The organism is Paenibacillus sp. 2TAB23 (assembly GCF_052115165.1).
Lineage (GTDB): Bacteria > Bacillota > Bacilli > Paenibacillales > Paenibacillaceae > Pristimantibacillus.
This window is the reverse complement of record NZ_JBFRGD010000007.1, coordinates 173,014-288,356: the sequence shown is the minus strand read 5'-3', so window position 1 is coordinate 288,356 and position 115,343 is coordinate 173,014. Positions and strand designations below refer to the sequence as shown.

Below are 115,343 nucleotides of genomic sequence, written 5' to 3'. Positions count from 1 at the left end.
AACGGTCAGGAACCGATACGTATAAAACTCATCGATGACTGCGGGATGCACGTACAAGGTCATATAACCCGCGTAAAACTCGGATGACACGACCACTCTGTCCGACAAATAATCTTGCGCTTGCAGCCCTAGAACATCCGCTTTAATGCGAACCAGCACATCCTTGCTGACGAGGACGATGCTTTGCTTCTCCTCTTCATTTTCCTGCTCTATATGATAATTTAGCGCTACCGCCAAGATCCGATTATCATTGGACATTTCACCAAACATCTCTTGGACACGGATAAAGCTCCGATGGTTCAGCTCTACCTTAAGCACGCCGCCGCTAGGAAGCTCTATCCCCTCGTGCAGATGTCCTTTCTCTCTCATCTTATCCAGCAAACGAGAAATTTGGCGCGCATTGCGGCCAAGCTCATCAGCCAACCTCTTCTTTGAGTCAATTTCCTCCAACACGACCGCGGGAATTATGACTTCATTATCATCGAAAGCAAAAATCGCTTGCGGATCATGAAGCAGCACATTTGTATCGAGCACGAATATTTTTTTCATGAGAACCCTCCCGGCGTTGGATATCATTAGAGGCCATACATAGCAAATCGCTGCTGCGGGTACACTATGGCGGACAAGTAACTTTCGTTTTCAACGAGAAAAAGAGGTGGCAAACATGTTCAAATGGCTTACTTCAGCGATCATTGTTGCGATTGTAGCGACAGGTTGCAGCACTGTCGCACGGAATGAGACATCACCCTCTCCACGAAATAATGGCCATGTCCAGGCTCAGCAAACCGAACCGAGAAAAAAAGAAATCAAAAACTCAGAGCAGGTTGCGGCACATCTGGAACAGTTGGCCAAAGGAATTGACGGAGTAACGAACGCGCACTGTGTCGTGTTCGGGAATACAGCGATTGTCGGCATCGATGTCGATGCCAAGATGGAGCGATCAAGAGTTGGGACCATTAAATACTCGGTTGCCGAAGCCTTTCGCAAAGACCCTTACGGCATAGATGCACTCGTTACGGCAGATATGGATCTTTCCCAGCGAATCAATGAGATCGGTGCCGACTTCAAGCGCGGAAGACCCATTGCCGGCTTCGCTGAAGAGATGGCCGATATAATGGGAAGATTGATTCCGCAGCTGCCTCGTGACATTATGCAGCAGGAGCCAGAAAAGCAAGCAGCCCCAAAAATGAATAAGAAATTGTAAATACAACCCTAAAGACACAAAAAGCCTAGTGAACATACCACTAGGCTTTTTTCATAGCCGCAGAAACTTGTACAATCAAGTTGTCCACAGCGAGGTTCTTATTCGGTTTATCGCACGCAAGAGTAGTGGACAAGCACGCGGCGTCAATCATTGCGTCCTCTGCTCTTGGAATGCTCGAGGTCCAATCGTCAGAATCCGCATCCATGCTGAGCAGAAGAACGATAGCTTGTTCAGACAAAACTGCAATCGTTGGCTTGGATCTTTCAGATACGGTATGGGTCATTCGCATGACCTCCTTCTGGACAGATTCTATTGCGGCCTCTGTACTTGTATTATATCTAACATATTATCGGACGTCTACGGTTATTCAGCCAATTTTGCTTGAAGCGCAGCCCGTGCTTCATCAAGCTTTGCATCATCCAAATAAACATAAGGGCTTCTCCAAGTGCCTTCAAGCGGAATAAATGTAATATCAGCCCGGCTAATGCCTATATAAGTTGACATCATGTTTTTAATTTCCTTGGAAGGCATATCCATCGTTAAGTTATTGCCGACTGCTTCAATCAAAGATGGGATTTTGGTTACGCCACCAAAAGATTTCAGTTTATCGGTAAGCGCTCCGATGACTTTACTTTGGCGTTCGTTACGTTCAAAGTCGCTTGACATGTTTTTACCGTTATTTGATTTCCGGTAACGTACGAAATCGAGCGCTTTCTCGCCGGATAACACCTGCAGTCCTTTTTCCAAGTCAATATTCGTGCCATCAGCACTGTCCTTGTATTTCATGCGCATGTCAACGTCCACTTCAACGCCGCCCATCGCATCGACCACATCGGCAAAGCCTTGAAAGTTAATAACGGCAGAATATTTAATATCAATGCCGAACAGCTTGCTCATCACGTTACGAACCTCTTGCTTGGCATCCGCATACGCAGCTTCTTTTTTCAGCTTTTTATCGTTTAGTGCATTCATATAAAAATCTGCATAAAAGCTGTTTGCTTTGCGCGCCCTGTAACCATCAACATCGATGTTGGAATCACGGGGGATCGTTACAATTGTCGCCGATTTCGAATTCGGGTTGAATACGGCAACCATCATGACATCCGTGTTCAGCCCTCCGCCGTGAGATCTTGCGTCTATGCCCATCAGCAGCATGGCGACAGACTTCTTATCTACCGTTTCACCGGCAGGTATGACGACCTCGTTATCGACAGGTGACGATATTTGGTCAACCGCTTCATCTGCTTTAAATACTAAATAAGCAAGTCCAGCAGCCACGATAAGGAGTATCGCGAACAGAAGCACAAAAAATACTTTAAGCACGGAGCGCTTTTTGCGCGGCTTTTGCTTTTTTGGTTTTGCCGGTTGGCGCGAACCCGTTCTTGGAGGTAATGTCGTTGTTCCTTTACTCATATGCTCCACCTTCAAGTTCAGTTATATTTAGGATTGGATTCAATGTCCGAAAGCAGCTGCTCGCCCCGCTCAAGCGGATAGAATTGAAGTTTCGTCCTTCCATCCTTCTCGTATTTGACATGAATCATCGTATCATCGGTCTTCGTAATCGCGTAATTCGACAAACCATGATCCTCGGTCAAAATCTGCTCGAAAAACGTCAGCGTATCCAGCGCGGCTTGATCATCGGGCCTGGCAATGGCGACGAGTTTGATTTGAAGCCAGTTGAACAAAGCGTCCTCGAGCTTCATTTGCCGGATTCCGCTTCCTGAGGCGAACGGCGTGCAGCTTTATTGTCCTTCCACTTATCATAGAGCTGCCGCCCTCTCAGCATCAGCATCATAAGAACCGCCACGCCCATGCATTGAATAATGGGAAGCTTATCCACCTGGAGAATCATCAGGACGAAGGAGCCGAATGCAATCAGCGCGTACACCAATATTTCTTTGAATAACGGCAATTTCTGCTGAGCGCGAAACACTTTGTTGAATATGTATATCGTAAAGCCCAGAATGATCAGATACGAGATGAGCTTATGGTCGCTTAGCCATGCCTGCATGCCGCAAACCCCCTTCAGTGATTGTTAACGGCTTTCGCCGCCATTTAGTTGCGCGCAACAAGGAATTGGGTGAAATATAAGTGGGATTATAAGCTTCATCACTTATAATCCCACTTATATTCTTAAAGAAAACGTAAGGCTTTGCATAGGTGCAAAACCTTACGTTTGTTTAATGGTTTGCTCTTAGACGCTTGCTTGAGCATTTTTGCGGTTTTTGTCCGCACGCTCGCGCTCGCTCTTATTCAAGATTTTTTTGCGAAGACGAATCGACTTCGGCGTAATTTCGCAATACTCATCATCATTCAAGTACTCAAGCGCTTGCTCAAGGGAGAATAACCGAGGGCTCTTCAGCGTTACGGTATCGTCCTTACCAGCCGAACGGATGTTGTTCAGTTGTTTTACTTTACAGATGTTAACGATGATGTCATTCTCGCGCGTATGCTCGCCTACGATCATACCTTCGTAAATTTCAGTACCCGGCTCCAAGAATTGAATACCGCGATCCTCAACACCCATCATGCCATAGAATGTGGAAGTACCATTCTCACTTGCAACCAGAACGCCTTGGTGACGTCCGCCAACCCCTGAACCTGCAAGAGGTCCGTAGCTGTCGAACGCATTGTTCATGATGCCGTAACCGCGTGTCAGCGTTAGGAACTGTGTACGGTAGCCGATCAAGCCGCGAGCTGGGATTTTGAACTCAAGCCGAACTTGGCCATTGCCATGGTTAATCATATTGAGCATCTCTGCCTTGCGCGTTCCAAGACTTTCCATTACAGCGCCCATGCTTTCTTCAGGCGTGTCGATTAGTAGACGCTCGTAAGGCTCTTTCTTCGAGCCGTCAATTTCTTTGATGATTACTTCAGGCTTGGAAACTTGAAGCTCGAAGCCTTCACGACGCATGTTCTCGATCAGGATGCCAAGGTGAAGCTCACCGCGGCCAGATACGACGAATGCATCAGGGCTATCTGTTTCTTCTACGCGAAGCGCAACGTCCGTCTCAAGCTCTTTGTAGAGACGCTCGCGAAGTTTACGGGAAGTAACCCATTTTCCTTCACGGCCTGCAAAAGGGCTGTTGTTGACTAGGAATGTCATTTGAAGAGTAGGCTCGTCGATTTTGAGAACCGGCAATGCCTCAGGCTTCTGAGGATCAGCAATCGTTTCACCGATATTGATCTCACGGATACCTGCGATTGCGATGATGTCGCCTGCTCCAGCTTCTTCAATCTCGACGCGCTTCAATCCAACAAAACCGAACAGCTTCTCGATACGGGCTTGCTTATTGCCGCCTTCGCGAGTCATTACTGCTACCGTTTGGCCTTGCTTAATGATTCCGCGGTTTACGCGTCCAACAGCAATACGGCCGAGGTACTCGTTGTAATCAAGCAAAGTAACGAGGAATTGCAACGGCTGCGTTACATCTTCAGTTGGAGAAGGAATGTTGCTTACGATCGTCTCGTATAGTGCTTCCATGTTCTCGTCTTGCTTCTCTGGATCCATGCTTGATGTACCCATTAGCGCAGAAGCATATACGACCGGGAATTCCAACTGCTCGTCGTTAGCGCCAAGCTCGATGAAGAGGTCAAGAACCTCGTCTACTACCTCTTGAGGTCTAGCGTTAGGACGGTCAATTTTGTTTACGACAACGATTGGCGTTTGGTTCGATTCAAGCGCTTTGCGCAATACGAACTTGGTTTGCGGCATACAACCCTCGAATGCATCAACAACCAATAGCACGCCGTCAACCATTTTCATGATACGCTCAACCTCGCCGCCGAAGTCAGCATGTCCAGGCGTATCCACGATGTTGATCAAATAGTCTTTATAGTTGATCGCTGTGTTCTTAGCCAAAATCGTAATACCGCGTTCACGCTCAAGATCGTTTGAATCCATCGCGCGTTCCTGAACTGCTTCATGGTCGCGAAACGTTCCTGATTGTTGTAGCAGTTTGTCAACCAATGTTGTTTTACCGTGGTCAACGTGGGCAATAATGGCGATATTCCGTAGGTTCTCTCTTGCTTGCATAACTAGTAATCCACTCCAATTGTTTTTTATTTAAAACTTTTTACCAACGCTTGCGTTTGCTTAGCATCATCCAAACTCCTGCTGCAATCAGCGCAACGGCAATCGCATAAATCCCCCAGCTCCATAGGAGCACAAGAACGACAAACACAGCCGACGCGGCAGCAAGCGCAATGGATGCTGAAAGCACAACATGTGGTCTGGATGAACCGAACAAATAATATTCGTAAAGGCCTGCTGCTACACCAAAAATAAACAACGGCCACAAATATTTCAAGCTATCCCATCCAAAAAGGTTGCAAACGACAAACAGCAGGGCATATACGACGAGCATTCCGCCTGGCACAAGCACAACTGCAGGAACTAATCTGCCGAAGTATAACACATGCAGAAGCACTCCGGGGATTAAAACGAGCAGCGGCCAAAAAACGGCGCCCAAAAAGCTGAATACACCTAACTTGCCCAACAAAATAACGAGCCCGGCTAACAGCAAAATAATTCCAGCGGAATATTTGTTATTAGGCATTCGCGCTTCCGCTCCTTACAACGCCATTCGCATATGTTGACGAAAGACGACAGTTTTTATCTATATTAGTTTATAGGAATTGTTCCGAAAATACCAGTACGTAGCGGGGGTCTGCACAAAAAAAAACCGAACCGCCCTATTTTTCGTGAGCGGAACGGTCAATAAACGTCAAAATACCGGCTTTTTTTTGACTATGGCAAGCGCGATGACGAGCGGTACACAAAGCAAAGGTATCGCTTCGGCAAGCGTTTTCGACCCGTGGAACAACAGCTTGTTCAAGCCCGGATCATGCATCAGCATTTCCCCGGCGGCATACGCGAGCAGCGCCGCGCCGATGTAAGACAGGGCAGGAAATTTCTGCAACAGCTTGCCGAGCATCTGGCTCCCCCATATAATCATCGGAATGCTAAGCGCGATGCCAAGCATAATCAGGATCGGGTCTCCTTCAGCGACAGCCGCAATCGCCAACACATTATCAAGGCTCATCACGAAGTCCGCTACTACGATGGTCCAGATTGCAGCCCCGATTGTCTTCGCCTTTTTGACTGTATGGTTATCCTGTTGCCCGCCTGCTTCAGCAAGCAGCTTCACCGCAATATAGAACAACAGCAATGCGCCAATCGCTTGCAAGAAAGGCACCTGAAGCAGCTTGATCGCCACCAAGGTAAGCACGCACCTAAGTCCAACAGCTGCGGCAGCTCCCCACCAGACGGCTTTTTTCCGCTGCTCCGGCGGCAGCTGGCCGCTGGCCATCGCAATAACAATGGCGTTGTCTCCGCTAAGCAATACATTGATAAGCACGATTTCAATAAATATGATAAGGCTGTCCAAACCGCATACCCCCTCTCATTCAGATGTATGTACAAGCTTGGCTTTATATGTCCGAAAAAAAAAGGAATCTAACGCCAATGCCGGTCGTATCATTGTACAATTCAAGTTGTAATTGTTAATGGAAGGTGGGCCATGATTTATGGATCTATTTTCAGTCGAGTTTTTCTCTGCACTGTTGACTATCGTAATCATCGATCTGATCTTGGCTGGTGACAATGCCATCGTGATCGGGCTGGCAGCGCGCAATCTGCCCAAGGAGCAGCAGAAGAAAGCTGTGATATGGGGGACTGCGGGAGCGGTTGGCATTCGGGTAATTGCTACTTTGCTAGTCGTTCAGCTGCTGAATCTGCCTTGGCTTAATCTGGTTGGCGGACTGCTTCTTGTGTGGATTGCTTATAAGCTGCTCGTGCAAGAGGATGCCCATGACGGGATCAAATCCGGCAATACGCTTTGGCAATCGATTCGTACGATCATTATTGCCGACGCAGCTATGGGCATCGATAATGTCATCGCGGTTGCCGGTGCCGCACATGGGGATACCTTGCTCGTCGTGCTGGGGCTCATTATCAGTGTGCCGGTTGTAGTTTGGGGCAGCACGATCTTTATTAAGCTAATCAACCGCTATGAATGGATCGTATATCTCGGCTCCGCGGTACTCGCTTACACCGCCGCCAAGATGATTACACACGAAAAATCTTTTAAAGCTTTTTTTGAGAATACTTTTTATTTATGGGCTTTCATCCTACTCGTCGTCATCGCTACGATCTTAGCCGGCTTGTTCACCAATAACAGAAATAAGAAGGATGAACAGAAAAAAAGCAGCGAATCCTAATAAGGGATTCCTGCTTTTTTGTTATTATCGAAGATGCCCGATACTCCACTCTCCATCGATTTCAAGCAATTCAACAAATATCGCCCGCTCATCCGGAGTTCGGTTGGGTGTATGAATGGTCAACAGCAAACGCTCGCCAAAGGTGTGAAAGACCATACCGTGGCCACCATCATTTCGATAAAGCGCATTCTCTGCATGATGCCATGGTCCTGTCACGAGACCCGATTCTGATTCTGAGATCCCGAGTGCATATTGATTGTCGATGAAGCTTGCCCATAGCATCATGAGTTTGCCCGACTTCGATGTGAACAGATAAGGACCATCCGTCACAAAGTTGCTTCTCCCCGGGAATCTAGGCGAAACATAAGGTGTCGTCCAAGCCGCTTGTGACGCGGTAAACAGCAGAACCGGCTCCGATACGGCTACTTTTAGATCGCCGCTTAGCCTAACTGCACAAATCTCGCCATCGGCAACCTGCTGCCATTCATGGCAGAATACCATCCAAGGCAAACCCTCCGCATCTATATATAAACTGCCGTCCAATGAGCTCCAGTTGGCAGGCGTCACTGGCCCGTCACTTACTGGCTTGAAGGGCCCTAATGTGCTGTCGGACATCAGTACCGCTGTCCCAAGCAAGCCATTATCTAATCTCCGGAAAGTGGCGAACATATAGTAGCTGCCGCGATAGGAATATACCTCGGGCGCCCAAAAGTTCGTATCTGCAAAAAAATCAACGGAAGGTCGAAACACTGTAAAAGGGCCTTCCCAGCTTTTCAAATCCTTGCTCACATAGGCTTCGAATCCTGTTCCTTTTCCCCATATGTTTTTATCAGTGCTGCCGTACAAATAATAGTTGCCTTCCTCAATGACAGGCAATATAAAGGGGTCTCTGATTTGTATTTGATTAATGGTGAGCATTGCGCGCTCTCCTTCCTTTGCTTAACGATAGGTGGGGTTGATGATGCCGATGTCGGTTCCTTTGACAAAAGAATGATTTTCAAAATACTGCTGTTCATTCCCTTTTATTTGGAAATTCAATTCCTTATCGCCATAGCAGACCACGCCTGTAACAAGCCTAGTGCTCATCCCAACGATGCCCTTCAAGCTTCCATCACGAGCTGTAAGGATTCGGATGCCGCTAGGAAAGGACATGCTGCATTCTCCATCCTTATAAATCTCGCAACGGAGTCTCGTATTTACCAATTCAAAAGTAACGCCATCGACTATACGGCTATAGCCGGTCTCGCCTGCCAGCTCATCCCCATGGTCCATATCATAAGGAAGCAGTCCCGTAAACCAAAGCTCGCCAGCCGGTGTAGGCAGGATGCCGCATAATCGCTCTACGTAATCAAGCAAACAAAGGATGGAAGGTGAATAAGTCTCTGTAAAGCCCTCATCCCCTGTCCATGGGCTAATAGCCTGGGAGAATCGTGTAGCTTTGGCAAAGGACGCAAGAATCGGATAGATGATCCACGTAAGCTCCACATGGCGACCATGATGCTCAAAGGCATGGGGCGTTCTAATTAAGCTGAGGAAATTCGATGGGCCGCCCCAGCTGTTGTAGCTCGAGAAGGGATCAAATCTCGGATCATCCATTGCCAAAGACGTAAACGGATATTTGGCAAAAAACTTGCTCGTATTCAACAAATAACGCTTCAGCATCACGTCAAAGAACTCCCGCTCTCCAACCTCGCAAGCCATCACGCGCAATAACACATCCGACTGCACGCGCACCCATTCGTCATTTCGGTCGAGGTCATAGAAGAAGTGATCCTCCTGATCAAAGCAGTGACGGAACAAGCTGGATAGGCTCTCCTCTGCTTTTGCAAGCCACACGTCCCTAGAAAAACCGAGCTCCTCTGCAATTCTCGCTAAGTACAAGCGCTGGCAATATATATTGGCCGTTAAATCCGGCGCAAGAAAAGGCAGGATCGGTGAATCCGGATTGAACTGGGAAGCATCGCCTAAGTGCGGCGTATCGGGAACATGCCAGAACCGCGGCGATAGATCATGCCCGGTGTCAAACGTACTGAAAGCTTCCACGCAGCCGCTGCCTCTCGTGTTGCGATTGGCGGCAATCCATTCATCGTAGCTGGACATTGCATCGTACATGGTCCGAAGAAATGACTTGTCCGGCTGATTCAGCTGGTAATGATTCCATACGCTGCGCGCAAGCGGCGTCACGAGCTGAATTTGTCGGTATGACGGCCCATTCTCCGTTATTTTGTAGGGGAACAACCCGTCCTCCCGCTGGTAGTTTGCAAAAGATTGGTAAGTACGCTCCGACACCGACGGGATAAACCGAGACAGCAGCTCTGCATTAATCGTTCCTGTGCTCTCAAGCCAGCAGCCCAGGTAAATCCCGCCTTCCTGCAGAATCGGTTCCTCACCTCCAGTCGGCACGATGCAATCCAGCAGCTTATTTACGGCAGCGTAATAGACCTGCTCCAGCTTGCCTGAACGCGCTGTGAACTTTACTCCCGAGCGGTTCCATTCCTCGATTGCTTTTTTGTCAGATGGTTTCTTGAGCTCACCGACTCGTTCTTCAACCGAAACCTCGCGAAGCTTGTGCAGCATCCAATCGTCCATTTATTTCGCCTCGCCCTCTCATTCATTTATGCTGACCGAATCGCCTTTATAAGCAAACAGGCTGCCGCAGGGCAGCCTGTTCTCTTTGCTCACAGCTATGCTATTTATCATGCCATGCTTATTGGTTATTATTGAAAATTTTCAACGTACCGTTATAGAAATCTTTGACTGCTGCATCTACCTTCTTGCGTCCGAAGCCGATCTCATACATCGTCGTTTCGGCAAGCTTGGAATATTCGGAGAAGCCTGGCGGATTGTAGCTGACTGCAAACGGCTCTGTCTTCGTTGCGGAAGATACGCGGCTTGTGTAGTCGTATACCATTTTCTCCACTTCGTTAGCTTCTGTCTCAAGCAGCGCACGGTTGCCTGCAGTTACGGGAACGCCACGGTCATTGCCCAATGTTTTGGCAACATCAGGGTCATTGATAAAGAAGCTCAGCAGCGTGGCAACCTCCTTCGGATGTTTCGACTTTGCATAACCGGATAGGCCTTGGCTGGATTCAAATACAACGCCAGTCCCTTTCTCGCCTCTTGGCAGCTGGACCATAATCAATTCATCCTGCGTCAGCCCTTGCAGCGCAGCCAGTTGGTTCGACGGAATCAAACTCATCGCAACTTTGCCCGTAACCACTAAGGATTTGCTCGTATCACCCGGAGGATTCGATACTTGAAGCTCGGATGGTACGACTCCGCCCGCTTTGGAGGTATCCTCCCAATACTGGAACCATTTCAGCGCGTCAGCTTCCTCAAAGCCGAGCGTCCCTTTTTCCATATCGTAGAGCTGCTTGCCTTGCTGCTTTAGACCGATGTCCATACCGTCGATCGACATATTGTAGGTTCCGTATACACCGCTGCCGAGCTTGCTGGAAATTTCTTTGCTGATGGCTGCAAATTGCTGCCAATCCCAGCCATCCTCAGGGACGGGCATGCCCGCTTTCTCAAACATCGTTTTGTTGATAACGATGCCGCGAGCGTTGGCGCCTGCCGAGATGTGAAGCAGTTTGCCCTTAATGGTTCCGTACTCAACCATCGATTTATCCATATCGCTTAAGTTCAGCTCGTTGCCGACATATGGCGCCAGATCGAGCAGCACTTCCTTGTTGGCGTAATCCACGACATTGCCTCCTAAGAAGAAAACGTCTGGAGCCGTGCCTGAAGCCAGCTGCGTATTAAGCTTGTCGAAATAACCGGTAGACGGCGCAAACTCCCCGACTACCTTAATGTTCGGATACTTGCTCTCGAATAATTTTAACGCTTCATTCGTAATATCCGCTCTTTTTTGGTCTCCCCACCACATCATGCGAAGCTCGACTTGCTCGCTTCCAGCTGCATGATTCCCGTCATTGGATGGTTGGCTATCAGAAGCGCCTCCGCTGCCCGTACCTCCTGAGCAGGCTGCTGTAACTACCATCAGCAATCCCATTGCCAGTGCCGCCATTCTTTTTTTCATCCATGCTTCCCCCTAATGAAATAGTATGAATCCGTTCTCAAAACCCATGCTACTCTTGATTGTGCCCAATCGGAATTTGATTCCTTCGGTTGTTGACTATCATTTTTTTTGGAATAGCCTAACCGCTCCTGTAAGCTGCTGCTACTTCAATCCGGTCGTTGCAATTCCATCCAAGAAATAACGCTGGAAAACAAGAAAAATAAGCGTGATCGGAACGAGCGAGAGCGCAGACATAGCGAGCAGAGCTCCCCAATCGGATTGTCCTGTCGGATCGAACAATGAGCGGATGCCCAGCTGAACAGTGAACAGCTTGATGTCGCTCAAATAAATCATTTGGCTAAAGAAATCATCCCACGACCAAATGAATGTAAAGATCGCTGCAGAAATTAACGCGGGAACCAGAAGCGGCATAATGATACGGAAATAAATTTGTCGCTGGCTGCACCCGTCGATCGTGGCGCTCTCATCAAGTTCTCTCGGTATGCCGCGGATAAATTGAACCATCATCAGAATAAAAAAGGAATCATGAGCGAGCCATTTCGGCAAAATTAACGGAAAATACGTGTTAATCCACTGCAGTTCATTGTAAATGACATACTGCGGAACTAGCGTCACATGGTAAGGCAGCATGATCGTAACGAGCATAAGCGCGAACCATAGCTTCTGAAACTTAAAATTCAGACGCGCAAAGGCAAAGGCTGCGAACGAGCATGTTATGACATTTCCCAGCACGCTCAATATAGAAATCAACCACGAGTTTGCAAAAAAGCGACCAAACGCAATTCCCTGAAATCCCTGCCAGCCTTTGATGTAATTGTCAAGCGTGAACGATGATGACCATAACCCCGGCTCAGTAAAGATAAGCTCGTTCGGTTTGAATGAGCTGCTGATCAACCAAAGCACGGGATACAGCATTGCAATGCCGAAGAGAATAATCAACGCATGCTTCGTAAATCCCCTTATACCTGATGCTTGAACCATAACGTTTATCTCCCCTCTTTGCTGTCGCCATAAAATACCCAATACTTGGAGGTCAAAAAGATAATGCCAGTAAAGATTCCGATAATAAGCAGCATAATCCATGCCAGTGCGGAAGCATATCCCATATCGAAGAATGAGAAGCCCTTCATGTACAGATACAAGGTATAGAACATGGTTGCATCAAGCGGTCCTCCTCTGCCGTCCCCAATCACGAATGCCGGTGTGAACGCTTGGAAGGAATTGATAATGCTCATGACCAGATTAAAAAAGATAACGGGCGACAGCATAGGAAGCGTTATGCGAAAAAACTGCCTTGCCTTCCCTGCCCCGTCCACCTGTGCCGCTTCGTAAAGATCGGCAGGCACCTGCTTAAGACCTGCAAGGAAGATGACCATCGCTGAACCGAATTGCCATACCGAAAGCGTAATAATCGTGTGCACGATATAGTCGGGATGGGAGATCCATGACGGCCCTTGAATGCCGAACCAGCTCAGAAACTGATTGACCAGTCCGTTGCCGTCAAAAATCTGCCGCCATACGATTGCGATCGCCACACTGCCGCCGAGAAGGGAAGGAATGTAATATACCGTCCGGTAAATGCCGAGTCCGCGTATCCCTTTGTTCAGAACCATCGCAACAAGGAGAGCAAAAGCTAAACGAAGCGGTACGGAAATAAACACGTATTTGATCGTCAGCCACAAGGAGTTGCTAAAGGTATCGTCCTCCTTGAATATTTCCAAATAGTTAGCAAAACCAATCCATTCCGGCGGGGTTAGCAAATTGTACTTCGTCAGCGATAAATACAGCGATCCGAGCATAGGTCCGAGCGTGAGACAGAAAAACCCGATCAACCATGGAAGCAAAAAAGTATAGGCCGTCAAATTATGTTGGCTGCCTAATGCCTTGCGGCTAGATTTCATCGCGAATACCCCTCTCTTACTGATGTAGTTCCATCATAAGGGAGGGGTGGATTCCGATGAATGCTAATTTTTCGGGTGTTCACTATCGTTTTTTTCAGATGGGCGCAACCGGAACTCGGAAGGCGTCACGCCGTACATGCGCTTGAATTTCGAGCTGAAATAGCTCGCATTCGAGAATCCTGTCAGCTCTGCAATGTCCCAGAGGGTTAGCGTCGTGTTCTGAAGGAGGTGAATCGCTTCCCCCATTCGTGTCTCATTCAAATAATGAATGAAGGCTTTGCCTGTTTTGGCTTTGAAAATTTCCGAGAAATACGATGCATTGTAATTAAATTTCTCTGCAATCATCGACAGGTTCAAGTCATACATATAATTCTCGTCGATGAACTGCTGAGCGGCCTTGATAAACAAGAATGGATCCGTCTCGTCCGACTCATTCTGCCGGTTGCGCTCTATTCTGTCCGCTATGCCCATAAGAAAACGCTCAGCCTTCTCAACACTGTCTAGGGTTAAGGTCATTTCCGGTCTGAGCCATAGCTGTTCCCCGCCTTCCAGCGCAGTATGCGACGCTTTGGCGATTGGTTCTAGCATCAGATATAGCTGGAATATGGTTTTCACGAAGCGCGGCCGCGAGCCATGTGCGGCAACGAGCTCTTGCCTGATAGCGGCTTGAAACGCCGCGAGCTCGCCGCGAACCAAATACCGCTCGATAACCTTTAAGGCATGGTCAGCTTGCTCGCCTTGCGCGGCGGTGCTTCGTGTTTCATCCTTCCTGCCGTCATACGGCAGGCTCCAAGCAAGCAGCGAGCTCATGTAACCTTCTTTCCATTGCTTGAAGCCAGTAACGGCTTGTCCGACACCGATCCTCAAGTCGAACCGCATCAGGCTTCTCACATGATCCTCCAGCGCTTCCGTAAATGTCCGGACAAGCTCGGCATCCTCCTGGAGGACGACATGCATCAGGCCTGGGTAGTTCAAATCCCGGAATACCTGCATCGACGCATGCTGCATTGCCGCACATTCCCGGACCACCATTTCGAATGGAAGCCGGAATGCATCCTCAGTCCGGTTATTCTCTCCTGCTGGCCCGGTCTGATCCTTCAAGCCCAGCGTCAAAAACCGCACCTGGCCATGGTTCCACTCTTCCAGCTCAAACAATCTTGATCGCTCCAAAATCAAAGGTGTTTGTACAAGCTCCTCTTTCACCAGATGAACGATGTAGTGCTCCTTCATCTCCTTATAATATTGGGATAAACGCCACTGGATCAGTGCAGCCTGGTCCTGGTTATTCCGATCCCTGTCCAGCTCGTTTCGAACGCCTACCAAGGATTTGGTCAGCTCGTCCCTCGTAACCGGCTTAAGCAAATAATCACGGGCTTGATTGCGAATGGCTGCTTTGGCGTAATGAAAATCCTCGTATCCCGTTATGACAATTAAGCGCAACGACGGAATGAGCTCATGACAGGCATCCATAAAAGTCATGCCGTCCATTATAGGCATATTCATATCGGTAATCACGACATCTATCGGCTCATTCGCCAATTTCTCCAGCGCTTCCCTTCCGTTCGATGCTTCGCTTGCAACATAGAAACCTAGACTCTCAAAACTCACCTTTAGCTGCAGCCCTTGACGAATTTCAGGCTCATCATCTACGATCAACACTCGGTACATGCCCGTTCACCTCCTGTGCGGGTAAGATTAATTCAATTGACGTTCCTTCTCCGGGCGCGGAGTCGATTCGAACCTCAAACAGCGATTCATAATAAAGTCGGCAGCGCGAGAGCACGTTGCCAAGTCCGATTTGACTGCTTCTGCTTGTCAGTATTTGATCAAGCTGCGCCGTAGTGGAGCCCTCCAGCACCTGCCGCTTCTTTTCCGGCGTAAATCCCGGGCCATTGTCCGAAACGACAAGATGGACCTTGCCTTCAGTATGCCTTACCAATATATGAACCTTTGCTTCCTGCCGGTATGCAGCGCTATATTTGACCGCATTTTCAATCAAAGGCTGAAAAATAAATTTGACTACCGAAAGCCTCTCCAGATTGCCTTCCTTCTCCATGGAGATGCTCAAGCGGTCGCCAAAGCGAATCTTAAGAATGGAAATGTAATAATCAACGTAAAGGAGCTCCTCCTCCAGTCGAATAAGATCGTCATCCATCTTAAGCGAGAATCTCATCATTTTACCGAGCGATTCGATAACCTGCACCGTATCCTCCGTACGTTTCTGCATGGCAAGACTGCTCATCAGCTCCAGCGTATTAAACAGAAAATGCGGGTTAATCTGCATCAGCAGCGCCTTGTATTCGGCTTGCTGCCTAAGCAGCTTCAGCTCGAACTCGGTTTTGATATGCTCCCGCAATTGATGCACCATGCTGCGGAAGGTCTCTGTCGCAAAGCCAACCTCGTTGCGCACGCTCCGCTGCGGCAGCAGCCTGCTCTCCGCGTTAGCGAAATCTCCCCGCTGAATATGTCTCATGGCAAGCACCAGTCTGGATAGGGGCTTCGTAATGCCATGCGAAAGCCAAGAGGCCAGAACCAATGACAATAGGAGTAGAATGCTCGCCACAATCCATATTGAGCTTCTCAGGCGGAATAGCTGCGCGTACAGGTCATCCTCGGACACGAAGCCGACAAGCATCCAATTCGTTTGCGCCAGCTTCTTGTATACCAATATCTCTTTCTCGCCCTGCGCATTATCCATGTACAGAACGCCTTGCTTCCTCCAGCCCTGCCTAATTTCTTGCACCTGTGCCAGCATGTCCGAGCGCGTTTCGTAATCGGCCTGCGACAACATCGGTTTGCCGTTCTGATCCAGCAAATAAATAGTCCCGCTCTCCCCGAGATGAATGCGGCCGAGCGGCTCTAGAAAATAGTCAGCGCTTACATTGATCTTCATGACACTTTTCGTCAGCGAAGGCTCATAGGAGCCTATGGGCATAAGCATGCTTACAACCGGGTGCTTATTATTATTTCTTAATTCCGCTGCGTCCGTATGTGCCGAGATCCAATACTCTTCCTTTTTTTTGAAATTATTGTACCAATCTTCCTTCAAGAAAGAAGGATTCGTTACGACGAAGTTGCCGCTGCTGACCCACAGCCCTTCCTGTCTATAGATGGCAACGCTTGAAACGCTGGAGTAGCTGTTCGTCGTTTGCGTCAAAAACTGGCTCATGTGAAAATGCTCCAGGTTGCGTTCGCCATCCGTAGCGCTCGAATCTGAGGCTATGGCGTTCCAGCTATTCGTAATATCGCTGTTGAACACAATGGAGGCCAGATCGTATATTTGTGTTTGTACCATATCGATATAGGAACCGTATTCATCCATTTTTTCGAGAGCCGAGGATTCGATGTAAGAACGGATAATCGAACGGGACTGATTGAACAGCAGAAATGAAAGCGTAACGAAGGATAAAACAAAAAGCAGCACAAAAATAGCGATCAACCGGCTTTTCAGCGAATAAAACATCAGCGCTTCTCCTCTCCTGCATGCTAATCAGCTATTCCATCCTGGTATCAACTTCACTTGTAATTCCTTCAAAACCGATCTCTTCATAGTAAAAATAACGAATGAAATAAAAAGCTGCTCCGATAGACAATTATGCCATCCCCGAGCAGCTCCATGAAATTCATCATATAAAAAGATACTAGAACCAGCTGTCCTCGCCCGCCGCTTGTACAGCGGTTTGATGATGAGGGGAAAGCAGGAGCTGCTCCGTGCCCTCGACTGCGTCCGAGAGAAGCTGCTTGTAATTGGGAATGAGAGACTCAATCTTCTCTACTATCCTTAGATTCGGATTTGTGCTGGGCGACTTGGGCAAAAACAGCGTACAGCAATCCTCATAAGGAAGAATCGAGGTCTCAAAGGTTCCAATACGCTCTGCTAACCGAATAATTTCGTGCTTGTCCATCATAATCAATGGCTTCAGCTGCGGCAAATCCGTCGCGCGGCCAATGACGTTCATGCTTGGCAGCGTCTGGCTGGCAACCTGCCCGAGGCTCTCGCCCGTCACGATGCCGTTCGCTTTGTTGCGCTCCGCAAGCTGTTCTGTGATACGCAGCATGGCCCTGCGCATCAACGTAATGATCAGATTGTCGCTTTTCGCCTGAACAAGCGTCGTTTGTATTTCAGTGAAAGGAACCAAATGCAGCTTAATCGGCTCGCCGCTAAAATACGATAATCTTTTCGCAAGCTCAATCACTTTATCCTTTGCCTGCTCGCTCGTGAACGGATAGCTGTGGAAATGTACGGCTTCCACTTCAAGCCCTTTGCGAAGTGCCAACCAGCCCGCTACGGGACTGTCGATTCCCCCTGAGAGCAAGAGCATCGCTTTGCCATTGGACGAGAAGGGAAAGCCTCCAGCGCCAGCTATAACGTCATAAAACACGTAGGTCGCTTCCTCTTGAATATCGACACGGAGTTCTACATCCGGCGTGTTTACATTTACTTTCAGATCAGGCATCGCACGCAGAACATGACTGCCAACCAAATGGTTCATTTCCTGCGAATTGTGAGGAAACTTCTTCCACGCACGCTTGGCGCTTACCTTGAAGGTGATCGGCTTCTCAGGCAAAGACTGCATTAATGTCAATGCTGCCAGTCTGATTTTCTCCAAATCCAATTCCGTGCTTATAACCGGACTTAAAGACACAATGCCGAATAAATCCTTTAGCCGGTCAGCAATGGGCTCGTAAGAATGCCCGTTCAGCTTCACGAACAAGCGCCCGAATGATTTGAAATACGTAATATGCTCATAAGAAATTAACGCCTGCTTCACCTGCTCCAGCATCTTTTTCTCAAATCTATTGCGGTTTCTTCCTTTTACCATTAAATCTCCGTAGCGGAGTACGATTTGATCATAAAGCAAAATTAGGTCAATCTCCTCTCAAGCGGCTTCAGCTGTCTCACAATATCCGCAAGCGCTGCCGCTAACGCGTTAATATCCTGCTCCGTATGCTCTTCGCCCAAGCTGATTCGAATGCCACCGGCTGCATGCTCGCGACTTGCACCTAACGCAAGCAGCACGCGGCTTGGCTTATCATCCTTGGATGAACACGCGGATTTCGTCGATGCCATTATACCATGCTGCTCCAGCATATGAATAACTACCTCCGGCTTCATCCCCGGATAGGAGAAATGAATAATATGCGAGGCGGATGGCTCAGCGCCATTAAGCTTAAGCTCCGGCATGCCATTAATATGTTGAATCAACTGCCGCTTCAGCACTGAAATACGCCTCTCACGCTGCTCCATTCTCTCCATCGACATGCGCAGCGCCTTCGCGGATGCTACGATGGCGGGTACGTTCTGTGTTCCCGCGCGATATCCGTTCTCCTGGGTGCCTCCGCTCAGCAGTGGATGAAGAGTCACGCCTTCACGAATATATAAGAAACCTACGCCTCTTGGCCCACCAAGCTTATGAGCAGAGCCAGTCAACAAATCAATGCCCCATTCCACCAATTGCATCGGCAGCTTGCCCATGCTTTGAACCGCATCTACATGAAACATGATTTTGGGAAACCGTTTCAGCAACCGGCCAATCGGTTCTATAGGCTGTATCGTTCCGATCTCGTTATTAACATGCATAACGCTCACTAATATCGTCTCATCGGTTAGAGCCGCTTCCAGCTGTTCCACGTTCAAGTGACCGGTTTCGCCAACAGGCAAATAAGTGACCCGGTATCCCTCGTCTTCCAGCTGTTTGAAAGCTTCAAAGACCGAGGCATGCTCGATTTGAGTGGTAATCAAATGCTTGCCCCTGCTGGCGTATTGCCGGGCGATACCTTTAATGGCCATGTTGTTGGATTCCGTGCCGCCCGACGTAAATATCCAATTGCCGCTGCCCGTCTGCAGCCGCTCTGCCAGAACCGAACGCGAGCGTTCAATTAATTGGTCTGCCTGAATACCGGCCCGGTGCAAGGAGGAAGGATTCGCATAAACGGATTTCATTACCTCTATCATCGTCTGGACGACCTCCTCATACGGAGGGGTCGAGGCGCAATGGTCGAAATATAACATATTTGTATAATCTCCTCTCCAAAAAGAAAAAGACCAACGATTGCTCCAGCCATTGAGGCCGTAAGCGAAATCGTGATCTTATAGCTTCCGTTTTACTTCGCTTGCAGCACCTTTGCTACATAGCGCTGTGTTTCTTCGGGAAGCGCCTCAAGATTCTCGATTAATTGCTCGTTCGTCCTGATCCCCGTACGGTCAACCCTGCCTGGACCTGCATTGTATGCAGCCAGTGCTACCTGCTCATTCCCGTTGTACTTTTTAAGCAGCATGGCTAGGTACTTGGTTCCGCCATTAATATTCTGCGCGGGATCGAATGAATCCGTTACGCCGAGACCTCTAGCCGTGCCATCCATAAGCTGCATAAGGCCTTTGGCGCCTGAGCCCGACTGCGCATCTGAACGGAAACCGGATTCCGTCTTGATTACCGCTTGAATCAATGCCGGATCAATGCCATATCTCGCAGAAGCTTGCTGGATAAGCTCGTCGTATGCCGAAGGTTCAGCTGTCGAATCACCATCCGCATGATATGAAATATTCGGATAGCTATTCAGTGCTTCAAGCTGTGCGAGCGCGTCCGCAGGCAATATGGGAGCCGACGATCCATCTCCGGAAGCCGTGTCTGACATATATTGTGAGAGCAGCGTATCGAACAAGGATGCTGAGCCATCGCCTGTCGTGGCTTGTAGCGGATTCGATGCCGCTTTTAAGTCCAAGCTTGGAGCCAGCTGAAGCTGCAATAATGTTTTAATAATGCGAGGGTCAATGCTCATGATTTCCTCCTGGCTGTTTGTAATAGGCATAATAATGTCTGCTTAAATCTATATCGGTTTTCATTGTACATGTTTATAGAGCAAACAGCCAGTATTCATCAATTAATTGGATTGTATGATCGGCTAAATTCCATTAAAGTGCTGGCATTCCCAGTAAGTAATCTCATCTTCGCCAACATCAGGACTACGTCTTCTGCCGTTAAGACAGATCGGTTTCCAGCCTGCATGGTAGGTACGATATCATTATGCCAAGCATCGATTCCGAATGCAATATTACTATCGACAACGCTCTAGATAAATCCTACAATAAATCGTACATAAATAAAACCGGCATGCGCAGCTGTTCCCAGTCCGCATGCCGGTTTTTCTGAGCAGTTCGTATAACCCATCGGTGGGCATTCAATCCTGCTGCTTATTTGAATACTTTTACGCGCTCTTCGATCGGTTGGAACGTTTTCTCGCCTGGCTCTGCTGTCGGCTTGCCGAAAGGCATTTGAGCAATCAGCTGCCAGGAATCAGGTAGCGACCATGTTTTCTTAACCTCTTCATCAATAAGCGGGTTGTAATGCTGCAGAGAAGCGCCGAAGCCTTCTTTTTCAAGCGCTGTCCATACAACCAGTTGATGCATGCCTGACGCATGTCCGGACCAGATCGGGAAGTTATGGGCATACGAAGGGAAGCTGGCCATCAAGCCGTCAACCACCGTTTTATCTTCAAAGAACAAGACCGTGCCGTAGCCGCTTTTGAAAGAGCCCATTTTTTGCTCCGTTGCTTCGAATTGATCTGCCGCTACCATAGCGCGAAGCGTGTTCGTCGTAAGATCCCAAAGCTTGTCATGATTGTCGCCAAGCAGTACAACTACCCGCGTGCTTTGTGAATTGAAGGATGAAGGTGTATGCAAAACCGCTTGCTCCACGATTTCTACAATTTTATCGTCAGAGATAACGGACTCCTTGCTGATTCCATAATAAGAGCGTCTTGCTTTTACTGCTTCCAAAAATGCTTGTGATGACATTGTTTCTCCTGCCTCTCGATTGTGTAATAGAAAATGCTCTGCAATCCAATCAATAACTTTACGTAAGTTACTATAAAATATAAATTGCATCTTGTCAAGGTGAACACAATCATTATTCCCGCCAGGATTTATATTATGAATCGCTCGTTGCTTGTTTATCTACGCTCGGTTTTTCGTCTGACTGAACCCGCCATTTCCCGTTAATCCACGTTATAACGAATGATATGGCGCCTAAGATTAACAGCACGCCAACCTTATACAGTGCTTCTTGTCCGCTCAAATCCATAAAAATAGCTTTAATCGCTACGAGCACCAGAATGAACGAACCAAACCATTTGAACAGCACTTCTCTGTAATAGGCTCCCCACAATATGAGCAGCAGCGAGTAGCAGCCCCAAGATACAGATAACGCTAACGCTAAATAGACTGCATGCGACTCCGGCATATATTCTGTGAAGATATTTTCGATTTGCCTCGTCAGCAATCCACTTACGATTAAATGTGCCAGAAGCGCATAAACCCGTCCTAATATGCGGTTTGCCTGCTCCGGCAAATGTGGAATAACAAGTGTTCTGGAGAAATAGAATCCGAGCGCAGCAAGCAGTATCCATGCGATTGCTCCCCAGTTCAAAAAAGGCACATACATGCCGAACCACTCGCCGCGCGGCGTGTCCCATGTGACGATATACCAATAGCAGCCAACGATAAACCACGTCATAATCGAAGCTAGGCTAAGCATCAGCCAGCCTTTGATTCGGCCGATCACCGCCGCAGCTGCGGCAATAAACCCCCAAAGCAATACGGTGACCAAAGGCTTGGAATCATATCCGCCTCCAATACTGCTCATCGAGATAAGGACCAACAGCAAACCGACCAGAAAGAAGCTGGCTGCAGCAGGCGTTATCTTTTCCGTGGCGGTATAAATGACGTAACTTCCTAGAAGGTATACGATCCCGATAAACGTTAGGATATATCCGTACGATACCTCATGATTCAGAATAAGCAGTGCCCAGAAGGTAAACAGAATGCCGTTTGCAGCGTTGAGATAGAGATCGATGCCGTCGAAGCTTAGCTTGTTCAACCAGGATGACACCATCAGGCCGACTGTATAAAAGAGAAAGGCTGCCAGCGCATAACGTATCGGCATGCTCCATAGTCCATCTGTTGAAGGCGTATAATGGATAAAATATACGGTATACATCAGCCACGTGCCTATGAAGCTGACAATCCGAAGCTCGTGCCACCTTCGCACGATGCTGAGGAAAAAGAAAGCCACATTAATGACCAGCATATACAAAAACAAGGCAAACACCTGATCCGTCTCCGGCCGCATCAGGAGCGGCGAAAGCAATGCTCCTGCCATCGCGATATTGATGAGCAATCTCGATTTGTACTTATACGCATAGGCGGATATGAGAGCCGTTACGGCACTCATGCCCAGCATCACCGTCATAGGCTCCCAGAGCCGATAAAAGATGCCTGCAAAAGCGAAGGTCGCATACAGGATGCAGGCACCAAGACCTATCATGATTTCACCTATCAAGCTGCTGGGCCTGCGCACCGCCAGCTTCAAACCGATGACACCGATGCCTGCTCCGCTTAGCAAGCCGAATCCGATCTTCATCGCTTCAGTGATCCAACCTTGATCGAGCGAATATTTGAATAAGGTTATAAATGCGGTCATGACGAACAAGGCACCCAAAAGGGAAGTCCAATGTTTATTCATCGTTTCTTTCATGTCTTAGCCCTCCATTCTTTCTTTTATTTCTACCTGATTTGCTCTTTTCCGCTCAAAGATCCAATCCCCTAACCAAGCCATATAAGCTGGTAAATAAGCAAAACGCGATTAGCTCGAGCTGCAGCAAATACCATGGCCATGGAGCAAGCCAATCCAGTATGGACGCCGTTGCTGGTTTGCGGGCGAGAAACATGAAATTCGTCGTACCTGTCCATTCATTCGTAACAGCTGCTGGAATAGCCATAACATGCAGCCATAGCATCGCACGGAGTACCGAATAGAAAGTCGGACGGTACCGTTCAACGGCCACGATGAACAAAGCTGCACCTATGATGCTGATATGCGCGATAAAAAACTGGAAATAACGGAAATGCGGGAAGGTCTCATCCAAATTAGGCGTTAACAGTGCTTGCAGGGCGCCCATGCTGCCGAGAAAGAAAAGCGCATCATACAGTCCCTTGCGCTTCGTTAGCAGTACGGCAGTGCCCACGAACAGCATGAGGCTGCACAATTGGAATGGAAGCGAGTTAATGGCCCAGCGATTATCGATGATGTACGATAGCTGCAGCGAAATCTCGCTGCAAAGGAGCAAAGCAGCAAGCGTCCACCTTGTCGCTTGATTCCGCCTTGGCTCGCGCAGTTCGTTCCGATAGATAACAACTAATAGCGTTATGAAGCCAAACCATACGAGCCCTGCGACATGCGCAGCTGAGAACATCTCGAATCGCATTCACAATTCCCCCATACGTTTACGAAAGATATGTTTATATTTCCATTTTGTAGAAAAAGGCATAAAAAAAATAGTACCAACTTTATCTGGTACTATCCTTGTCATTCTTCTTATGGAATAAGCCCATCTCTTTGGCTTTATTCGCTGCTTCGCGGGAACCGCTCAGATTCAGCTTTTTTAAAATATGATTCACATGATTTTTGACCGTTCGTATCGATACAACGAGCTTGTCGGCAATCTGAGGCTGTGTATAACCCTGATCGATGAGATCGAGCAGCTGCAGCTCGGAAGGTGTGATTAGATCCCCCAGCTTCTTCACCTCGAATTCTCGCTCCAACTGCTTCAGACGCCGGAATTCCTCCCGCATGTTCTCTGCTACTGCCGCATTGATTGGCGACTGGCTTCTAAATGCGGACCTTATCGCTTCAGGCAGCTTCTCGAAATCCGATTTGATTTGGTAATCGATGGCTCCCGCTTGGAAAGATCGGAAGATCAGCTCTTTTTCCTCCATCGAGGTGAGCATGATAACCTTTGCTCCCGTGGCAAGCGCGGCCTCTTCGGCAAGGAGCACACCTTCGGGGCGGCCTTCCAGCATGATGTCCATCAGCACCACATCCGCTGGCGAAGACTGCTGCAAGCCGTTCTGCAGCGCAAGCCTGACGTCTTCCGGCTTGCTGGACGTCCAGACAACCTCCATATCAAGCTCTTTATTAATGTAAGCCACTAATCCACGAAGCCAGTCAAGATCATCCTCTACAATCCATACCTTTATTTTATTCATTTGTTGTACTCCTTTCCGCATAGGCGGCGGCAGAACGTTCCGCTTGAATCGCCCGTTTAACGAATATGAGGAAGACGGACGTCCCAACCCCAGGCTTGCTTCTTAGATTTAACATTCCTTTGTGCTTGCGCATGACATGGTAAGCATACGGCAAGCCTAATCCAAAATTGATGTCGCTTCCGCTTTTTGTCGTATAAAAGGGTTCCAACACTTTTGCTGCTTCGCTTTTGCTGAGTCCCGGTCCCGTATCTTTAATCTCGACTATAAGCTCGCGCTTCGTCTCGCTTAATTGGACAAGCAGCTCTCCTTCGCCCTTCATCGCTTCCAAGGCATTCGCTGCAATATTGCCAAGTGCTTCGCTAAACTGGGCAGGATCGATCCGGCATACCCAGCCTTTAATCAAGGATGTCTGCAGTTTAATAGACCCAAGTACGGGGCCGTAACCCTTCATGGTCTGATCGATAAGCTCGGCCAAATCTACAGCCTCCACGCGAAGCACCAGGTCCTCCGTGCGCCGATGCACACGCTGCAGCATCTCCTGCATATGGCGAGATGCGCCAAGTACCGTCTCGATGTCAGCTAAAAGCTCCTGCTGATCCGTAGCAATCGCATATGCCTTCATTTTCTCGGAGAACAGCCTCATTTTGCCTGCATCGTTTTTGATAGCATGATTTAGTATAGCAGTACCCGAGGTAACCGCTCTCAACGTAGAGTCATATCGTCTGCGATCGATGTTGACACGAACGCCCATGAATCCGTATGTAAATAATGCAATAACAAATACAGTCACACCTAATCCGACGATCCATGTGTTATATACCCACATTCTCAGCATTCCAAAGCTTGGAAGCACATAATTCATGACCATGCTGAACATGACTGGAGGCAGCACAACGGAACAAATGATCCAGTGCGTCCGTGAAAAGGAGGCTTGAAGCTGACGCTTCAGCAGCACCTGAACCGCCCCGTACACAATATAGGGCACTGCCCACCACACCACGATACGAAAGGAAATAGGATACAGTGTCGTATAAAACGGCGTAAAAACGACACATAACACAATCGGAATAAGCAGGAGAAACGGCATTAACGCTTGCATGCGTTTGGTCATGCGAACCGGGCGATACGCATTGGCAAACAAAACGAAAGAATAGGGAAGCCCGTAGTAGGAAACTAGAGAGGAGACTGCTTGCAGTCGATAAAGGAGCTGCTGCGCAACCTCATTCATTCCAGCTTCTGCTGCTGCAGGCAGCCATTGCAAATCCAGAACGGCAGCAAGCGCGCCTGCGCCTCCCGTAAACGCGACAGCACCTAACCAATGATTAACGGACGATCGCCGATCAGAGAGCCATATGATGGCTGCTATTGCCCACAGTGCGATGAGAACGAATAACATAACGCAGCTCCTTCACTATCCTTGCTCAGTTATTTCAATGGTGATCGGAGACCATTCCCCGATAACGGTCTGTCCATGTACAGAAACGCTTCCTTCAGGCGTCAAATCCTTCTCCGTCATAATGCCGAGAGCCACGGTGAATTGATTGAATTTAACCGGGACGTTTCTCTCTCTTCTGACTTCGTTTCCGTTAACGAAAAATACCACTTCATCCATCGAGCGATTGTAAGTGATTTTGTACACGTTGAATGCTTGCGCCTCAAAGTCTGTGTCTTCCTTGAACACGCAGAAATACTTCGTTTTATCGGTTTCAGGCACCTTGACGCCAGGAAAAGGAAGAACCGCATACACGCTAGCGTACTTATCGTTCCCGGCAAAAAAATCGAGTGCCCCGCCTGTCGTGAAGTCGAGCAAATTCAATGAGACGAACCCGTCATATAAATCATTTGGCGCCGTCTGCTGCGAACGTGCGCGGATTTGAAGCTCGAAGCTGATGATTCCTGATTCGGGAACGAGAACAGGTTCTGCGGAATAATACATATGCTTCGCATTGTCCAGAATTTGAATTTGATCATTCGAGCGGCTAAGCGGCGCGCGCACGTAAAGCATGCCGTTGCGTACGATAATGACCGCATTCGGCTCGCGGTATTGCCAGAAGCTTCCGTCCTGTAGAGGGAAACCGCCGATTTTCCAAACCTCGCCTTCATTCAATATCGTATGGAAATCACCTAACGTCCATTGCTTATCCATCTTATCTACCCGCCTTCTAAGTTGATTGCTTACACGAGTCCTTGAATCCATAAAGCAGCTATCAGTAAGGTTCCGCAGCGAATCGTCGCTTTCACCGAAGCGCCCATTAACGGCACGTATGCCGCTGAATCATTACGCGTCGAAAGCCGCCCATATACGCGGTACAGCGGAATGGCTGTCGGCAAAGCGAGCAAAGCATATACCGGCAGCGCGTCCAATGCCACGCATACAACGAGAGTGAAATAAGCCAGCGCCAGCAAAACGCGCGAAAACAGCAATGCCCTGCGCTCCCCCCATACAACGACTAACGTCCGTTTGCCGGCTTGCTTGTCCGCTTGCCAATGCAAAAAATGATGGTTGAACAAAATGAGAGTCGTGAGCAAACCAATCGGCAATGAAAGCAGCAATGCGCGGTAATCAAGCTGTGAGGTTTGTACGAAATATGCGCCAACGACAGGCAGAATCCCGAATGAGATTAGAATCGCAAGCTCGCTGTAGCCTTTGCCGCGGTAACCGAACTGGATTGGCGGCGCCACATAGAAATAAGCGATTAACGTGCCTAGAATGCCGAACACTAGCGCAAGCCAGCCGCTTAACACACTCAAGATAACCCCGCATATCGCTGCAATGCCGAACAAGCCCCACGTCACTGCGGCAAATGCGCGAATGCTCCAGGTTCCCTTCGTCAAATACCCCGAATTGGTCGGAATGACGCCATCCGTTGTTTGAGCAGCCGTATCTGTACCGTTATAATAATCCCATAAATCATTAATCATATTAGAAAATAAATGCGCCGCTCCTGCGCCAATCATCGTAATGACGAACAAGAATGGATGGAAAACGCCGTTCCAAACATAGGCGCCGAGTGCGCCTAGCGCTACCGGAATAAGCATCACAGGCAGCACCCTCACTCTGGATGCTTTCAGAAATTGGTTAAACATGGATGTAGTCACTGCTCCCTTTGATGTCGATGGTTCAATTGAACCACTTCTATTTGCTGTAAGTCAACAATTGGATTAGGAGCGGCTCCGCTTTGGGCTTGCTTTTGCAAGCCGCTGTTTGCATACTGTTTGCATTCTGTTTGCATTCTGTTTGCATTCTGTTTGCATTCTGTTTGCATTCTGTTTCCGACTATGTATCTGCTCTCTGCCACTCCTTCATTTCGGCGCATGGCATGCTTATCCTTCTTTTCCAGCACAAAGAAGCAGGCAGAGTCCCCTTGCTCGAGCTCTGCCTGCTTTATACGGCCTGTCCTGACGATTAAATCTCTAACTGGTTGGCAGCCACAAGCTGGTTATACCAATGATAGCTTGCCTTTGGCGTTCTCTCCAGCGTCTCGAAGTTGACATGAACAAGCCCGAATGGCTTGGAATAACCAAAGGCCCATTCGAAGTTGTCCATCAATGACCACACCATGTAACCTTTGACGGGAACGCCAGACTCAATTGCGCGGTGCAGAGCCATAATGTGATCGCGTAGGAAGCTGATTCTCGCTTCGTCATTGATTTTCCCATCTTGCAGTTCTGCCTCATAGCAAGCGCCATTCTCAGTAATATAGATTGGAATTTGACCATAGGTTTCATTGATCCAAGTCAGCACATGGTAGAACCCGTCAGCATATATGTTCCAGTCAAAATCGGTTTTGGCAAAGCTTGAACTGATTTCTTCGCTGTCATACAAATCATTGCCTGCCGCATGACGAATCAAGCTGCCCGTATAATAATTGATGCCTAAGAAATCGATAGGCTGCGAAATAATAGCCATATCCCCAGGTTCAACCTTCACCTTGAAGCCCTTGCTCTCATACCAATCCGTCAATAGCTTCGGGTACTCCCCCTTCAACACAGGTGAAAGAAACCATTCATTGAAAGAACCGTTGCGTAGCTGAGCAGCCTTCACATCCTCTGGGGAAGAACTGTAGGCCGTTCTCCATTCCGTATTCGGCGCGTAACCAATCTCGCCTTCGATGCCAAGCTCACGGAATCGCTTAACGGTTAAGCCGTGTGCGACTAGAATATGGTGAGCGACATCAAGGGCAGCCTGCATATCCTGCTTGCCTGGCGCATGCGCACCTAGGTAGTTGGATAATATGGAAATACACCAAGGCTCGTTAAGCGTAATCCATCTTTTTACCTTGCCGTTAAATTTACGGAATACCGTTTCTGCATATTGGACAAAAGCATCCATTGTCGCGCGGTTTTCCCATCCGCCCTCATCCTGAAGCGTCTGAGGCAAATCCCAGTGGTATAGCGTTACAAATGGTTCAATGCCATTCGCAATAAGCTTGTCGATCAGCTCCTCGTAGTAATCAAGGCCTGTCGGATTAACAGCTCCTCTGCCTTGAGGGATAACGCGCGGCCAAGCTATCGAGAACCGATAGACAGAAACGCCAAGCTCCTTCAGCAGTCGGATGTCATCATCTACGCGGTGATAACTGTCGCATGCCACATCGCCGTTGTCTCCATTAAGCACCTTGCCCGGTGTTTTCGCGAACGTGTCCCATATGCTGGCACTCCGTCCATCCTCATCAAACGCGCCTTCGATTTGGTACGCAGCAGTTGCCGTTCCCCATTTAAAATCTTTTGGAAATTGTACAGTCGTCATTCTCCACTACCTCCAGCTGTTTTCTATCTATCATAGCGGTACAACGGTTTATTATACTGCTCGTACAATGACTATCCTAACGCCCTTGTGACTTTTTTATGACAAACCGATAGGCCATCTAACGTCAAGCTTGAAAAAAAAGAACGCTTCAGCATATCGCTGAAGCGCCTGTGATTGATATGTCCTTCCTTTTAAAGCTTGAATACAGAAGCCTTTTCTTTCAGCTCATGCGAGGAGCCGGTCAGCTTCTCTGCAAGACTGCGAAGCTCATCAGAAATATCGTTTTGCTTCACGGACAGCTCGCTCATATGCTCCATTTTCCCATTTACGTCCGTGGATGTGTTCAGCAGCTTGTCAACAGCAGATACGATATGCGTCATTCCTGCTGTTATCTCGCTTATTGCCGTTGAAATCTCGCTCATCTGGTCAGACAATACGCTGCTTTGCGATTCCAAAGCTTGGAACGTGCCGCTTGCCGTCTCCGATGCTTGTCTTGTCGACTGAATGACATTCGCAAAGCTTCCGATCGTTCTGCTGCTAGAGGCAACATCGCTTTGGATAAGTGTCAATTCCTTTGTAATTTGCTTGGATATGGTATCCGTCTGGCTTGACAGCTTCCTAATTTCCTCCGCCACAACTGCAAAGCCGCGTCCGTGCTCCCCAGCTCTTGCGGATTCTATAGATGCGTTAAGCGACAACAGATTCGTCTGCGTATTCAAATCCTGAATGCCGTTCAAAAACTTGGAAACATTGTTGTATCGGCCATTCATCGCTTCAAAAGCCTCCGTCAGCTTCGCGAATTGCTCAACGGTTTCGTTAACCATGACGACAACGCCTGCCATTTGCTGGGAGCCGCTCTGGGACGACTGCTTCATTTGACGCATGTCATTGTTTATGTACTCGCTGGAAGCAGCGATTTGCTGGGAGCTTGCGGATATTTGCTCCGTTACCGCCGAAATTGAAGAAGCATCATCATATTGCGACAGCAGTGCTTCACGACCCAGGTCAACCTGGCCTTTCACATCCTCGGAAGCTTGGCGGTTGCTTCCAATCATCGTATCCATGTTGCGCGATACGTGAAGAACAGACTCGCTGACGTTAAGCGTGGCCTTAATCGTGTCTCTTAAATTGTCGCCCATTGCGGCTAGCGCCTGATCAATTTCACCGAATTCATCAGAGCGGGCCAGCTTCTCCTGACTCGTGAAATCATTGCTGCCATATGCGCGGATGCGCCTTGTAATGCCGGTAAGGCCCGTTTTAATCGATTGCGTAACGCCGTAAATCATAATAGCTGGCAATACAGCAAGCAGAATGACATTAATAAGCACGATGATATTAGCGCTCGATACATCACGATTCAGATTGTTTTGGGTCGTTTCTGCGTCATGAGTTAGCCGCTCATGCATGGTATCGTTCGAATAGCTGAGTATTACAGTGTATACGCTGATTAGATTGCTGATGCGCAAGGACTTCTCTTCAGCTGTTAAACCCGATACATCGGTATTGGTTTGATTGAGATTATCAAGTGCGAGGCGAAGAACGCCTATCTGATTGGCATAAAGCTGTCCGCCTTCTTTGGCGGGAGGATATTTCTTGTCCATTTCGATCAGCTGCTTGTCAAGCTCATCGATATTGGCAGGGAGGGTTTCCAAATCTTTCATAATTGCTGAAGCATCGCTCTTCCCATTCTCGATCGCATCCACCATAAGCAGCATGGCTTTCAGCAATTTGTTGGAAATACCTTGATAGTTCCGTTCAGCACGTGATAAATGATCCGAATCTTCAACTGATCCTGCAACTGATACATTCTGAACATAAATAAATGCGCCTGCTCCTAAATTAAACAGTGTGATGATTGCCGTAATAAGAAATAACTTGGTCGTAATTTTCCTCATGTTCATTTTCTTCGACAGTATGCTCGCTCTCTTCAACCAATCCTTCAACACCATTCCAATTTCTCTCCTCTGTCCCTCTGAAAAAACAAAAAAGCTATCCAGCCACAGGAGGCGGACAGCTTCTTAGCTCTATATCCTTCCGGCGGTCTGGCGACCTTAGCACAAGTGCTTTAGGCCCATAACTTTGCGTCCTAGCCTTTCGGCAAGTTTGCCATTTTCAGATTGTCTATGTTTGTATTTACAACATAATCCAGTATAGGACAATAAAGAGTTTCTGTATATCCCTATAGAACTATTTTATTCGGGACTTAGAAACAAAGTCGCATTGCAATAACGCCTGGAGAGGGAATGAAAGTAGGACGTTTGTATGGATATGACAGCAATGAGCAAAATATTGCGCACAGCTTCCCATTGATTGTCCGTTAAATTAGGTAATTGGTTCGCGAACTGATTGGCTGACGAGCGAATGGCTTCCTCAGTCAAAATATCTTGATGCGGATTTTCCTTCAAATGTCCGGAAATATCGAGCAGCTGATCATTGTTTGCATCCAGTTCTTCAAACATACTCGTATACGATGCATATAATTGAATAGGACCGACCAAATCGGCCTTCTCATCCTCTGGTTTTTTAAAAACGATCTCAAATAGCTTGCGTATGGATTCAAAATCAAGATTTGACTTTAAATCATCAATAATGAACAATAACGCAGCCTGATTGAGCGAATATTTTTTACCCGCCTTCGGGCAATCGAAATAAGGCTTAAAATCGCGCTTTACCCAATTTTGCATGGACGTTATCGACAGATTTGAATATTCGATCAGCTGACCGAGCGCAGCAATTTCATGTAGCGAGAAACCTTTGAGCTCATTGCCTTTAATCAGCTTCTCAATAATCGGAGGCAGCAGTGTTGACAGAAATGCCGGCAATCCTGCACCCTTCTCCAAATCGTATTGATGCGTTTTGGTCCATGCGGCTTGCAATACCTGCAGCGGCTTCTGATTATGCTTCCCGTCTAGCGCAAGCAGCAAGCAAGCCATCTCTTTTCGAGTAAGCGTAAAGGACTCCATTTTCCTTCCTCCTCGCGCTTTCGTCATATGTACCTTTTGTTACAAGTTCATATGAACTCATCATATGCCGGAGAATGACAGTTGTAAAGGCTCGAAAATCAATGAGAATGCGCTTTTCCATCTCGTAAAATCGCTCTAATAGCGCATAAAAGGCTGTTACCGTTTGAAATGGCGTTTGTCATATGCTGTAATCATTCGTTATAGTAGATCATAAGAATACAAAAAATATAAATATAAAAGGGTAGTGAGAAACGAAAATGGGTATAGGATTCAATTTATTCATGATTGCTCTTCTTATTTTATTAACTGCTTTTTTCGTCGCAACGGAGTTTGCCATCATTAGACTTCGCTCCAGTCGGATCGATCAGTTAGTGCTTGAGGGCCGGAAGAACGCGCTTGCCGTTCAACGGGTTACGAGTAATCTGGATGCCTACTTGTCAGCCTGCCAATTAGGTATTACCATCACAGCACTCGGGCTGGGCTGGCTGGGAGAACCAACAGTTGAAAAAATGCTTTTACCCTTGTTTGAGCGTCTGTCCATAAATGATGACATCAGTCATATTCTATCCTTTTTCATTGCATTTATTTCGGTCACATTCCTGCATGTTGTAGTCGGGGAGCTCGCTCCAAAAACGTGGGCGATTCAAAAGGCCGAATTTATCAGTTTCCTTACCGCAAAACCGATTATCTTGTTCCACAAGATTTTATATCCTTTCATTTGGTTGCTAAATGGCTCGGCTAACACGCTAGTCCGCCTATTCGGGCTCAAGCCCGCCACTGAGCATGAAGAAGCGCATTCGGAGGAAGAAATTCAAATTATTCTAAATGAGAGCTACCAAAGCGGAAAGATTAATAATACAGAGTACGGTTATGTGAGCCGCATCTTCGCATTCGATGAGCTGCTCGCCAAGGAAATTATGGTGCCCCGCACCGATATGATCTGTTTATACACGAATAAATCGCTTGCCGAGAATATGCAAATTATTCGCAAGGAGCAGTATACGCGCTTCCCCGTTGCGCTTGAGAGCAAGGACAATATCGTCGGAATGATCAACACGAAGCAGCTTTTTTTGGAGTACGAAACGGATCGCGACCTTGACTTCAAAAAGCTCGTTCATCCTGTGTTAAGTGTATCAGAGGTAACGCCTGTCAAAATGCTCCTGAAACGAATGCAGCTTGAACGCGTTCATATTGCCATTCTAGTCGATGAATACGGCGGTACTTCCGGCCTTATTACCATTGAAGATATTCTAGAAGAAATCGTCGGTGAGATCCGTGACGAATTCGATGCAGATGAGCGCAAGGAAATCGAGCAGCTTGCAGATAACTGCTACTTGCTTGATGGCAAGGTATCACTCAGCGAGCTGAGCGACCTTACAGGGATGAACTTTGAGGAAGAAGACGTAGACACGGTTGGCGGCTGGCTGTACAGTCAAGTTGCGGACCCTAAACCTGGCAAAGAGCACTTCTATGAAAATTATAAATTTATTATTCGCGAAACAAGCAAAAACCGGATTCGCAAGGTTGAAATGCTCATTGAGCAGCAAGAACAAAGCATTGAAGGAGAAACGGCATAAACAAGTTTCATTCTCAAATGCTGGTTTGGGTCCATTCGATTTCTGCTTGCTTTATAATATTGCATAATTAAGACCCTTCAGCTCCACTTTTATAGTGGCGTTGAAGGGTCTTTTGCGCATTTTATACCATTGGCTGTTTCGGGCTCTGACTGTCAGCCTAATCATCATTGCGGCGGAACGATAAGACTAATGATCTGTGCCATTCGTTCCTGCATCTATTGCTCTGATTGCGACATTCCACTCATCGTCATGCAGCCGGAAGAGCCCTAATGCTTCCGCTAGCTCAATGACTGCCGTCACGCCATCTCCCAGTATCTCATATGAAAAGCATTTGCTGAGCCTTGAAAAGAATCCGGTGCCCGTTCGAATTTCATTTATTTCATCCTTCGCATCTTTTTTTAAAAAAAGACTTGCAATTACATTAGTATATATGTAATAATACATCTTGTGTTTAACGAATCGCACACGCCGTTGTAGCTCAACTGGTAGAGCAACTGACTTGTAATCAGTAGGTTGGGGGTTCAAGTCCTCTCGACGGCACCATCTTTTCTCGGGACGTAGCTCAGCTTGGTAGAGCACCTGGTTTGGGACCAGGGGGTCGCATGTTCAAATCGTGTCGTCCCGACCATCCCTTACGAAATACATAGCTGACATACATATAAAGAAGAAGCTTGATTGCTCAAGCTTCTTTTTTTATATCCGCTCACCGGTTTCCTGCAGCAGCAGCGCAATATCCTCAAAACCGCTATCCATCGCATAATCCGCGGCTGTATACCCCGTCTCATCCACCATCAGCGGATCAGCGCCTGCTTGCAGCAGAAGCTTCGTCGATTCGATATCGCCTTCTGTCGCAGCCGTCATCAAAGGTGTCCAGCCCGTACTGTCTTGCAGGTCAGGATTCGCGTTTCTCTCCAGAAGCAGCTCGACCACATCCACACTGCCATTATAAATCGCAATCGTCAATGCCGTCTCTTCATAGGTATGCTCGACTAGATTTAGATCCGCTCCCGCATCGATGATTGCGATACCGCTATCCGTATCATTTAATTGTGCCGCCCACATAAGCGCTGTCCAGCCCTCAGCATCCGCTGCATCCGGATTGACACCGGAAGACAATAATTGCCGTACAAGGTCGGCATCCCCTTCTAATGCTGCGTCAAGCAGCTCTTCTTCTGTATTCACACGATCTTCAAACTGGCTCATAAAAGTACCGATGGATTTTGAGAAAATGATGCCTGTCGAAATCGAGCCCAGCAATACGAAAACAGCGACTACTGCAATGACAATTCCGATGCGTGAAGTATGGAACACAATACTCGATGAGTAGCCGGCGAATTGCTGAAGTGCATGAATTCGTTTCGGAAGCGGTGGATGGGTGGAGAGCCTTTCGGCAAGCCATACGAAAAAACCATTTTCATAGCTGCTTTGCAGCAAATACTCCTCCCGGTCGACACGTCGATATAGCGTTTTGCCAATTGCTAATATCGTCAAGCCATTCATTGCTGCCTCAGCATCGTTGATGTAATAAGCCGCCATGCGATCACAGGTATATTCACATGCCCTTGAATAAGCCTCTCCCAGAAAAGGAAGCCACATAGCCGGAATAATGAATATTTGCTTCATGATATGATTGCGCTTGATATGGGCAAGCTCATGGGTCAGCACAAAAGCAAGCTCCCGCTCGCCGCCGGATTGAATGAGTTCAAACAAATCAGCGTAAAGAACGACCATGTTTCGTCCAAAAAAACGGGAAGCGAACGCGTTTAATATGCCGCTGGACTCCATTACGTATAAATCCGGAACAACCGTAAAACCCATTTTGGCGCATTGCTCTTCCGCAAGCGCGAACACCTCAGGAAATTGTCTAGGTGTGATGCGTACGCCGTTCATTCGTATATTCGCCATCATAATCGCTTGGGCTGCCAAAGGTATGACAATAAGAATAGGAATTAATAACATAAAAATAATAGAAAAAAACAAGCCTAAATAAACAATAATACTGAAAATGAGCGCAAGAACATAATAACGCTCCTCTTTCTGGTGAATCAACATCGGTTCATTAGCATTTGCATTCAACAATAGGCAGCTCCTTCAAAAATAATATCCACATTATACACGATTTCCCATTGTTATTATATAAGAAAAGGAGCCAGCGCTGCTGCGCGCTGGCTCCAAATGCTTAAAACATCTATTGATCCGATTCATCCCATTTTTTTGAATAGGCCTTTTTAGTAATCCACAAAGTCAGCCAAGTCAGCAACACTACGATTATAGCCGCAAATATCCATACGCCAGCAGGAACGTCCATCCGTATGTACCCCCTTTTATCATATGAATCTATTTTACATGATAAAAGGTTGGCATGACTGCTATAAACGTTAACAAATTCGCAACTCTTCTTTTATGCTGAAGCATCCATCAAAACGAGCCTTTGCTTTGTACGAGAATATCAATCGGGTATCGCCCGGCATTCCGTCCATATAATGCAAGCCCGCCCTCATCTGCTGCTAGCTCTAGCTTGAAGCTTCTTGAGGCATTCAGCTTCGCAGTAACCGCGCTCGGGAGAGACACCTTGCATAAGTAACCGTATGACCCTGCTTCCTCCAGCTTATTGCTAACGGTCTGATAGTGCCATGACAACGCGCCTCGGCTATCTGCTGGATTGTCGCGAAGGATGAAGGTCTCAACCAGCTCATCATCGATCAGAATGCTCAGCTTCGACTCGTGGCGTTCAGAATCCGTCATATAATAAGTATTCGGATTGAATTCCGGCTCGTCGAGCGCGCCATGCATATAAGAAATATCATGCTGCTTCTCGATACTTCCCTCCACATTGCGCTTCAGCAGCCGTTTGGAGCTTGCTTCAAAGGCGAGCTCGATATCATAGATGGCTGCTTGCTCGGATACGGATGGCAGCTCCACCTGATAAGTGAAGCGGCCAGCTCCGCCGCCATTTGCCTTATTGTCTTGAAGTGCATTCCAGCTAATCGGAAACGTGCTTTCTGAATAGCCTGCAGCCGGAAGGCTGATTATGCGGCCTTCTGCTGCATATTTGCCACGTGATGCTTGGCTGCGTACATCAAAGGTCACAAAATTACGTGTAATAACGATGCCGTCAGCGGTCAGTAGGCGAACTGCAAGCACGGATACGGCATCCTGATCTGGCATGATCAAGGAAAGAGCGGATAAACGTTCCACGCCGTACCCCGTCCAGTTAACGGCTTCATTGCCGGATGCTTGAACAATCCGCGTTCCAAGATTGTCATGCCATAGCTCCCATGACAGCTGAAGCTCTTGACCGTGATATCGGTCCGAGAAGCTTGAGCCAAGCAGTTCAATAGCGAGATGGGCACCTGCTTGCAGCGTCTGGCATGGAGGCGCGTCAATGACGACAAAATCAGGTGTGTGTAGATCAGCAACCGTCATCCCTGGCACATACCATTCATAGCCGAACAGTTTATCTGACCCATCTAGACGATAATATCCGTTATATTCATTAACGACGTCACGGAATTCGGTAAATACGAAGCCGCACATTTTGTCATGGCGACGGAATTCATTCATCATGTAGCGATAATGCCAAGCAAGATCGCTCTCCCCCGCTCCGCCATCGATCCCCCACACATTTCCGCATTCGCTGTTCATAAGCGGTGCATCGGATTGCGTGTTGCCTCCAATATAATTGAAGGTAGAGCCGCGGTATGTTTTTTCTACCACTTCAGAAACATGTGCCCTAAGCTCATTGTAGCCGTTAATGTAGAAATGCCATGTATTGATATCCGATTCCACATGATCGTAATTACATGGCGAATTATCTTCGATAATGCGCGTAGGGTCCACCTGCTTTGCAAACTGGTACATGGAACGAACCCACTCCTGCGTCTGCGGCAAGAAGTTATTCGGATGCGTGACGTCTGTCGTAAGCGATGTCGATTCGCTGTTCGTCTTTAAGCCCCAGGTTTCATTAAACATGACCCATGAAAAAATAGAAGGGTGATTGTAGTCTCGATCAATAATCTCTCGCGCTTCGCTTTCATACGATTGCTTAGCCTGATCATCCGGGTCTCCCCAGAAACAAGGCATATCCTCCATCACAAGAATGCCGAGCTTATCGGCCCAGTAGAGCTTGCGCGGCTCTTCCGGCTTAATATGAATGCGCACGAAGTTTAAACCAAGCCGCTTCATTAAGTGGATTTCATTTTTCATTTCTTCGTCGGACGGGTAGGTGAAGAAGCCGGTTGGATGGAAAGATTGATCCAGAGTTCCGTTCAAATACACTGGTTTTCCGTTTAACGTAATCCAGCGATAGCTGCGATCACCTACAAGCGCGGTGGAGATTTCGCGAATCCCAAAGTAAGTGCTGACGGTATCGGCCTGCCCGTTGCTGCTTAGAACAATCTGCCCTTCATACAAATAGGGAGATTCCGGACTCCATAGCTTCGGGGCTTCAACCTTAATCACAGCCTCGATGACATTCGTGCCTTCAGAAAGCTCAGCCTCAACCAGGTGGGTTACGGCCCCTTCAGCGAATGCGAAAGCAAGTTCAGCTGAGCCACTCTTATTAGCGATAACGGTTGTAACAATTTCAATCGTGCCATCTATACTTGTATTAAATTTCGAATCTCGAACATAGTTTTGTGGACGAGCCTCCAGCCACACTGGCTGCCAAATACCTCGGATTTCACCATACCCTTGCTTGCCCCGGGCTTGGTAATCATGATCGTAATCCTCAGCACGCACGATAATCTGATTGCTTCCTTCCAAGGCCCAAGCATCCGTTACATCAAATTCAAACGTACCATATCCGCCTGAATGGGAGCCAACTGCTATCCCGTTTACCCACACATCCGATTTGTAATCAACCGCGCCGAAGCGCAAAAACAGCCTTGATTCGCTTGCTGCTGGAGCCCATTGTACTTCTTTGCTATACCAAGCGATGCCCTTCTCATTGCTGCCTATGCCCGAAAGCGGGCTTGCCCATGAGAATGGAACGATAATTTCTGAAGCGAACGACTTTCCTTTGACTTGATGCCAACCTTCTGCATTTCCTAGATTGCCATGATCAAACGAAAATGACCAGGTACCGTTCAGATTCATCCAATCCGCACGCTGCCAATCAGGGCGCGGATACTCTGCTCTCGGTATGCTTACTTGCGATGTTTGAACCATATTCGTAACCATTAACATCACACAACCTTTCCAATTTGAGTACTGGATCAACATTCATAAGATGTAGTTTTAAGTTAATCATAAATGTATAAAGAAACTATTTCGTAACAAGAATACGTCTTCATTTGCATATTTGTCAACTTAATGTTTATTTTCATGTCGATAGTCATCGAGTAGTTAATATTTAAGTTAACTTAAAACACAACTGACCTTATGCAACAATAAAAAAAAGAGCTGTAACCAAACAGCTCTTTCGATAAATGCTATAGTTTTCTCATCTGGCTCGTTAACACTTCTGAAGTCAGCCAGCGTCGAAATAGGAAAAACAAAAGAATCGAAGGCAAACTTAACCATGCGCCTAGCTGCATGACCTGCATCGCCGACATCTCTCCTCCAGAAAAAGCCAGCTGTTGAAAAAGTGTGATTGGCGATTGCTTCTCAGGCTCTGTGATATAGAGATAGGATGGATAATAACCGTTCCAAAGCGCGACAAATTGCAGTACACCTAGCGCCAGAATCGGCTTCCATACCTTCGGGATAAAGAGCATGAAAAACGCATGCAGCTCTCCTTTTCCGTTTGCCTCGGCTAATTCTTTCAATTCGCTATGCCGTGCATTAAACATACTTTTGAGCACAAATACTGCCGCAAGGTTAAAAAAACCAAAAAATAGCTGCGGGAATATCGTACCTAGCATTCCTAGATTTCGTATGTATAACAATTCGTTAACCATTCCGCCAGCCATCACCATCACGATTAACAAAAACAGCTTATATACGCTTCGTCCAGGCAGTCGTTTCACCGTGAGCGGAAAGGCGAGCGTTACCGTCATCAATAAAAAGACAATAACGGCTGCTATATCCACAGCGAGATAGACAATAACATTCCAAAGAGTGACAATCCCCTTCAAGGACTGATCGGGATTTCCAGAGCCTCTAAACGGATAAATAACAAGCATATAGAGCACAAGAACAACAAGAACGATATAGAAACCCGCTAATACGATGCCCACTATGTTTCTTTGCGAAGAATTTGCCGCTATTTCGGTTCTATTCATTGTCGTTTGAAACAGCTCATTCAGAAAACGTCCTTTTACCACACGATACGCGGCAAGCGTGAAAACAAGCTGGATGATGAACTGGATGAACCATGCCGCCGACGCGTGACTTGCTTCCATCGACATGATCCCCATTTGTTGATTATAAATATCCAACGTTGCCCCGGTCGAACTCGTCAACGGACTAACGATATTGGTAATAAACTCATGATCTAACGTGAAAATAGTGGAAAGCTGCAGTAGCATAAACGCAGATACAGCTCGAAGGGCCGGAAGTACGTTCAATTGTACAAAGCTGTTTGAATGGACTTGAGGCAAATGGCTTGAGCTGGCATGCTTGGATGCAATCGCTGCGAGTGCAATAACGATCGGGATTCCGCATGTTTTGACGCTCTCAGCCACTATGATGATCACCCTAATCCATTCAGTGTCAGCAGCCACAAATGCTTCCAGCGTAAAAAACGGCGAGCTAGTCGGCGAAAGCATGTAGATAACAATATAGGCAAACACTACGGATGGAATGAAATACGGAATGAGAAACATCGTTGCGAATATTCCTCTCAGCTGCTTGGATTTCAAACTGCTCAATGCCAGTGCAAGGATGAACGAAGCAGCACCGCTGAGCCATATATAGCTGGTTTTGATTACGATTGTATTCAACATGACACTGCGGAAATCCGGATTTCCGAATAAATCAAAGTAATGGTCTAATCCCACCCAATCACTTTCAAAAATGCCTTGAAATACTTTGTAATCGACCATAGAAAGGATGACCCCATAAACAAAAGGAATAATCTTGAATATTGCAATTAACAGCATCGCAGGCAATACGATTACATAATGCAGCTTGTATTTCCATATCAGCTGCGGAACGCTTGCTTTGTTGCTATGCGGCTTCGTTTCATTTTTCTGAAGATTTGTTGATGCTTGTTCCATGCTGGACCCTCATTCTTTCCCTAATTTTTTACTAATTTATAAGGTTTATCCTCAACATTGTATAGATACCTATTGATCTCGCTGCTTCAGAACCTATTTGTAGAGTGCAGCTGCTGCGCTGTATAATAGGAGAATCAACTTATATGATCGTTAGGAGAAACGCAAATGGACTTCCGATTGGATCTCATTGAAAACAAGGTTGAATTTTTCGAAGCTTATGATTTAAAAACGTTGGAGCATAAGATTGATCAGCAAATCGAGAATAATAAAGGCTTGCTGCTAGAAATTCACCATATTAGCCATCATGCCGTATTTCATCCTAAAGCCGAAAAAATGCTTTACAGCGCTGTCGTTCATTTTAAAGCAAAAAAATAATGCCTATATCATCAAAACGCTCCCGGCACTAAGCTGCCGGGAGCGTTTTTGTGTGATTATTAGTTAAGCAATCTACTCCTACTGAAACCATCCATTACAATTATATAAAACTCTTCAGCGAAGGCGGCCGCCTGACAAGACTGGCTTGCTCGTATGAGTATGCCAGCTTGATCAGCTTCGGCTCCTCATATGCTCTCGCTGCAAAGGTAACGCCAAAGGGCACGCCTTTCGCCGTATACCCTGCCGGTACGACGATGGATGGATAACCTGCACGCGATGTAATTCGCGCACCGAAATCCGCCGGGAACAGCAGGGCGTCCAATTCATATTCCTTCATAGTCGCATCGAGCCCCTCATCCTTGCATAAACGGAGATCCGCGGCCCTATCCCGCAAATAAGCCGTTTCTGTCTGTGTGCCCGAAGTCGTCGTTTCAGCAGATAAGAGTGTCGATTGCCCGTACTTCAGCGTCTCGACTGGATGCTCGTTGTTGAATGCGATAATGTCCTTTAGCGTACGAATTTTACTTCCTGGTGGCAGATTGGACAAATAAGCATTGATCGAGGATTTGAACTCATTCAACACGACTGATGAATATTTGATCTCCCTAGCCGTGCGAATATCTGCAGGATCCACAATAATTGCCCCTTGCTTTCTCATCACGTCGACAGCATCTTGAAATATCGTTAGCTGATCTTCCGTCAATTCTTCGAAGAAATAATCTCTCGGAATGCCGATGCGTGCACCCGCAAGCCCTTCCGAGTCAAGAAATTGACTGTAATCGGCCTGCTTATGCCAGATGCTCGTTCCCATCGCTGCGTCTGATTCGTCATATGCGGTAATGGCATTTAAAACATGAACGGCGTCCGTGACCGTCCTAGCCATCGGGCCTGCTGTATCCTGCGAGTTCGACAGCGGCAGTATGCCCGAACGGCTTATTAAGCCAACTGTCGGTTTGATGCCGACGGTCGAGCTTAAGTTGCCAGGGTTCAATATCGATCCCGAGGTTTCCGTTCCAATGGAAGCCATGCAGAAATTGCATGCTACCGCTACACCTGAGCCGGCACTCGAGCCGCCCGTTGGAGCAGATATATTGTAAGGGTTAAGGACTTGCCCGCCACGCGAGCTATAGCCGGATGGCATCCCATCCGTCATAAAGTTGGCGAATTCCGTCATATTCACTTTTCCCAGCAGAACTGCACCGGCTTCCCTCAGCTTTCTCACGATAAATGCGTCTTCACCTGCATAAGAGCCTGCCAAAGCAAGTGAGCCTGCACTCGTATGCATGTGGTCGCCGGTATTGATATTATCCTTCAGCATGATGGGAATGCCATGCAATGGTCCTCTTGGTCCCTTCGCAGCACGCTCGCTGTCTAGTGCTGTAGCAATAAATAAGGCATCGGGGTTCAGCTCAAGCACGGAATTAATCGTTAGGCCGTCTTTGTCATGGGAGGCGATTCGGTCGAAATAACGCAATACGAGCTCGCGTGAAGTAAGCTCGCCTGACTGCAAAGCTGATTGAACGGATGAGATAGTTGCCTCAACGATTTCCATATCCCTTTTGCCCCTTATATATTCCGAATGTGTGCTGTACGAGCCTAGTATATACTATTTTTTGGCAACGAACATCTTCTACTTTTATAGACTCACATGTACAAGCACACGGTTTTAAAACAAAAAAAAGAGAAAGTCCACTATGGACTCTCTCTCTCAGGCTTGCTCATATGGTGCTATGCCGTCATCCCACTTTCACCTGCAAGCTTCAACTGCTTCCGATAAACAAATTTAGAAATCGAAATGCTGATCTCATAGAGCAAAAACAAAGGTACGATTACGATAATATCCGATAGAATATCTGGAGGGGTAATCGTGATTGCGACAAGCGCCAATATGAAATAGGCAAGCTTACGTGCTTTCGCGAGCCTATTCGGATTCAACAGGCCAAGCTTCGTAAGGAACATGACAATGGCCGGCATTTCGAAAAGAAGTCCAAAAGGAACGGTCATATGAATCATGAATGTAAAATAATTCTGGGCCGTATACATCGCTACAAACGATTGAGCAGCCATTTGATTCATGAAATGCAGCACCATGGGGAACAGAATGAAATATCCAAAGCAAATACCGATTATAAACAATAAACTAATACCCGGTATGAACAAAAGTGCGGCGCGCTGCGCCTCCTTTGGGACGGCAGGCGTAACAAACTTCCAAGCCTGATAGGCAGCTATCGGAAGCGTAACAGCTATGGCAACCACGCCTGCGATCATCATATATACCCAAATGACATCAGAAGGCCCTAGCAGAACAAGCTTCTGATCCATATTCCTTACCAACCATTGATAAATATCCTTTACATAAATGAATGCAGCTGCCATCGCCACTAAGAAAGCCGCAAGCGTGCGAATGAGCCGTGACCGCATTTCATCCAAATGGCCGATTAAGCTTTGATCGTTCGGGTTGACCATCTTATTTGGCGTTCGACGCAGCTGTCTCAGGCGTCTTCTCTTCCTGTCTCTTATCCTCATCTTCACCATTCACAAGACCGCGCGTTGCCCCTTTGAACTCGCTAAGCGTTCTCCCGAAAGCACGTCCCAGCTCCGGCAGCTTCGATGGTCCAAATATAATAAGCGCAATGATCAGGATTAGTACTAATCCTCCGATTCCAATATTGCCAAACGGCATATGCTCAGCCCCATTCTCAGTTAATGGAGCCGCAGACAAAGCGTCTGCGGCTTCCCGCAAAAAATTTACTGTTAGCTTAATTTGAATCCGCTAATCGCAACGACCGCGCATCTCGCTTTTTTATCCCCTGCACGGTGCGGCCACAAGCTCGAAGGCTTGCTTAAATCAGTCGTATTCTCTCCTGGATGCTGAACCGATAAAAACAGGGTTTGTTCATCTGGCGTGAAAAACGGTCCCGTAAGCTCGCTCTCAATCGGAGCAGATGCAAATTGCAGCGCCATTGCCTGATCCGGACCGCTTGTCGGGATTACGAATAGGCCGTTGTTCATAAATGATTTATGAACGCCTTTATTTTGACTGCTGCTTGAAATATCCGTGACGACCCACAGATGACCGTTAGAGTCAAATGCTAAATTATCAGGCGAGCTGAATCCCGATTGCCTGCCGCCGGCTGCAAAAATCTCAAAGTCGAATTCCAAAGCGCCCAAATCGCTATTCGATTCAAAAATACGCGTAATATGACCATGAATATTGCCGTGATTATCGTTGTTTGTGTGACAGATAAAGACCGTATTGTCAAAAGGAGAGATTTCGATATCCTCCGGTCGATCGGTAGGCGTCCCGCCAACTAACAGCGCAGCCTCTTGGCAGAAAGTGACAACATCGCCTTGGGTCTTGAACTTGCTTAGCACCTCCGGCTTGTCCTTGGCAGCTTTCGTTACCTCGGCAAGCGTGACCGGCATCCACTTCCCGCTCTTCAGATTGGCGACATAGAGTGTACCGTCCTCCAGCAAAGCGGAATTAGCCCGACCCTTCAGCTTATCGTATTTGCCCTTGCTTATGAATTTGTAGATGCATGCGTCCTTCTTGTCATCCCCCATATACACGACTACTCGTCCATCCGGAGCCAGTCCCATTGCCGTATTCTCATGATTGAAGCGGCCAAGCGCCGTATGCTTTTTCAGATAAGACTTATCAAAGGGATCCACCTCGACAACCCAGCCATAATGCGTCTCCGGGAGTTTGGAAGCCGCAGCCGTCTCTGCGAAGTTTTCCTCGCACGAAAGCACGGTATTCCAAAGCGTCACACCGCCGGAGCAATTCGCAAACGTGCCTACTGCCGTAGTTGCTCCGCCAACAGCTGTGCTGCCTTTTGCCGGACCTGTAAGCTCGAATTTGGTGAAGCCATTAATCCTGCGTGCATACGATGAGGTTTTATCCATTTTCCATGTACCCTTCTCATCGCGGTAAACCTCGATAACCGACATCCCTTGGTAATAGAGATTTTTTTGCAATTGATCGGCCGTCATCTTGCCGTCCTTCACGGGTCCTATTGAAAATATCGTGCTGTATTCATGATTGTTAACGAGCAGACCTCTAACATTTGAGCCTTTCAGCGGAAAAAATGCGTTATAGTCGCAGCCTGAGCCAAACTTTTCGCCCGCTTCATTAATCACATCGTCGAAAGCGGCTACCACGTCGTATTTGAAGTTTTTAGGCAGCAGCAGCTGGTCTTCCTTGGACGGGGCAATTGGCTCGAAATAGCCACTCACACGATTCGTGTTAAACCCAAACAGATGATCGGCCGTAGAAGACATCGCTGACGCTTTTCCGTTTAACACGCCCAAGCCTGCTGAAGCAGTTGCGAGCGCAGCTGCACCCGTACCTAAATACGAAAGAAAGGTTTTGCGGTCCATCGTTTTATTCAACTTTTCCACTCCTCATTAATGTGATCCACTCATAGACAAGCATAATAAGGAAATGTTAAGCCACTGTCACCTTAAACTGGAATTATTGTAAACGAGGGAATGATTATCATTCCTGCTTTTGCTGTAACGCTTTTTCGCATTCAAAGGCGTAGTGCGTGGAATGATGAGCAGGCTTTTCTCGGATCACCCATACATAACCGAAAGCCTGCTTCTATATGCTTAACTAAAAGCATGCAAGTGCTAAGGAGGCTGATGGAATGGGTCCGTTCTCCCCTGAGCTGTTACAGGGAAAAGTCATTTTAGTTACAGGCGGCGCGACCGGCCTAGGGCGGGCAATGGGCGAGGCGTTCATCGCTCTTGGCGCGCGGCTTGCCATTGCCAGTCGCAAAGAGTCTGTACTTCGGCAGGCAGCCGATGAGATGGGATCTTCGGCATGCCCCGTATTCTACAAAAGCTGCGATGTCCGCGATCCCCTCCAAATTCAAGCACTTATTGATGCCGTCGAAGAGCAGCTCGGGCCAATCGATGTTCTCGTCAACAATGCCGCTGGCAATTTCATTAGCCCAACGGAACGCCTTTCTCCGAAAGCGGTAGATTCGGTTCTGAACATTGTTTTGCATGGAACCTTCTATACGACACTTGAGGTCGGCAAGCGCTGGATTGAACAAGGAAGAAGCGGCACCATGCTGAACATCGTGACCACTTATGCTTCCACCGGCTCTGGCTATGTCGTCCCTTCCGCAGCCGCGAAAGCAGGCGTTCTAGCACTCACAAGATCGCTGGCGGTGGAATGGGCGAAATACGGCATACGGCAGGTTGCAATTGCACCTGGGCCCTTTCCAACTGAAGGCGCTTGGTCACGCCTGTCTCCCACTGCTGCGCTGGAAGAGCAAATGATAGCGCGAATTCCTCTCGGTCGCGTTGGAAACAAAGAAGAGCTGGCAAACTTAGCCGCTTATCTCGTTTCTGATTATGCAGCTTATTTGAACGGCGAAGTGATTACGATTGATGGCGGAGAATGGCTGCAGGGAGCCGGTCAGTTTAACGGACTATCCGCAGTGACAGACGAGGAATGGGAATCGCTGGCTGCTTTAACACGCAAAGGCAAGTAGGGATACAAAAAGAAAACAGTTCATTTCTCTTTGAGAAATGAGCTGTTTTTGGCATTTTAACTATTGTTCGTTATTCTCCGTCCGTCTGCTCCATGGGACGAGCCCCTGGACCTCTGCCGCCAGAGCGGTTTCCACCTGTGCGGTTACCTCCAGTACGGTTGCCACCGGTACGGTTACCCCCAGTACGATTGCCTCCAGTACGGTTGCCTCCTGTGCGGTTACCTCCTGTACGGTTGCCTCCTGTGCGGTTGCCTCCTGTGCGGTTACCACCAGTACGGTTTCCACCTGTGCGGTTACCTCCTGTGCGGTTGCCACCAGTGCGGTTCCCGCCTGTGCGTTCCCCTCCCGTGCGATTGCCGCCTGTACGATTGCCTTTTGTGCTGCTTGCTGCTTTTTTCTTGTCTGTTGCCATATGCGTAATACCTCCTCATAGAAGCTACTTACAACATATGATGCAACTCTAGCTTTTGTAACAAGGCTAATGATTGTTTTATAGAGTTATAGATTCGAAGGCCTCTTGTTCACCGAATGGAAGCTGCTTGAATCTAAAATGAGGAAACTCGGCTCCTTATCAACTCGATAAACTTCCTTGCCGCAAACCCTATATATTTTTCCTTATGATAGATGAGTCCAATCGTTCGTTTGATAGAGGGATTGATAATCTTAACGGTTTTAATGGCATCCGATTTATGAATCGACATTAACGTTTTCGACAGAATCGAAACGCCTGCTTTTGCCTGAATAAGGCTGAAAATGGTCTCTATCGCATCCGTCTCAACGATTGGATTCAATACGATACCGACAGCTTTGAAGGCGGTGTCCGTCTGCTCCCTGCATTTGTAGGTTTTGGGGAACAGGATAAACGGCTCTTGCGAGATATCTTCCAATCGAACAGTTTCGAGCGCAGCGAGCGGATGCTCATGGGAAAGCGTTAAAAACAATTCCTCTTCATATAAAGGTACAGAAACAATCCGCTCATCGATGACAGGCAGAATAGTGAGCGCCACATCCAGCTCATTGTGCACGACACGCTCCATAACGTCATCTGTCCCCCATACCTTCAACTGGATGTCTGGAAATTGCTTATGGAATTGTATCGTAGCTGCCGACACAAGCGAGTTTAATTCGCCCGGCAGCGCACCTATTGAAAGGCAGCCGCGCTTGAGCGTTTGCAGCTCTTCCATTTCACCCTTTGCACTTGCCATGCTTTGAAAGATATGATCGCAGTGCTTCAATAAAATAGCTCCTGCTTCCGTAACCATCGTTTTTTTACCGATCCTGTCAAACAGCTGAACACCCAGCTCATCCTCTAAAGCCTTTATTTGATGGCTTAAGGTTGGCTGAGTAACACCGAGCCTCTCAGAAGCACGAGTGAAGTGAAGCTCCTTGCACAGTGCCTTGAAATACTCCAATTGTCTAATTTCCATAGAACCTCCGCCTACCCTTTTGGTTTCCCATTATAAACAACAAAAACAGAAAAAACACCCATAAGCAGCGATGTTTTTCCTGTTTTGATTATTACTCATTCCAAGGCGAATGCAAAACGCAATCACAAAAGTTAACCGGCTTAAATCCAGGAAGTAGCAAAGTACAAACGTCGGCTTTAATATTCCCGAAGGTCGTCTCCGGCTTATGCTTGAAGCCCTCAAGGAAAGCAGGCAAAATTTTGCTCTTGAATTGATCGCGCGGATACGCTTTTACTACTTTCTCACGGATCTCCTCCGCTATGCTTTCAAAGTTTTCTCCCATCACGTCGTAGCCGACTCCCGAATAGATAAGAGCCACCTCCGGCTCCTTGAACTGAGCAATGCCAATCGTGGTATGCAAGGCAATCGCATCCCAGACGAGCCGAATGGAATCATTAGGTACGCCATGCTGCTGGAGATAGCTCTTTGCTGCGTTGGCGCCGTCTACTTCAAAGCGTTTGTCCGGACTGCTATAATGCTTCGTTAGCCCCAAGTCATGAAACAATGCGCTAATATAAAGCAGCTCTGGATCGAATGCGATTCCGGCGTTCCTGCCTTGCAGCGCTCCGAACAAGTATACCCGATGTGAATGGTTCCACAATAAATCATTGCCATGCTCGCGAAGAAGCTCTGCAGCCCCAAGCGCCAGCTTGCTGTCTGGAATCTTGATATCCGCAACCAAATTTGACATTACAACCAGCCTCCTAAAAACAAATATTTAAGATAACTTGATTGTAATGGAGCAATAATCATTGATCAATATTATCGTTTCTATCATTATGATAGATAATACGCATGATTCACTACAGATCTAACATCTGCTATAACCGCAATTTGTACACTGCTTGCAGCCCTCAATGTTGATCAAGGCTGCCGAACCGCAGGATGGGCATAAATCTCTTAAGGACGCAGCTGTAGGAAGATTAGCCTTACTCACAGCTTTTTCTAATGGAATGTGGGCAGCAGCAGCGGTCTCTTCTCCGCTCTCCGCATGCAGCTCCAGCGCTTTGGCCACGGCGTCCGCAATGGACTCCACTCGGTTGGCTCCGAAACCGATTGCTCCCGAACCTCCAATCCCCTTTAAGTGCTTAACAAGCAGCTTCACCTTGTTCCCGTGATCGCCATAACGAAGGAATAATGAGCATACGCGCCCAAGCGCCTCAGCCATTGCGAACACGTCGGAGCCAGCTTTGCCCACATTCAGAAAGATCTCTCCCGGCGTGCCGTTCAAGTCATTAATCGTAATATAAGCCATACCGAAAGGTGTGTTCACTTTATAGGTAGCCCCTCTTAACACCTGTGGTCTCCGCTTGTATTGTTTATCGAGCACTTGCTCAGCCGCTACGTCAGGCACAACCGCTTCTACAAGATCGGCATCGAAATGATCGCCATGATCGGCTTCAGACGCTATAACAGATGCCGATTCCATCTCTTCAGCTGTATGTTCATCCTCACGCGACGCTCCGCTCTTCTCCGTAGACAAGACTTGTACATCACGGCTTCCATCCCGATAGATCGTCACGCCTTTACAGCCGAGCTCAAATGCAAGCTCATACAGCTTCCCTGTCTCTTCAACCGTAAAGTCAGCCGGGCAATTCGCTGTTTTCGAGATCGAGCTGTCTACCCAGCGCTGAATAGCCGCCTGAACGCGAATGTGATCCTCCGCGGATAAGCTCATTGCCGTGACATAATAATCGGGGAGCTCCATCCCAGGATTGGCTGCCTTCCAATCTGCTGCAATAGGCACGTCTTGCTTATCGTAGCCTAATCGGCTTTGCCGGTAATATTCGAATGCAAAATAAGGCTCGATCCCCGTCGAGGTTCCGACCATTGTCCCTGTGCTTCCTGTAGGAGCCTGCGTAATGACCGTCACATTCCGCATTCCTTTCTCGGAAACGGCTTCGCCAATTTCCGGGAACGCGTGAATTAAATTTTTCATAAAGCCGCTCTGTACGTATTTGTCCGCGTCGAATGCTTGGAACGAGCCCTTCTCCGCTGCTATTTCTGTAGACGCCAAATAAGACTCACGGGCCATAAACGCATACAGCTTATCGAGAAACAACAAAGAATCCTTGCTTCCGTAACGAATTCCCAGCTTAATCATCAGCTCGGCCAGTCCCATGGTCCCGAGACCAATTCGGCGTTCAAGCTTCTGGTTGCGCTCATTTTCTTCGAAATGGTAAGGCGTCTTATCAATGACATTATCCAGAAACCGCACGGACCAGCGTGTCACCTGAGCAAGCTCCTCCCAAGCGACATCCTGTGTTTTCTCGTCGTAGAACTGCGATAAATTCACGGCCGATAGGTTGCATACACCCCAGCCCGGCAGACCTTGCTCTCCGCAGGGGTTCGTGCTGACAATAGGGTTGAAATACCAGCTGTTCGACATTTGATTGTAGTATTCCATAAAAACAACGCCAGGCTCCGCGGACTTCCAAGCCGCATCAATAATCGTTTGCCAAATATCGCGTGCACGCACGGTTTGATAATGGATGACTTTTTTTCCCAGCCTCTTCCATTCCTCCAGATCGCCTGACCAGAGCTCGTCATAGTCCTTCTCCTTCGTATCCGGAAATACGAGCTCCCAATCCGCGTCCTCCTTCACTGCCTGCATGAATGCGTTGCTTACGCATACGGACAGATTCGCATTTGTGACTTGGCCCATCGTTTGCTTGACCGTAATGAACTCCAGCACATCCGGATGCCAGTCATTCAGCATAAGCATTAATGCGCCTCTCCTGCTTCCGCCCTGCTCGATTAATCCCGTCGTATAGCTGAACAATCCCCCCCAAGACACTGCGCCGCTTGAAGAACCATTGACTCCGGCTACCATTGCACGGCGAGGACGAAGCGAAGAAAGGTTCATGCCAACTCCTCCGCCCCGCGCCATGATCTCAGTCATGTCGGATAAACTCGCCATAATGCCGCCTCGGCTGTCTTTCGGTGAGGGAATGACGTAGCAATTAAACAATGTCAGTTCTTCGCTTGCCCCGGCGCCTGCTGCAATCCTCCCTCCTGGAACGAGCTTCCAATCATTTAGGATATATCTGAATTTCTCCCTCCACTCATCCTGTTTCTCTTGGCTCTCTTCAACGGATGCCATAGCTGCCGCAAGACGGTCCCACATCTCCTCCGGCGTTTTCTCAACCGTCAAGGTGAGCTTCTCGATGCTCGACTCCGTTTGTTCACCGTTCCTGAGCTTCACCTGCACCTGACTGCCGACACGACCGACTACCTCTCCTACTTCTTTTACAGGAAACTTGGGATCATCCTGCGTCAATACGAGAACGGTATCTCCGATCTTCGTCAGACTCGTGTCCGCGTTTTTCCAAGCATACCGGTCCAAAAATATTTTCTCGCTTAGTCCCTCAAGGCGCCTTCCTTCTGCTTTCCCCATATTCAACGAATCCTCCTTCAGGTTATCGCGCTATAACCATATGTATATCCATACTATGCGTTTAGCACAATATATTGTGTCATTTAATCATTATACTATACTAGATATTGATTTTCTTGCATCTGAATGGCGGAAAATAACTATCTCCTCCGCTTACATGCACGCTCTCGCCAATTTGCTTGTCCATACTCTTTTTTATGCGGCATCTTATTATTATTGAATGAAAAGGCAATACTGATTACAACTTATCCCTTATACTGCGGAAGGAGCTGCACGTGATGACATTTCAAACAACGCCCCAGGCTGCTTCAGCCGAAGCCGGCCAAGCAATAGCCTCGCGCAAGCTGCATCCGCTTGTCGACCTGCAGTGCGACCGCACATGGTTCGAGGAGCTGCAAAATCGTCAGACTCGTGGCGGACCATGGGATGATTGGACACTATACCAGCTTGCTATGGAAGCCGAGCAAGCAAAACGGATAGAAAGCTTCGAGCAGCTGCTCTGCCTTCGGTCGCTTCCTTCATTCGAGCCGATGCCACATCAAATCAGTACGGCGCGCAAGGTTGTGCACGAAATGGGCGGGCGGGCTATTCTTGCAGACGAGGTCGGACTCGGCAAAACGATAGAAGCGGGTCTCGTGCTCAAAGAATACATCGTGCGAGGGTTGGCCAAACGCGTCTTAATTCTCGTACCCGCTTCCTTAGTGCTGCAGTGGGTTCGGGAGCTTAATCAAAAATTCGGAATCTCGGCTGTTGCCCAGAAAAAGGCGCATACTTGGGGCTATGACGTAGTTGTAGCCTCAATAGATACGGCAAAGAGAGAGCCGCATCGCGAGCTCGTGCTTAGCACCGATTATGATCTCATCATTATTGATGAAGCACATAAGCTTAAAAACAAAAAAACGACGAACTATCAATTTGCCAACCTTTTGCGCAAGAAATATTGCCTGCTGCTTACGGCCACGCCGATTCAGAATGATATGGATGAATTGTTTAATCTCATTACCCTCTTAAAGCCAGGACAGCTTGGCGGAATGAGCGACTTTGCTGCCAACTTTGTCGTAGACAAACGCGTGCCCAAGAATGAGGACCAGCTGCAAGAAGCGCTGTCCGGCGTCATGATTCGCAACCGCCGCGGCGACGGGGGCATTCACTTTACGAAACGGTTTGTCAAAAACATCCCGCTCACCTTATCCGAGGATGAGAAGGCGCTTTATGACTCCGTAACCGGGTTTGTGAAGGAGCGTTACGAGGAAAGCGGCGGGGACTTAACCAGCATGCTCTCCCTGGTCACACTGCAGCGCGAAGTATGCAGCAGCCGCGATGCCGTCTTTTTGACGCTGGTCAATCTGTTCAAAAAAACAGCCGAGGATTCTCCGATGCGTCCGCGAATTTGGGAGCTTGTTGAGAAAATCAAAAATATAAAAGCGAATACGAAAGCCGAGAAAGCGATGGAGCTCGTCAAGGAAATGAATGATAAAGTCATTATTTTCACCGAGTATCGGGCTACGCAGGAGTATCTGCTGCAGTTCTTCCGCGCACAGGACATGATTGCCGTGCCTTACCGCGGAGGGATGAATCGAGGTAAAAAGGACTGGATGATGGATTTGTTCCGGGGACGCGCCCAAATTCTCATTGCAACGGAAGCCGGCGGCGAAGGCATCAACCTGCAGTTTTGCCACCATATGATTAACTTTGATCTGCCTTGGAATCCGATGAGGGTAGAACAACGGATTGGACGCGTCCATCGACTTGGCCAAACGGAAGACGTAAAAATCTACAATCTATGCACCGTTGGCACTATCGAGGAGCATATCGTGAACCTGCTGCATGAGAAAATCAACTTGTTCGAGCTCGTCATCGGAGAACTTGACCATATACTCGAACGATTCGAGAAAGGCGACGGCTCCTTGGAACAGCGGCTTGCCAAAATGCTGCTTGAATCGGGCAATGACTCAGATCTGAAGCAAAAAATAAATCATTTGGGCTCGTCGCTCAGCCGGATCCGCGAAGAAGTATTAACGGGTGGTCAGCCACAGACTGCCAGCCCCGACCTGATCGTCAATTTGGACTCGCTTGGACAAACCGTGGAGGTGCAGCCTTGAACGAGAAGCAGGTGCACAAGTTCGTCAACCGCTATCTAGAAGCGACAGAATGCTCTATTTTGGAAAAATCACCCAATCACTTCACGGTTAAGCTCTCGCCGCATGCAGATCGAGAGCTTACGAATCGTCCCTACTATTGGAGCTTTGTAGACCGCGTTAATGCCGAGCCCGAGACGATGACCTTTCTATTCGTAACGGACAAGAACAAATATGATGCTGTCGAGGAAGCCAAATTAAACGACGCCGCGATCAAATCCGCGCAAGCTCCAGCAGAGAATGCGCAGGAGGCAGCAGCCAATGCAGCACTTGGCAGGTCGCTCGGATTTGTACACGGCAATCTTGCCGCACCTGCCCGCGTTCCGCGCGAGGACTTGTTTTTTGGGGCTCGCAAGCTGGATATGCTGTTCGATGCCGCCAAGGCAAAAGGAAGCTACGTTTATTTATTCCAAGAGCCTGACAAGCGAAGCACCAATCCTTTCTCTTCGACACCATATACGGCATGGCTTGGCGTCAATATGCGCGTAGAATTTGCGTGCGATCGCAAACGCGAGGAGATCCATTGCTTTGGCGTTTCATTAGCGACTGGGCAATGCGTGGAGCAGTTTTATGATCGTTTGCTAACTCATAAGCTTACACCGCGCCTGCCTGCGAATATTCACATTACCAAAAACGGGATCTCTTACAATAAAGCGCTCAGCATCGTGGAGCAAGCGCTAGAGCGCAAGCTGCGGGCATATGACTACAGCTGGGCTGAGAGCGCTTCTGCACGCTTGAAAGAGGAGCTTGAGCGAATTAGCGGGTACTATGAACCTCTTGTTGAGCATGCCTTGGAGGAAAACAAACCAGCTATCGAAGAGCAATTCGTCCAGCGTCAATCTGAGATTAGGTGGCAATATGAGCCGCGTGTGACTGCATCCGCTATTAACTGCGGTATCTTCCATCTTGCGGGCATCGACTGACATGAAATTGACGATATCCGCAGCAATACGCCAAAAAAAGGCGGTCTTGCGGCCGCCTTTACCTGACAGGTTGCAACAGCCTTCGTGAGGCATGTCCGATACAATAGCAAAGAGGTGATCATTTTGCGAAAAAAATTCATTAAGCTAACAGCAGCATGCGTTCTAACCGCAATTGTGCTATATGCTGGCGGGATGCAGCAGCAGCCTGCTTCTGCGTTCTCCACACCTGCAGCAACCTACGAGCCCGTTCAGCAGCAAGCCGAGCAATGGGTGCAAGAGCTGTCATCCCAAAATTCATTTGCCGCGTGGAAGAAAGCTGACCTGGTTATATCACCAATTGGCCCAGGTACGCACAGCTGGCTGGTTCTCGTAAAGCAACAAAAACAAACCGTTGGATACCTGATTGTACATGCCGTGGAGTCAGGCGGTTATCAACTAGGTGAATATGGGACAAGCAGCACCCCTCCCTTCGATCAAGGAACATTATCCCGATCGGTCAAGCAGCTTGAATTGCTGCAGCCAGCGTCTCAAATCGAACCCCTTTACATTAACCCCTTGCTGTCCGTATGGAAAATAGCTGATGGCGAACAATCTTATTACACAGATTCATCCAGTGGCGAGAGCCTGCCTATCCAAGATAAAGACTGGCTGGAGGCTGCCGCTGCAATGTCGACTGCTCCCAATCCGATGCAAACCCATAAGCCTGCTAAAATAATGAAACAGTTGAGCCTGCCTTCATTCCAAGCTTACGACCGGCTCCCTTGGCTGACCGATAAGCCGCTTGCGATTAATGCCCATGCCTTCTCTGCGTTATTCACTCCAATAAACAACAAAGAACAGCTCCGATTCACCGCAGAGCTGTTCCAAGATCAAATGAGATATGTGTGGTCGGTAGTCGGTTATCATAAATGGGACAACGGTCCGATATACCTTGCCCTCGAAACGAGCGAGGATGGTTCGGATAGGCGCTATATCCCGGTATCCTTGTTAATAGAATTCGGCAGCTTCTACCGCTGACGCTGAACGAGCCCTCTCCACCACAAAATAATGCTCATCGGTCCCCATCCGAACCAACGCGTCAGCCATGGCTCCCTGCGTGCTTTGGCTGATGTTCGCGTCTGCTTCCGCTCTTCCCTCGGCGTTTCGATATAAGCCACGAATTGCTCTGCCATATATTTCACGTACTCATCGCCTTTTGCCATAAGTCCCGCCTCCTCAAGCTCAGTAATAAGATGATACATTAAGTTTGCCCCGTACCAGTCGAATGTAAACATGCATGAGTTGCCCTCCAAAAAGCCACGCTAAGCATACGTCTAAGTGATCTGGAGGAACAACCATTATGTTTCGTACAATAATAATTGGCTCGATCGCACTATGTCTTGCATTTTGCAGCAGCTCGACAAGCGCGGACGCTTGGCCTTTAATGCCGGTTGGCTCCAGTCAGGATTGGGCGCTGCCCACTACTGTTGTCATTATCGATGCTGGGCACGGGGGTATCGATGGCGGTGCATCTGCAGCCGATATTTTGGAGAAAGATATTAACCTCGCGGTTGCGCGCAAGCTATACACGATTCTTCGCAGCCAAAATATCCCCGCGGTGCTTAACCGTAATGGCGACTATGCCTTAAGCGATGACAATCGCTGGCATCTTACCCGCTCAAGGCATCGCAAGGATTTGTCTCAGAGACGTCAGCTAACGGAAGAAATTGATAGCGAGCTGCTCATCAGCCTGCATGTGAATTGGTCAAAGAAATCAACGGAGAGAGGACCGCTTGTGCTGCACCAAAGCAGCGGTGAGAGCTCCTTGCTGGCTTTCTGCATTCAAGACGCGCTTAATCGCCAACAACATACGGCCTTCCTCCCGCGTGAAGGAAAGCCGTTTTATTTGCTCAAGCGAGTCGCCGACCCTGCGGTTATTGTCGAGATGGGCTTTATCAGCAGCGCGGCAGACCGCAGCATGCTAACAGATCCCGTTCGGCAGCAAGAGGTGGCTGAAGCCATTGCTTCAGGAATTAGGCAGTACAAGTGGATCGTTCATTGAGCTGCCGCGTATAAGTGCCGTCAATTTTACGAATTGCACGTTTGGCTGCAAAACAGGGATCGATTGCTGAAGGACCGATGCGGTAAATTTTCCAGGAGGTCCTACATGTCCGATCGTAATGCAGCTGACGTGCGATTCCAAATGCTTGCGCAAAACACCAATTTGCTTGGAGATATGCTGTACGGAGTACACGTCATCAAGGAACACGTCATTGGAGACGATTGGTACACCAAGCTCCTCGGCGATTTTGGGAACGACGGTTTTATAGGTGGTTCGGCTGTCCAGGAAAAACAACCCTCGCTCCTTGCATACACCAAGTACGATCCGCATCATTCTCTCGTCAGCCGTCACCTTGGAGCCCATATGATTATTCATCCCGATCGCATGCGGCACATCATCAATTGCAGCTTCTACTCGTTTCTTAACCTCTTCGTCACTCAAATCAGTCGTTAATGCGCCTGGCCCCAGCCATTTCTTCAAGCCCTTATTCGGCTCCATAGGCATATGTACGATGATATCGTGGCCGAGTCTATGCGCTTCCTCGGCATCCAGCTTCGTTGTCGGCATAAATGGCATAATCGCTGCCGTTATTTTAATGGGCAGCCTCATCATCTCCGCTGTTCCATTCATTCCGTTGCCGAAATCGTCAATTACAACAGCGACAGCACGCTGCTCTTGAAGTGTCGTTATCTCTTGTACGGCAGAGCCTGTCCGATCAGCCGAGATCGCAAAGCTGGTCTTACTGGCTCCTACCGTATATAATCCGCATAAAGCCAATATTGCCGCTATTTTAATGCTCATACGCCCCCAGCTTCTCGTATGCACAACCTCTTGTTTCCATGCTTTTTCTTTCTGCTGTCTGCCCACTGCTGCACGCACCTCTCGCCTTTTACTATCAGTGTTTGTGAAAATGCTGGGAAATATGCTAATCCTATCACAGTAGAGCTACATCCATTTTCGCCCAAACGAAATCAACTGGCTTGCTGCAGCAACAAAAACACAGCAAAAAAGAGGCCATATGAAGGCCTCTTCTCATATCACTCTTTATTAATCCGCCTTGCTCATCACATCTAATGAAATCTGTTCGAGCGTAATGCCGGCCAGCTTATCTGCCATTGCCTTCTGCGCCTCATTAAAAGCGGTTTCCAGCGAAGACTGAATATGGCGGCCAACCGTACAAGCAGGATTAGGCTGCTCATGGATAGCAAACAGCTCATCCTGTCCATTGTTATGAACCGCGTTGTATATATCATTCAACGTAATTTCATTTGCCGGCCGAGTGATGACGGCACCTGCAACGCCTGCGCTTGTCCTGACAAGCCCCGCTTTGTTCAACATTCCCATAATTCTTCGAATGACGACAGGGTTTGTATTCACGCTGCTAGCGATAATGTCTGATGTCAGACGTGATGTCTTACTCGTTTCAAGCAACGTCATAATATGAACGGCAACGGCAAACCTATTGCTAGTCAACGTGATCACCTCCTGTAAGGAAAGAATCCGATACTATCTTTATGTAAGCATTATAGTTACATGATCATTGAATTGTCAATGAATCGTTGCTGTCTGTACGATTCGGATCAGGGACAAACGTTACTTTGCCCTCCGACAGAGAGGATACCCTTGCTAATGAATGAACAAGATACCCTAGCTCAACCAGTTTGTTTCTGCCTGGCTGAAATGCCTTCTCGATCACAATCCCTATCCCGGCCACCGAAGCCTGTGCTTGCTCTACGATTTTCGCCAAACCAAGCGCTGCATCGCCGTTCGCTAGAAAATCATCAATAATCAGCACACGGTCCTCTTCTGTTATGAACTTACGCGAAACGGTAACCTCGCTCTCTTCTTGCTTCGTGAACGAGAAAATGTTCTCCGTGTACAGGTCATTCTTTAGTGTAAGCGACTTGCGCTTTCGTGCAAAAACGAGCGGGACGTTCATTTGCAGCGCAGCCATTACAGCAGGCGCAATGCCTGAGGATTCGAGCGTGAGCACCTTCGTAATGTTTTGTGCTTCAAAGAGTGCTGCGAATGTCTGACCAATGCTATACATAAGTTGCGGATCGACTTGATGGTTCAAGAAGGAATCCACCTTCAGCACATTTTCATTTAGTACGATACCTTCTTCAATAATCTTTTGTTCTAGCTGCTTCACAACCGTTCCCCCATTTACCAAAAATAATATTGACATTTTCACCAAAATCATGCTATGATACCTTCTGTTGAAACAAGTTATGCGGCCGTGGCGGAATTGGCAGACGCGCTAGATTCAGGTTCTAGTGGTGTAACAGCCGTGGAGGTTCGAGTCCTCTCGGCCGCATCCTTATTGAAGAAATTGCATTTACGCGTTCTAAATAAAATAAGTATAGCACATTAGCTTTCTGTTTTTAATAAACAGTTGCTAATGTGCTTTTTTGTTATGGTCATAATAATTAGGAAATAGGAGCTTTGCAGGAGAGCATATGTCAGCAATTATTCTATAACTGTTGAATCTTGTCGTTAAAAATTCCATCATTAGTTGTCACAACATAAATTTCGTGAAATCCTTCGCTGTATTCGGGCCTCTGCAATTTTCCAAGCGTACTTTTAATTCCAACGATCGGAACCATTTCTCTATCGTTACGAAGTTCATTTCGAATGAACGATTCATCTAGGTTAGGTTCAAAAAAGTAGCCGATTATTTTATAACCATGACTACTGACCGCATCAATATATTTCTGGCGATCCAATTTTGTTGGATTCGTATTATCAACAACAAATGATTGTTTGGCGTGAATTGACGCTTCAAGATACGTTCTTTCTCTATATCTAGTTTTAAGCATATCCAGATTGATTCTCATGTGCGTATTAAAAAACTTTTCTTTATAAAAAGTTGATTTTCCAGAAGCTTGTATTCCAATAAATATAACGCACTCCAAATCAATCATCCTTACTCATGTTCACGTATTTGTTTATATAATCTCGGTCTTGAGAAAATATTGGAATATCTAAATCAACAGCCCATCTACTTCTTTGTGCATCATCTTTAAAGTAGTCTTGTTTTGTAATACAAACTCCACGCTTTTGCCATGTAGGAAGATCGTTCCAGTTAATCCCTTTTTCTAAAAATAATTTATCCTGAAGCTTCTTTCCGTTCAAGCCCTGTAACTGCATGTGAGGAAAGTTAGCCTGAGCAACCATCGAAATGCTATTCTTAGAGGCATCTTGCTGCCTCCATAAGAAATATGATTGGAAGTCTTCGTGGCAATATGTGTCGAAAAGCATTTTCGTAATCCTTCATTCGATTACCAAAATCATCTTTTTTCATGTTTATTACCCTCGCTTTTTTAACGATTTTGAAGCTTTAATAATACTTGTATATTCTCTTTATCTAAAACCAGTTTATGGTGAACTGAATTCCGAATCTGACTGAAGATGAGACCAGTGTGTTTCACTATCATCATAAATTGTTGTAATCAGCCAATAGTCGCGATAAAGAAATTCCAAGTCACCTTTAATTAAATCCAAGTTTTATGTACATTCAATTAAATCATGCTGGCATCCGACTTTGGGGTCATCAAGCATACGCCAATTGTTTTCTACTATATTTAAATTCTCTTTACAGTAATCATCAGCATCCTCTACCAGCTCAAACTAATAGTCCGCAAAACATGGCTTATCTTCATGTGTATCATATAAAAAAATGTACACACCTTCACTCGTCTCATATAACATTACTTTTTTTATCGAGTTAGTTGGCTCTTCAAGAAGCTGATATTTCCTCATATACATTTCCCCTTAATCAATATGCTTCTATATTGATTCAAATCATTTAATACCAATTAAACTGTCAAAAGCATTTGTTAAGTTTTTAGGAAACAAATCTTAAAAATAATTTACTATTTCTTGAATTTAGCCTTTACCAAAACAATTACTCCACCAATAAAAATGCCAATAATGGCCCATGCTGCAATAAATAAAATCGAATCCATGATGTAAGCTCCTTTGTTGTTTATATTTTCTATGAAAGCAATCAGTATCTTATTATAACATGTTAGCTTGGTTGCGAATCCTGAACATTTTCCGGAACTTTTTCAGGGATACCTATAAACATAATTTTTCATTTATGGTCATAGACAAATGGAATATTAAACGATTTTATTTCTCTGTCAATTACCGGAATCTTCACAACAAAAAACGGGACAGCGCGGATTTAGTCCTGAGTTGTCCCGTTTCTCTGTTTAGTTAATGTTATGAATTCCAGTAGTCAGGTTCGTTCCAGATGTTATCGGGATTACTGAAACATTGGTGGCCCAATAATCAAAGGATCATTCTGCTCAGCCAGATATGCCAAACGTTAAACCTATCAGCTGTTCACTAAGTCTCCAGAGTCGATCGGCCGCATCGGGATCGATCGCATATGGCATCACGCCGGAGTCCGTTAATGTCGAATTGTTGTTCAAATGAAATTCGGACTCAGCGTCCTGTCCCAGAGGGGCGATATCGCAGTTCTCGCAATAAACGCCGCCCATATTGTTAAGCTGTGGGCTCGTCGCACACCATACGCTGGTAGCAGCCCCTTGCCCTACGGTCTTGAGGTTTTTCGTTGGGTCGAGAACGGGCTGGCCGTTTTCGTCGATGACGCCCGCCGCGCGTAGTTCCTCATTCGAAAGATATTTTTCGAGACCGGTGCCGACAATGCTGCCTGGATGAAGGGAAAAGGCGCGTACACCGTCGGCATGGCCACGCTTGTCAAGCGCGACTGCAAAGAGAATGTTCGCCGTCTTCGCCTGGCCATAGGCCCCCCATCGGTCATAGTCACGTTTCTCGAAGTTGGGATCATCGAACACGACGGGGGAAAAGTGATGTCCCCAGGAAGAAACTGAAACCACCCGCGCGCCGTTCGCCTTGCGCAGCGCAGGCCAAAGCCGAGCGACAAGCTGGAAATGGCCCAAATGGTTCGTTGCGAATTGAGATTCATACCCCCGCGAATCGCGTGTCAAAGGAGATGCCATAATGCCTGCGCTGTTTACCAGCATGTGCAGCGGCTGGCCGGAGGCAAGAAACCTCTCAGCAAAGGCATCGATTGAGGCAGGGTCCAGCAAGTCCATCTCTTCAATTTCGATGCCTTCGATGTCCGCAAGCGCGGCTACGGCTTTGTTGCGATCACGTGTCGGGACGATGACCTTGGCACCAGCAGAACGCAGCACACGGACGGTCTCAAGACCGAGACCGGAATAGCCGCCTGTAACGATAGCAATTTTGCCGAATAGGTTAATACCCCTGATAACGTCTTCGGCTGTCGAAGACGCTCCATAGCCGGAACCGATGGGTGTTTGTTTAGTTGTCATAGAATAGAACTCCTTTAATTGTTTTATGAAAAATATGACTTGAATTTTATATAGCTAATAAAATCTTTATTTAAATAGTTCCGGAATTGATCCAAAGAGCAAAAGTTCCATGTTAACGGTCCAAAGCGTTTCGGTAAGTTTTCTCGATGGCCAATTCACGTACGCCAGTCATAAGCTTGCTATCCACAAGTAGAAAAGCCGCGTTGTCCACCAAATAAACTTGGCAGCCTCTGCTCGACAGTGTTGATTTATGCCGTGATCATTATGACAGATCCCCTTTTGTGTTTATTTAGACAAAAAACATAAAATGTCTATGTGACTATATTATACGACTGGACAAAGTTTGTAAAGTGTATAATAATAAATTCATGGACGACAAAAAGAAGCTGCATATTCTATCCGTAGCATTGGACGTGTATTTCAAGTATGGCTATAAGCGAGTGTCAATGAATGAAATAGCACAGGCCGCCGGTATTTCACGTGCTGGTCTCTATTTGTACTTCAAGAACAAGGAGGAAGTTTTTAACGCTACGATTCTACATTATGGCGACACTCTAATTGAAGAAATTGTGGAGGGACTTTCTTCCAAGAAAACGCCTGAAGACAAAATTTTGTATGCGATCGAAGTATGGTCTATAAACAATTTTGATCAATCCTTGAACTCTCCGGAAGTAAAAGAAATGACCGACAGCTCTTACGTATTCGCCCAGGATGCTCTCGACGCAAGCTACAATAAACTTGAAGTCGTTCTGATCTCTATTTTGGAATCGCGATCAAAATTCGCCGACAACTCAAGCAGCCTTTCTCCAGAGAAAATGGCGCATCTTTTAACAAGCGCATTGCGCGGGTTTAAAATTGTCGCCCGAAACTCTTCGGAGCTTCGCCAAATGGTTGAAGACTTGCTCCGAATTATCCTTACCTCTTAGAGAGGAACAGTTCGTATCTGCTATTTGGGAAAGCCTACTATAGGTCGGATTTTTGCGATTTTTATTCCTTAGTATGATGTCCTCGATCGTAAAAACCCAATTAAATGGAAGTATGCGCCGTCTGAGTCGCAACAACTGAAGTCATCTATTTAAATGAAACTAAGGCTGCCAGCAACTGGCAGCCTTAGTTTCATTTTTGACTGTGTGGCGTTTTGAAGGGTGACCTTTTGACTTGGCTTTATTTACGCGGAGGGAATGATCAATAAAAAATTCATTAACGCGAACTTATTTTGAATAGATCTCAACATAATCTAAAGCCAGCTCTTCTTTGCTCAAAGCAAGCCTCTCTGTGTTAAGTTGAGAGCTAAAATCAAATGGAATGCAAAAACAAAGACTGCTTCTCTTGAAAAGATGAAAATAAGTTAAATGCAAAAGTTAGTCCATTCGTTAAAATCTTTGATGGAAGAGTTTATGTTCAACTTCGTGAAGAGAGCAACATGTTCTTAGCTAACGATCCGATCAGATGGGACTCAGTAACACTTACAGCTGGAAACAGCAACCTTATGACTTCGGTTGCTCCATTGCAGGCAAGTGAAGCGCTAAAAATACTTCAAATGCAAACTCTAAGAAAAAAGAGTGGATTAATCATTAATCTTTTTGAAAATGCGGACAGTGAGGCACTGTCTGGGAGCTTGACTTGGGATGGATTTGATAGATTCAAAGATGTAAATTCAGATGAATGGAATGTTTATGAAGCATATTCTACTGGAAAAATTGAGTTTAAATTGAAGAAGCCCGGAAGCAAATGGATTCCTTCTTCCTTTAATTACAGAGAGTCTTGGGGAGTTATCATGCCTTTATCGAATTTACATAAAATAAGAAGAGCCCTTTAATTATGGCTCTTTCTTGTATAGTATTAAAATAACTTTCATTACTCTGAATTAACCCTTGATCGTCAGAATAGGCTCTACTTCCGCAACGACCTGCGCCATGCCATGTTCTTCATGCGATTCAATAATGGCATTTATATCCTTATATGCGTATGGGGCTTCTTTCTTTAATTCTTCTTCCCACTTTTTCAAAATGTCCTGCCTCGATTTAATATCATTCCGATTCGGATCAATCGGCGTAACAATATTGAACTTTGCAATAAATTGCCGGAACAGTGCATCATCCACTTTTACAGAATCGCCTCTTGAAAGGCTTCTGCCTGCGCCATGACTCGCACTGAACAAGCTATCCCGGTTGCCAAGTCCTGCGAGGATATAGCTTTTGGCTCCCATCGAGCCTGGAATGAACACAGGTTCCCCCGTATACTGAAATGGCGTATTCATCATTTGTTCTGCTGATTTTGCTGTGCAGGAGCCTTTATGGTGGATATAACCGGGAGTACCGTCAATGGTTTCCTCCCATACAAAATTATGCGGAGCATCGTAGAGCAGCTGATATTCAAATTCCTTTAGGCTTCTAGCTAACGATTTCTGAAGCATAAGTCCCAAAAACAATCGATTGGCGAATGCAAAGTTGGCTGCGTTATGCAGCAGGTTCCAGTATCGTGCCCATTCCGAAGCAAATTGTTCAGAATGCGGCAGTACATAGATGCCATTGGCTGGATGCTTCAAGGAAGCTGGGTACATACCCTTCAGCATTTCCTTGATGTTAAGGCCAGCATGATGCCCAATAGACACGGAGCCGGTATGAATCATCACAACAATTTGATTCTGCTTTAGATTCCATTCGCTTGCCAGCGCGTGATTTCGGATATTCACAACCTTTTGTATTTCAACAAAATGGTTTCCGCCGCCGATTGAACCGATCTGACTGTCATAAGATACCGCTGCGCTGCCTAAATAACTATCCAATCCATCGACTTTATCCGTAATAAACGAACCCAGTCGGTTAACTTTTAAAAGATCCTTTTCTTGCTGCTTCCTATCGTAAAATTCCCATAAACCATCACGAACCATCGCTTTTTGAGAATCGAGTATTCCTATAAGTCCCTCTTTGAGAATGGCTTCGCGCTGAATTCTGGTCATCGGGATATGACGCCCGCCTTCAAAAAAAACATGACGGATATCAGATTCGATTTGTTTGAGATTGGATCGTATGTCCTTTTCCTTCAAGGAAGTCGTGTACAAGCGCATTCCACAATTAATATCGTTGCCAACCGCTTGCGGAATGACAAAACCTTTTGTGAAAATAGTGGTTCCAACTGGGATCCCGCTTCCTTTATGGAAGTCCGGCGTGATCGCAACTTCTTCGATTTTGGCATCTTCATTCGCGAAGTAACCGGGGGCATGGCGCTTTAATGTCTCAACCGCTTCATTTACCGAAAGAAAGTGGTTAAGCTCTTCAAGAGCATTTTTCTCAAGCTTAATGTCATCGTTTACAAAAAAACGAACAGGAATATCATTGCTATTTTTAAATTTCAATAAGCACCATCCTTCTATGACTTTAATAATAATATCCTCGTTTTATTTAACAAGGACAAGGCGGATGTTCATGAAGCTCATAAAGAAAAGCCAAAGAGCCTCCGCCAGAAAGAGTCGGAGGTTCTTCCTTTTCTACAGATTACTCACTGATAGAAGTCGTGTCCTCGAACACATTCACACGTTCCTCAGACACCGGTGCAAAGCTGTATGTACGGCTGAGCTTCACCACGCGTCGACTGGGCCGCCGAATAACAACAGAGGTCTCATCCCAAGCGACGACGATGCCATGTACATCGTTCGCTTCCATCGCATCTCTAACCACCCTTATGGTCTCTCCACTGACACGAAATGCATCCAGCTTCTCTTCGCTTATCATTTACGTTCCTCCATCCTTTTACAGCATATATGTACCTTAAGGTATTGAAAAACCCCAATGGATGCTCACGCATACATTGAGGTCTTCTTTCACCTTTAAGGTAATTATCGGCACACTACCGAAATACCATTCCATTAGCCAGCATGCTCCTTGGCATCATTGGTTTCATACCATTCATCGAGCACCCGCGATGACATAACGCGTTTGCCAATATATTCGCTCTGACGGTCAGTGAACTGTTCCCGCCATTCAATAGACAACTCATCACAAAGCTTCACGATCGTTAACAGCTCTGACCATGCTACATAGCGTTTGTACCAGAAAAACTGTGGATGCTCAATCATATAAGGATAGAGATCATCAAATTCCGTATGTTTACAATCCAGTGCACGCTCAAAGTGGACTTTCGCGCCGCTTAGCTTCGTATACATAAACTCTGCAGACATTTCCCCCATAACTTGTGCCTCCCCTCGATCACTTCTGTATCATTATAAGCGATAATACCGGATGGGAAAAGAGCATTTGTGCTGGAACATTCTACTCGAACTGTATTTCACCGTTATCCAGTGATGAAATACGCACGAGCGGCTCTACACGAATTCCCTGTTCCCGAAGCGTTCTGCCTCCGGCTTGGAATGACTTCTCGACTACGACCCCTAGGCCGATCAATGTCGCGCCTGAGCGCTGAATAATTTTGATTAAACCGCGAGCGGCATCACCATTTGCGATAATGTCATCAATGAACAATACCCGATCTTCAGCTTTTAGAAACTGCTTGGATACCATAATATCGGTAACCATACCTTTTGTAAAGGAAGGTACGCGCTCTAGGTATGCATCCGGATCCGCAATCAGTGTCTTCTTCCTACGGGCAAATACGAGCGGCACGCCAAGTGTAAATGCCGTTGCATACGCTGCAGGAATGCCGGAGGATTCCACTGTTAATACCTTCGTAATATGCTCTTCCGCAAAGCGTCTAGCGAACTCTTGTCCCATTTCCATTGTCAATTGTGGGTCGACCTGGTGGTTGATCAAAGCATCCATCCGCAGCACATTGCTCGACAATACGGATGATTCTGCTAAAATGCGTTGTTTTAAGCTCTCCATCTTTCATTACCTCCACCAAAATCCTTTTTGATAACGTACCATAGGTCAGGCAAAAAGTGCAACCCTATGGAAGGCTTCAATAGGAATGCTTCTGAATTCAAAGTATTTGTTAGGAATAATTTCAAATCACCGGTAAAAAAGAGCAACTTTTTCCACTTAAACTGCGTCTAATAGAATAGACAACTTACCATTGCTTATTCTCGGAAATCCAATTTTTCCTTATGCTTATAAACTTTAAAACCGATTATATTAATAGGCAAGAAAGGAGCGTGTACCTTGAACCTTTACAAGAAAGATTCTGCAAAAACGGCAATGCTTGCTGCTTCCGCACTTATCATTCTATTAGCCGGCTGCCAAAGCGCGGTTCCCAAAGAGCCAGCTGGTACAACCGAAAACATCGTTTCTACCAGGAGCGATCAAAACAACGATTCACCCGATACTCCGCAGAAAAATTATATTGAAACGGAGGGCAGCGAGCTAAGCCCCGTTGAGCCTTACTGGAACGCTGCAGATACAAGCAGCGATACAGGCGCCGAAACCTCCACGGTTCGCAAGGATAAGGATACGAAAGCATCAGTGAAAACAGAAAGTGAAGATCCCGAATGGAATCCCGATCAGCCTATGCTTAAAGGCGTTTCCATTGGAAATGATCACTCTGCGATTACAAAACGTTTCGGCATCCCGCTGGACAGCTACAAGCTGGACGAAGAAAGCGAGCCCATTACCGTGCTTGAATATGATGGATTTGCAATCGGCATTAATCCTTATCAGTCTGTTCAATATGTCGAGGTGTTCGGCAATAGCATCTCCGCGGGGCTAAGCGGCCTTCAAGTTGGAGACAACCCTGAGCAGGCGCTGCGCACACTTGGAAAACCCGAGAAGCAAACCGCGTATATGCTTACTTACGAAGCAAAGAATGCTCTGCTCAAACTAGATCTTGACCCTGTCCATAATGAGATCGTTTCAATTAAGCTGCTGGCAGTCAGCTAATTCCCTATGACCAATCCAGCAGCCATAACCCCAATAATGCAAGCAGCAGTATAGGTAAGGTTAGCACAAGCCCATATTTCATATACTCGCGCCAGCTAATTTTTATGCCGCCTTGCCCTACCAGCTGAATCCACAACAAAGTGGCAAGCGATCCGATCGGAGTCAGCTTTGCACCAATCGAAGTGCCGAGCAGGCTCGCAAAAGGCAAATAATCTGGACCATTAACTTGTTCAATGGCTAGCGACGAGATCAATACGGCCGGTAAATTATTAATCGCAGCTGCAAGCATGGCAAACAGCAAGCCCGATCCAAAAATACCTACCAGCTCGCTTTTTTCCGCAGCACGCTCGATAACCTCTGGAAACCACGCTGTAGCTCCATGAACATGAAGACTATACACGATTAGATTCATTGACAAAGCAAACAAAATAATAAGCCATGGCGCCCGTAGAATCGTATCCTTGAATGGCGCGCGCCCCGCTGAAGCCGAAGCCATCCATTGAATAGCCGCACATCCGAGCGCAACTGCCGCAACCGGAATGCCAATCCTCTCAGAACCTAAATACCCGATCATCATCAGTACAATATTAACCCATGACAAATAAAACAATGGCTTGTGTGTGATAGCCGATTCTGGTTGAGGGAAAAGGCTCTGCCCCCGTTTTTTTGTTGATGCCCTTCCAATCGGCTCCCAGAAATAAACAACCGAAACGACAATCGTAGCCACGATAGCGATTATACCGGGAAGCAGCATCCGCGATGCATACTCGCCAAAGGAAATATCAAAGAAATCCGCCGTTAATATATTCGTAAGATTACTCATCATGAGCGGAGCGCTCGCGGTATCGGCCATAAATCCAACTCCGACTAAAAACGTTAATCTTTCGCTTCGAGACAGCTTCAGCAATGCCGTTACTTCTAGGACAATAGGAACCATTATAAGTATCGTCCCGTCATTGTTGAAAAACACCGTGATCATAGCGGCCATTATGGACAAGCCTACAAATAACGCTAGCCGCCTATGATGAAACCGATGAACGATATGCAGGGCTGCCCATCGAAAGAAACCATTATAATCGAGCAGCGATGTAAAAAGCATAATGCCAATAAGCGAGAAGGTTGCATTCCAGACAAATCCCCAGATGTAAGCTGCATCCTCCGGCTTCAGCAGCTGTGCCGCAAATAATAAAGCGGCCCCTGCCAGGGCGATAAAGGCTTCGTTAATCCCTTTAGGTTTTATTAATATCAAGGTTAAGGCCGCAATAAATACGGTCAATGTAATAAATAAGGACATGATTGTGCTCCCGGCTGCATATTTCGAACAACATGTAAAATTTTGAAAAAAGTCATGCCTGTCCCGGTTTGGACATACCCTCTATATAGAAGAGGTCATCGAACGGAGGACGGTAGACGATGTGGAAACGTACTGGTAAGGTGCTGCAAATCGCCTCCACCTACATGGGAACGATTGTAGGGGCAGGTTTTGCCACTGGTCAAGAAATATTGCAGTTTTTCACCCGATTCGGGTATTGGGGCTCCATCACCATTGCATTATCAACCGTTTTATTCATATGGCTTGGCACCAAAATGATGCTGATCGCCAGCCAGATTAAAGCAAAATCATACGAGGACTTGAACAAAGCTTTATTCGGCGATAAGTATGGAAGGCTGATTAGCCATTTCATGCTCGTTGTGCTGCTTGGTGTAACAGCCGTCATGCTTGCGGGTGCCGGCACCATCTTCTACGAGCATTGGAATATTTCGTATCAATCCGGTTTGCTGATTACGATTGCAGCCTGCTACTTCCTGCTGCGAAAAGGCATGAACGCTATTCTGACGGTTAACGCGATCGTCGTTCCTGTCATGCTTCTTTTTACGGTGCTCATTATGATCGACACGTTCCATACGCCAGGCGCAGACAAGTTCCTTACGCTTGCAAGCGACCATTCCATATGGGCCGCATGGGCTTCGCCATTTCTGTATACCGCATTCAATCTCTCCATGTCGCAGGCCGTGCTCGTCCCTCTAGGCGCGGAAATCAATGACAGAAAGGTCATCATTGCCGGATCATGGGTCGGCGGCATCGGCATCGGCTTCATGCTGCTCGCCGGTCACATTGCCTTGTCGGTTCATATGCCGGGCATCCAGCAATTCGCCATCCCAATGGGCGGGATCGCGCGTCAGCTTGGTCCGAGCGTGCAGTTCATCTATATTTTTATTATTTTCGCAGAAATCTTCACCACGCTGATTGCGGACATTTACGGCCTGACCCTCCAGCTCCACGAGCGCCTCAAGTGGGCGCGCAGCTTAATCGTTCTGCTTATCCTTGCCATCTGTTATGTAGCCAGTCAAATCGGCTTCGGCATGCTGCTGTCCACGCTGTATCCTTTATTTGGGCTGATAAGCTTCGGCTGGCTCATACTTATCATTCGCAAACGAGTATCGGCGGGCTGATTCTAATCAAGCGCTTTGCCGGTCATGTTAGAACTGCACCAACAAAGCATCTTTCATGTTTGAAAGAATCGCGTCGCGGACACGCTCATGGCAGGTCATGATTATCACTTGTCGTTCTTGGGATAAATCCGACAACAATCCGGTAACGGCTTGCAGCCGGCTCCGATCGAAATTCACGAATACATCATCTAACATTAGAGGAAGCTTGGCCCCACGCGAGGCTTCCTCTGCCAAAGCCAGACGCATGGCTAGATAAACCTGCTCCGCCGTACCTCTGCTGAGCATTCCGCTGTCAACGATTCTCCTCTCGGACGATTCCAGCCTGATGCCAGACTCGCCAGGCGTCGATAAGACCCGAATATACTTGCCATCCGTCAGCTTTGCGATAAATTCAGATGCTTTCCTTAGAACGACAGGCTGTCGTTCCTCTTCATAAATACGCTTGGTTTTGCTTATTAAAGCAGAACTAACCGCCAGTACCGCATAACGCTCCGCATCCTTCTCCAAGCTCGCAATGGTCATTTCTCTATCGGAAAGCAGCTTCTGATGCTCCTCTTCCCGTAGGAGCAGATCAAGCGATTGCCTCAGCCTTCCCCTTTGCTCCAGAAGCTCTCTTTTCGTATTCTCCAACGTCTGAATCACTGCTTGCGACTCCATTTGCATGGACTGCAGCTCGTCTTCATCGTAAGTGGCATACAGCTTCTCCAGCGCCTGCGCTCTTTCACTGGACATCCCCGCAGTAAGCTCAAGCGTATGCTTGGACAATTCAAGCTCAAGCTCCCGTAACGAACGGCGATGCTCGATCGCCAGCTCATATTCGGCTTGGCTTGCAAGTCCGGCCTCCTTTAATCGCAATTCCATCTGGTCAGCGATTTCTTGCTGCTGCAGATCTGCTGCCCGCTGCGCTATCAACAGCTCTTCCTGGCGCGACTGTATGCCGCGCGATTCCTGCATGGCTGCTGTATGCCGGCGAATCTCCGCATACAGCAGCCGCAGCGCGAGCGTGGGGTCAGCCGCAAGCTGTGCCTTCGCTTCCTCGAGATGCCCGCACAGCTTGGCGGCATGCTCAGCATATGCTGCCAGCTGCTTGTCCGCGGCGGCTTGCTTTGCTGCCAAGCGGTCATATTGCTGCAGCCGCTGCAAAGCTTGCTCGGCGAGCTCGAAGGCTTCCAGCGCAGCTGCCGGGGACATTCCCGCCGGCAGTGAGCGAGCTGCAAGCCAGCCGGCCCATTGCCGGGCGGCGGCTTGCCTTGTCTGCGCAGCGGCGGCAGCGGCCTCGCTGCGGCTTGCAGCGTGCGCGCGCAGCCGCTCCAGGCGGCGGGCGAGCTCGCTGCTGCTATTGTCGAGGCGCTCGCTGTGCTGCAGCGCCTCGAGGCACTGCTCCACGGCAGCTTGCAGCCGCGTACGTGCCTGCTCTGCTGCGAGCAGATGCTCTGGCGAGCTGTCTGGTTTAGCAGCTAGCAAGGCAGCGGCCGCTTCCTGCGGTTTCCTCACGAGCGCTTCCAATCGTTGATATACCCGCTGCTCCATTTGGCTTAATGCCTGCTGGCTGCTTCCCTGTCCACGGTAGCTTCTGCTTCTGGTGTTCCGCTTACGCAGCATAGCTGCAGCGGCAAGCACAAGCGCCGCCCCAGCCAGCGCGAGCGCGGCAACCCCCGCTCCGCCGCCTGCCCCGGCAAGCGCGGCAGCCCCAAGCGCCAGCGCGGCTCCGCCCGCTCCCGCCGCCGCAGCCCACAGCAGGCCGGCTCCGCCCCGCCCCGCTGCCGCCGTCCCGCCGCCCGCGGCGCTATCGCGCGCGGAGCCCGCTCCGGCAGAGCGCACCCGCTCGAGCTCCCACTCGCGCAGCGCGCTGTCCAGGGCGTTCCACGCCCCCTTCAGCGCATCTCGCGCAAGGGGCAGCACCTCGAATCCGGTGCTGTCCCCAAGCTGCGCTCGCCGCTGCGCCTCCTGCATGGCGGCTGAACTCGCCTCCTCGAATGCTGTCGACGCTTCCCGCTCCTGCTGCTTAAGCGTCTCAAGCTCCGCCGCGAACCGTTCCGCGGTTCGCGTGTAATCAAGCTCCTCCTGCCTCGCAGTCCTCACGTAATCGCGATCGGCAACGGTGACTTGCAGCTCGCGAAGCTGACGCTCCGTCCATTCCGGCGCAATGCTGCTAACCAGTCTCGCAATCATCTCGTCATGCTCGCTAAGCTCGGACGCAATCAGCTGCGCATCCTCCTTCAACTGCCGGATATGCTCTGACGATTGCAGCAAAGACTCCGTTTCCTCCGTCAGTCGGATGATTCCATCGTCATAGACCGTTGACTCCAGCTGAAGCTCAAGAAGCAGCGACTTCTGCCGCAGCCGCTCGCTTTCACTCTCCAGCTCCGTTCTTCGCCTAAGCAGCTCCACCCAGTTTTTTTCGTCTAGGGCATTAATCATGCCTGCATATGCGATCGTTTCCCGCTCGATCTGCAGCTGCTGCTTTCGCAGCCATATGTGCCTTGAGGATACAGCCTTGCCTAAAAGCGCTTGTCTAGCTTCCTTCTCCGGCTTCTCCTGCTCAAGCAGGCTCAGTGACTCATCCACATTAGCCGACTGCATGTTTAATGCATTGTAAGCGAGGATCGCATCTTCCCGCTTGCGCAGCTCCCCATCGAGCTGATCAAGCGATTTCAGCTGCTGATTCATTTGCTGATTCGTACCGCGCGGTTTGAACAGCTGTTCCATCTCCAGAGCAATGCGCTTCTCCGCAGCCGCAATCGTCTTGCCGTTATCCCAGCCTGCTTGATGCAAATAACGACCAAGCTCATCTCCTGACAGCGCACCAACCTCCTGCAGCTCCGTAAGCGTAATCGCATAAAGCTGCCGGTACAGCTTCTCGCTGACACCGCCCAAATAATCGCGCTCCCATTCCGCTTGTGTAAGAGCTGCAGCTTCAGGGTGCGTCTCATCTGCACCCGGCATGCCTGCAATTTTTCGCAGCATCAGCTTGCCAGAGCCGTCCGCAGCATACCGTTCAATGAAAAAAGACTCCTCGCCAGCACCTCTAACGATCAGTCTCCCGCCATGTTTCCCGCCGTTTATCGGCTCTTGGCGCTCACTGGGCAGCGTTCGTTTCGCAAATCCAAACAAGATGGATCGAATAAATCCAAACATTGTGCTTTTGCCTGCTTCATTCGGTCCATAAACAACAATAACAGGTGCATCGAGCGAAATTTGTTTGCTGTAAAGCTGCCCGAATCCGTCAATTTCAGCCTTCAAGAGCTTCATGGGATTGTCTCCTCCAAGTAGATTAACGTAAAGCGACACAGGTGCCATTAGCTTTCCCGTTCATTACCGTGCAGCAGGCCAAGAGCAAGCTCGCGCCCCTGCTCCAGCCACTGTTCCGGGAGCTCCTCCCATTCGCGTCGCAGCACCCTGCCAAGCTTGGCATGATTGGCTGCGCCTTTTATCGCATCCTGTGCGAATGCGCGCCATTTCAGCTGATCTTTCGACAGCTCCATGCTCATGCGATAGAGCTCACCCGCAAAGCTGTCTTCAGCCTCAAGCTCCTCTGTACGAATCTCGGCTCCTGTATTCGCTTCGAGCGTATAGACATGGATCCACCCTTCACCAGCGGATAAGGCTCTGCCTTCCTGCAGCTGCTCAAGCAGAACACGAGTGACAACAGGCTCCATTAGCTTATGATGGAGCGGTCCTCGGCCATTCAAGACTATACGCAGCATGACCATCCGTCCATCTGAATCCGTCAGTGCAAGATCCAGCAGCTCCTCAAGCTGCAGCAGCAGCTCCTGCTCACTGCCAATGCCTGTTATTGAGATGCTCCGCTCTAGCCAGCGCACGCTGTCAAGCGGGACAAAAGAGAGCTCCAAAGCTTTGGCAGCCGTCACATCAACCATCAAACAACCTTTGGCACCCGTTTCACGCGGGTTTCGACCCTGCACGTTCCCGGCGTATACGACATGGGGATACTCATGCAAGACACGGCGATGATGAATATGGCCCAACGCCCAATAATCAAAGCCTTTGCTGCCGATAAGCTCCTGCAGCTCGCAAGGTGCATATGGATCATGAGTTCCGTCGCCGTCGACGTTGCCATGCAGCATCGCAATATGAAAAGGAGCCTCCGGCTGCGTCTGATAGGCTGCAGCCATATTTTCGGTCACGATGCGGGTGCCATAAGATCTGCCGTAAATAAAGGCAGCCAGCTCACCGCTTCTGCGGTAAGCCGGCCGATATTCCATCTGATCCGATCCAAAAACAACAACATTAGACGGGAGCTTAAGCTCCGCGCGCGCGCCGCTCAATGGATCATGGTTCCCATGAATGACATAGACGGCAATGCCATGCTCCTCTAGCTTTGCCCACTCCTTCACTAGCGCAAGCTGTGCCCGCAAGGAGCGATCCGCCTCATCGAACAAATCTCCGGCTAATACAATGAAATCCACTTGGTTCCGAATGGCAGCGTGCGTCAGCTCCCGAAGCGCTGCAAAGGTTGATTCCATTAAAGCTTCCCTAACTGGGGCAGGTGCATTGGCAAGCCCGCGAAAAGGACTATCCAGATGCAAGTCTGCCGCATGAATGAAACGAAAAGGCACCGACATCGGCAACACCACCTATTCCCATTGAATAAACCGTCATTCCGGCTTCATATGAACGTAGACTTTCTTCAGCTGCGAGATTACCCTCGACAACGAATATACCTTTTTGGCTTTCTCCGAGCCGGCTCTTGCCAGATGGTAGCGATAGGCTGGATCGGTTACGACCTTCTCAAGCGCTTCGGCAAGTGCTTCCGGATTCTCAGGCGGGACAAGCAATCCGTTGATGCCGTCTTCGATTTGCTCCGCTATGCCCCCGACATTGGTTCCAACAAGGGCGAGCCAGCAGAGCGCAGCTTCGGCGAACACGGAACCGAATGCTTCAGCTCGCGATGGCAGCACGAATACGTCAAAAAACGGCATGAATTCCTCTGGATGCAGCATATAGCCATAAAAAATAATATCATCGTACAAGTCCAGCTCGACAGCCAATGCTTCAAGCTCTTCGCGAATCGGTCCGTCTCCGATAATATGGAGTACGAACGGATGCCCTCTCCGCTTCAACTCTGCGCAGGCATGGAGCAGCACGTCGAGCCCCTTTGCTGGGACGAGCCTGCAGACGGTAATAAGCTGCGTGACGGCATTTTCATGGGAGATCGGCTTAAACCGTTTTTCATCAAACCCATTCGGTATGACTTTAATTTTCTCCGGATGGTTGATATGCGGTGCAATATAGGATCGGAACGATTCAGATACCGTAAGCAAGTGATCCGCTTTCGCTTCCAGCTCTCCGTAAAGGCTCATTAGAAAAAGATGCTCGGGTCCGCCCTCTTTGATTTTCCCATTCAAGATAAGCTCTCGCTCGAAGCTGGAATGGATGGTAACGACGAGCGGTGTATCCGGGAACAGCTGCTTCATAACAAGCGCTGCAATCGGATGATGCGCATGTATAATATCGTATGGCTTTTTAATTCTCATTTTGGTCCACCATACGTAATCTTTGTAGGTTTGTATATATTTGTCTACCATTATATTCCCGCTGTAGACCGTGTGGTCGAAGGTCTCGAATTGAACCTCCTCTTGCCCTTTGCTGCGTACACGCTTCGGCAATGAGAACAACTCCATCTGCCAGCCAAGCTTGATAAAACGATCTTGAATGTACGGGATCATGGAAGAAACTCCGCCCGGCTGCTCCGGTGGAAAAAACAATGCTTGTAATATATTCATGCGTCCCATCCTTTCAAGGTCAAACATCATACGAATATCTCAGCTATTCGATTACCGTAAAACATGATATATTAGAACATATGTTTCTGTAAAGCTATTGCATCCTATACTAGATAACGGTGGTTAACTCATGTCAATTACACAATGGCTCTCAGGCCCGAACGGACAGCTGCTCTCGTCGTCAGCTGTTATCGTCATCTTAATCCTAATGCTCTTCATGTCGGTCAGGCTTTATGTAAGCTACCGCAACAAACGGATCTATCGCTTGCTCATTACGGCCATTCCCTTAATCATAGCCAAGCAATGCCTGCTGGTCGTACTCGTCTACCCAGGCTGGTCATTGTCGCCTTATCTGTATTTGAGCTTCACGATCATGCAGATCATTTCATTTATTATTATAAACTTTGTTTTCATGAAATTATATACTCATCGCTCAGCCGAGCTGAAAGTGATCCCTTTTATCATTATGGGTATAATGACACTTGTTGTTGCAGGCATACAAATTGCTCTTTCACCTATTACGGCAGAGTCCGCCGTTCACTCAGGGACCGTCACCTTCCCTGCGCTCGACTTTTACGGACTGATCGTGATCCTTATGGTCATGCTGGACACAAGGGGCGCTGACCTCAGCTCCAAATATTACGCAAGCTTGATCGTTTTTTTCGCGAGCGAGCTGGCACGGCTGGCTAACGAATATGTATTTCAGGAATCGCTGCTTTGGTTAATCTCGCTTAGCCAGCTTCTGCCCATCGTTTATTATACCTTGCTCTTTCTCTTGCTCTTTGAATGGGTGATTGAACGGCTTATGTTTACCTATCAATCCTCCATTATGGACGGATTGACGGGGCTTTATAATCGCCGGCATTTCTATTCCAAGGCAGAGCAGCTGCTTCAAGGCAGCAAATCGATGGCGATTATTTTTTGTGACATTGATAATTTCAAGAAATTAAACGATACGCACGGTCATCACAAGGCTGACGGCGTGCTTAAGCAGGTTGCCGAAATCATCAAAGAGGAATCAAGCGGTATTGGAGCTGCTGGGCGTTATGGCGGAGAAGAGCTGCTCAGTTGTGTAAGCTCTGAGCGAGTGAAGCCTGAGATCGTGGCTGAATCAATCCGTCGAAGAGTGGAGCAGGAAACGATGGTTACGATAAGCGTCGGCTTCAGCACCTCGAAGGAGAGCAAGGCCGTTCAAGAGATGATCAAGCAGGCGGATGAAGCTATGTACCATTCGAAAACAACGGGCAAGAACAAAGTAACGCCGTTCAAAGCAACGTCATCATCTAAAAAAACACTTGCTTGACAGCAGCTTAGCTGCAGGCTTCAGGCATAATCCGTTTAAGAAAGTTGTTCATCAGCAACGGCAGGGAAATCAGGATCGGAGGGTCATCCGCACGCGGTTCATATAACATGACCTGTTGATAGGGAACATTGTCGTACGCAGTTACGATTATGGGCTCCTTCGATCTTGTGCGCAGTGTCGCATGCGGAAGCAGCATATCTTTGGCCTGCGTACCCCAAGAAACCGATGTCGCCATCAAATAATAGGTGCCAGGTTTAACATCAGAGAAGCAGAAATCTCCTAATGAGGAGAGAAGCGTACCGTACAAGGGCAGCCCTTCCTGTATCGGCTTCGCGAATAATCCAATCAGAACAATTCCCTCGAATGGTATAACAGCTTGAACGCTCCCCTCGACTCGGTCATGATGCTTCGAAGGCACATACAGTGACTTCCAGCCATTCAGCTGCTGCAGCGTATCCAGCTGCCGGCTTGCTTGCAGCTTTGAATTACGGAATTCTGACGGCGTAACGCCGACCCTCTCCGTAAATCTAGATGTGAATGTGCCGAGGCTTTGCTGACCGATCTCCAAACCGACATCACGGATGCTTAAACGGGTCTGCAGCAACAAATCCTTTGCCTTCTGCAATCGAAGCGAAGATGCATAATATAAGGGAGAGAGACCTGTTCGCTCTTTGAAGATGCGTGTGAAATGAAAATTGCTGTATCCAGCGTAACCGGATAGTTTCGAAAGCGGGAGCGGCTCATAAATATTATCGTGAATATAAGCGATCACTCCGTCTATTTCTGCATACCGATCCGTAACCATGGCTGCATCTTCCTCCCGTCATGCTTCAATACCATCGTAAATAAGAACTCATGTTCGTATATATAATAACATATCGCATAAGAGAAGGAAACAGCCTATATGCTACAAATTGATGTGCAGCTTGTACGTTAAATTGCTTTTACCTTAACTTGCTTATAGCTCTTAGCTCTTAGCTCTTAGCTCTTAGCCCTTAGCCCTTAGCTTTTAGCCCTTAGCTCTTAGCTCTTAGCCCTTAGCCCTTAGCCCTTAGCCCTTAGCCCTTAGCTCTTAGCTCTTAGCCCTTAGCCCTTAGCCCTTAGCCCTTAGCTCTTAGCTCTTAGCTCTTAGCTCTTAGCTCTTAGCTCTTAGCTCTTAGCTCTTAGCCCTTGACCTTGCCCCGAATAGATGGACACGAAGAAAACCTCTATAATAAATCACGGAGGGGTTCAAATGGGACAAGGAAAGAAATACGACAAAGCATTTAAGGAGCAGGTCGTCCCAGTTGTAACTGAGGGTTTCTTGCTATCTACAATTTCATGGCAAGGTCACTGATCTATATTGGAGACTACGATGCAGAAAGTGCAATAGAAACCTCACATGTGCTGCCACCTGAAGGGCTACGTTGTACAAAGTACAACGAAAACCGGAAATTCCGTTGAAACAAACTAGAATCTACTGACTTCATTGCAGAAACTGCAATGTAGAGTGGTTGTTGGCGATCTAAATGGTCATTCTATTGCAGAAACTGCAACGTAGGCGGATGTTACTTAGGGGAGGGGGAGTTACTTAGTGTTGTTCGCGCTAAATTGGAACCACGCTGCAGAAACGCAACATAGCTCAGACGTTACTAGGGTTTTGGGGTAACCTAGTATAGTCTGAGCTATCGTGGAAGTTACGCTGTAGAAAGTACAATAGAAACCTCACATGTGCTGACACCTGAGGGGCTGCGTTGTACAAAGTACAACGAAAACCGGAAATTCCGTTGAAACAAACCAGAATCTGCTGATTTCATTGCAGAAACTGCAATGTAGAGTGATTGTTGGCGATCTAAATGGTCATTCTACTGCAGAAAATGCAACGTAGGGCGGTATAGAAATTTAGACAAACAGTTGTAACTGAGGGTTTCTTGCTGTCTACTATTTCATGGCAAGGTCACCTTAGCTCAGCCCTTAGCTTTTACCTTTTAACGTTTAGATTTTAGCCCTTAGCCCTTAGCCCTTAGCCCTTAGCCCTTAGCCCTTAGCTCTTAGCTCTTAGCTCTTAGCTCTTAGCTCTTAGCTCTTAGCTCTTAGCCCTTAGCTCTTAGCTCATAGCTTTTAGCGTTTAGTCGTAATCGGCTTCTCCAGGGCATAAAGCTCGTCTTCAAGCGTTTGCATACGTTCAAGGACAGCTTTCCGCGCATCGCTAATAGCATGGTTATATAGATGGGGGCCAATCTCTTGAATGACGAAATCGAGCAGCTGTTCTGCAGCGATCGATCCAATCGTTTCTGAACGCTCCAGCTCGAAATATTGCTGAATCTTTCCGGTTAACAGTTCTTTCTGCTCCTTAGGGAGCTTCATCATGAACATATGCTCATCCCTCCAATTGTCCTTTCAAAACGGTTACAGCTTGTCCCGACATAAAAACGCGATCCCCATCCGGCTTAACCTTAACGACCCCGCCGCGCGCGGATGCTTGATATCCCGTCAGCTCGTGCTTGCGCAGCCGTTTGGCCCAATAAGGCGCCAGAGCGCAATGGGCCGAACCCGTAACAGGGTCCTCGTCAACTCCGGTTCCCGGATAGAAAGCTCTCGATATGAAGTCATATTGCGAGTCTTCGCTCTTGCTCGTTACAATAACACCTCGTGCATCCAGCCTGGCAAGCAAAGCGAAATCCGGCCGCAGCGTTCGCACTATGTCTTCGCTGTCCACTTCTACGAAATAATCCATTCGATTTCGCCCCACAAACCTTGGAATAAGTCCTAATCCCTGCACAAGCTCCTCTGGAGCTACCGTTCCAAGCGGAGGCTCTGAAGGGAAATCCATATCTATCCATTCCCCGTTTCGCGCAGCGGTCAGAATACCGCTTTTGGTGTGGAAGCGCGCCTCTTCATCCGGTAGCAATCTCCCAGATTGCCACATCGCATGCGCAGTCGCGAGCGTAGCATGGCCGCATAGATCAACCTCCGCCAGTGGTGTAAACCAGCGCAGCCCCCAGCCATCCTCTGACGGAGTCACGAATGCCGTTTCCGATAAATTCATTTCCATAGCTACCTGCTGCATCCAGCTTTCAGACTGCGGCTCATCCACGAAACATATAGCAGCCGGATTTCCCTTATAGCGTTCGTTCGTGAACGCGTCTACGATGTATAAAGCAAAGCTCATTCTTTATCCCTACCTCTCATTATCCATATGTACCCTAATGCAGCTAGAACAGAACCGTATATGAGATGGCCCGTTATCCACATCATAAAGGATGCCCCATCCAGCGTCGAAGGTGTTCGCTCTGAAAGCTGTGTCAACGGTATCCACGTACAACAGGCGATGGCGACGCCCATCCCGAGTCCGAGTCTAAGCGGCGAGCTCCAAATTCTAAGTAAAACCAAATAAAGAATGCCTAAAGGCAGCGCTGCCGACATATGAAGCAAAAACTCGAACAGCTCTGAGCGAATACTCGGAAGCCAGCCAATAAAATCAACGTTAAGGAGAAGAACATAGACGCCTCTTCCTGTTAATTGTCCAAGCAGCTTCATCACCAAGCCGAGAATGACTCCGCTCAGCGCCCCAGTCAGAAGGCCGAATAGGAGCAGCATGAGCAGACGGCTATGTTTTACAGCGCGCTTGTCTTCAACCGAATGCACGATCCCCGCTCCTCTCTGTCAACTTACAAATAAAAAGTGCCTGCCTTCGCAATAAGATCGGAAGCAAGCGGCAGGTATGCCGTTCTCCGTTCCACTTGCGCGCAAGCACTCTATATGGGTTATCCTTTGAGGGGAATGAGCAGCTCGACCGGCTCTTCCTCCAAATGATGCTCGTCAATATAAAACAATTCCAGCGAAACCGCGTTATCCTGTTTCTCTAATCGCATCTCACTTATCCACGCATGAAGCTGCTCGTATCCTTCGCCGATTCTTTTGTTGGAACAGGCGACCATCGCGTATCGATGCTCGGGGATTGTGAACTGCACCATGCCTGGCGGAACTTCCTCCAAATGCTGAACCTCATAACAAGCCCAGTAGGTAGCGAAGGCCTCATTGCCGAAATACGGACTGTACAGCACCGTTGATTTGACAGCATCGTTCAGCTCATGCTTGCGCGTCAAAAACTCGGTTTGCAGCCTAATTGCCTCATCCGGAAAGGATGAATAAGGTCCGCAATAGCTGATGCCTGCCAAATGAAGGGCTGGCTTTGATACGATTGAGCAGTTTTCCACGCGATTTCCTCCTTCGAATCTGTCAGGACTTTTGCGCTAGGATGAGCTTTTTCTGTACATAGTGTATCATGTTTTGACTCTCAATGGGTAGTTGTTTACATGATCATCATGCGTAAATGGACAAAGCTCCATGTCTTCATTAGCTTACTCGACTTCCAGCCTTTTCATGAATTCTTCCAGCGCGCTGTATCCCTGCTGCTTCAAATACCAATTGTTCGCAGCCGCTTCAATTAAACCTGCGACGTCCCGACCCGGCTGCAGCTGGATCTCGATATGCGGAATTTGGACGCCCATATATTCCGTGAATTTCGGCTCAAGCTCCAAATCATTGTTGAGCTCATTGTCTCGCCATTTGGTAAGCTCAATATCGAGGACGATTCTCGTCTCATCCTGGAAGGCCTGTCTTCCATATAATCGCACAACATTGATAAGCCCAATGCTTCGCAGCGCAAGAAATTCCTTGGTCTTCTCGTTATGGGTACCAAGCAGCGTGCGTGAACTCAGCTTCTTGAGTACGACAATATCATCCGCTACGAGTCTGGAGCCGCGTCTTATGAGGGTATGAGCGGTTTCGCTTTTCCCTATGCCGGACTTCCCGCGCAGCAATATGCCTATACCGGACACATTTAAGCATATGCCGTGTATCGATATCTCAGGTGCGAGCGTTTTGAGAAGATAAGCGTCCAGCATACCGAGGAACTGTGCCGTAGCCACATTCGTACGCAGCAAGGGGATTCCCTCCTGGTCGCAATATTTGGTCAAATATTTCAATCCTTCTTGCCCTGCAGTGACGACAAAACATGGCGGATGGTATTTGACAATATTTCCGATATGGTGATTGCGTTCGTTCTCGCTTAAGCTGTGCAAGTAGGTAATTTCTTTCTTGCCTAGTATCTGTATATGCTCTTGCGGGAAAAATTCAAAATAACCGACAAATTCAAGCCCTGGACGATAGGCCCTCGCCTTCATGATTTTTCGGTCAAGCTGGTCTACGCCTGCTAGCACCTCCAGCGAAAACTGCGCTGCAAGCTCACTTACCTCTATTGCTTTCATCCTGCTGATCCCCCTTTGCTGCTGTGGTTTTTGTTAAGGGTAAGGATTCCACACCGCTTGGCATTTCCCTGCCGCTGTAACCAAATCGTCATCTTCTATGAACCGGTTGAACGGTAATGACGGACTCCCACATGCCATACCAACAAGCATGGAACGATAAAAAGGATGCCAGCGAGCGGTGCCAGCGTGTAGGGCAGCGGATTGCCCGTCGTCTTATCCAGCAAATAAAGCAAAGGCAAATAATTCACGCAGCCGAACGGAATAATGAACGTGAAAAACCGCGTCACCCATTTCTGGTAAATATTCAGCGGATATTGTGCCATTTCCCGTCCGCCGTCGGTGAAGATGTTAGCAATCTCCAGCCCCTGCACCGTCCAAAAGCACATGGTTGCCGCAAGTATGAAGATCCCCGTAAAAATAAATACCCCGCTCACGATCATAAAAAGCAGAACAAGTACTTTCAGCATCGTCCAGTCCGCTAATTGCTGGCTAACGGCCCATCCGAGCACAACTATGCTTTGAGCGAGCTTGCCTACTCGAGAAAATTCAAATTTAGAGCCTAGGACTTGCAATACGGTGCTGCGGGGACGGACAAGGAAGCGATCGAAATCTCCATTGCCAACGAGAGCCGAGAAAGAGTCGAACCCTCTTGCGAAACACTCGCTTAGAGCATATGACATATGAATGATGGAGAAGCACAGCGCGACCTCAGAGAATTCCCAGCCCTTAATTTGGCCGAAGCGTTCAAACATGAAGTAAAGCCCGGCGAGTACCGAGAACGGAATGAGAAATTGGCCGAAAGCGAGCAGCCAGAACGATGTTCGGTACTGCATTTGTGATTTAAATAAAACCTCGATATATTTCCCGTACAGCTTCATCTGCTTACCCTCCATTTACAACTACGTTGCGTAGTACTTTGGCCATTGTAAGTTTCCCGATTGTTATCAATAGGGCAAGCCAAACGATCTGGATCGTGATCCCTATCAGCGCTTCGCCTGTTCCAATATGGCCGGAATAGACTCGGAACGGAAAATCGGCAGTCCAGCGGAACGGCAGCACGTAAACGATGCTTTGCAGCCAATTCGGCATAAGTGGTACGGGAATGACCATGCCCGCCAAAAATTCTCCGATTACGCCGAACATAAGCAAAGAGCCCGCTGGCGACAACGTTACAAACACCGAAATGTACATGAGCATGGAAAGCGAAACGATCAAGCATAGGCCGAGTAACAAGGCGAGCACAAATAGTATAAAAGCAGCCGGATCAGCCGGCAGCGGCAGCCGGTAAGGCTCAGGCAGCAGCAGCGCCACGGCGAGAATAGGCAAGCTTCTCAACAGCGCGCTCGATAGACGCTGTGCCAGCAGCTTCGCGTACCATAGTCCGTATATACCGCTTGGTCTGCATAGCTCATACGCGATGTTGCCTGATGTGATAAGCTGGAAGAGCTCATTGTCGCGAAACCACAGCATAATAAATGCAAGGAAAGCCTGCTGCAGCCAGACATAGGTGATAAGCTGTTTCAATGTAATTGGCGGCTCTGTTACCGTACCGCTATAGAACGCTTCGAACACCATAATAATAATAAAGCCCCAGAAAAATTGCGTGGCAACACCGGCAAGTGCTGCCGTGCGGTATTGCAACCCATTCGTCAATCGCAGCTTAAATACCGATACGTAAGCTCTCATTATAGCTGATGCTCCTTATAGAGCTGAATGATCATGTCTTCGATTGGCAACGTGTCAATGGCAACATCAAGAATCTCAACTTGCTGGGACAAGCTGATCAGCACCTCGCTGATGACCGTCTGGGCAGTGTCCACGCTTAGTACCGCTCGCTCTGGCGACCAGGCTTCAATAACTGCCCCTTCCACCTTGAGCGGATCAGCATGATGGCTGTAAACGACCGTCATCGTTTTTAACGTTCCGAACTGACTGCGAATGGCGTTTAAGCTGCCGTCATAGAGCAGCTTGCCCTTGCCGATAAGTATAATCCGATTGGCAAGAGCTTCAATGTCATTCATATCATGCGTGGTTAGAATGACGGTAACACCCTTCTCCTCATTAATCGTACGGATAAAGCGGCGCACCGCAATTTTGGATACTGCATCCAAGCCAATCGTTGGTTCATCCAGAAATAAGACGCTTGGGCTATGCAGCAGCGATGCAGCGATTTCGCAGCGCATTCGCTGGCCTAGACTAAGCTGCCTCACCGGCATATGAATAATTTCCTGCAGCTCAAGCGTTTCGGTAAGCAGTGCTAGCGTACTTTGATACTCCTGCTCGGGCACCTTATAGATATCGCGCAGAAGCTCGAAGGAATCGATAACCGGAACATCCCACCACAGCTGTGAGCGCTGCCCGAATACGACTCCGATATGCTTCACGTATTGTACCCGATCCTTCCAAGGCGTAAAGCCCATGACCGTACATGTACCGCTGTCCGGGACAAGAATGCCGCTCATCACTTTAATCGTTGTTGATTTCCCTGCTCCGTTCGGTCCGATATAGCCGACAATCTCACCTGGCTCAATCGTAAAGGAAATATCGTTAAGCGCTTCCACAACCTTGTATTCTCTTTTGAATAATGCCTTCATTGCCTCTTTGACGCCCGACGAACGCTTTGCAACCTGATAGGCTTTGGACAAGTCCTTTACAATAATCACTTTTTGTACCTCCGTACATGATTTGGAAGAAGAATATTATCACTCCTCTGCGAGTGGTGTCAATGTATTTTTGAAGGATGAGAGAATTGCTTATGCGTCATTAGACTAATTTCCCATTTCATCGCACACACTAGCATGAAAGGAGCTGAGCCCATGGAAGAAAAACAGAAAGAAGCAGCCTACAAACCAGATATGACGAATTACGATTTTGTCTGGGGCAGTGACCAAGACGAATATGTAAAAGATAAAACAACTGCAGATGCATCACCTGAGCAAACGATCGTTCAAAAGGAAGAGTAAGAAGAAAAGGGCTTCCACCGTCATGTTTGATGACGAACAGGAAGCCCTTCGCTATAGGATTACGCAATTGGTTTTAGTAATCGGACAAAAAGGCCGCCGACGACGGAACGGTTCTGAAAATTGAGCTGCTCGCCTGTTCGTGTATCGTACCAATCGGTTAGGGGAACGCGGCTTGGCGATTCATTCATAAAATACCAGATCGGAGCTATCGCCTGCTCGAATTCTGCTTTGGAGCTTAACATGGACGCACACCATACGAGCCAATCGAGCTTCGTATAGCTGTTTCTGCTATCGAGCGGAGTGCCGAATTTGTTCTGTTTGCCCGAGTAATACCGATTTTCTCGATCAATGACTTGCTGCGGGAATAAGTGAAGTCCAAGCAGCCGGTCCCACACGAGATTATATTTAAGACTCCAGCTCTCCTCCGCGCTATCAAACGTCAGCTTGTAGTGATCGTCCGCATTCGCCATGCTCACCCAATTAGCTGCCATTTCTTTTGCAGCATCATAGTAGGCGGCTCCCTCCGGTTCTCCTAGCATCCTGCATAGGATCGCATATGCGCCTATCCCGTTAATCGCTTTGATAGATAGGTTCGTGTTATGTGCCAAATGACCGGCAAAATCATCCGTACACAGTTGATTGGCTGGATCCATGCCGTTTTCTTTCAAGTAAGCCGCCCATTTGGTCAAAAGCCCCCAGTGCTCTCTAGCAAAGTCTGCATTCTGCTCGTAAGAGCAAACGGCTGCCGCCATGATGAGCATATTGCCGCATTCCTCAATCGGCATTTGGTTCTCCAGCTCATTCTCGCCATAGACTTGACCGTTCGCAACTGGATAACAGCCTACATCATGCGGCGCGAATTGAAATCGCCAAGCTTCGCTGCCCGCATATCTGAAAATAGGCCTGAGCATCCCTTTGACCAGCTCTGGATTATAGAGCAAAAACAACGGAATCGATGGATAGCTCACATCCACCGTGGCGATGCAGCCATTGCTGAAATTTTCTTTGGAGAAAAATAAAATCTCTCCATTCTCATCGTTTACCAGCTTATGAGCCGCGATGGCCTGCCGATAGGAGAGCGATAATATGTCACTGTAATGGCTCCCTCCTTCTACACGGCTCTCCTCCGTAAGCTTTCGGTTGAATGCTTCGCATTTGGCTTGTATCTCGTCATATTGCGCAACAGCCAGAACGAGCATTTCCTCAAAGCCCATCCCGTTTCTCCGCCAATAAGCATCCAGCTTCTCGCCGAAATATTCGATGGAATGGACATCGTCATATGCGGCAACCACATATTGCGAGGCTTGCTGATCCTGTACCAGGCCGAAATCCAATACAGCCGCCATCACCGGCGTCTGCTCCTCCGCAGACCGTGGGTGCGCTTCATCATCGCCTCGCGGCAGGCGGCCGTCTTTCATGAATTGTTCTCTGACCTGATAAGAATGAATCGTTGTTTCTTGCTTGTCAGACTGCGGAATTGCCAAATACACATAGCCCCAATCAATGCGCGTATCATCGCCGGTTCGAGCCAAAACGGGCTGCTCTACCGTACCTATGCACATCGCTTCTATGCCGCCATCGATTGATTTACGCGACCAGCTTACCCTTTGATCCGTCGTATTCACACATAATTCGGCAGAGATATCCATATAAACTTTGACTTCATGCGGCTTGCCGTCTGTCGAACGAACGCGGAAGGTCATGTAGGAAGCAGGTCTTGACAACAAGTCCAGATCATCCAGCAGCAGCGGGCTGGTGAATAACACTTCCAACTCAACGCCATCGTCTTCGAACGTATACGTGGTAGTCACAGCCTCAACCTTCAAGTCTTTCTGTACCATTACGCTCGGTTGTCCGCCGCTCGCATGCTCATTCAACTCTAATTTTCCCATGAACACGCGGGCATTGCCGTCAATCCGAATAATGCCCGTCATGCTGTTGCGTTTATTCGTCCAATGTCTCGTATGATCATCGTACAAATGATCCGATGCCGACCATACGCTAAAATAAGGATCTACTGTAATTAGAGGGACAGAAGGGGGTCTAAACGATTGCGACACCATATGCATCTCCTTTATCTTCATCATGTAAGCGTCAGTTGTTAGTTGGGGGGGGGAGCAGCCAGGCTCCCCCCTCCCAAGCAGACCTGTTAATTCGGCAGCTGCATCGTAACAACTTCTTTACCTTTTAGGTTTTCGTTCGTAAATTTCATCGCTTCATCATAGCCGGTTTTCCTCAGTTGCTCGCGCAGCTCGTTCAATATCTTCAATGCCGCTTCGTCCGACTTCGCATAAACCGCTTCTTTCCAAGCATCATTTGTTTTGTCCATCGAAGGCTTTAACATTTCCCATTTATCGGATTTAATGATAACATCGCCTGGGTTGTAAGCGGTAATCACTTTGATGCCGTTCGGGCGCAAAATTTTACGGGCATTGTCCATAGCGGCGATGCGCTCTTGATCGAGCCAAATGTCGCCACCGGCAACCGAGTTGATTCGGTCCATTCCTGACATGGAAGAGAATCCGATCTCGAGGCCTTCGTTTTTGCGGGCAGTCAGCTTGCCTGACGTATCTGCGGCAAATTTATCGAACCACTCTTTCTTCGCTGTCGGCTTCCCATTCTCCATATCCCAGTGGACGCCTTGAACGCCATAGCGAACGAGCATGAAGCCCTCATCGGAAGCGAGATAATCAAGAAGGCGAAGTGCGGCATCCACATCTTTGCAGGCTTTTGTAATCGCTGTCACGTTATTGCCTTGAATTCCAAGATCGACTGGACGGTCCGGCTCCGCGCCTGCGCGTTCAAGCGGTCCAACCGGTACAAAGTCGCTGCCCGGATTCGCCTTAACATACTCCTTCGTTGCGTCGAGAATGGCAGGATAGTGCGCGGCAAGAATGGCGACGCGTCCTTGCACGATTTTCTCCTTCGCGATTGGATCTGTTTGGGTGAACGCTTCCGCATCAAGAAGTCCCTCGGACAGCAGCTTGCGGTAGTACAAGGTGTAATCGTCATAGCCTTTCGAGAAGAAGCTGTTCTCGATTGTCCCATCTCCATTGTCAACATATCCGGCACCGCCGTAAAACATCGTATTGGCGATTCCGACAGCCCAGCCATTGCTGAACCCGCCGAGCGGTATGACCGGCTGGCCGTTGGCTTGGAGATTTGCGTCCTTGATTTTTTTCAGGAATTGGTAGAACTCGTCTTTCGTTTTAACCGATTGCGGATCAACGCCGACGGCTTCCGCAATATCCTTGCGCACATAAAAACCGTATAACCAGTCTGTACCGTCCTTATCTGTAGCAGGCTGGTTCTGCAGCAGCAAGTATTTCTTGCCGTCATATGCGTCAATGCCTTTCTCGTACAAAGCAGGCGGAACATTTTCTTTGGCAATTGATTTTGCTAAATTCGGGTATTTGTCCAGCTTATCTGAGAAGTCGACCAATTGGTCTTCTTTGGCTGCTTTAATGATGCCGTCAAGCTCTCCTCCCCAGGCAGGTCCTGTATAAATATCAGGCAAGTCCTGAGTTGCGAAGATGGCATTGACCTTTTCCGTTTCGCTGCCTGTCGTATATTCCCATTCTACCGTGACGCCGGTCTTCTCTTTTATCACCTTCTCCACCGGGGTCATATCCACTTCGGCACCGCTGGAGCCGTTCCAGTTATGAAGGACTTTCAGCGTCACTTCCTTCGTGCCGGAAGCTCCACCATCACTTACCTCGTTATTAGCATCATCCTTGTTCGCACAGCCAGCCAGAACGCCAGAAAGTAAAACGGCTGCAAGAAACAGCTTTGCCCCTTTTAACCCCAAATTCCTCATAATACCCCTCCATCTCAAATTAGAAAAATATGATAAAGTCCTTCGAGAAGACCGTTATCCTTTGACAGATCCGATCATGACACCTTTGACGAAATACCGCTGCAAAAACGGATAGATGCACAGAATCGGAAAAACGGTAATGACGAGCAGAGCCATCCGCAGCGATTCAGGCGTCGATCCGCCTGCGCTTGCACTTATCGTCTGGCCGCCTTGCTGCGCTGAGCGCTGCATCGAAGAGGACAATGCTTCCGCTTGCGTAAGCATTTCCTGAAGCAAGGTTTGTACGGGAATTAAGGATTTATCCGAGACGTAATAGGCTCCCGTAAACCAATCATTCCAATGGGCAACCCCGATAAACAAGGAGATTGTGGCAAGCACGGGACCCGACAGAGGCAGAATGATGCGCATAAAAATCTGAAAATCCCCGTATCCGTCAATACGCGCAGATTCCTCGAGCTCTTCCGGAATGCCTTGCAGAAAGGTTCGTATGATGACAATATGCATGAAATTGAACAGCATCGGAATGACATACACCCAAAAGGTATTGATGAGATGCAGCTTTTGAAGCGTTATGAAAAACGGAATGAAGCCAGCGCTGAATATCGTCGGCAGGAAAATATAGAAGGCGAAAAACGACCTTCCTGGCAGCGATTTTTTGGATAACGCATAAGCCATAAGCGTACTTAGCCCTACATGCAGTAAAGTACCAAGCAGCGTTCGGGCCAACGTGATTTTGTAAGCCTGCCAAATTCTCGCATTCTCGAATACCTCCGCATAATTGTCGAGCGTAAGCTTGCGGGGCAGGAAGTATAAAGCGCCAAGCATGGAATCCTTCCCGTCGTTAAGCGAGTACGCCAAAATATAAATAAATGGATAGATCATCGAAAATCCGACCAAAGCCAGAAAGATATAGTTGAGGATCGTAAATACGGACAAATGGCGTTTCATCTCGTCACTTCCTTTAGAAGAGGGATACATCGCTAACCTTGCGTGCAATGCGGTTGACCGCGAGAATAAGGACCAAACCAATGACGCTTTGGAACAAGCCGACCGCCGCGGCATAGCTAAGCCGTCCCTCGCTTATGCCGGATTGGATGACATGCACGTCCAGCACGCTTCCGATGCCTGCGGTAGCCGGACCGCTAAGGAGAAGCAGCTGCTCATAGCCAGCGCTCATCAAGCTACCTATCGATAGAATGAACAGAATAATCGCAATGTTGCGCACGCCCGGTAAAGTCACATGCCAAATTTGCCGAAACCGATTCGCTCCGTCGATCTTCGCAGCCTCGTAAAGCTGTTGATCGATGCCGACGATAGCGGCCATATAGATAATCGAGTTCCACCCGATGCTCTTCCAAATGTCCGAGCCCACAATAACCTGATAGAACCAGGAGGTATTGTACAGGAACTGCACAGGCTCCATCCCTAAAGCGATTAACAGCTCATTGACTGGCCCCCCGTGCAGAGAAAGGAGCCGCTGCATAAGGGTAACTACGACGATCCAGGACACGAAGTGCGGTAAGTAAGAAAGCGTTTGCACTGTTTTCTGAAATTTAATGCTTCGTATCTCGTTCAATAGAACCGCGAGCAGGATCGGCATCGGGAAACCGATAAACAGCTTCATGAAGCTGATAATGATCGTGTTGCGGAGAATTTGCTCAAATTTGTAGTAATCGAAAAATTGCTGGAAATATTTCAGACCCGCCCAAGGACTTCCGGTAAAGCCTCCCGAAAAGGTATAGTCGCGGAATGCGACCTGGATGCCGAATAACGGGACATAAGAGAAGATGAAAAACCAGACGAGTCCGGGCAGCAGAAAGAAGTAGAACACTTTATGCTGCCAGATTTTCTTCAAAAGCAGAGATGAACGCATAAGCCCTTGCTCCTTTCCCTAAAGAGTCATCGCTTGATTCGTCAAACGCAAAGTCTTGATCTCAAACGGAGTGAAGGATAATGCTATTTTCCCGTTTGCAACCGGCACGCTTTGAATGTTCTCTTCCATCAAATCGACCAGCCACGCCTCATCGATATGAAAGCCTAGACTTAACGCAGTGTTAACGCTCGTACCGGCCGACTCGTACAGCCGTACAATAAGATCGCTTCCGTCCTCGGCCTTCTTCACCGTTTCCACCATTACGTTCGGATGATCCGCACTTAGAATGCTTAGCAAGGGCGCGAGCTTGCTCGTACTCTCGGTGCGTGATACAGCCTCTGCCTTAAGCGGGATATTGAGCTCGTAGCCGCGTTTATAAATCTCCGCCTGTACATGGTTTCCCTTATGCGGGAAAAGAGAATAGGTGAAAGAATGCTCCGCGCGATCGGCATCTGGATCTGGACTCGTGGTGCTGCGCAGCAGGTTCAGATCCAGCATGCTGCCCTCCGCTCTGTGACCGTACTTACAATCATTAAGCAGCGCTACACCGTAATCCGGATCAGACAAATCCACCCAATGATGGGCGCATATTTCATCCTTCGCATAATCCCACATCGTATTGCGATGAGTTGGGCGTTTCAAATAACCGAACTGAATCTCGCAGCTCACAGAGTCAGACCGGACATTTACAGGAAACGAAGTACGCAGCATCTTGCCCGTTTCCCGCCAATCGACATTCGTGACGAAATCAATCCTTCTGCTTCCTTCCATCAACACGATCTTTTGCGTTAGCGTTGATGCTCCGAATCCATACCTTTGAATAACGCCTGATGAGGGACCATCCACAAATTCAACAGCATCGCTTAGTCGCATGAACTGACTTTCTGTTAGGCGATAATCCTGACGGAAATCCCACGCATCGCCTGAGTCATTATAAACGCGAAGCTCATTGGCCCTTTCATCCATAGCTACAACTTCGCGCTGATGCTCCTTATCATAAATCGATGCAATGGCGCCGCCTTCCGCGAAAGTAATCGCAAGCAAGTCATTCTCTATGCGCACAGGCGCCTCTGGAACCTGCGATTCCCGAACGGGTGATACCGTCACCGAATCTGCTGCTGCCGCTACCTCAGCTTCGGCCTGGGGCATGAGCGCTCCTACCATTGCATAGCCCATTGGCGGCACAATGGCATGCTGCCACTTCCCGTCTATTTTCAGCCATTCGTTCCGCTCCCAAGGCAGGGAATTGAAGACGACAAGCTGCTCTCCTTCTGACTGTGCCAGCAATTGGCCAGCTACAGAACGATAGGTATCTGATATCATTTGATCAACGCGGCCCTGCAAGATCGCGTATCTCGCCAGCGACTCGTCATACACCCGCTTAATAGAAGAGCCTGGTAAAATATCATGGAACTGGTACAGCAGGACTTCCTTCCAAATTTCCTCGAGCTCTTCAGCTGGATAGCGGTGTCCGTTTGTCAAACCAGCCAATACCGAAGCAAATTCCAGCTCTCGCAGCGCCTTCTCGAGCTTCCGGTTATACTTTTTGTTTCTTGCTTGGCTCGTCAACGTCCCTTGATGCTTTTCTAGATACAACTCTCCTCGCCAGGATGAATACCGTTCCGAGTCTTGATTCAGTTTCTCGAAAAATTCGGAAGAATGCTGCTGCACCACTGGGCTTAAGCCAAGCAAATTTTTCTCACGGGCAAGCCTCTCCAAATGCTCCTCGCCCGGACCGCCTCCGCCATCGCCGATACCAAACAGCATGAGGCATTGCTCCGACACGTTTTTGTCCAAGTACTCTGTTTCCGCCTTTATAATCGAGCGCGGTGCAGCCGGACTATTGTAAGTATCCTCCGGCGGCATATGCATCAGCACCTGCGAACCATCGATTCCCTCCCACATAAAGGTGTGGTGGGGGTGTTTATTGTACACGCTCCAAGACAATTTCTGCGTCATCATGTAGTCAACGCCGGATTTCTTCAGCAGCTGCGGCAAGCTTGCCGTATATCCGAACACATCCGGCATCCATAGCGATTTCATCTCCTGCCCGAATTCCTTCTGGAAATATCGCTTCCCGTACAAAATTTGCCGGACAAGCGACTCGCCGCTCGGAACATTCGTATCGGCTTCCACCCACATTGCGCCCTGAAGCTCCCATCGCCCCTCCCGCACGCGCTGCTTGATCTCTTCGAACAGCTTCGGATAATACTGCTTCATCCACTCGTATAGCTGAGGCTGGCTTGCTCCAAATACATAATCGGGATAACGCTCCATCATGCGCAGCGCCGTCGAGAAGGTTCTCGCTCCCTTGCGAATGGTTTCTCGAATCGGCCACAGCCAAGCGAGATCGAGATGCGCATGACCGATCGCACTGATCGTCAGCACCGGATCGCCGCCGCGCTTCGCAAGCTGTCTGCCAAGGATCTCCCTCGCACGAGCAACGCGCTCATCGGTGAGTTCAGTCAGCAGCAGCGACACCTCATATAACGCCTGAAAAACTTGCATTTTCCGCGCCGAACCCTGCGGCAGCCGCTCCGCTGTCTCGAGAAGCACTTCTCCATCGTAGTACAGCTGTCTTAATTCCTCGCGGCACACGGCGATTACCGCTTCCTTCAACGTGCCGCTGCGGTACCGGCCGAACAAATCATTGCAGCCCGCATCACCCCATAGGTCAATGGCTTCCTGACCTGTCGCGCTTTCGTTCACATGGACGACCCGCTTGCCTGGCAAGCCGAGCGAATAATCGAATTCCGAGTTAATATTCGTTAATCCCTGCACGGGTGAACCATCATCGTCGACGAGGCATAGCTCTCCATTAATATCAATCAACAGTACGATCTTCGACCCTTTGACGGATTCATCAGCCCGGCCGGTGAAATGAAACCATGCGCAATCCCATAAGTTGCCCCATCGGTCACCAGGAGCGAGTTCTACCATTCGTCCAGACCTCCGCTCAGTAAAGGGAACAGGCTCCGGCGTTACCCATGCTTGAACGCGCAGCTCAGACAACGGTGTGTAGATTTGTTCCTTCCAACCTTCCAGCATCGATTTCAGCTGTTCTGGCCTGATCATCTCATATGGCATGTCTAGTCTCCTTTTTCAACTATGATCAGCTTTCCCATCTCACTTTCACAACCACATCCGCATCGCTGCGGTGCTCGTATTTCAGCAGAACCGTCTCAGATGCTGCGTCCCACTCGAACAGAATGATATCCTTTTTGCCGCTCCATGCCAGCATGGCTGATACCGGCTTCTTCGGGCAATAAAACCTTGCCACTGCCCGTATCTGCTCGGGACCCTTTACTCGAAACTCAAAACCAGCTTCGCTCTGTGCAAGCGCTTCAATTCGCGAAGACGCTGCGATACACTCAACTCCCCCATGAGCGGGTCTCCCCTTTTCCACATCAAACAAAAAGGCTTGCCCATCTGGAGCTATGCTTACCTTTGGTACAATTGGGAGCTCCGGATCGAATAAATCAACGACGGGGCCAGCAATTGTGAGCGGCGTCTCTGCTACGGATTCCTCAAGCACAGCGGCAATAATATACGGGCCTCTCCGCAGGTGGAAGTAGTGCTTGATCTGAAGCTCAATTGGCGCACTCGCAACCGAGCTAACCGTCTTCTCAACCATGTCCACCAGTGCAGCAGCACCTTCGGAAGAATTCGCGCAAGAGTCGGGATGGACAGCTAGATATCCAACCGCTCCTTTTCCCGATGAGCTCACACTGCTATGTGATCCGTCTATATCCAATTGCGCGAATAGATGCTCCCTTGGAGAGGTATAGCTCAAGCCTCCTTCATTCCACCAAGCGCGAATCGCGTGGTAAGGATCTGAGTCGTCTCCCACATAGATTAGTGCTCCTCCATTCCTGACCCATCCGGCTAACGCAAAATGCAGATCCGGATATTCCGGCTTCATGAACTCGTAGCTTAGCAATAGGACCCGGTAATCACTCAGATAATCCGCGAATCTGCGTACGTTGTCCAACTGAACGGGTCGAACTGAAATTCCTTGTTTGAGCAGCGGCAGCGCCAGTCCGTAGAAGGCAGAGAAATCGAGCAAGTCCGTGTCTTGGTTCGATTCGAGAGCAGCTGTACTCGTTCCGTCATACTTGTGTAACGGAGCAGAACTATATTCATCGAACTTCAAGCGCTGGAACATGGCCGAATCTGCAATTAACACGCCAACCCGCGACATCGTTTCCTCGGATGGCTCTAATTCATGCTCCATATTTCCAAGCGTATGCATGATGTTCAACAGCATGGTTGCGTAGCCTGACGGTATGCCTTCTTTCCCGCTGCCGTCTTCCGATGGATATTGACCTTCAAAAACCCGTCTCGGCCACGGTGATACCTCATAGTGGGAAACTGCGGGGTGAAGCAGTGAAGCCACTACGATTTGGCAGTAGTTCAGCTTGTAATCCGCCCATGTATAGGTTGGGTTATCTTCGATTGGATCATGAAGAAACCACATCCGTTTCCCCGTTCCCCTGACCAGCTCCTGCATAATGCCATACTCGAGATATGCGGTTTCGAAGGTTCTTTCTTTCCTTATCCCTTTATAAACATTCGGTGTTCGCGACGTCCCTGTCCAAATTTGAGCAATATAGCCATCCACTGAGGGTAGATCAATTAATTGCGATTCCGGACTAACGATTCTCCACTGCGTGTAGTTGATCAGACTATGGGTCGGCACATAAAAACGCAAATCACGATCGTATCGCGTCAAGGCATATTCCTTTAATTCCGTGCACAAACGATCCAAACTGCGAGTGTATAGGTGCGCCTTTAGCTTCGAAGCTCTGAACTGTGCATCTGCAGACGAATGAGGCGGTGACCAAGGCTCCCTGTAATACAATCGCCATTCCCGCTTGAACGCTTCCGAGTAACCGCCATTCACCCAAAACTCCGGCTCCTCCAAATGAATAGCCTCAACACCGGCGTCGACCGCTAAACGTATGGATTCTGCCAAAAATTTCGTATAGCTCAGTGTTGGGACCATATAAGGAATATCCGGCGTAACACCGTGTATGATGTGATCGCCATTCCTGTCGGTCTGTGCCTCATCCCAGTGAATTCGTCCATCCACATGCCCATCTAAGTAATCTTGATAATTTCCCCATGCGACCCCAGTCATCAAATGAATAATGTAGCCTTTTTCGCTCCACTGCCGAATTCGTTCCGGCATCGTCTCATCGATTCCGTAGACCATAACAAAGTCGGTCTGTAAGTCATAGGAAGCGCCATACACTGCCGACTCCTGAAAACCCGTTCTTTCTTCGCGTCGATCTCTGGCCAAATGCAAGACCTCCAAGCGGATGGTATAGGTTCTGAATTGCAATTTATTTGGGTTGGCTAATTCTTATTCAGTATAGCCTTTTATATGTATATATTCAATATAAACTTTTCTCATTTTTCAAAGAAAAACCGATCACCTTTTAAGGCGATATTTACATTTTAAGGATATTTTACTGATTCATAAGCACTAAAAAGCTCAAAAACATCATTTTTGTTTGTCTTTCAGCCTATTTTTCAACATTTCCGCGAATTGAATAAGAAGAATTTTGTCGAATAATCCTCTTTTATATTTATTGTTATATTTAATATATATAAAACGAAAGATGTTATTTTATCCATTCATCCTTTTGAGCCATACATTAAAGCCTTCCTATCATCCAGCACAAAGTAAAAAAGCTGCCCAGCTGTCATCGAGAATGACAGACTGAACAGCCTTTTCCATATCGCAGCCTATTTACTTGCACGCACTTGTCGTATGACGAGTAATTAACTCCGGTTTTATAATGATTTTAGTATATTTACCCTTTTGGTCCTCGCCGGAATGAATGCGATCAAGCAGCAAGCCTGCCGCTTTATATCCGATCTCATGCTCGAATTGCTTCACGTGCGTGAAGTCAGTCACTCCTTCTATAATCGCCGCAGAATCGTCAAACGTAATGATCGACAGATCCTGAGGAACATGCAGCCCCGCTAGTTCTGCCATATGAAGAATATGAGCGCCTAGTCTACCATTGAGCGTAATATAAGCCGTAGCCATTCGGTTTTTGACATATCTGAACAAAGGATGAGTTTCTGGCTCACCGGCTTGCTTTATGCTGAATTCGGTAATGATATGAGCAGGGTTGATGAGCGCACCTTTGTTTTTAAGGGCGTTCATATAACCATCGATCCGCTCCTGAACCGTAACGGTTTGAAGGGGAGAGTCCGAGCAAATGGCGATTTCGCGATGCCCTAATTCCCAAAGGTGATCTACGGCTAGCTGGGTACCGATTCTACCGTCTGACGCAATATAATCAGTCTCTACGCCGGGCAGAAAACGGTCGATTAGAACGAATGGAAAGCCGCTGAATTTCATGCTTAATATTTCTTCGTTATACTGTCCTTCGTCAACCGGGAAAATAAGCAGCCCTTCAACGCCAATATCCATAAATAGCTTTATGGCTTCCTTTTCTTTTTCCAATACTCCGCCAGTCAATTGAATGACCGATCGGTATCCCTTTTCCAGCAAGCCTTTTTGCATCCCATCGATTAATCGGATGGAGAAGTAATCGTCAATGCTAGGCATAATGATCCCAATTAACCGATCCCTCAAACCTTCCTGCTGTTGACCTTGAACGGGTACCAACGGACGGCTGGATTCCGGCAATTCCGGCTTAGTTTTGTTGACGAAGCTTCCTCTTCCCGGAACCCGAATAATGGCACCCTCATTCGACAAACCAGCCAATGCGTTCACAACTGTAATTTTACTCACGTTAAAGAGCTCCATGAGCTCCTTCTCTGTAGGGATACGGTCACCCTGCTTCAGGCCCGAGGATAGTATAAGCTCTTTAATATAATCTTGAATTTGCTGATACAATGGCATGCGCTCATTTTTCATGTTCTCACCAAAAATTCTGTATATTTGTTATGTTATATATAATATATGTTTTGCTTGATTTTTTCAATAGCTTCCAGCTTTCCTTGTGAAAATACTCGTCTTTAGCTAATAAGAGAGGACAACCGCAGTATCCGGCGTCCTCTCCATTTCGCTTCTATCGTTAGACTATGGTTTAGCAGGCAAGCCATTCGCACTGCGGATTAACGAGAAATATTGATCAGCGCGGACAGCCTCGTACTCCGGACCAAGCTTCGCTTGAAGCTCTGCAATGTCCGAAGGCGTCAAGCTCCAAGCGAGCAAGCCCAAGGAGATGAACATTGGGGACTTGCCATCCCATTTCGCTTTGGCTTCTGTCAGAATCCGCTCGCCATCCCCCACTGTGCTGATGCCTTGAATCGTAGAGACTGGAAGCTTGCCGTCAATAATCTCTACGCCATGACGATCCTCCCAGCTTAGGAACATCCCAGCAGGCTTATATTCCTTTATATAAGCAGCCGCATGAGCCTCACTCAGAGGTACATTCTCGCTGTTCACACGATTCAGCACGTAAGGAATCGTCATGCCTGTCTTTTCCATGTACGAATTAGATTGCTTTAAGAAATCGGCAAATGATTTCGCTGGCCATGCATTCGGATAAAAGTATCCCGCTCCTGAAGGCCCGGCGATGAGCAGATCATTTTTCGTAGCGGTCTGCCTATAGTAATTCAGCATCGCAGGCGCACCATCATAGAGCAATGGACTAGATGTCCAGTTCAGCGGAACGACGCCTCGGCTCGGATCATCCCAAAGGATCCTCATTCTATGCTGATTATACTGGAAGTTGTCGCCTTCGCTGAACGTATACGTCACGTATATCTTGTTTTCCAGCTTTGGCGCCTTTACCGAATTATCTTTAAAGGCTTGCGCTTTCGTTCCCGAGAACACGGTAAGGTTGCTAAACCAATCGGCCGCAAGCACATAAACGCCGTAATTCGACGTAATCTCAACCCCGCTGAACTCGCCGTCCGTATCATTGCTGAACCAGCCTAGGTAAGGCGTTCCCGGCTTTACGCCTGCAAGAATTTTTTGGAACAGCTCCTTCTCTTCCGGTACGTTGGAATCCAGCCAGAAAACCATCGCTTTGTTCGCGACCGCATAATCCCGCAGGTAACCATACGGTTCCTTCTGCTCAGAGGATACAGGCTGAACATTGCCCGCGGACACTTTATATTGGTTCCACATATCAATGGAAGCCGTTAGCTGCTTTGTACCAGCAGGCGGGGTGAATTTGTATATAAAATAACGGCCATTATCAGCGAATCGATGTCCACCGTCACCAGCTGAAACCTGCGAGCTCTGACGATCATACAGGAACGCCTCTTCTTCCGGTGTTCCCGGAATGAATGTCGCAATGGTTTGCCCATCTGCTTTAACCGTCACCTGATGTACCGCGCTCCCCCAGCCATCTTGCGTATACGCATCATCAAATCGGAGATAGACGTCTGATTTGCCAAGACTAGCGCTTAGATCAAGCTCGTATATCTCTCTATTCCCACCATCACGCTCCTGCGTCTTATCTTCGGCAAGGACAGTGAATAAATCGCCTTGATTCTCAGGAAGCCTGATTGAGGTTTCGGGGCTAAGACCTACAAGCATTTTATGCGTCGTTTGGCTCCATAGATTGTCATATTGCCAAGTATAGGCGTCCAATCTATCCTTGAATCTTCCTTGCAGATCCTCCACAACCTTCAAGTTGTAAGGCGCAGCCTTCAGCTTCTCCGCGAGCTCAGGGCTTACGACCACGGCTCCCTTTACCCCCGCGAGCGTCGTCGCAACATTAACAGAGTCTGGAACTTTGGGATCATAGATAACCATTCCGTTGATTTCCTTCTTATACGTACGGACAATTTGCCAATAATCGTCTCTAACCTTGTACGTGACATCCAGATCATTCAGCCAGGTGAATTTCCCTTCCTCTTTGTTCTCCAACAAATAAATGCGCGGCTCTGCTCGGTTTACAAGACCTTGTAAGGTCGCCATCATAATCTTTATATCACCGGGCGCATCATAAATATCTGCCACATCCAGATGCTTAATTTTTGAGAATTGGGGCAAAGCTTGCTTCTCTGGCCAAGCAATCGTACTCGCTTGCGGCTGCGGTTTGGATTCGGCAGCAGATGCCCCTAAAGACATGGAAAGCGTACAGACAATAGCGACTCCTATTACGGTTAGCTTACGCAACATGTTCTACACCTCGGTTTAGTTGTTTTTTGGGAGGATAGCTTTCCGACATCCGCCTAAACTCTCGCCCCTTTCCGCGCAGTGTTGTCTTGCTTCCTCACTAATATATATTTATTATATTCATAATGGTATTACAACTACTTCGACAAAAGTTCCTATGCTATGACATCAATATGATTCTCTTGTTGCACTTTTTAGCATTTGCGTTAGTTATTCTCGCCTATAAGGTCTGAATCCCATTAGAAACAACGTTTTTCCTATTATGTAAGCGCTTGAAAAACAAGTTGTAATCTTCTAATGCTTTAGTTCTATCCTCTGAACAAAAGAAAAACCTCTGCGGCTACAAACGATCTTGTAGCGGCAGAGGTATTATTTGTTATATAGAACTGAAATGCTAATTAAAAGTTGAATACGAAGTCATCATCGTTCAGTGGCTCAACATGAATCGTGCGTACGTAGCCGTTTCCTTTTTTGGAGAAGAAATCATGCTGCTTAGTATGCGTGCTAATTCCGTTGAACACGATCGGGTTAACCGGCTCCTCCGGGAAGTGCGGCTCCATGCCGAGGTTCATCAGCGCTTTGTTCGCATTGTAGCGGACGTATACATTCACTTCCTCAGCGAGGCCGAGTGGCGCGTACAAATGCTCCGTGTACACGATTTCGTTCTCGTACAGCTCATTCAGGAGCGCGTACACCTCAATTTGAAGCTGCTCTTGCTCTTCCTGGCTAAACGTAGCAAACAGCTCCTGTGCAAGAACACCGACGTACAAGCCATGGATACTCTCATCGCGTAGAATCAAATCGATGATTTCGCCGCTGCTCGTCATTTTGCCTTGTCCAGCTAAGTAAAGCGGATAGAAGAAGCCGCTGTAGAACAGGTAGCTTTCTAGGAACACAGACGCAGCCATTGCTTTGTATAGCTCTTTAGGTCCCGTAATATTCGAATACCAAGAAGAAATAAGGTTCGCTTTCTTCTGCAGCTGCTCATTGCTTTCTACCCATAAGAAGATCTCATCAATCTCCTCGCCTGATGCTAAGGTCGTGAAAATGCTGCTGTATGACTTGGCGTGGATTTGCTCCATCATGGACATGAATGAGAGCACAGCTTTGCGCTGCAGACCGTCTACATGCTCCAGAATCTTCGGCATGCCGATACCGCCTTGAATCGTATCCAGCAATGTTAGACCGCCAAGCACGTTTTTGTATAGCGTGCGCTCAGCGTCTGTCATTTCCATCCAATCCATTTTATCGTCCGACAACGGAATTTCTTCATCCGTCCAAAATTGCATTACGTTTTGCTGCCAGAATGTTAACGTAAAATCATCATCCGGGCGGTTCCAGTTTACTGCTTTCATTTGATAAGCTCCTTCTTTGCTACGTAAGCATCAATTAAAATAGAACTTAAACAGCACAGCTCGTGCATTCCTCAACGGAAAGCCGCTTCGTTCTTGTGTAATAGAGAGATTTGAGCCCTTTTTGCGCAGCATAAACATAGAAACGCGCCAGCTCCCGAGTCGTCACATTGCTGTTTACATGAAGCACGGACGATATGCCTTGGTCAATATGCTGCCCAATTTCGGCAATGAGATCAATCAGTTTGAACTGATCGATATTATAGGCGGATTTGTAATAGAAATAGTTTTCTTGTGCCAAATATGGCATCGGGTAATACGTAGTCGAGTTCGCATAAGTACGCGTTTCGATATGCTCAACGATCGGCATAACGCTAGAAGTGGCGTTCTGGATATACGAGATGCTTTGAGTTGGTGCAATTGCAAGGCGGTAAGCATGGTATAAGCCGTGCTCTTGTACTTTAGCCTTTAGTGCAGCCCAATCCTCCGGCGACGGAATTTCCATGCCTTCGAACAATTGTTTAACGCGATCCGTTTTGGGACGGTAATCAGTCTCTACATAACGCGTGAAATAGGTACCCTTCGCGTACTCGGAGCGCTCGAAATCCTTGAACGTAATACCGCGTTCTTTCGCGATCTCCATGCTTTGCTCCAGTGAATAGTAGTTCATCATCATAAAGAATACGCCGGCAAAATCCTTCGCTTCTTCACTTTCGTAAGCAATTTTGTTTTTGGCGAGATAACCGTTCAGATTCATCGCGCCAAGACCGACGGAATGAAGCTCTTCATTCGCTTTGCGAACGCCCGGTGCGTTGTCAATATTGGACAAATCGCTGACTGTCGTCAAAGCTTCAATGCCAACATGTACGGATTCTTTAATTTTTTTATGCTCCATTACGTTCACGATGTTCAGCGATGCCAAGTTACAGCTAATATCGCGTTGAATGACGTCTTCAAAACCGTAATCCTTTATTTCTGAAGTTTCCTGCAATTGGAAGATCTCCGTGCACAGGTTGGACATTTTGATCGAACCGATATCCTTGAGCGCATGCACGCTGTTGGCGTTGGATTTGTTCATAATGTATGGGTAGCCTGATTCTAGCTGAATCGAAGCGATTTTGGTCAGCATATCGCGTGCATTCATAACCTTTTTACGTGTGACAAGCTCATTGGCGAGCAATTCTTCGTACATCTCGTCCATATCCATGTCGTCAAGATGCTTGCCGTATGCTTTCTGTACGGAATGCGGGCCGAATACGAATAGCGGTTTGTTCTGAGCAGCAAGCTCATAAAATTTGTTCGGGATGATCAGGCCGATAGACAGCGTTTTGATACGCGCCTTTTCGTCAGCGTTGATCTTCTTGCAATCCAAGAACTCAATGATGTCCCAGCCGAAAATATTGTAGTAGCCGGCGCCCGAGCCTTTACGTTGACCCATTTGGTCCGCATAAGAGAATGCATCCTCCATTAGCTTCAGGACGGGCATAATGCCTTTCGCAGCACCTTCTACGCCTTTGATCGGTTCACCGCGTCCACGAAGTTTCGAGAGGTTAACAGCAACGCCTCCTCCGATTTTGGAGAGCTGCATGCAAGTGCCTAGCACGTAGTTGATAGAGTTAAGGGAGTCATCCATTTCGAGCAGGAAGCAGGAAACCATCTCGCCGCGGCGGCTTTTGCCTGCATTCAGGAAGGTTGGCGTTGCTGGCTGCAAGCGCTGGTCAATCATCGCTTCAGCAATTCGAAGTGCTCTAGCTGCGTCGCCTTCGCCAAGATGCAAGGCAACAATCGCTACGCGATCGGAGTATTGTTCCAAATATTGCAATTTATTGTTAGTCTTCATCGCGTAATCCTTGTAGAACTTCGATGCCGCCATGTAGGACTGGAATTCAAAGCCGCTGCTCGCTGTCAGCGTAAATACGGCCTCAACCTGCTCATGTGTATATTTTTCATATACATTATCGTAATAATCGTTCTCGATTAAGTAGTCTAGCTTATGTTTGAGGGAGTCGAACTTCACGCTCTTCTCAGCCACTTCTTCCATAAATGCCGCGACAGCCTCTTTATCCTTCTCAAGCTGATAGAATCCGTCCGCTCCGCGCTGCATCAATTCGTTATTCAATTCAATATGCTTCAATGGTTCGCACCCTTTCGACAAAATGTTGCGTATCTTGATTCGTGCCTGACAACTCAAACTTCAAAATCACGGGGACAGCATACTTTTGGGAGATCGTGTCCGCGCTTTTAGCGAATCCGCTTCCCCAGTTCCGGTTGCCGCTGGCAGAAACGCCGCGAAGCATGTCCGCGTTGTTCTCCAGAAACGAAGTGACCTTCTCCGGCACCTGGCCAAACCCTGTTGTATACGTGACCAGCACGAACGGTTCGTCCACTGCTGCCTTCTCGTCAATAGGCACCGCCCGCATATTCAATTTTTTGATGAAACGCTTGACGTTACCTGTTTTGGAATCATAGACAACTAGCATAACACGTTCGCTCCCCTACTGAATTCAAGCAATCAAAAAGCGCTTCCGACTAGCAAATCCGTCAGCTGCGCCAGTTCAAGGTTTACCACTGGTAATCATTGAAAGCACCAATCCACATCAATATGTAGTTGATGTTTTTGATTCTACATCAATATATAGGAGTAGTCAATGAAAATTATGGAGAAAATATTAATCTACTTTTTTGTCGCACTCGACTATTTTAACAGATGAGGATATGATGGGATAGTGACATTTTATTGCTATTTAGGAGGCGCGCATGAACATGAAAACCGACGCAGAACACATACGGGAAACGATAGACAAGCTGTTCAAAGATGCGGGCTATACCGTGCCTGAGCTGCTTATTTACATCGAAACACTCGAGAAAAACCACGAACAGCTGGCCCTTCAAATGAACAAAATGAAGCTTGATTCCGTGCGCAAAGCATCAGCCTCCGCAGGCATGAACAGCCGGTTGAAAGATGCGCTTCGTGAATAATCATCAACGCGAGACACAAGATCTAGCCATATACAAGACTGCGAATCGAATAAATCGATAGCACTTCTCGTTCACTAGTCTCCCACTGATAAAATATTACAATCAGCTTCATAATCTGATAGAATCCGACTTCTAATACTATATGTAGATAAGATTGAATGGCAACCCGCTCGCATGCCCAACTTCGTCCAGCAAGCTAGCCGGTCGCCACCTCCAATTAGCTAACGCTTCTGTCTGCTCCCCGGGGCATTCGGCATTCGCTTCTCCTCCTCTGGGAGCGAACAGCCGTCTGCGACAAAGTTGCCCCGTGCCAGCCTGCTGTCAATAAGATCGATAATCTGCTGCAAGGAAGCAACCTGCTGCTCAATTTTACGCTTATGGCTTTGAATTAAGTCGAACACCTCCGGTGAAGTCTGGAGCGCATCGTTCCTCGCTAGATCTAGATAAGGCTTCATCTCGTCTAATGACATTCCTGTTTTTTTCAAGCAAGTGATGATCTTCATCGTTTCCACGTCTTCAACCTGGTAAATACGATGCCGGTTTGCCTTGCGTTCCGCTCGCGGCAGCAAACCAATTTTCTCATAATAACGAATGGTGTCCTCGGATAAACCAGCCTGCTCTGAAGTTTCCTTAATGGTCATCCCTATTGATCCCGTCATGCAGTAAGCCCCCTTCCTATAACAATCCATCCATTATACAACTTGGAGTGAACGCCAGGTCAACAGATGTCGACAAAAGCTCCTATACCGCGAACTACTTCCAAATAAAGATATATTCCTCCAAAATAATCGCTTGACTTGGAGTCGACTCCAAATTATATAGTGGTCTCATCCGTCAGACACATCCGGAGTGAACATGATAATTGGAGGTTAGCCATGAAAAACGAATCAAATTCTCGAACGGCAATCATAACTGGCGCAAGCAACGGAATAGGACTAGCATTGACCTGCACATTGGTGAAGGAAGGCTGGCATGTCATCGCGCTCATACGTTCTGACTTCCCAAAGGATGACGTGCTGCATGAAGCCATAATTTCGAAGCGGCTTCGCGTCTACAGAGCTGACCTTTCAGACTTTGCAAGCCTGCGGGCTGCATTGCATTTAGTTAAAGCAGCTGAACAGAAGGCAGATCTTCTCTTCAATAATGCCGGTGGGAGCATCAATGAACTGCGTTTCTCCAAACAAGGCCGAGAGCTGCATTACGAACTGCAAACCGTAGCCCCTTATGTGATATTGATGGAGCTGAAACAACTCTTACTGAATGGTTCATTAAAAACCGTAATCAACACATCAACCAACGCATTTAAGTTTATCAAACATTTTGATTCAGAAAGGCTTGAGCACCCGACCGAGTTTACGAAGCTGTTTGGCCCCTACGCGGCTTCCAAGCTAGCACTCTCATTGTGGACACGAGAACTCGCTCCCGAGCTCGCTAACGAAGGCATAAAGCTTTTAAGCGTGGACCCAGGAGGGAACAATACGATTCGCAAAGGTAAAAGCTCCGGTATTCCCTTTTATTTGAAGCCGATCATCAAATTGTTCTTCCCGCATCCAAGCAAAGGTGCAGAGCTTCTTTATAATGGAGCATTAGCAGCTGAGTATGCGGCATCAGGAGACTTTTTAATAAATGGTAAGGTAACCCCGCTCAGATTCACCGAGCAAAGCCATAAGGTTCTTGCGAGAGTAAACACCATCTATATGAAGGAATTCAAGTGAAGCAACGTGCAGCATAGCCGATTCAGGCAATCGTTGCATACGCAATGAAAGATGAATAACGCGAAACAAGGACAATTCCACAAGATACGCTATCTTGTAGAATTGCCCTTTTTTTCATTGCTGATGCTATCGTTATTTGACAGCCGCGAAAAAAAGACGCTCGGAATCACTGTCTGCCGGTTTAAGCTCGAAATCGGCATATCGGTCCACCGTCTGAAAGCCCGCTCGGCGCAAGGCAGCCTCGATCCAATCAGGATCGTAAGCTCGCTGCACGTGAGACTCCTCGAAACGCTGGAACGCTGAATCCCGGTCGCGCGAGAAAATGGTCAAATGATGCTCGATCTCGCAGCGCTCCGCCTCAAAATCACAGGTCCATATGTAGGCCACATCCCGTTCGTCTAAAACAAAAGGCTGCTCTTCCGAATAACGAATGAGCTGCTTAGGGGGATGCATATCGAAGAGGAAGCTCCCTCCGTCCCGCAAGCCAAGGTAGGTTGCACGGAAAGCAGCTTCAATATCGGCTTCTTCGGTTAAGTAATTCAAACAATCACAAAACGATATTACCGCATCTACCGGCTCCTGAAGCTCCCATTCCCTCATGTCCTGCTGCAGCCACCTAAGTGAACCTGTACGCGGCCTAGCGACGAGCTGAGGGGGCTCATCCCATTTGCTGCGTGCAACCGCGAGCATGTCGGATGATAAATCAATGCCGTACACATGAAAGCCCGAACGTGCCAGCGGGATAGAGATGCTGCCGGTACCGCAGCCTAGGTCAACAACAGTTGCAGGCATTCCGTAACGCGACCAGCCGGCTCTTGCGAAGCCAAGCCAATCTGCGTAGGGCATATCCTCCATGAGCTGGTCATATACGGTAGCAAACTGACCGTATGAGCTTGTCATTGCCCGTCAGCTCCTTCAGCCTCGCTGTTTGGAGCATCGGCATTCTCTTCTGGGACCGCAGGTGATTGGTCAGCCAAATAAGTCCAGCTGCCTTTTTGCGTAACGAGTCTTTCTCGCATGAGCTTGCCGACGGCACGTTTGAATGCGCCTTTGCTGATCCCGAATTTTTGTTTAATGATGTCTGCATCGGTTTGGTCGGAATACGGCATACCGCCGCCCGGCCGCTCCTTCATGAATGCCAAGATGCGATCGGCATCCTCTATCCGGCCAACCTCTTTACGCTGCGCCATGGATAGATTCGCTCTGCCATCCTCGCGAATAAAGGTTATTCGCGCGCTAACACGTTCGCCAAGCCGCAGCGGACGAATGCGTTCAGCACTAGGAATTAAGCCGTAGACGCCAAAGCCGACTACGCCTCCATCGATCATAACGAAGGAACCAAGCTGCAGCGTTTTCGTTACCCAGCCCTCAACCCATTGATTATTCCAGCTGTCAGGAGCAGGAAATACAAGCTCCGACAGCTCTTCCTCAAACGCGATTTTGGCCACCAGCCTGCCGATCTTGTCATGCTTCATCACAACAAATACTTCGTCCCCTGGAAGAGGGCGGTATTCAATGCTCTCTGGCAGCTCTGAGAGAGGAAGCAGCAATTGCCTGCCAAGGCCCATTTCAAGAAAACATCCAAGTCTCGGATGAACATCCGCAACTTGAAGGCGCGCTAGCTCGCCCAGCTGAAGCAGCGGCTTCTTCATCGTTGCCGCTAAGCGATCCTCTGAATCAAAAAACAAAAAAACTTCAACTTGATCGCCGATTTTGGGCTTCGAGCCAACTAGCTCGGTATAGTGCATAAGCACATCCGACTCTCCATTGCTCAGAAAATAACCATAAGGCGATACTTCTCGGTCAACCCTAAGCGTTTCGGTCGTACCGGCTACAAAACTCATGCGAACTCCACAACCTTCGCATCGGACCAAAGCCGCTCGATATTGTAATATTCACGCTCATCACGGTGGAATACGTGTACAATCACGTCTCCGAGATCAATGAGCACCCATCTTGCCGAGTCCATGCCTTCAACACCGCGAACACGCGTGCCGTTTTTCTCTGCCTGCTTGCGGATCTCTGTCGCAATAGCCTGTACCTGCGTATCTGAATTACCGCTGCAGATAACGAAGTAATCCGCTACCAAAGAAACCTCTTTTAAATTTAAAGCAACGACCTTAACCGCTTTTTTATCTTCTGCCGCCGCGACTGTAATTTGAAGCAATTCATCTGAATGTACCGCCATCGTATATCCTCCTCTAACCTATTATTCTAATAAACCATTTCTCGCTTCAACGGTTAGCGGAAAGATCCGTTTCCCCTTCTGAATCAAGAAGGAAATCGTTGAGTTAAAGCCAGCTAGCAAGGCTTCATCCAAAAACTGCTCGCTCAGCCTGCGAATATCGTTCACACCAGGGAAATCACGTCCAGGCTCCATATAATCAGCCAGACAAACAATTTTCTCCAGCTTAGTCATGCCCCGACGCCCTGAGGTATGATACCGGATGGCATCCAACACTTCTGCATCCGTAACACCGTATTCGTGCTCAGCGATCCAAGCGCCAACAGGGGCATGCCATAATTCCTTATCGTAATAGAGCAGCTCAGCAGGAAGCGACCGCTCCTGTATCACCTGTTTCATTCGCTCGGTTGGCCAGTACTTGGCTACGTCGTGCAGAATGGCAGCGAGCTCAGAGCGTACGGGGTCTTCGCCGAAACGCTCCGCAAGAACGATCGCCGTATCCATCACGCCCTGTGTATGGAGCCATCTTCGCTCCGGCATCTCTGCTTTTACCTTTTCGATCATTTGCTCACGATTCATACAGCATGTGCCTCCTCATGTAGCTATTCACCAAATCAGGTACAAGATATCGTGCCGAATGTCCGCTATCCAGCTTGCTGCGAATCATTGTCGAAGAAATATCAATCGCAGGCATCGGAATTAGCATAACCCGCTCCTGCAAATAGTTCGGCAAAGCCGCAAGCTGGATAGGTGTTCCGGGACGCTCCAGACCGATGAAGGAAACCTTGGCTGCCAGCTGTTCAATCTTATGCCACTCTGGGAGGTCATTAATGCGATCCGATCCGATAATATAGGCGAAAGAATCATTGGGATTTTGCTTCTGAAGTTCCAGAGCCGTATCATAGGAGTAGCTGATTCCCCCCCGCTTCAGCTCTATATCGAGCACGCGGAAAGCGGGGTTGCTACGTGTCGCTTCGCACACCATCTCGAAGCGATGCAATCCGCTTACTCCTGGCTCATTTGCTTTGAGAGGAGGACCGTAAGACGGAATAAACCATACCTCTTGCAGGCCGCATAGCTCACGCGCCGTTTCCGCCGCAATCAAGTGCCCGATATGGATGGGATCAAAGGTGCCCCCCATAATGCCAATCTTACTCATTCTGCGAACGCCTCCCTGAATTAAAGCACATGCGGAGCTGCCGCTTTCGGTAGCCAAGCCCGGTAAGGAAACTAGTCCCTCCGCTCAGCCAAGCTCCGAACGGTCAAGCGGATTTATTTGCGGGCTGCGCTCGGCAGCTCAATTTGTTTATTGTCTTTAGATTCTTTGTATAGAACAATCGTCTTGCCGATGACCTGTACAAGCTCGGCTTTGGCTGCAGCCGCGACTTCAGCTCCAATTTCTTTTGGATCGTCCAAGCAGTTGTTCAGCACGGAAACCTTAATAAGCTCCCGAGATTCGATTGCTTCTTCGATATGACGAACCAGATGATCGTTTGTACCGCCTTTACCTACTTGGAAGATAGGAGTCAGGTGATGAGCGAGTGATCTTAAATAACGTTTTTGTTTGCCTGTAAGCATGTGAATAGTTCCTTCTTTCATCTCGATGTTTCATCTATTTAATACGTAATAATAATTATAATTGAAAAAATGAATGACAGGTTATTGCTGCAGGGAGGCGAGCACCGTCTCCCGCATAGCCGCTGCCGGAGCAGGCTGGCCAGTCCAATACTCGAATGCATAAGCGCCTTGATAAATAAACATGCCGAGTCCGCCATGTATGCGGCAGCCGCGCTGCTCGGCTTCCAGCAGAAACTTGGTTTTTAAAGGATTATAAATCAAATCGCTTGCGACAGCATCCTGCTTCAGCCAGCTTGCATTAACCGGAGTCTCCTCGGTATTCGGAAACATACCGACGGATGTCGTGTTGATGACAATATCTGCCTCCTCGCAAGCGGTCTGAAGCTCATTATGCGTAATCGCGATTATATCTGCTGCATCTTGCAAAGAAACGGCTAGTTCCTGTGCCCGCTCAAGAGAGCGGTTGGAAATAGTAATGCGAGCGGGACGCTCATTCGCTAACGCATACACGATTCCGCGGGAAGCCCCACCCGCTCCAATGACAACGATGCGCTTGCCAGCCAATTCGCGTTCCGCTTCTTCCTTTAATGAACGGACATAACCGATTCCGTCCGTATTATAGCCGATAAGGCGTCCTTCTTCGTTTACGATCGTGTTTACCGCGCCAATCGCTTGCGCGCTGGCATCGATTTCATCAAGCACGGACATGATATCCAGCTTATGCGGAATAGTCACGTTCACGCCGCGAATTCCCATTGCGCGCACGCCTGCAGCAAAATCCGCAATTCGATCAGACGTAACATGAAATGCCGTATATACGCCGTTAATTCCCGTTTCCCGAAAGGCACGGTTCATCATGATCGGTGATTTCGAATGCCGGATCGGATTGCCGATTACGCCGAACAAGAGGGTATTGCTGTCAATCTGATTTCCTGCGCCCGCGTTCGTCACAGTAAATTCCCTCCCAGAGGCATGGTTAGACTAAATCATTGAATCACGGAGCATGACCTTAACGCCCTTTGGCGCATAAATATCAATAACAGCCCCGCCAGTTCCATTCACTTGAATCCAGCCAAGGCCAGAAATGAACACATCCTTGTTAACGCCTCGTTTGACACGCAGCGAATGCCTCGTCCAAGCTGGAATCGTCTCAAGCTCTTCAAGTGTAGGTCCGCCAAGCAATTGACCGCGGTGATCCGCATAAAGCTCGTCCGCCCGCTCCAGCTTCGTCCGGTGCATATTGAGCGCATTAGACACGTAGAAAGTGAAGGATTGTCGATCTCCCTCGACGAAATCAAAACGGACAAGACTGCCAATAAACAGCGACTGGCCAGAATTCAATTGATAGACGAGCGGCTTAATCGGCTTGTCCGGCAATAGCGAGCCAAGAAAGCTGCGCGGCACAACCTCAGTCATACGCGTCGTGTATACGATACCTGGTGTATCGATAATCGCTTTCCCATCCTCGAGCGGGATATGAACGGCATCAAGCGTCGTTCCCGGGTAACGGGAAGTGGTCAACTCGCGCTCCATATCGCTGTAGTCTCTAATAAGCCGATTAATGAGCGTTGATTTGCCTACATTAGTCGCGCCGACCACATACACATCGCGGCCGTTCCGATACTGCTCGAGCGCTTCAATAACACGTTCGAAGCCCATATTGCGTTTCGCGCTGCATAGCACGACGTCTACGGTCCGCAGGCCCTCTTCCTTCGCTTGCTTCTGAACCCAGTTCCGCAACCGATTGACATTCATCGCTTTCGGAAGCAAGTCAATTTTGTTCACGACAAGCAGTACCGGGTTGTTGCCCACGAATCGCTGCAATCCCGAGATTAAGCTGCCTTCGAAGTCATATAAATCGACAATATGCACCACAAGGCTATCCGTGTTTCCGATGCTGCCCAGCAGCCTTAAGAAGTCATCCTGATCTACCGCTACGGATGAAGCTTCATTATAATTGCGAATCCGGAAGCATCTTTGGCATATAACCGGCTCCCTGCCGATTGCCGCTTCCGGCAAATAACCAGGCAAATCGACACTTTTCGTTTGCAGCGCTACACCGCAGCCTGCACATGAACCGGATGCCTGACTAAGCTGTTGTTCCATCACTTCTTTTCCCCCTCATACCATAACCCTTTTTTCCTTAAACGTACCAAAGCAAACCGTTCAATCTGGCGGTTCACTCGCGTCATGATGCCCTCATCGGCAGGTGCAATTGGCAATACCAGAATGGTATACAGTCCCATTCTGTTGCCGCCAAGCACATCCGTCAGCATTTGATCGCCAATAACGACAGTATGCTCAACTGATAAGCCGAGCACACCTAGCGCTTTCTTGAACGCTTTGCCGGCAGGCTTGCGTGCTGCGTGAATATACGGAATATTCAACGGTGCCGCAAACTTTCCAACGCGGGTTTCATTGTTATTCGACACGATAACAACCTGGAAGCCACGCGAGCGAACATAATCAAGCCACTGCACAAGCTCAGGCGTAGCTAACGCCTCCTTGGCACCGACGAGCGTATTATCCAAATCCGTAATGATGCCGCGAACGCCTCTTGCATGCAGCTCATCTAAATTAATTTCATAAACTGTATTAACGCGCATATGCGGCAACAGCCGTTCAAACATAATGGATTCCCTCTGCTTTCTGCCTGCTATCTTACGAAACTATACCATACAAACCAAATTTGTTGCAAAAAAATACCGCTGCCAATTTCTCAGGCAGACGGTATTTGTACAAATAAAATGATCGCTCTCGGTTGATTATCCCGAATATTCCCAGCAAGTGGGAGGACGCTTCCAATCCGTCTTTGCTGCCTAACCAAATTATTTCAATTGATCGATCAGAGATCGTACTTTGATGACGAATCGATCAGCATCTTCCGTGGATGCCATGGCGGGACTGTACTTCGCCTGCTCAAACCCGTCCAGAACTGCCTTGAAATCCTCACGAAGCCGTTTCCTGCTTTGCGACCACCGGATGACCGCTTCTCTTAACGTCTCATGCTCTTCGCGCTCCATGCCTCGCTTTTTGCAAATTCGAAGCAGTCTATGTGTCTCAATAACAATCCGATCATTAGACGTATAAGAGCCATGACGAATCTTTCTCCATGCTAACACAAGCTTTTGGCGACGCATATAGAGCCACGTGACCGCTGCAATCGCGATGAGAGAGAAAGCGCTCCACAGCCATGCCTTCGAATTGGACGAAGTCTCCGATTCGGCAACCGCGGCAGCATCCGTTTCTTCTGTATCCGTTTCAGGCAAAATAGCGTCCTCTTCAACAGGCATCGTATAAGGAAAGCTAAAGCCGGAAGTAGCCTCGAATGGGATCCAGCCGAATCCGTCGAAATAAATTTCAACCCATGAATGGGCATCGGAGTTGCGAACCGTATAAGTGCCTGCACCGCTCGGATTTACATTCTCACCCATAAATTCGCCCGGAGGCCCGTACTCGCTAACAGGAAGCACGCCTGGCGCGAACCCCTTCACCCATCTGGTCGGCAAATCCAAGCTCCGTGCCATAACAGCCATCGCGCTTGAGAAATAATCGCAGTAGCCTTCTTTCAGTTCAAACAAAAACTGGTCCACAAAATCAAGAGAAGCGCCGGTAAGCTTCGATTGATCCGGCAAGTTATTGTAATTGTAATTCAGCCTTAAATACGCTTCCAGCAGTTTCGCGCGATCATAATCATTCGCTGCCTCTGCTGTTATATCCTTCGCGAGCTGCTTGACTCGCTCTGGCAGCGTATCAGGAAGCTGCAAATAATAAGCATTTCGGGACGCATCCGCTTCATTCGTCCATCCCGCTTCCGCATTCCGCAGCAATTCTTCGTCGAGAACAGGCACGGAAGACGTAACGGAATAGGTTTGCGGATATTTGCGGTTTTTCATGGACCAATTCAATAATCGAAGCTCGCCGGAGTTCGCTTCCCAGCGCAGCCCTGAAGGCAGAGAAGCCTCATCATCGTCCACCCAATTCAAAGTGGTTAACGGAGCAGCGCCGAACAGGACCGGATAAACATCCTTGCGAACCATCGTCACGATTTGATCAATCTTCGTAATTCCCGCAATCGGAGCAGGGTCAAGCGCAGCTAAAGCCGCACCCTTAGAGATCGGAGTTAACGTCTCTCCGGCTTCGACATCCTTCCAGCCGCTTCCGGTATACATGGCTTTTGATTCCCCCCGCCAATAGCTGCGATGAGAGGTCGTTACCGTCATCATTGGTGAATAATCAAACTCGAATCCGCCGCCAAGCTGATCGTCATTACGGCTATAGCCTGAGCTAGCGTTGCCGGTTTTGCTTGGGGTTAGCGATTCCGTGCCTTTATCCCCCAGAAATACTTGTACCTGCTCGCCTTTTGCTTCCTTCCATATGGTATATGGATCCTGAAGGAGCGGAGACAATGACGGCATGTTGAGCCCCACCGTCATCAGTACCGTAAGCACAATCGCGATTGGCAATAAGAGTTGAAGCGGATATTCCGCTAGCTCCTTCCAGCTCGCAGGATGCTCGCGCTCGAGTCTAGCCATATGGCTCGCTACAAGCCATAGTAGGCCAATGAATACAACCATACCCACTTCATCCCAAAGCCAAATGGGAGTAAAAGAATCTCCGATCGTCAGCAGTAAAATGTTGGAGCCAACGAAACCGATCATCCTAAACCGTGTTGTAGTCCATATCCCAAACAATACGTAAAGCAGAAGCAATGCTGCGCTGATCCAAATAAACGGATTCAACTGTACGGCGTGGGCCTGCAGCCACCACACCCAATCCTGCCAGCTCTCCGGTCTTGCGATGAGCCAATCCATCTTGACCAGCCTAGTTGTTATGAAGATCCCCGCAGCTGCTTGAAGCAATAGCTTGGCATACTTAACGCTTGGCGGCAGCAGAACGTCGATCGCTGCGGCAGCGAGGAGGGTAAGATACGCGATCGTAAACGTTTCTTCCCACCAATAGCCTTCGAAAAGCGTAATGGTATTAGATAGAATGATAGCAATAAATATAAATCTAAGCTTATTGAACCAATTCGATGATAAATAGGTGCCGATTGCTTTCATGAATGACTTCATGCGATGCCACTCCCTTCCAATACCGTGGGGAGCTCTTGAAGTTGACGGATTTCGAATACGGGCCAACCGC

The 115,343-nt window shown here is 48.0% G+C and carries 102 protein-coding genes, 3 tRNA genes, 1 pseudogene and 1 riboswitch (2 of these 107 only partly in view); of the genes and pseudogenes, 20 read left to right on the top strand and 86 right to left on the bottom strand.

Annotated elements, in window-relative coordinates:
- On the bottom strand, positions 1-549 hold the beginning of the coding sequence (locus AB4Z29_RS13310; protein WP_441943525.1) for a PhoH family protein. Its footprint begins 783 nt before the window's first position; the window shows 549 of its 1,332 coding nt (coding positions 1-549); it begins with the start codon at positions 547-549; the stop codon falls past the left edge of the window.
- A gap of 115 nt (positions 550-664) precedes the next feature.
- Between AB4Z29_RS13310 and AB4Z29_RS13305 the strand changes: the two genes are divergently transcribed.
- The gene (locus AB4Z29_RS13305; protein ID WP_441943524.1) at positions 665-1,204 is read left to right on the top strand and encodes a YhcN/YlaJ family sporulation lipoprotein; all 540 of its coding nucleotides are present in this window, start codon (positions 665-667) and stop codon (positions 1,202-1,204) included.
- Positions 1,205-1,244: 40 nt separating this feature from the next.
- Here the strand turns inward: AB4Z29_RS13305 and AB4Z29_RS13300 are convergent, their stop codons facing one another.
- The 7 genes from AB4Z29_RS13300 to AB4Z29_RS13270 all read right to left on the bottom strand — a co-directional run bounded on the left by AB4Z29_RS13300 (position 1,245) and on the right by AB4Z29_RS13270 (position 6,594).
- The gene (locus AB4Z29_RS13300) at positions 1,245-1,487 is read right to left on the bottom strand and encodes a hypothetical protein (RefSeq protein WP_441943523.1); all 243 of its coding nucleotides are present in this window, start codon (positions 1,485-1,487) and stop codon (positions 1,245-1,247) included.
- A gap of 80 nt (positions 1,488-1,567) precedes the next feature.
- Positions 1,568-2,617 carry an LCP family protein gene (locus AB4Z29_RS13295; RefSeq protein WP_441943522.1) on the bottom strand — a complete coding sequence of 350 codons (1,050 nt, stop codon included), beginning with the start codon at positions 2,615-2,617 and terminating at the stop codon, positions 1,568-1,570.
- A 17-nt stretch (positions 2,618-2,634) separates the two neighbouring features.
- Positions 2,635-2,907 (bottom strand): hypothetical protein, encoded by a 273-nt coding sequence (locus tag AB4Z29_RS13290; protein ID WP_183563702.1) that lies wholly within the window; start codon positions 2,905-2,907, stop codon positions 2,635-2,637.
- Positions 2,904-3,215, bottom strand: coding sequence for a YlaH-like family protein (locus AB4Z29_RS13285; RefSeq protein ID WP_183563705.1), 312 nt, complete (start codon positions 3,213-3,215; stop codon positions 2,904-2,906). The genes AB4Z29_RS13290 and AB4Z29_RS13285 overlap by 4 nt, the downstream gene beginning before the upstream one ends.
- A gap of 183 nt (positions 3,216-3,398) precedes the next feature.
- Positions 3,399-5,240 carry a translational GTPase TypA gene (gene typA / locus AB4Z29_RS13280; RefSeq protein WP_183563708.1) on the bottom strand — a complete coding sequence of 614 codons (1,842 nt, stop codon included), beginning with the start codon at positions 5,238-5,240 and terminating at the stop codon, positions 3,399-3,401.
- Between the two features lie 40 nt (positions 5,241-5,280).
- Positions 5,281-5,763 carry a hypothetical protein gene (locus AB4Z29_RS13275; RefSeq protein ID WP_441943521.1) on the bottom strand — a complete coding sequence of 161 codons (483 nt, stop codon included), beginning with the start codon at positions 5,761-5,763 and terminating at the stop codon, positions 5,281-5,283.
- 168 nt (positions 5,764-5,931) lie between these two features.
- A complete protein-coding gene (locus AB4Z29_RS13270) occupies positions 5,932-6,594 on the bottom strand; it encodes a TerC family protein (protein ID WP_441943520.1) in 663 nt (220 codons plus the stop codon).
- A gap of 139 nt (positions 6,595-6,733) precedes the next feature.
- Between AB4Z29_RS13270 and AB4Z29_RS13265 the strand changes: the two genes are divergently transcribed.
- Positions 6,734-7,426 carry a TerC family protein gene (locus AB4Z29_RS13265; protein WP_441943519.1) on the top strand — a complete coding sequence of 231 codons (693 nt, stop codon included), beginning with the start codon at positions 6,734-6,736 and terminating at the stop codon, positions 7,424-7,426.
- A gap of 24 nt (positions 7,427-7,450) precedes the next feature.
- Here the strand turns inward: AB4Z29_RS13265 and AB4Z29_RS13260 are convergent, their stop codons facing one another.
- From AB4Z29_RS13260 to AB4Z29_RS13165, 20 genes are all read right to left on the bottom strand, one after another.
- Positions 7,451-8,344 (bottom strand): glycoside hydrolase family 43 protein, encoded by an 894-nt coding sequence (locus tag AB4Z29_RS13260; RefSeq protein ID WP_441943518.1) that lies wholly within the window; start codon positions 8,342-8,344, stop codon positions 7,451-7,453.
- A gap of 21 nt (positions 8,345-8,365) precedes the next feature.
- Entirely contained in the window at positions 8,366-10,015 is a 1,650-nt protein-coding gene (locus AB4Z29_RS13255) for an MGH1-like glycoside hydrolase domain-containing protein (RefSeq protein WP_441943517.1), read from the bottom strand.
- Between the two features lie 118 nt (positions 10,016-10,133).
- Positions 10,134-11,465, bottom strand: a complete 1,332-nt coding sequence (locus AB4Z29_RS13250; RefSeq protein WP_441943516.1) for an ABC transporter substrate-binding protein — start codon at positions 11,463-11,465, stop codon at positions 10,134-10,136.
- 141 nt (positions 11,466-11,606) lie between these two features.
- The gene (locus AB4Z29_RS13245) at positions 11,607-12,446 is read right to left on the bottom strand and encodes a carbohydrate ABC transporter permease (protein ID WP_441943515.1); all 840 of its coding nucleotides are present in this window, start codon (positions 12,444-12,446) and stop codon (positions 11,607-11,609) included.
- A 5-nt stretch (positions 12,447-12,451) separates the two neighbouring features.
- Entirely contained in the window at positions 12,452-13,366 is a 915-nt protein-coding gene (locus AB4Z29_RS13240) for a carbohydrate ABC transporter permease (RefSeq protein ID WP_441943514.1), read from the bottom strand.
- A 63-nt stretch (positions 13,367-13,429) separates the two neighbouring features.
- Positions 13,430-15,034, bottom strand: a complete 1,605-nt coding sequence (locus AB4Z29_RS13235) for a response regulator transcription factor (protein ID WP_441943513.1) — start codon at positions 15,032-15,034, stop codon at positions 13,430-13,432.
- Positions 15,009-16,829, bottom strand: a complete 1,821-nt coding sequence (locus AB4Z29_RS13230; protein ID WP_441943512.1) for a cache domain-containing sensor histidine kinase — start codon at positions 16,827-16,829, stop codon at positions 15,009-15,011. Before AB4Z29_RS13230 ends, AB4Z29_RS13235 begins: the two co-directional genes overlap by 26 nt.
- Before the next feature lie 178 nt (positions 16,830-17,007).
- Complete coding sequence (gene thiI / locus AB4Z29_RS13225) at positions 17,008-18,228, bottom strand: tRNA uracil 4-sulfurtransferase ThiI (protein WP_441943511.1); 1,221 nt, start codon at positions 18,226-18,228, stop codon at positions 17,008-17,010.
- 2 nt (positions 18,229-18,230) lie between these two features.
- The gene (locus tag AB4Z29_RS13220) at positions 18,231-19,379 is read right to left on the bottom strand and encodes a cysteine desulfurase family protein (RefSeq protein ID WP_441943510.1); all 1,149 of its coding nucleotides are present in this window, start codon (positions 19,377-19,379) and stop codon (positions 18,231-18,233) included.
- Between the two features lie 92 nt (positions 19,380-19,471).
- A complete protein-coding gene (locus AB4Z29_RS13215; RefSeq protein ID WP_441943509.1) occupies positions 19,472-20,146 on the bottom strand; it encodes a lytic transglycosylase domain-containing protein in 675 nt (224 codons plus the stop codon).
- 412 nt (positions 20,147-20,558) lie between these two features.
- Positions 20,559-21,161, bottom strand: coding sequence for a nitroreductase family protein (locus tag AB4Z29_RS13210; protein WP_441943508.1), 603 nt, complete (start codon positions 21,159-21,161; stop codon positions 20,559-20,561).
- A gap of 133 nt (positions 21,162-21,294) precedes the next feature.
- Positions 21,295-22,899, bottom strand: coding sequence for a DUF2339 domain-containing protein (locus tag AB4Z29_RS13205; protein ID WP_441943507.1), 1,605 nt, complete (start codon positions 22,897-22,899; stop codon positions 21,295-21,297).
- Between the two features lie 52 nt (positions 22,900-22,951).
- Positions 22,952-23,629 (bottom strand): YwaF family protein, encoded by a 678-nt coding sequence (locus AB4Z29_RS13200; RefSeq protein WP_441943506.1) that lies wholly within the window; start codon positions 23,627-23,629, stop codon positions 22,952-22,954.
- Between the two features lie 82 nt (positions 23,630-23,711).
- A complete protein-coding gene (locus AB4Z29_RS13195; RefSeq protein WP_441943505.1) occupies positions 23,712-24,410 on the bottom strand; it encodes a LuxR C-terminal-related transcriptional regulator in 699 nt (232 codons plus the stop codon).
- Positions 24,403-25,806 carry an ATP-binding protein gene (locus tag AB4Z29_RS13190; protein WP_441943504.1) on the bottom strand — a complete coding sequence of 468 codons (1,404 nt, stop codon included), beginning with the start codon at positions 25,804-25,806 and terminating at the stop codon, positions 24,403-24,405. The genes AB4Z29_RS13195 and AB4Z29_RS13190 overlap by 8 nt, the downstream gene beginning before the upstream one ends.
- A gap of 15 nt (positions 25,807-25,821) precedes the next feature.
- Positions 25,822-26,556 carry a DUF6081 family protein gene (locus tag AB4Z29_RS13185; RefSeq protein ID WP_441943503.1) on the bottom strand — a complete coding sequence of 245 codons (735 nt, stop codon included), beginning with the start codon at positions 26,554-26,556 and terminating at the stop codon, positions 25,822-25,824.
- 29 nt (positions 26,557-26,585) lie between these two features.
- On the bottom strand, positions 26,586-27,497 hold the full coding sequence (locus AB4Z29_RS13180) for a prenyltransferase (protein ID WP_441943502.1): 912 nt from the start codon (positions 27,495-27,497) through the stop codon (positions 26,586-26,588).
- Between the two features lie 319 nt (positions 27,498-27,816).
- Positions 27,817-29,160, bottom strand: coding sequence for a GH1 family beta-glucosidase (locus AB4Z29_RS13175; protein WP_441943501.1), 1,344 nt, complete (start codon positions 29,158-29,160; stop codon positions 27,817-27,819).
- Between the two features lie 191 nt (positions 29,161-29,351).
- A complete protein-coding gene (locus AB4Z29_RS13170) occupies positions 29,352-31,109 on the bottom strand; it encodes a methyl-accepting chemotaxis protein (protein ID WP_441943500.1) in 1,758 nt (585 codons plus the stop codon).
- Between the two features lie 84 nt (positions 31,110-31,193).
- A riboswitch (cyclic di-GMP riboswitch) is annotated at positions 31,194-31,278 on the bottom strand.
- Positions 31,279-31,352: 74 nt separating this feature from the next.
- Positions 31,353-32,123, bottom strand: a complete 771-nt coding sequence (locus AB4Z29_RS13165) for a DUF1836 domain-containing protein (protein WP_183563774.1) — start codon at positions 32,121-32,123, stop codon at positions 31,353-31,355.
- A 257-nt stretch (positions 32,124-32,380) separates the two neighbouring features.
- Here AB4Z29_RS13165 and AB4Z29_RS13160 point away from each other — a divergent pair, with 257 nt between their 5' ends.
- From AB4Z29_RS13160 to AB4Z29_RS13150, 3 genes are all read left to right on the top strand, one after another.
- Positions 32,381-33,700 carry a hemolysin family protein gene (locus tag AB4Z29_RS13160; protein ID WP_183563777.1) on the top strand — a complete coding sequence of 440 codons (1,320 nt, stop codon included), beginning with the start codon at positions 32,381-32,383 and terminating at the stop codon, positions 33,698-33,700.
- A 467-nt stretch (positions 33,701-34,167) separates the two neighbouring features.
- Positions 34,168-34,243: transfer RNA gene (locus tag AB4Z29_RS13155), tRNA-Thr, on the top strand.
- Between the two features lie 8 nt (positions 34,244-34,251).
- Positions 34,252-34,328 (top strand) — tRNA-Pro (locus AB4Z29_RS13150).
- A gap of 65 nt (positions 34,329-34,393) precedes the next feature.
- Here AB4Z29_RS13150 and AB4Z29_RS13145 read toward each other — a convergent pair.
- From AB4Z29_RS13145 to AB4Z29_RS13135, 3 genes are all read right to left on the bottom strand, one after another.
- The gene (locus AB4Z29_RS13145) at positions 34,394-35,776 is read right to left on the bottom strand and encodes a M48 family metallopeptidase (protein ID WP_441943499.1); all 1,383 of its coding nucleotides are present in this window, start codon (positions 35,774-35,776) and stop codon (positions 34,394-34,396) included.
- Between the two features lie 342 nt (positions 35,777-36,118).
- Positions 36,119-38,881: a glycoside hydrolase family 2 protein gene (locus tag AB4Z29_RS13140; RefSeq protein WP_441943498.1), complete on the bottom strand. Its 2,763-nt coding sequence runs from the start codon at positions 38,879-38,881 to the stop codon at positions 36,119-36,121.
- Positions 38,882-39,132: 251 nt separating this feature from the next.
- A complete protein-coding gene (locus tag AB4Z29_RS13135; RefSeq protein WP_441943497.1) occupies positions 39,133-40,860 on the bottom strand; it encodes a hypothetical protein in 1,728 nt (575 codons plus the stop codon).
- 165 nt (positions 40,861-41,025) lie between these two features.
- On the opposite strand from AB4Z29_RS13135, the gene AB4Z29_RS13130 reads away from it, so the two are divergent.
- On the top strand, positions 41,026-41,235 hold the full coding sequence (locus AB4Z29_RS13130; RefSeq protein WP_441943496.1) for a YrzA family protein: 210 nt from the start codon (positions 41,026-41,028) through the stop codon (positions 41,233-41,235).
- 100 nt (positions 41,236-41,335) lie between these two features.
- On the opposite strand, the gene AB4Z29_RS13125 is transcribed toward AB4Z29_RS13130, so the two are convergent.
- From AB4Z29_RS13125 to AB4Z29_RS13110, 4 genes are all read right to left on the bottom strand, one after another.
- Complete coding sequence (locus tag AB4Z29_RS13125; protein ID WP_441943495.1) at positions 41,336-42,787, bottom strand: amidase family protein; 1,452 nt, start codon at positions 42,785-42,787, stop codon at positions 41,336-41,338.
- Between the two features lie 176 nt (positions 42,788-42,963).
- Positions 42,964-43,701 (bottom strand): twin-arginine translocase subunit TatC, encoded by a 738-nt coding sequence (tatC, locus tag AB4Z29_RS13120; RefSeq protein ID WP_441943494.1) that lies wholly within the window; start codon positions 43,699-43,701, stop codon positions 42,964-42,966.
- A 1-nt stretch (position 43,702) separates the two neighbouring features.
- Positions 43,703-43,918 carry a twin-arginine translocase TatA/TatE family subunit gene (locus AB4Z29_RS13115; protein ID WP_441943493.1) on the bottom strand — a complete coding sequence of 72 codons (216 nt, stop codon included), beginning with the start codon at positions 43,916-43,918 and terminating at the stop codon, positions 43,703-43,705.
- Between the two features lie 71 nt (positions 43,919-43,989).
- On the bottom strand, positions 43,990-45,615 hold the full coding sequence (locus AB4Z29_RS13110) for a PhoX family protein (protein ID WP_441943541.1): 1,626 nt from the start codon (positions 45,613-45,615) through the stop codon (positions 43,990-43,992).
- 269 nt (positions 45,616-45,884) lie between these two features.
- Between AB4Z29_RS13110 and AB4Z29_RS13105 the strand changes: the two genes are divergently transcribed.
- A complete protein-coding gene (locus tag AB4Z29_RS13105) occupies positions 45,885-46,739 on the top strand; it encodes an SDR family oxidoreductase (RefSeq protein ID WP_441943492.1) in 855 nt (284 codons plus the stop codon).
- A gap of 60 nt (positions 46,740-46,799) precedes the next feature.
- Here the strand turns inward: AB4Z29_RS13105 and AB4Z29_RS13100 are convergent, their stop codons facing one another.
- From AB4Z29_RS13100 to AB4Z29_RS13085, 4 genes are all read right to left on the bottom strand, one after another.
- Entirely contained in the window at positions 46,800-47,054 is a 255-nt protein-coding gene (locus tag AB4Z29_RS13100) for a hypothetical protein (RefSeq protein ID WP_441943491.1), read from the bottom strand.
- A 230-nt stretch (positions 47,055-47,284) separates the two neighbouring features.
- Entirely contained in the window at positions 47,285-48,166 is an 882-nt protein-coding gene (locus AB4Z29_RS13095; protein ID WP_441943490.1) for a LysR family transcriptional regulator, read from the bottom strand.
- A gap of 91 nt (positions 48,167-48,257) precedes the next feature.
- Positions 48,258-48,896 carry an HD domain-containing protein gene (locus AB4Z29_RS13090; protein WP_441943489.1) on the bottom strand — a complete coding sequence of 213 codons (639 nt, stop codon included), beginning with the start codon at positions 48,894-48,896 and terminating at the stop codon, positions 48,258-48,260.
- 120 nt (positions 48,897-49,016) lie between these two features.
- A complete protein-coding gene (locus AB4Z29_RS13085) occupies positions 49,017-51,602 on the bottom strand; it encodes an adenosylcobalamin-dependent ribonucleoside-diphosphate reductase (protein WP_441943488.1) in 2,586 nt (861 codons plus the stop codon).
- 278 nt (positions 51,603-51,880) lie between these two features.
- Here AB4Z29_RS13085 and AB4Z29_RS13080 point away from each other — a divergent pair, with 278 nt between their 5' ends.
- From AB4Z29_RS13080 to AB4Z29_RS13070, 3 genes are all read left to right on the top strand, one after another.
- The gene (locus tag AB4Z29_RS13080; RefSeq protein WP_441943487.1) at positions 51,881-53,704 is read left to right on the top strand and encodes a DEAD/DEAH box helicase; all 1,824 of its coding nucleotides are present in this window, start codon (positions 51,881-51,883) and stop codon (positions 53,702-53,704) included.
- Positions 53,701-54,663 (top strand): YqhG family protein, encoded by a 963-nt coding sequence (locus tag AB4Z29_RS13075; RefSeq protein ID WP_441943486.1) that lies wholly within the window; start codon positions 53,701-53,703, stop codon positions 54,661-54,663. Before AB4Z29_RS13080 ends, AB4Z29_RS13075 begins: the two co-directional genes overlap by 4 nt.
- Positions 54,664-54,786: 123 nt before the next feature.
- Positions 54,787-55,680, top strand: a complete 894-nt coding sequence (locus AB4Z29_RS13070; RefSeq protein WP_441943485.1) for a hypothetical protein — start codon at positions 54,787-54,789, stop codon at positions 55,678-55,680.
- On the opposite strand, the gene AB4Z29_RS13065 is transcribed toward AB4Z29_RS13070, so the two are convergent.
- On the bottom strand, positions 55,671-55,937 hold the full coding sequence (locus tag AB4Z29_RS13065) for a YqzE family protein (RefSeq protein WP_441943484.1): 267 nt from the start codon (positions 55,935-55,937) through the stop codon (positions 55,671-55,673). The two genes, AB4Z29_RS13070 and AB4Z29_RS13065, sit on opposite strands and share 10 nt — an antisense overlap.
- Before the next feature lie 65 nt (positions 55,938-56,002).
- Here AB4Z29_RS13065 and AB4Z29_RS13060 point away from each other — a divergent pair, with 65 nt between their 5' ends.
- The gene (locus AB4Z29_RS13060; RefSeq protein ID WP_441943483.1) at positions 56,003-56,704 is read left to right on the top strand and encodes an N-acetylmuramoyl-L-alanine amidase family protein; all 702 of its coding nucleotides are present in this window, start codon (positions 56,003-56,005) and stop codon (positions 56,702-56,704) included.
- Here the strand turns inward: AB4Z29_RS13060 and AB4Z29_RS13055 are convergent.
- The 3 genes from AB4Z29_RS13055 to AB4Z29_RS13045 all read right to left on the bottom strand — a co-directional run bounded on the left by AB4Z29_RS13055 (position 56,669) and on the right by AB4Z29_RS13045 (position 58,856).
- Entirely contained in the window at positions 56,669-57,571 is a 903-nt protein-coding gene (locus tag AB4Z29_RS13055; protein WP_441943482.1) for a divergent polysaccharide deacetylase family protein, read from the bottom strand. The two genes, AB4Z29_RS13060 and AB4Z29_RS13055, sit on opposite strands and share 36 nt — an antisense overlap.
- A gap of 180 nt (positions 57,572-57,751) precedes the next feature.
- Positions 57,752-58,177, bottom strand: coding sequence for an Rrf2 family transcriptional regulator (locus AB4Z29_RS13050; protein WP_441943481.1), 426 nt, complete (start codon positions 58,175-58,177; stop codon positions 57,752-57,754).
- Between the two features lie 64 nt (positions 58,178-58,241).
- Positions 58,242-58,856 (bottom strand): xanthine phosphoribosyltransferase, encoded by a 615-nt coding sequence (locus AB4Z29_RS13045; RefSeq protein ID WP_441943540.1) that lies wholly within the window; start codon positions 58,854-58,856, stop codon positions 58,242-58,244.
- A gap of 81 nt (positions 58,857-58,937) precedes the next feature.
- On the opposite strand from AB4Z29_RS13045, the gene AB4Z29_RS13040 reads away from it, so the two are divergent.
- Positions 58,938-59,021, top strand: a tRNA-Leu gene (locus AB4Z29_RS13040).
- 157 nt (positions 59,022-59,178) lie between these two features.
- Here the strand turns inward: AB4Z29_RS13040 and AB4Z29_RS13035 are convergent.
- The 3 genes and pseudogenes from AB4Z29_RS13035 to AB4Z29_RS13025 form a co-directional block, all read right to left on the bottom strand.
- On the bottom strand, positions 59,179-59,619 hold the full coding sequence (locus AB4Z29_RS13035; protein ID WP_441943539.1) for an AAA family ATPase: 441 nt from the start codon (positions 59,617-59,619) through the stop codon (positions 59,179-59,181).
- 1 nt (position 59,620) lies between these two features.
- A pseudogene (locus AB4Z29_RS13030) lies at positions 59,621-59,929 on the bottom strand (tRNA(His) guanylyltransferase Thg1 family protein); the annotation flags it as partial.
- Between the two features lie 1,088 nt (positions 59,930-61,017).
- A complete protein-coding gene (locus tag AB4Z29_RS13025) occupies positions 61,018-62,031 on the bottom strand; it encodes an oxidoreductase (RefSeq protein ID WP_441943480.1) in 1,014 nt (337 codons plus the stop codon).
- A gap of 368 nt (positions 62,032-62,399) precedes the next feature.
- On the opposite strand from AB4Z29_RS13025, the gene AB4Z29_RS13020 reads away from it, so the two are divergent.
- Entirely contained in the window at positions 62,400-62,957 is a 558-nt protein-coding gene (locus AB4Z29_RS13020) for a TetR/AcrR family transcriptional regulator (RefSeq protein ID WP_441943479.1), read from the top strand.
- A 497-nt stretch (positions 62,958-63,454) separates the two neighbouring features.
- Entirely contained in the window at positions 63,455-63,850 is a 396-nt protein-coding gene (locus AB4Z29_RS13015; RefSeq protein WP_441943478.1) for a hypothetical protein, read from the top strand.
- Positions 63,851-63,898: 48 nt separating this feature from the next.
- Here AB4Z29_RS13015 and AB4Z29_RS13010 read toward each other — a convergent pair whose 3' ends face one another.
- The 4 genes from AB4Z29_RS13010 to AB4Z29_RS12995 form a co-directional block, all read right to left on the bottom strand.
- Positions 63,899-65,389 carry an RtcB family protein gene (locus tag AB4Z29_RS13010; protein ID WP_441943477.1) on the bottom strand — a complete coding sequence of 497 codons (1,491 nt, stop codon included), beginning with the start codon at positions 65,387-65,389 and terminating at the stop codon, positions 63,899-63,901.
- A 139-nt stretch (positions 65,390-65,528) separates the two neighbouring features.
- The gene (locus tag AB4Z29_RS13005; RefSeq protein ID WP_441943476.1) at positions 65,529-65,765 is read right to left on the bottom strand and encodes a hypothetical protein; all 237 of its coding nucleotides are present in this window, start codon (positions 65,763-65,765) and stop codon (positions 65,529-65,531) included.
- A 134-nt stretch (positions 65,766-65,899) separates the two neighbouring features.
- Positions 65,900-66,220 (bottom strand): hypothetical protein, encoded by a 321-nt coding sequence (locus tag AB4Z29_RS13000; RefSeq protein ID WP_138752003.1) that lies wholly within the window; start codon positions 66,218-66,220, stop codon positions 65,900-65,902.
- An 82-nt stretch (positions 66,221-66,302) separates the two neighbouring features.
- Entirely contained in the window at positions 66,303-66,872 is a 570-nt protein-coding gene (locus tag AB4Z29_RS12995) for a xanthine phosphoribosyltransferase (protein WP_441943475.1), read from the bottom strand.
- 276 nt (positions 66,873-67,148) lie between these two features.
- Here AB4Z29_RS12995 and AB4Z29_RS12990 point away from each other — a divergent pair, with 276 nt between their 5' ends.
- A complete protein-coding gene (locus AB4Z29_RS12990; RefSeq protein WP_441943474.1) occupies positions 67,149-67,862 on the top strand; it encodes a hypothetical protein in 714 nt (237 codons plus the stop codon).
- A 4-nt stretch (positions 67,863-67,866) separates the two neighbouring features.
- Here the strand turns inward: AB4Z29_RS12990 and AB4Z29_RS12985 are convergent, their stop codons facing one another.
- Positions 67,867-69,156: an ArsB/NhaD family transporter gene (locus AB4Z29_RS12985; RefSeq protein ID WP_441943473.1), complete on the bottom strand. Its 1,290-nt coding sequence runs from the start codon at positions 69,154-69,156 to the stop codon at positions 67,867-67,869.
- 119 nt (positions 69,157-69,275) lie between these two features.
- Here AB4Z29_RS12985 and AB4Z29_RS12980 point away from each other — a divergent pair, with 119 nt between their 5' ends.
- Complete coding sequence (locus AB4Z29_RS12980) at positions 69,276-70,316, top strand: YkvI family membrane protein (RefSeq protein WP_441943472.1); 1,041 nt, start codon at positions 69,276-69,278, stop codon at positions 70,314-70,316.
- Positions 70,317-70,343: 27 nt separating this feature from the next.
- On the opposite strand, the gene AB4Z29_RS12975 is transcribed toward AB4Z29_RS12980, so the two are convergent.
- The 3 genes from AB4Z29_RS12975 to AB4Z29_RS12965 are packed head-to-tail and all read right to left on the bottom strand — an operon-like array spanning position 70,344 to position 76,063.
- On the bottom strand, positions 70,344-73,568 hold the full coding sequence (locus AB4Z29_RS12975; RefSeq protein WP_441943471.1) for an AAA family ATPase: 3,225 nt from the start codon (positions 73,566-73,568) through the stop codon (positions 70,344-70,346).
- Positions 73,569-73,615: 47 nt separating this feature from the next.
- On the bottom strand, positions 73,616-74,902 hold the full coding sequence (locus AB4Z29_RS12970; protein ID WP_441943470.1) for a metallophosphoesterase family protein: 1,287 nt from the start codon (positions 74,900-74,902) through the stop codon (positions 73,616-73,618).
- A gap of 33 nt (positions 74,903-74,935) precedes the next feature.
- The gene (locus AB4Z29_RS12965; RefSeq protein WP_441943469.1) at positions 74,936-76,063 is read right to left on the bottom strand and encodes a glycosyltransferase family 4 protein; all 1,128 of its coding nucleotides are present in this window, start codon (positions 76,061-76,063) and stop codon (positions 74,936-74,938) included.
- A 130-nt stretch (positions 76,064-76,193) separates the two neighbouring features.
- On the opposite strand from AB4Z29_RS12965, the gene AB4Z29_RS12960 reads away from it, so the two are divergent.
- A complete protein-coding gene (locus tag AB4Z29_RS12960; protein ID WP_441943468.1) occupies positions 76,194-77,366 on the top strand; it encodes a diguanylate cyclase in 1,173 nt (390 codons plus the stop codon).
- A 7-nt stretch (positions 77,367-77,373) separates the two neighbouring features.
- Here AB4Z29_RS12960 and AB4Z29_RS12955 read toward each other — a convergent pair whose 3' ends face one another.
- The 9 genes from AB4Z29_RS12955 to AB4Z29_RS12915 all read right to left on the bottom strand — a co-directional run bounded on the left by AB4Z29_RS12955 (position 77,374) and on the right by AB4Z29_RS12915 (position 85,281).
- Complete coding sequence (locus AB4Z29_RS12955) at positions 77,374-78,171, bottom strand: helix-turn-helix domain-containing protein (RefSeq protein ID WP_441943467.1); 798 nt, start codon at positions 78,169-78,171, stop codon at positions 77,374-77,376.
- 1,295 nt (positions 78,172-79,466) lie between these two features.
- Positions 79,467-79,721: a DUF2164 domain-containing protein gene (locus AB4Z29_RS12950; protein ID WP_441943466.1), complete on the bottom strand. Its 255-nt coding sequence runs from the start codon at positions 79,719-79,721 to the stop codon at positions 79,467-79,469.
- A 4-nt stretch (positions 79,722-79,725) separates the two neighbouring features.
- Positions 79,726-80,517, bottom strand: coding sequence for a PhzF family phenazine biosynthesis protein (locus AB4Z29_RS12945; RefSeq protein WP_441943465.1), 792 nt, complete (start codon positions 80,515-80,517; stop codon positions 79,726-79,728).
- Entirely contained in the window at positions 80,514-80,993 is a 480-nt protein-coding gene (locus AB4Z29_RS12940; protein ID WP_441943464.1) for a hypothetical protein, read from the bottom strand. Before AB4Z29_RS12940 ends, AB4Z29_RS12945 begins: the two co-directional genes overlap by 4 nt.
- Positions 80,994-81,112: 119 nt before the next feature.
- Positions 81,113-81,565 (bottom strand): GyrI-like domain-containing protein, encoded by a 453-nt coding sequence (locus tag AB4Z29_RS12935; RefSeq protein WP_183563904.1) that lies wholly within the window; start codon positions 81,563-81,565, stop codon positions 81,113-81,115.
- 144 nt (positions 81,566-81,709) lie between these two features.
- On the bottom strand, positions 81,710-82,618 hold the full coding sequence (gene hprK, locus AB4Z29_RS12930; RefSeq protein ID WP_183563907.1) for an HPr(Ser) kinase/phosphatase: 909 nt from the start codon (positions 82,616-82,618) through the stop codon (positions 81,710-81,712).
- A gap of 95 nt (positions 82,619-82,713) precedes the next feature.
- The gene (locus AB4Z29_RS12925; protein ID WP_441943463.1) at positions 82,714-83,496 is read right to left on the bottom strand and encodes an ABC transporter permease; all 783 of its coding nucleotides are present in this window, start codon (positions 83,494-83,496) and stop codon (positions 82,714-82,716) included.
- A gap of 4 nt (positions 83,497-83,500) precedes the next feature.
- Entirely contained in the window at positions 83,501-84,304 is an 804-nt protein-coding gene (locus AB4Z29_RS12920) for an ABC transporter permease (protein ID WP_441943462.1), read from the bottom strand.
- Positions 84,304-85,281, bottom strand: a complete 978-nt coding sequence (locus tag AB4Z29_RS12915; protein ID WP_441943461.1) for an ABC transporter ATP-binding protein — start codon at positions 85,279-85,281, stop codon at positions 84,304-84,306. Before AB4Z29_RS12915 ends, AB4Z29_RS12920 begins: the two co-directional genes overlap by 1 nt.
- Before the next feature lie 153 nt (positions 85,282-85,434).
- Between AB4Z29_RS12915 and AB4Z29_RS12910 the strand changes: the two genes are divergently transcribed.
- Entirely contained in the window at positions 85,435-85,581 is a 147-nt protein-coding gene (locus AB4Z29_RS12910; protein ID WP_441943460.1) for a hypothetical protein, read from the top strand.
- A 59-nt stretch (positions 85,582-85,640) separates the two neighbouring features.
- On the opposite strand, the gene AB4Z29_RS12905 is transcribed toward AB4Z29_RS12910, so the two are convergent.
- The 11 genes from AB4Z29_RS12905 to nrdI form a co-directional block, all read right to left on the bottom strand.
- Entirely contained in the window at positions 85,641-87,644 is a 2,004-nt protein-coding gene (locus AB4Z29_RS12905) for a glutaminase domain-containing protein (protein WP_441943459.1), read from the bottom strand.
- A gap of 86 nt (positions 87,645-87,730) precedes the next feature.
- Positions 87,731-89,398, bottom strand: a complete 1,668-nt coding sequence (locus tag AB4Z29_RS12900) for an extracellular solute-binding protein (protein WP_441943458.1) — start codon at positions 89,396-89,398, stop codon at positions 87,731-87,733.
- A 54-nt stretch (positions 89,399-89,452) separates the two neighbouring features.
- Positions 89,453-90,346: a carbohydrate ABC transporter permease gene (locus tag AB4Z29_RS12895; protein WP_441943457.1), complete on the bottom strand. Its 894-nt coding sequence runs from the start codon at positions 90,344-90,346 to the stop codon at positions 89,453-89,455.
- Positions 90,347-90,359: 13 nt separating this feature from the next.
- On the bottom strand, positions 90,360-91,271 hold the full coding sequence (locus tag AB4Z29_RS12890) for an ABC transporter permease (RefSeq protein WP_441943456.1): 912 nt from the start codon (positions 91,269-91,271) through the stop codon (positions 90,360-90,362).
- Positions 91,272-91,289: 18 nt separating this feature from the next.
- On the bottom strand, positions 91,290-94,358 hold the full coding sequence (locus tag AB4Z29_RS12885) for an alpha-mannosidase (RefSeq protein WP_441943455.1): 3,069 nt from the start codon (positions 94,356-94,358) through the stop codon (positions 91,290-91,292).
- A gap of 25 nt (positions 94,359-94,383) precedes the next feature.
- A complete protein-coding gene (locus AB4Z29_RS12880) occupies positions 94,384-96,573 on the bottom strand; it encodes a hypothetical protein (protein ID WP_441943454.1) in 2,190 nt (729 codons plus the stop codon).
- 453 nt (positions 96,574-97,026) lie between these two features.
- Positions 97,027-98,169, bottom strand: coding sequence for a GntR family transcriptional regulator (locus AB4Z29_RS12875; RefSeq protein WP_441943453.1), 1,143 nt, complete (start codon positions 98,167-98,169; stop codon positions 97,027-97,029).
- Positions 98,170-98,334: 165 nt separating this feature from the next.
- Positions 98,335-100,392 (bottom strand): GxGYxYP domain-containing protein, encoded by a 2,058-nt coding sequence (locus AB4Z29_RS12870; protein WP_441943452.1) that lies wholly within the window; start codon positions 100,390-100,392, stop codon positions 98,335-98,337.
- A 395-nt stretch (positions 100,393-100,787) separates the two neighbouring features.
- Positions 100,788-101,744: a class 1b ribonucleoside-diphosphate reductase subunit beta gene (nrdF, locus tag AB4Z29_RS12865; RefSeq protein ID WP_441943451.1), complete on the bottom strand. Its 957-nt coding sequence runs from the start codon at positions 101,742-101,744 to the stop codon at positions 100,788-100,790.
- 46 nt (positions 101,745-101,790) lie between these two features.
- Positions 101,791-103,875, bottom strand: coding sequence for a class 1b ribonucleoside-diphosphate reductase subunit alpha (gene nrdE / locus AB4Z29_RS12860; protein WP_441943450.1), 2,085 nt, complete (start codon positions 103,873-103,875; stop codon positions 101,791-101,793).
- Positions 103,862-104,221 carry a class Ib ribonucleoside-diphosphate reductase assembly flavoprotein NrdI gene (gene nrdI, locus AB4Z29_RS12855; protein ID WP_183563949.1) on the bottom strand — a complete coding sequence of 120 codons (360 nt, stop codon included), beginning with the start codon at positions 104,219-104,221 and terminating at the stop codon, positions 103,862-103,864. Before nrdI ends, nrdE begins: the two co-directional genes overlap by 14 nt.
- 277 nt (positions 104,222-104,498) lie before the next feature.
- Between nrdI and AB4Z29_RS12850 the strand changes: the two genes are divergently transcribed.
- Positions 104,499-104,720 (top strand): hypothetical protein, encoded by a 222-nt coding sequence (locus AB4Z29_RS12850; protein ID WP_441943449.1) that lies wholly within the window; start codon positions 104,499-104,501, stop codon positions 104,718-104,720.
- A gap of 221 nt (positions 104,721-104,941) precedes the next feature.
- On the opposite strand, the gene AB4Z29_RS12845 is transcribed toward AB4Z29_RS12850, so the two are convergent.
- Positions 104,942-105,379 (bottom strand): MerR family transcriptional regulator, encoded by a 438-nt coding sequence (locus AB4Z29_RS12845; protein WP_441943448.1) that lies wholly within the window; start codon positions 105,377-105,379, stop codon positions 104,942-104,944.
- Between the two features lie 216 nt (positions 105,380-105,595).
- Here AB4Z29_RS12845 and AB4Z29_RS12840 point away from each other — a divergent pair, with 216 nt between their 5' ends.
- Entirely contained in the window at positions 105,596-106,435 is an 840-nt protein-coding gene (locus AB4Z29_RS12840; RefSeq protein WP_441943447.1) for an SDR family NAD(P)-dependent oxidoreductase, read from the top strand.
- 132 nt (positions 106,436-106,567) lie between these two features.
- Here the strand turns inward: AB4Z29_RS12840 and AB4Z29_RS12835 are convergent, their stop codons facing one another.
- The 11 genes from AB4Z29_RS12835 to AB4Z29_RS12785 form a co-directional block, all read right to left on the bottom strand.
- Positions 106,568-107,335 carry a class I SAM-dependent DNA methyltransferase gene (locus tag AB4Z29_RS12835; RefSeq protein WP_441943446.1) on the bottom strand — a complete coding sequence of 256 codons (768 nt, stop codon included), beginning with the start codon at positions 107,333-107,335 and terminating at the stop codon, positions 106,568-106,570.
- Positions 107,332-108,279 (bottom strand): CvfB family protein, encoded by a 948-nt coding sequence (locus AB4Z29_RS12830; RefSeq protein ID WP_441943445.1) that lies wholly within the window; start codon positions 108,277-108,279, stop codon positions 107,332-107,334. Before AB4Z29_RS12830 ends, AB4Z29_RS12835 begins: the two co-directional genes overlap by 4 nt.
- On the bottom strand, positions 108,276-108,623 hold the full coding sequence (gene rsfS, locus AB4Z29_RS12825; RefSeq protein WP_441943444.1) for a ribosome silencing factor: 348 nt from the start codon (positions 108,621-108,623) through the stop codon (positions 108,276-108,278). The genes AB4Z29_RS12830 and rsfS overlap by 4 nt, the downstream gene beginning before the upstream one ends.
- Before the next feature lie 21 nt (positions 108,624-108,644).
- Positions 108,645-109,199 carry a bis(5'-nucleosyl)-tetraphosphatase (symmetrical) YqeK gene (gene yqeK / locus AB4Z29_RS12820; RefSeq protein WP_441943443.1) on the bottom strand — a complete coding sequence of 185 codons (555 nt, stop codon included), beginning with the start codon at positions 109,197-109,199 and terminating at the stop codon, positions 108,645-108,647.
- Positions 109,189-109,779 carry a nicotinate-nucleotide adenylyltransferase gene (gene nadD / locus AB4Z29_RS12815; RefSeq protein WP_441943442.1) on the bottom strand — a complete coding sequence of 197 codons (591 nt, stop codon included), beginning with the start codon at positions 109,777-109,779 and terminating at the stop codon, positions 109,189-109,191. The genes yqeK and nadD overlap by 11 nt, the downstream gene beginning before the upstream one ends.
- A 113-nt stretch (positions 109,780-109,892) precedes the next feature.
- A complete protein-coding gene (gene yhbY / locus AB4Z29_RS12810) occupies positions 109,893-110,198 on the bottom strand; it encodes a ribosome assembly RNA-binding protein YhbY (protein ID WP_441943441.1) in 306 nt (101 codons plus the stop codon).
- Between the two features lie 81 nt (positions 110,199-110,279).
- Positions 110,280-111,149 carry a shikimate dehydrogenase gene (aroE, locus tag AB4Z29_RS12805; protein WP_441943440.1) on the bottom strand — a complete coding sequence of 290 codons (870 nt, stop codon included), beginning with the start codon at positions 111,147-111,149 and terminating at the stop codon, positions 110,280-110,282.
- Positions 111,150-111,179: 30 nt separating this feature from the next.
- Positions 111,180-112,304, bottom strand: a complete 1,125-nt coding sequence (yqeH, locus tag AB4Z29_RS12800; protein WP_441943538.1) for a ribosome biogenesis GTPase YqeH — start codon at positions 112,302-112,304, stop codon at positions 111,180-111,182.
- Positions 112,304-112,828, bottom strand: coding sequence for a YqeG family HAD IIIA-type phosphatase (locus AB4Z29_RS12795; RefSeq protein WP_441943439.1), 525 nt, complete (start codon positions 112,826-112,828; stop codon positions 112,304-112,306). Before AB4Z29_RS12795 ends, yqeH begins: the two co-directional genes overlap by 1 nt.
- Before the next feature lie 198 nt (positions 112,829-113,026).
- Complete coding sequence (locus AB4Z29_RS12790; RefSeq protein WP_441943438.1) at positions 113,027-115,273, bottom strand: DUF4129 domain-containing transglutaminase family protein; 2,247 nt, start codon at positions 115,271-115,273, stop codon at positions 113,027-113,029.
- Positions 115,270-115,343, bottom strand: the final stretch of a protein-coding gene (locus tag AB4Z29_RS12785; protein WP_441943437.1) for a DUF58 domain-containing protein. Its footprint extends 1,174 nt past the window's final position; the window shows 74 of its 1,248 coding nt (coding positions 1,175-1,248); its start codon lies beyond the right edge, outside the window; it ends in the stop codon at positions 115,270-115,272. Before AB4Z29_RS12785 ends, AB4Z29_RS12790 begins: the two co-directional genes overlap by 4 nt.

Bases quoted from the DNA above. Each gene is read 5' to 3' on its own strand.
- AB4Z29_RS13305 (WP_441943524.1), top strand. From the start codon at position 665: ATGTTCAAATGGCTTACTTCAGCGATCATTGTTGCGATTGTAGCGACA.
- AB4Z29_RS13300 (WP_441943523.1), bottom strand. From the start codon at position 1,487: ATGACCCATACCGTATCTGAAAGATCCAAGCCAACGATTGCAGTTTTG.
- AB4Z29_RS13295 (WP_441943522.1), bottom strand. From the start codon at position 2,617: ATGAGTAAAGGAACAACGACATTACCTCCAAGAACGGGTTCGCGCCAA.
- AB4Z29_RS13290 (WP_183563702.1), bottom strand. From the start codon at position 2,907: ATGAAGCTCGAGGACGCTTTGTTCAACTGGCTTCAAATCAAACTCGTC.
- AB4Z29_RS13285 (WP_183563705.1), bottom strand. From the start codon at position 3,215: ATGCAGGCATGGCTAAGCGACCATAAGCTCATCTCGTATCTGATCATT.
- typA (WP_183563708.1), bottom strand. From the start codon at position 5,240: ATGCAAGCAAGAGAGAACCTACGGAATATCGCCATTATTGCCCACGTT.
- AB4Z29_RS13275 (WP_441943521.1), bottom strand. From the start codon at position 5,763: ATGCCTAATAACAAATATTCCGCTGGAATTATTTTGCTGTTAGCCGGG.
- AB4Z29_RS13265 (WP_441943519.1), top strand. From the start codon at position 6,734: ATGGATCTATTTTCAGTCGAGTTTTTCTCTGCACTGTTGACTATCGTA.
- AB4Z29_RS13260 (WP_441943518.1), bottom strand. From the start codon at position 8,344: ATGCTCACCATTAATCAAATACAAATCAGAGACCCCTTTATATTGCCT.
- AB4Z29_RS13255 (WP_441943517.1), bottom strand. From the start codon at position 10,015: ATGGACGATTGGATGCTGCACAAGCTTCGCGAGGTTTCGGTTGAAGAA.
- AB4Z29_RS13250 (WP_441943516.1), bottom strand. From the start codon at position 11,465: ATGAAAAAAAGAATGGCGGCACTGGCAATGGGATTGCTGATGGTAGTT.
- AB4Z29_RS13245 (WP_441943515.1), bottom strand. From the start codon at position 12,446: ATGGTTCAAGCATCAGGTATAAGGGGATTTACGAAGCATGCGTTGATT.
- AB4Z29_RS13240 (WP_441943514.1), bottom strand. From the start codon at position 13,366: ATGAAATCTAGCCGCAAGGCATTAGGCAGCCAACATAATTTGACGGCC.
- AB4Z29_RS13235 (WP_441943513.1), bottom strand. From the start codon at position 15,034: ATGTACCGAGTGTTGATCGTAGATGATGAGCCTGAAATTCGTCAAGGG.
- AB4Z29_RS13230 (WP_441943512.1), bottom strand. From the start codon at position 16,829: ATGTTTTATTCGCTGAAAAGCCGGTTGATCGCTATTTTTGTGCTGCTT.
- AB4Z29_RS13220 (WP_441943510.1), bottom strand. From the start codon at position 19,379: ATGTTATATTTCGACCATTGCGCCTCGACCCCTCCGTATGAGGAGGTC.
- AB4Z29_RS13215 (WP_441943509.1), bottom strand. From the start codon at position 20,146: ATGAGCATTGACCCTCGCATTATTAAAACATTATTGCAGCTTCAGCTG.
- AB4Z29_RS13210 (WP_441943508.1), bottom strand. From the start codon at position 21,161: ATGTCATCACAAGCATTTTTGGAAGCAGTAAAAGCAAGACGCTCTTAT.
- AB4Z29_RS13205 (WP_441943507.1), bottom strand. From the start codon at position 22,899: ATGAAAGAAACGATGAATAAACATTGGACTTCCCTTTTGGGTGCCTTG.
- AB4Z29_RS13200 (WP_441943506.1), bottom strand. From the start codon at position 23,629: ATGCGATTCGAGATGTTCTCAGCTGCGCATGTCGCAGGGCTCGTATGG.
- AB4Z29_RS13195 (WP_441943505.1), bottom strand. From the start codon at position 24,410: ATGAATAAAATAAAGGTATGGATTGTAGAGGATGATCTTGACTGGCTT.
- AB4Z29_RS13190 (WP_441943504.1), bottom strand. From the start codon at position 25,806: ATGTTATTCGTTCTCATCGCACTGTGGGCAATAGCAGCCATCATATGG.
- AB4Z29_RS13185 (WP_441943503.1), bottom strand. From the start codon at position 26,556: ATGGATAAGCAATGGACGTTAGGTGATTTCCATACGATATTGAATGAA.
- AB4Z29_RS13180 (WP_441943502.1), bottom strand. From the start codon at position 27,497: ATGTTTAACCAATTTCTGAAAGCATCCAGAGTGAGGGTGCTGCCTGTG.
- AB4Z29_RS13175 (WP_441943501.1), bottom strand. From the start codon at position 29,160: ATGACGACTGTACAATTTCCAAAAGATTTTAAATGGGGAACGGCAACT.
- AB4Z29_RS13170 (WP_441943500.1), bottom strand. From the start codon at position 31,109: ATGGTGTTGAAGGATTGGTTGAAGAGAGCGAGCATACTGTCGAAGAAA.
- AB4Z29_RS13165 (WP_183563774.1), bottom strand. From the start codon at position 32,123: ATGGAGTCCTTTACGCTTACTCGAAAAGAGATGGCTTGCTTGCTGCTT.
- AB4Z29_RS13160 (WP_183563777.1), top strand. From the start codon at position 32,381: ATGGGTATAGGATTCAATTTATTCATGATTGCTCTTCTTATTTTATTA.
- AB4Z29_RS13140 (WP_441943498.1), bottom strand. From the start codon at position 38,881: ATGGTTACGAATATGGTTCAAACATCGCAAGTAAGCATACCGAGAGCA.
- AB4Z29_RS13135 (WP_441943497.1), bottom strand. From the start codon at position 40,860: ATGGAACAAGCATCAACAAATCTTCAGAAAAATGAAACGAAGCCGCAT.
- AB4Z29_RS13130 (WP_441943496.1), top strand. From the start codon at position 41,026: ATGGACTTCCGATTGGATCTCATTGAAAACAAGGTTGAATTTTTCGAA.
- AB4Z29_RS13125 (WP_441943495.1), bottom strand. From the start codon at position 42,787: ATGGAAATCGTTGAGGCAACTATCTCATCCGTTCAATCAGCTTTGCAG.
- tatC (WP_441943494.1), bottom strand. From the start codon at position 43,701: ATGGTCAACCCGAACGATCAAAGCTTAATCGGCCATTTGGATGAAATG.
- AB4Z29_RS13115 (WP_441943493.1), bottom strand. From the start codon at position 43,918: ATGCCGTTTGGCAATATTGGAATCGGAGGATTAGTACTAATCCTGATC.
- AB4Z29_RS13110 (WP_441943541.1), bottom strand. From the start codon at position 45,615: ATGGACCGCAAAACCTTTCTTTCGTATTTAGGTACGGGTGCAGCTGCG.
- AB4Z29_RS13105 (WP_441943492.1), top strand. From the start codon at position 45,885: ATGGGTCCGTTCTCCCCTGAGCTGTTACAGGGAAAAGTCATTTTAGTT.
- AB4Z29_RS13095 (WP_441943490.1), bottom strand. From the start codon at position 48,166: ATGGAAATTAGACAATTGGAGTATTTCAAGGCACTGTGCAAGGAGCTT.
- AB4Z29_RS13090 (WP_441943489.1), bottom strand. From the start codon at position 48,896: ATGTCAAATTTGGTTGCGGATATCAAGATTCCAGACAGCAAGCTGGCG.
- AB4Z29_RS13085 (WP_441943488.1), bottom strand. From the start codon at position 51,602: ATGGGGAAAGCAGAAGGAAGGCGCCTTGAGGGACTAAGCGAGAAAATA.
- AB4Z29_RS13080 (WP_441943487.1), top strand. From the start codon at position 51,881: ATGACATTTCAAACAACGCCCCAGGCTGCTTCAGCCGAAGCCGGCCAA.
- AB4Z29_RS13065 (WP_441943484.1), bottom strand. From the start codon at position 55,937: ATGTTTACATTCGACTGGTACGGGGCAAACTTAATGTATCATCTTATT.
- AB4Z29_RS13060 (WP_441943483.1), top strand. From the start codon at position 56,003: ATGTTTCGTACAATAATAATTGGCTCGATCGCACTATGTCTTGCATTT.
- AB4Z29_RS13025 (WP_441943480.1), bottom strand. From the start codon at position 62,031: ATGACAACTAAACAAACACCCATCGGTTCCGGCTATGGAGCGTCTTCG.
- AB4Z29_RS13020 (WP_441943479.1), top strand. From the start codon at position 62,400: ATGGACGACAAAAAGAAGCTGCATATTCTATCCGTAGCATTGGACGTG.
- AB4Z29_RS13015 (WP_441943478.1), top strand. From the start codon at position 63,455: ATGTTCTTAGCTAACGATCCGATCAGATGGGACTCAGTAACACTTACA.
- AB4Z29_RS13005 (WP_441943476.1), bottom strand. From the start codon at position 65,765: ATGATAAGCGAAGAGAAGCTGGATGCATTTCGTGTCAGTGGAGAGACC.
- AB4Z29_RS13000 (WP_138752003.1), bottom strand. From the start codon at position 66,220: ATGGGGGAAATGTCTGCAGAGTTTATGTATACGAAGCTAAGCGGCGCG.
- AB4Z29_RS12995 (WP_441943475.1), bottom strand. From the start codon at position 66,872: ATGGAGAGCTTAAAACAACGCATTTTAGCAGAATCATCCGTATTGTCG.
- AB4Z29_RS12985 (WP_441943473.1), bottom strand. From the start codon at position 69,156: ATGTCCTTATTTATTACATTGACCGTATTTATTGCGGCCTTAACCTTG.
- AB4Z29_RS12980 (WP_441943472.1), top strand. From the start codon at position 69,276: ATGTGGAAACGTACTGGTAAGGTGCTGCAAATCGCCTCCACCTACATG.
- AB4Z29_RS12975 (WP_441943471.1), bottom strand. From the start codon at position 73,568: ATGAAGCTCTTGAAGGCTGAAATTGACGGATTCGGGCAGCTTTACAGC.
- AB4Z29_RS12970 (WP_441943470.1), bottom strand. From the start codon at position 74,902: ATGTCGGTGCCTTTTCGTTTCATTCATGCGGCAGACTTGCATCTGGAT.
- AB4Z29_RS12965 (WP_441943469.1), bottom strand. From the start codon at position 76,063: ATGAATATATTACAAGCATTGTTTTTTCCACCGGAGCAGCCGGGCGGA.
- AB4Z29_RS12960 (WP_441943468.1), top strand. From the start codon at position 76,194: ATGTCAATTACACAATGGCTCTCAGGCCCGAACGGACAGCTGCTCTCG.
- AB4Z29_RS12955 (WP_441943467.1), bottom strand. From the start codon at position 78,171: ATGGTTACGGATCGGTATGCAGAAATAGACGGAGTGATCGCTTATATT.
- AB4Z29_RS12950 (WP_441943466.1), bottom strand. From the start codon at position 79,721: ATGTTCATGATGAAGCTCCCTAAGGAGCAGAAAGAACTGTTAACCGGA.
- AB4Z29_RS12945 (WP_441943465.1), bottom strand. From the start codon at position 80,517: ATGAGCTTTGCTTTATACATCGTAGACGCGTTCACGAACGAACGCTAT.
- hprK (WP_183563907.1), bottom strand. From the start codon at position 82,618: ATGAAAGCAATAGAGGTAAGTGAGCTTGCAGCGCAGTTTTCGCTGGAG.
- AB4Z29_RS12925 (WP_441943463.1), bottom strand. From the start codon at position 83,496: ATGAAGCTGTACGGGAAATATATCGAGGTTTTATTTAAATCACAAATG.
- AB4Z29_RS12920 (WP_441943462.1), bottom strand. From the start codon at position 84,304: ATGAGAGCTTACGTATCGGTATTTAAGCTGCGATTGACGAATGGGTTG.
- AB4Z29_RS12910 (WP_441943460.1), top strand. From the start codon at position 85,435: ATGGAAGAAAAACAGAAAGAAGCAGCCTACAAACCAGATATGACGAAT.
- AB4Z29_RS12905 (WP_441943459.1), bottom strand. From the start codon at position 87,644: ATGGTGTCGCAATCGTTTAGACCCCCTTCTGTCCCTCTAATTACAGTA.
- AB4Z29_RS12900 (WP_441943458.1), bottom strand. From the start codon at position 89,398: ATGAGGAATTTGGGGTTAAAAGGGGCAAAGCTGTTTCTTGCAGCCGTT.
- AB4Z29_RS12895 (WP_441943457.1), bottom strand. From the start codon at position 90,346: ATGAAACGCCATTTGTCCGTATTTACGATCCTCAACTATATCTTTCTG.
- AB4Z29_RS12890 (WP_441943456.1), bottom strand. From the start codon at position 91,271: ATGCGTTCATCTCTGCTTTTGAAGAAAATCTGGCAGCATAAAGTGTTC.
- AB4Z29_RS12885 (WP_441943455.1), bottom strand. From the start codon at position 94,358: ATGCCATATGAGATGATCAGGCCAGAACAGCTGAAATCGATGCTGGAA.
- AB4Z29_RS12875 (WP_441943453.1), bottom strand. From the start codon at position 98,169: ATGAAAAATGAGCGCATGCCATTGTATCAGCAAATTCAAGATTATATT.
- AB4Z29_RS12870 (WP_441943452.1), bottom strand. From the start codon at position 100,392: ATGTTGCGTAAGCTAACCGTAATAGGAGTCGCTATTGTCTGTACGCTT.
- nrdF (WP_441943451.1), bottom strand. From the start codon at position 101,744: ATGAAAGCAGTAAACTGGAACCGCCCGGATGATGATTTTACGTTAACA.
- nrdI (WP_183563949.1), bottom strand. From the start codon at position 104,221: ATGCTAGTTGTCTATGATTCCAAAACAGGTAACGTCAAGCGTTTCATC.
- AB4Z29_RS12850 (WP_441943449.1), top strand. From the start codon at position 104,499: ATGAACATGAAAACCGACGCAGAACACATACGGGAAACGATAGACAAG.
- AB4Z29_RS12845 (WP_441943448.1), bottom strand. From the start codon at position 105,379: ATGACGGGATCAATAGGGATGACCATTAAGGAAACTTCAGAGCAGGCT.
- AB4Z29_RS12840 (WP_441943447.1), top strand. From the start codon at position 105,596: ATGAAAAACGAATCAAATTCTCGAACGGCAATCATAACTGGCGCAAGC.
- AB4Z29_RS12835 (WP_441943446.1), bottom strand. From the start codon at position 107,335: ATGACAAGCTCATACGGTCAGTTTGCTACCGTATATGACCAGCTCATG.
- AB4Z29_RS12830 (WP_441943445.1), bottom strand. From the start codon at position 108,279: ATGAGTTTTGTAGCCGGTACGACCGAAACGCTTAGGGTTGACCGAGAA.
- rsfS (WP_441943444.1), bottom strand. From the start codon at position 108,623: ATGGCGGTACATTCAGATGAATTGCTTCAAATTACAGTCGCGGCGGCA.
- yqeK (WP_441943443.1), bottom strand. From the start codon at position 109,199: ATGAATCGTGAGCAAATGATCGAAAAGGTAAAAGCAGAGATGCCGGAG.
- nadD (WP_441943442.1), bottom strand. From the start codon at position 109,779: ATGAGTAAGATTGGCATTATGGGGGGCACCTTTGATCCCATCCATATC.
- yhbY (WP_441943441.1), bottom strand. From the start codon at position 110,198: ATGCTTACAGGCAAACAAAAACGTTATTTAAGATCACTCGCTCATCAC.
- yqeH (WP_441943538.1), bottom strand. From the start codon at position 112,304: ATGGAACAACAGCTTAGTCAGGCATCCGGTTCATGTGCAGGCTGCGGT.
- AB4Z29_RS12795 (WP_441943439.1), bottom strand. From the start codon at position 112,828: ATGTTTGAACGGCTGTTGCCGCATATGCGCGTTAATACAGTTTATGAA.
- AB4Z29_RS12790 (WP_441943438.1), bottom strand. From the start codon at position 115,273: ATGAAGTCATTCATGAAAGCAATCGGCACCTATTTATCATCGAATTGG.